This window comes from Tetragenococcus halophilus subsp. halophilus DSM 20339, from assembly GCF_003841405.1.
GTDB classification, from domain to species: domain Bacteria; phylum Bacillota; class Bacilli; order Lactobacillales; family Enterococcaceae; genus Tetragenococcus; species Tetragenococcus halophilus.
In genome coordinates this window covers 402,801-518,143 of record NZ_PXYA01000003.1, presented here as the reverse complement: position 1 = coordinate 518,143, position 115,343 = coordinate 402,801, and the positions used below count along the sequence as shown (strand labels likewise).

General features: G+C 37.0%; 121 protein-coding genes, 3 rRNA genes, 1 other RNA gene, 3 pseudogenes, 1 riboswitch and 2 other annotated features (2 of these 131 cut by a window edge). Of the genes and pseudogenes, 98 read left to right on the top strand and 30 right to left on the bottom strand.

Annotated elements, in window-relative coordinates; all coding sequences use genetic code 11:
- The 34 genes from C7K42_RS12265 to truA form a co-directional block, all read left to right on the top strand.
- Positions 1-272 carry the 3' portion of an ECF transporter S component gene (locus C7K42_RS12265; protein ID WP_103091665.1) on the top strand. It extends 256 nt beyond the left edge of the window, so 272 of the gene's 528 nt are visible here — the last part of the coding sequence; its start codon lies beyond the left edge, outside the window; its stop codon occupies positions 270-272.
- Positions 273-574: 302 nt separating this feature from the next.
- Positions 575-883, top strand: a complete 309-nt coding sequence (rpsJ, locus tag C7K42_RS12260) for a 30S ribosomal protein S10 (protein WP_014125643.1) — start codon at positions 575-577, stop codon at positions 881-883.
- Between the two features lie 21 nt (positions 884-904).
- Complete coding sequence (gene rplC / locus C7K42_RS12255) at positions 905-1,534, top strand: 50S ribosomal protein L3 (protein ID WP_014125642.1); 630 nt, start codon at positions 905-907, stop codon at positions 1,532-1,534.
- A 29-nt stretch (positions 1,535-1,563) separates the two neighbouring features.
- On the top strand, positions 1,564-2,187 hold the full coding sequence (gene rplD / locus C7K42_RS12250) for a 50S ribosomal protein L4 (protein WP_014125641.1): 624 nt from the start codon (positions 1,564-1,566) through the stop codon (positions 2,185-2,187).
- Positions 2,187-2,474: a 50S ribosomal protein L23 gene (rplW, locus tag C7K42_RS12245; protein WP_014125640.1), complete on the top strand. Its 288-nt coding sequence runs from the start codon at positions 2,187-2,189 to the stop codon at positions 2,472-2,474. Before rplD ends, rplW begins: the two co-directional genes overlap by 1 nt.
- A gap of 42 nt (positions 2,475-2,516) precedes the next feature.
- Positions 2,517-3,350 (top strand): 50S ribosomal protein L2, encoded by an 834-nt coding sequence (gene rplB / locus C7K42_RS12240; RefSeq protein ID WP_014125639.1) that lies wholly within the window; start codon positions 2,517-2,519, stop codon positions 3,348-3,350.
- A gap of 41 nt (positions 3,351-3,391) precedes the next feature.
- Positions 3,392-3,673 carry a 30S ribosomal protein S19 gene (rpsS, locus tag C7K42_RS12235; RefSeq protein ID WP_014125638.1) on the top strand — a complete coding sequence of 94 codons (282 nt, stop codon included), beginning with the start codon at positions 3,392-3,394 and terminating at the stop codon, positions 3,671-3,673.
- A 20-nt stretch (positions 3,674-3,693) separates the two neighbouring features.
- Positions 3,694-4,041, top strand: a complete 348-nt coding sequence (rplV, locus tag C7K42_RS12230; RefSeq protein WP_014125637.1) for a 50S ribosomal protein L22 — start codon at positions 3,694-3,696, stop codon at positions 4,039-4,041.
- A gap of 13 nt (positions 4,042-4,054) precedes the next feature.
- Positions 4,055-4,711, top strand: a complete 657-nt coding sequence (gene rpsC / locus C7K42_RS12225; RefSeq protein WP_014125636.1) for a 30S ribosomal protein S3 — start codon at positions 4,055-4,057, stop codon at positions 4,709-4,711.
- Positions 4,712-4,713: 2 nt separating this feature from the next.
- Entirely contained in the window at positions 4,714-5,148 is a 435-nt protein-coding gene (gene rplP, locus C7K42_RS12220) for a 50S ribosomal protein L16 (protein ID WP_014125635.1), read from the top strand.
- The gene (gene rpmC / locus C7K42_RS12215) at positions 5,138-5,326 is read left to right on the top strand and encodes a 50S ribosomal protein L29 (protein WP_014125634.1); all 189 of its coding nucleotides are present in this window, start codon (positions 5,138-5,140) and stop codon (positions 5,324-5,326) included. The genes rplP and rpmC overlap by 11 nt, the downstream gene beginning before the upstream one ends.
- 24 nt (positions 5,327-5,350) lie before the next feature.
- On the top strand, positions 5,351-5,617 hold the full coding sequence (rpsQ, locus tag C7K42_RS12210) for a 30S ribosomal protein S17 (RefSeq protein ID WP_014125633.1): 267 nt from the start codon (positions 5,351-5,353) through the stop codon (positions 5,615-5,617).
- Between the two features lie 58 nt (positions 5,618-5,675).
- A complete protein-coding gene (gene rplN, locus C7K42_RS12205) occupies positions 5,676-6,044 on the top strand; it encodes a 50S ribosomal protein L14 (protein ID WP_014125632.1) in 369 nt (122 codons plus the stop codon).
- A 35-nt stretch (positions 6,045-6,079) separates the two neighbouring features.
- Entirely contained in the window at positions 6,080-6,391 is a 312-nt protein-coding gene (gene rplX / locus C7K42_RS12200; RefSeq protein WP_014125631.1) for a 50S ribosomal protein L24, read from the top strand.
- A gap of 27 nt (positions 6,392-6,418) precedes the next feature.
- Positions 6,419-6,958 carry a 50S ribosomal protein L5 gene (rplE, locus tag C7K42_RS12195; RefSeq protein ID WP_014125630.1) on the top strand — a complete coding sequence of 180 codons (540 nt, stop codon included), beginning with the start codon at positions 6,419-6,421 and terminating at the stop codon, positions 6,956-6,958.
- Between the two features lie 15 nt (positions 6,959-6,973).
- Positions 6,974-7,159 carry a type Z 30S ribosomal protein S14 gene (locus tag C7K42_RS12190; RefSeq protein ID WP_014125629.1) on the top strand — a complete coding sequence of 62 codons (186 nt, stop codon included), beginning with the start codon at positions 6,974-6,976 and terminating at the stop codon, positions 7,157-7,159.
- A gap of 35 nt (positions 7,160-7,194) precedes the next feature.
- Positions 7,195-7,593, top strand: coding sequence for a 30S ribosomal protein S8 (rpsH, locus tag C7K42_RS12185; RefSeq protein WP_014125628.1), 399 nt, complete (start codon positions 7,195-7,197; stop codon positions 7,591-7,593).
- Positions 7,594-7,623: 30 nt separating this feature from the next.
- Entirely contained in the window at positions 7,624-8,160 is a 537-nt protein-coding gene (rplF, locus tag C7K42_RS12180; protein ID WP_014125627.1) for a 50S ribosomal protein L6, read from the top strand.
- A 64-nt stretch (positions 8,161-8,224) separates the two neighbouring features.
- Positions 8,225-8,581, top strand: coding sequence for a 50S ribosomal protein L18 (gene rplR, locus C7K42_RS12175; protein ID WP_014125626.1), 357 nt, complete (start codon positions 8,225-8,227; stop codon positions 8,579-8,581).
- Positions 8,582-8,601: 20 nt separating this feature from the next.
- A complete protein-coding gene (gene rpsE, locus C7K42_RS12170; RefSeq protein ID WP_014125625.1) occupies positions 8,602-9,102 on the top strand; it encodes a 30S ribosomal protein S5 in 501 nt (166 codons plus the stop codon).
- Between the two features lie 13 nt (positions 9,103-9,115).
- Positions 9,116-9,295: a 50S ribosomal protein L30 gene (rpmD, locus tag C7K42_RS12165; protein ID WP_014125624.1), complete on the top strand. Its 180-nt coding sequence runs from the start codon at positions 9,116-9,118 to the stop codon at positions 9,293-9,295.
- A gap of 44 nt (positions 9,296-9,339) precedes the next feature.
- Positions 9,340-9,780: a 50S ribosomal protein L15 gene (gene rplO / locus C7K42_RS12160; protein ID WP_014125623.1), complete on the top strand. Its 441-nt coding sequence runs from the start codon at positions 9,340-9,342 to the stop codon at positions 9,778-9,780.
- Positions 9,780-11,072: a preprotein translocase subunit SecY gene (gene secY, locus C7K42_RS12155; RefSeq protein ID WP_061840777.1), complete on the top strand. Its 1,293-nt coding sequence runs from the start codon at positions 9,780-9,782 to the stop codon at positions 11,070-11,072. Before rplO ends, secY begins: the two co-directional genes overlap by 1 nt.
- Positions 11,073-11,134: 62 nt before the next feature.
- On the top strand, positions 11,135-11,782 hold the full coding sequence (locus tag C7K42_RS12150; protein ID WP_014125621.1) for an adenylate kinase: 648 nt from the start codon (positions 11,135-11,137) through the stop codon (positions 11,780-11,782).
- 185 nt (positions 11,783-11,967) lie between these two features.
- The gene (infA, locus tag C7K42_RS12145) at positions 11,968-12,186 is read left to right on the top strand and encodes a translation initiation factor IF-1 (protein ID WP_014125620.1); all 219 of its coding nucleotides are present in this window, start codon (positions 11,968-11,970) and stop codon (positions 12,184-12,186) included.
- 34 nt (positions 12,187-12,220) lie between these two features.
- A complete protein-coding gene (rpmJ, locus tag C7K42_RS12140) occupies positions 12,221-12,337 on the top strand; it encodes a 50S ribosomal protein L36 (RefSeq protein WP_014125619.1) in 117 nt (38 codons plus the stop codon).
- 18 nt (positions 12,338-12,355) lie between these two features.
- Complete coding sequence (gene rpsM / locus C7K42_RS12135) at positions 12,356-12,721, top strand: 30S ribosomal protein S13 (protein ID WP_014125618.1); 366 nt, start codon at positions 12,356-12,358, stop codon at positions 12,719-12,721.
- Positions 12,722-12,746: 25 nt separating this feature from the next.
- On the top strand, positions 12,747-13,136 hold the full coding sequence (rpsK, locus tag C7K42_RS12130) for a 30S ribosomal protein S11 (RefSeq protein WP_014125617.1): 390 nt from the start codon (positions 12,747-12,749) through the stop codon (positions 13,134-13,136).
- A 79-nt stretch (positions 13,137-13,215) separates the two neighbouring features.
- On the top strand, positions 13,216-14,154 hold the full coding sequence (locus tag C7K42_RS12125; protein WP_103083579.1) for a DNA-directed RNA polymerase subunit alpha: 939 nt from the start codon (positions 13,216-13,218) through the stop codon (positions 14,152-14,154).
- Positions 14,155-14,177: 23 nt separating this feature from the next.
- Entirely contained in the window at positions 14,178-14,558 is a 381-nt protein-coding gene (gene rplQ / locus C7K42_RS12120; RefSeq protein WP_014125615.1) for a 50S ribosomal protein L17, read from the top strand.
- Between the two features lie 354 nt (positions 14,559-14,912).
- Complete coding sequence (locus C7K42_RS12115; RefSeq protein WP_103083580.1) at positions 14,913-15,752, top strand: energy-coupling factor ABC transporter ATP-binding protein; 840 nt, start codon at positions 14,913-14,915, stop codon at positions 15,750-15,752.
- A complete protein-coding gene (locus tag C7K42_RS12110) occupies positions 15,728-16,594 on the top strand; it encodes an energy-coupling factor ABC transporter ATP-binding protein (protein ID WP_014125613.1) in 867 nt (288 codons plus the stop codon). Before C7K42_RS12115 ends, C7K42_RS12110 begins: the two co-directional genes overlap by 25 nt.
- Positions 16,584-17,381: an energy-coupling factor transporter transmembrane component T family protein gene (locus C7K42_RS12105; protein WP_014125612.1), complete on the top strand. Its 798-nt coding sequence runs from the start codon at positions 16,584-16,586 to the stop codon at positions 17,379-17,381. Before C7K42_RS12110 ends, C7K42_RS12105 begins: the two co-directional genes overlap by 11 nt.
- Positions 17,382-17,524: 143 nt before the next feature.
- Positions 17,525-18,268, top strand: a complete 744-nt coding sequence (gene truA / locus C7K42_RS12100; protein WP_061840779.1) for a tRNA pseudouridine(38-40) synthase TruA — start codon at positions 17,525-17,527, stop codon at positions 18,266-18,268.
- 97 nt (positions 18,269-18,365) lie between these two features.
- Here the strand turns inward: truA and glnA are convergent, their stop codons facing one another.
- Positions 18,366-19,703 carry a type I glutamate--ammonia ligase gene (gene glnA / locus C7K42_RS12095; RefSeq protein ID WP_061840780.1) on the bottom strand — a complete coding sequence of 446 codons (1,338 nt, stop codon included), beginning with the start codon at positions 19,701-19,703 and terminating at the stop codon, positions 18,366-18,368.
- Positions 19,704-19,914: 211 nt separating this feature from the next.
- Positions 19,915-22,503, bottom strand: coding sequence for a YfhO family protein (locus C7K42_RS12090; RefSeq protein WP_014125609.1), 2,589 nt, complete (start codon positions 22,501-22,503; stop codon positions 19,915-19,917).
- Positions 22,504-22,652: 149 nt separating this feature from the next.
- On the opposite strand from C7K42_RS12090, the gene C7K42_RS12085 reads away from it, so the two are divergent.
- The 3 genes and pseudogenes from C7K42_RS12085 to C7K42_RS13515 all read left to right on the top strand — a co-directional run bounded on the left by C7K42_RS12085 (position 22,653) and on the right by C7K42_RS13515 (position 25,945).
- Complete coding sequence (locus C7K42_RS12085; protein WP_014125608.1) at positions 22,653-23,063, top strand: GNAT family N-acetyltransferase; 411 nt, start codon at positions 22,653-22,655, stop codon at positions 23,061-23,063.
- A 41-nt stretch (positions 23,064-23,104) separates the two neighbouring features.
- A complete protein-coding gene (locus C7K42_RS12080) occupies positions 23,105-23,503 on the top strand; it encodes a GIY-YIG nuclease family protein (RefSeq protein ID WP_014125607.1) in 399 nt (132 codons plus the stop codon).
- Positions 23,504-24,052: 549 nt separating this feature from the next.
- Positions 24,053-25,945: pseudogene (locus C7K42_RS13515) on the top strand (endonuclease MutS2).
- A gap of 114 nt (positions 25,946-26,059) precedes the next feature.
- Here the strand turns inward: C7K42_RS13515 and C7K42_RS12070 are convergent.
- On the bottom strand, positions 26,060-26,590 hold the full coding sequence (locus tag C7K42_RS12070) for a hypothetical protein (protein WP_061840984.1): 531 nt from the start codon (positions 26,588-26,590) through the stop codon (positions 26,060-26,062).
- Positions 26,591-26,868: 278 nt separating this feature from the next.
- Between C7K42_RS12070 and C7K42_RS12065 the strand changes: the two genes are divergently transcribed.
- Both C7K42_RS12065 and C7K42_RS12060 read left to right on the top strand, forming a co-directional pair.
- Entirely contained in the window at positions 26,869-27,306 is a 438-nt protein-coding gene (locus C7K42_RS12065) for a VOC family protein (RefSeq protein WP_014125602.1), read from the top strand.
- Between the two features lie 106 nt (positions 27,307-27,412).
- Complete coding sequence (locus C7K42_RS12060; protein ID WP_014125601.1) at positions 27,413-27,832, top strand: PH domain-containing protein; 420 nt, start codon at positions 27,413-27,415, stop codon at positions 27,830-27,832.
- 81 nt (positions 27,833-27,913) lie between these two features.
- Here the strand turns inward: C7K42_RS12060 and C7K42_RS12055 are convergent, their stop codons facing one another.
- Positions 27,914-29,449, bottom strand: a complete 1,536-nt coding sequence (locus C7K42_RS12055; RefSeq protein ID WP_014125600.1) for an AbgT family transporter — start codon at positions 29,447-29,449, stop codon at positions 27,914-27,916.
- A 251-nt stretch (positions 29,450-29,700) separates the two neighbouring features.
- Between C7K42_RS12055 and C7K42_RS12050 the strand changes: the two genes are divergently transcribed.
- From C7K42_RS12050 to C7K42_RS12040, 4 genes are all read left to right on the top strand, one after another.
- Positions 29,701-30,129, top strand: a complete 429-nt coding sequence (locus tag C7K42_RS12050) for a pyridoxamine 5'-phosphate oxidase family protein (protein WP_014125599.1) — start codon at positions 29,701-29,703, stop codon at positions 30,127-30,129.
- A gap of 406 nt (positions 30,130-30,535) precedes the next feature.
- A complete protein-coding gene (locus tag C7K42_RS12915) occupies positions 30,536-30,712 on the top strand; it encodes a hypothetical protein (RefSeq protein WP_014125598.1) in 177 nt (58 codons plus the stop codon).
- A 49-nt stretch (positions 30,713-30,761) separates the two neighbouring features.
- On the top strand, positions 30,762-31,355 hold the full coding sequence (locus tag C7K42_RS12045) for a type IV toxin-antitoxin system AbiEi family antitoxin domain-containing protein (protein ID WP_014125597.1): 594 nt from the start codon (positions 30,762-30,764) through the stop codon (positions 31,353-31,355).
- Positions 31,356-31,362: 7 nt separating this feature from the next.
- Entirely contained in the window at positions 31,363-32,232 is an 870-nt protein-coding gene (locus C7K42_RS12040; RefSeq protein ID WP_124175437.1) for a nucleotidyl transferase AbiEii/AbiGii toxin family protein, read from the top strand.
- A gap of 596 nt (positions 32,233-32,828) precedes the next feature.
- On the opposite strand, the gene rpmB is transcribed toward C7K42_RS12040, so the two are convergent.
- The gene (gene rpmB / locus C7K42_RS12035) at positions 32,829-33,017 is read right to left on the bottom strand and encodes a 50S ribosomal protein L28 (RefSeq protein WP_014125595.1); all 189 of its coding nucleotides are present in this window, start codon (positions 33,015-33,017) and stop codon (positions 32,829-32,831) included.
- A 400-nt stretch (positions 33,018-33,417) separates the two neighbouring features.
- On the opposite strand from rpmB, the gene C7K42_RS12030 reads away from it, so the two are divergent.
- The 9 genes from C7K42_RS12030 (at position 33,418) to ftsY (ending at position 45,668) form a co-directional block, all read left to right on the top strand.
- A complete protein-coding gene (locus C7K42_RS12030; RefSeq protein ID WP_014125594.1) occupies positions 33,418-33,780 on the top strand; it encodes an Asp23/Gls24 family envelope stress response protein in 363 nt (120 codons plus the stop codon).
- A 52-nt stretch (positions 33,781-33,832) separates the two neighbouring features.
- Complete coding sequence (locus C7K42_RS12025) at positions 33,833-35,509, top strand: DAK2 domain-containing protein (protein WP_014125593.1); 1,677 nt, start codon at positions 33,833-33,835, stop codon at positions 35,507-35,509.
- A 213-nt stretch (positions 35,510-35,722) separates the two neighbouring features.
- Complete coding sequence (gene recG / locus C7K42_RS12020; RefSeq protein WP_014125592.1) at positions 35,723-37,753, top strand: ATP-dependent DNA helicase RecG; 2,031 nt, start codon at positions 35,723-35,725, stop codon at positions 37,751-37,753.
- 56 nt (positions 37,754-37,809) lie between these two features.
- Positions 37,810-38,814: a phosphate acyltransferase PlsX gene (gene plsX / locus C7K42_RS12015; RefSeq protein ID WP_014125591.1), complete on the top strand. Its 1,005-nt coding sequence runs from the start codon at positions 37,810-37,812 to the stop codon at positions 38,812-38,814.
- 119 nt (positions 38,815-38,933) lie between these two features.
- Positions 38,934-39,176, top strand: a complete 243-nt coding sequence (acpP, locus tag C7K42_RS12010) for an acyl carrier protein (RefSeq protein WP_014125590.1) — start codon at positions 38,934-38,936, stop codon at positions 39,174-39,176.
- 180 nt (positions 39,177-39,356) lie between these two features.
- Positions 39,357-40,052, top strand: coding sequence for a ribonuclease III (gene rnc / locus C7K42_RS12005; protein WP_014125589.1), 696 nt, complete (start codon positions 39,357-39,359; stop codon positions 40,050-40,052).
- A 9-nt stretch (positions 40,053-40,061) separates the two neighbouring features.
- Positions 40,062-43,652 carry a chromosome segregation protein SMC gene (smc, locus tag C7K42_RS12000; RefSeq protein ID WP_014125588.1) on the top strand — a complete coding sequence of 1,197 codons (3,591 nt, stop codon included), beginning with the start codon at positions 40,062-40,064 and terminating at the stop codon, positions 43,650-43,652.
- Positions 43,649-44,461, top strand: a complete 813-nt coding sequence (locus C7K42_RS11995) for a Cof-type HAD-IIB family hydrolase (RefSeq protein ID WP_014125587.1) — start codon at positions 43,649-43,651, stop codon at positions 44,459-44,461. Before smc ends, C7K42_RS11995 begins: the two co-directional genes overlap by 4 nt.
- Positions 44,462-44,498: 37 nt before the next feature.
- A complete protein-coding gene (gene ftsY / locus C7K42_RS11990) occupies positions 44,499-45,668 on the top strand; it encodes a signal recognition particle-docking protein FtsY (RefSeq protein WP_014125586.1) in 1,170 nt (389 codons plus the stop codon).
- Positions 45,669-45,943: 275 nt separating this feature from the next.
- On the opposite strand, the gene feoB is transcribed toward ftsY, so the two are convergent.
- A complete protein-coding gene (gene feoB, locus C7K42_RS11980; RefSeq protein WP_103099762.1) occupies positions 45,944-48,094 on the bottom strand; it encodes a ferrous iron transport protein B in 2,151 nt (716 codons plus the stop codon).
- Between the two features lie 2 nt (positions 48,095-48,096).
- Positions 48,097-48,624 (bottom strand): FeoA family protein, encoded by a 528-nt coding sequence (locus tag C7K42_RS11975; RefSeq protein WP_014125584.1) that lies wholly within the window; start codon positions 48,622-48,624, stop codon positions 48,097-48,099.
- Between the two features lie 169 nt (positions 48,625-48,793).
- On the opposite strand from C7K42_RS11975, the gene gshAB reads away from it, so the two are divergent.
- Complete coding sequence (gene gshAB, locus C7K42_RS11970) at positions 48,794-51,070, top strand: bifunctional glutamate--cysteine ligase GshA/glutathione synthetase GshB (RefSeq protein ID WP_014125583.1); 2,277 nt, start codon at positions 48,794-48,796, stop codon at positions 51,068-51,070.
- Positions 51,071-51,121: 51 nt separating this feature from the next.
- Here the strand turns inward: gshAB and C7K42_RS11965 are convergent, their stop codons facing one another.
- Positions 51,122-51,538, bottom strand: coding sequence for a hypothetical protein (locus tag C7K42_RS11965; RefSeq protein ID WP_061840992.1), 417 nt, complete (start codon positions 51,536-51,538; stop codon positions 51,122-51,124).
- Between the two features lie 14 nt (positions 51,539-51,552).
- On the bottom strand, positions 51,553-52,002 hold the full coding sequence (locus tag C7K42_RS11960) for a YueI family protein (RefSeq protein ID WP_014125581.1): 450 nt from the start codon (positions 52,000-52,002) through the stop codon (positions 51,553-51,555).
- Between the two features lie 122 nt (positions 52,003-52,124).
- On the opposite strand from C7K42_RS11960, the gene C7K42_RS11955 reads away from it, so the two are divergent.
- From C7K42_RS11955 to C7K42_RS11945, 3 genes are read left to right on the top strand one after another with little or no spacing between them, the layout of a single operon-like run.
- Positions 52,125-52,694: a GNAT family N-acetyltransferase gene (locus tag C7K42_RS11955; protein WP_094243197.1), complete on the top strand. Its 570-nt coding sequence runs from the start codon at positions 52,125-52,127 to the stop codon at positions 52,692-52,694.
- 15 nt (positions 52,695-52,709) lie between these two features.
- Positions 52,710-53,600: a metallophosphoesterase gene (locus C7K42_RS11950; RefSeq protein ID WP_014125579.1), complete on the top strand. Its 891-nt coding sequence runs from the start codon at positions 52,710-52,712 to the stop codon at positions 53,598-53,600.
- 20 nt (positions 53,601-53,620) lie between these two features.
- Positions 53,621-54,223 carry a DUF1054 domain-containing protein gene (locus C7K42_RS11945; RefSeq protein WP_014125578.1) on the top strand — a complete coding sequence of 201 codons (603 nt, stop codon included), beginning with the start codon at positions 53,621-53,623 and terminating at the stop codon, positions 54,221-54,223.
- A 38-nt stretch (positions 54,224-54,261) separates the two neighbouring features.
- Here C7K42_RS11945 and C7K42_RS11940 read toward each other — a convergent pair whose 3' ends face one another.
- The 6 genes from C7K42_RS11940 to rpsD all read right to left on the bottom strand — a co-directional run bounded on the left by C7K42_RS11940 (position 54,262) and on the right by rpsD (position 58,423).
- A complete protein-coding gene (locus C7K42_RS11940) occupies positions 54,262-54,801 on the bottom strand; it encodes a biotin transporter BioY (RefSeq protein WP_014125577.1) in 540 nt (179 codons plus the stop codon).
- Between the two features lie 150 nt (positions 54,802-54,951).
- The gene (locus C7K42_RS11935) at positions 54,952-55,353 is read right to left on the bottom strand and encodes a DUF3021 domain-containing protein (protein ID WP_014125576.1); all 402 of its coding nucleotides are present in this window, start codon (positions 55,351-55,353) and stop codon (positions 54,952-54,954) included.
- Between the two features lie 11 nt (positions 55,354-55,364).
- Entirely contained in the window at positions 55,365-55,832 is a 468-nt protein-coding gene (locus C7K42_RS11930) for a LytTR family DNA-binding domain-containing protein (protein ID WP_082786922.1), read from the bottom strand.
- A 24-nt stretch (positions 55,833-55,856) separates the two neighbouring features.
- Positions 55,857-56,732, bottom strand: a complete 876-nt coding sequence (locus C7K42_RS11925) for an ABC transporter permease (protein WP_061840995.1) — start codon at positions 56,730-56,732, stop codon at positions 55,857-55,859.
- Positions 56,733-57,599 (bottom strand): ABC transporter ATP-binding protein, encoded by an 867-nt coding sequence (locus C7K42_RS11920; protein WP_103091660.1) that lies wholly within the window; start codon positions 57,597-57,599, stop codon positions 56,733-56,735. It lies immediately after the preceding gene.
- 212 nt (positions 57,600-57,811) lie between these two features.
- On the bottom strand, positions 57,812-58,423 hold the full coding sequence (gene rpsD, locus C7K42_RS11915) for a 30S ribosomal protein S4 (RefSeq protein ID WP_014125572.1): 612 nt from the start codon (positions 58,421-58,423) through the stop codon (positions 57,812-57,814).
- Between the two features lie 410 nt (positions 58,424-58,833).
- On the opposite strand from rpsD, the pseudogene C7K42_RS11910 reads away from it, so the two are divergent.
- A pseudogene (locus tag C7K42_RS11910) lies at positions 58,834-59,583 on the top strand (transposase); the annotation flags it as partial.
- 72 nt (positions 59,584-59,655) lie between these two features.
- Here C7K42_RS11910 and C7K42_RS11905 read toward each other — a convergent pair.
- Positions 59,656-61,017, bottom strand: coding sequence for an IS4 family transposase (locus C7K42_RS11905; RefSeq protein ID WP_123985509.1), 1,362 nt, complete (start codon positions 61,015-61,017; stop codon positions 59,656-59,658).
- Positions 61,018-61,151: 134 nt separating this feature from the next.
- Here C7K42_RS11905 and C7K42_RS11900 point away from each other — a divergent pair.
- The 3 genes and pseudogenes from C7K42_RS11900 to C7K42_RS11890 all read left to right on the top strand — a co-directional run.
- Positions 61,152-61,730 (top strand): annotated as a pseudogene (locus C7K42_RS11900) (transposase); the annotation flags it as partial.
- A gap of 494 nt (positions 61,731-62,224) precedes the next feature.
- Positions 62,225-63,022 carry a formate/nitrite transporter family protein gene (locus C7K42_RS11895; RefSeq protein WP_061840996.1) on the top strand — a complete coding sequence of 266 codons (798 nt, stop codon included), beginning with the start codon at positions 62,225-62,227 and terminating at the stop codon, positions 63,020-63,022.
- Between the two features lie 113 nt (positions 63,023-63,135).
- Positions 63,136-63,936 carry a Cof-type HAD-IIB family hydrolase gene (locus C7K42_RS11890; protein ID WP_069029256.1) on the top strand — a complete coding sequence of 267 codons (801 nt, stop codon included), beginning with the start codon at positions 63,136-63,138 and terminating at the stop codon, positions 63,934-63,936.
- A gap of 99 nt (positions 63,937-64,035) precedes the next feature.
- Here the strand turns inward: C7K42_RS11890 and C7K42_RS11885 are convergent, their stop codons facing one another.
- Complete coding sequence (locus C7K42_RS11885) at positions 64,036-64,728, bottom strand: DUF3169 family protein (protein ID WP_061840997.1); 693 nt, start codon at positions 64,726-64,728, stop codon at positions 64,036-64,038.
- Position 64,729: 1 nt separating this feature from the next.
- A complete protein-coding gene (locus C7K42_RS11880) occupies positions 64,730-64,933 on the bottom strand; it encodes a helix-turn-helix transcriptional regulator (protein ID WP_014125564.1) in 204 nt (67 codons plus the stop codon).
- 274 nt (positions 64,934-65,207) lie between these two features.
- Here C7K42_RS11880 and C7K42_RS11875 point away from each other — a divergent pair, with 274 nt between their 5' ends.
- The 15 genes from C7K42_RS11875 (at position 65,208) to C7K42_RS11810 (ending at position 81,847) form a co-directional block, all read left to right on the top strand.
- The gene (locus tag C7K42_RS11875; protein WP_061840998.1) at positions 65,208-66,005 is read left to right on the top strand and encodes a TIGR00282 family metallophosphoesterase; all 798 of its coding nucleotides are present in this window, start codon (positions 65,208-65,210) and stop codon (positions 66,003-66,005) included.
- A 24-nt stretch (positions 66,006-66,029) separates the two neighbouring features.
- Positions 66,030-66,416, top strand: a complete 387-nt coding sequence (locus tag C7K42_RS11870) for a YlbF/YmcA family competence regulator (RefSeq protein WP_061840999.1) — start codon at positions 66,030-66,032, stop codon at positions 66,414-66,416.
- Positions 66,400-68,988, top strand: coding sequence for a DNA mismatch repair protein MutS (gene mutS / locus C7K42_RS11865; RefSeq protein WP_094243202.1), 2,589 nt, complete (start codon positions 66,400-66,402; stop codon positions 68,986-68,988). The genes C7K42_RS11870 and mutS overlap by 17 nt, the downstream gene beginning before the upstream one ends.
- A 180-nt stretch (positions 68,989-69,168) precedes the next feature.
- On the top strand, positions 69,169-70,527 hold the full coding sequence (locus C7K42_RS11860) for an IS4 family transposase (RefSeq protein ID WP_124175371.1): 1,359 nt from the start codon (positions 69,169-69,171) through the stop codon (positions 70,525-70,527).
- Between the two features lie 3 nt (positions 70,528-70,530).
- A complete protein-coding gene (mutL, locus tag C7K42_RS11855; protein ID WP_069029254.1) occupies positions 70,531-72,558 on the top strand; it encodes a DNA mismatch repair endonuclease MutL in 2,028 nt (675 codons plus the stop codon).
- Positions 72,559-72,897: 339 nt separating this feature from the next.
- Positions 72,898-73,047 (top strand): hypothetical protein, encoded by a 150-nt coding sequence (locus C7K42_RS12910; RefSeq protein ID WP_155982965.1) that lies wholly within the window; start codon positions 72,898-72,900, stop codon positions 73,045-73,047.
- Positions 73,040-74,597 (top strand): 16S ribosomal RNA (locus tag C7K42_RS11850). Before C7K42_RS12910 ends, C7K42_RS11850 begins: the two co-directional genes overlap by 8 nt.
- 227 nt (positions 74,598-74,824) lie before the next feature.
- Positions 74,825-77,736 (top strand): 23S ribosomal RNA (locus C7K42_RS11845).
- Between the two features lie 83 nt (positions 77,737-77,819).
- Positions 77,820-77,935, top strand: a 5S ribosomal RNA gene (gene rrf, locus C7K42_RS11840).
- Together the 16S, 23S and 5S rRNA genes form the textbook arrangement of a ribosomal RNA operon.
- A 112-nt stretch (positions 77,936-78,047) precedes the next feature.
- Positions 78,048-78,485: a peptide-methionine (R)-S-oxide reductase MsrB gene (gene msrB / locus C7K42_RS11835; RefSeq protein WP_014125559.1), complete on the top strand. Its 438-nt coding sequence runs from the start codon at positions 78,048-78,050 to the stop codon at positions 78,483-78,485.
- Between the two features lie 197 nt (positions 78,486-78,682).
- A complete protein-coding gene (gene tnpA / locus C7K42_RS11830) occupies positions 78,683-79,138 on the top strand; it encodes an IS200/IS605 family transposase (protein WP_014124664.1) in 456 nt (151 codons plus the stop codon).
- A gap of 201 nt (positions 79,139-79,339) precedes the next feature.
- Positions 79,340-79,933 (top strand): Holliday junction branch migration protein RuvA, encoded by a 594-nt coding sequence (ruvA, locus tag C7K42_RS11825; protein ID WP_103099736.1) that lies wholly within the window; start codon positions 79,340-79,342, stop codon positions 79,931-79,933.
- A 33-nt stretch (positions 79,934-79,966) separates the two neighbouring features.
- Complete coding sequence (gene ruvB, locus C7K42_RS11820; RefSeq protein WP_014125557.1) at positions 79,967-80,974, top strand: Holliday junction branch migration DNA helicase RuvB; 1,008 nt, start codon at positions 79,967-79,969, stop codon at positions 80,972-80,974.
- A 23-nt stretch (positions 80,975-80,997) separates the two neighbouring features.
- Positions 80,998-81,456 carry a low molecular weight protein-tyrosine-phosphatase gene (locus tag C7K42_RS11815; RefSeq protein WP_014125556.1) on the top strand — a complete coding sequence of 153 codons (459 nt, stop codon included), beginning with the start codon at positions 80,998-81,000 and terminating at the stop codon, positions 81,454-81,456.
- A gap of 22 nt (positions 81,457-81,478) precedes the next feature.
- Positions 81,479-81,847, top strand: a complete 369-nt coding sequence (locus C7K42_RS11810; protein ID WP_014125555.1) for a hypothetical protein — start codon at positions 81,479-81,481, stop codon at positions 81,845-81,847.
- Between the two features lie 214 nt (positions 81,848-82,061).
- Here the strand turns inward: C7K42_RS11810 and brnQ are convergent, their stop codons facing one another.
- The 4 genes from brnQ to C7K42_RS11785 form a co-directional block, all read right to left on the bottom strand.
- Positions 82,062-83,411 carry a branched-chain amino acid transport system II carrier protein gene (gene brnQ, locus C7K42_RS11805; protein ID WP_103092072.1) on the bottom strand — a complete coding sequence of 450 codons (1,350 nt, stop codon included), beginning with the start codon at positions 83,409-83,411 and terminating at the stop codon, positions 82,062-82,064.
- A gap of 175 nt (positions 83,412-83,586) precedes the next feature.
- Positions 83,587-84,321, bottom strand: a complete 735-nt coding sequence (locus C7K42_RS11800; RefSeq protein ID WP_014125553.1) for an amino acid ABC transporter ATP-binding protein — start codon at positions 84,319-84,321, stop codon at positions 83,587-83,589.
- Between the two features lie 10 nt (positions 84,322-84,331).
- Positions 84,332-85,930 (bottom strand): ABC transporter permease subunit, encoded by a 1,599-nt coding sequence (locus C7K42_RS11795; protein ID WP_014125552.1) that lies wholly within the window; start codon positions 85,928-85,930, stop codon positions 84,332-84,334.
- Positions 85,931-86,048: 118 nt separating this feature from the next.
- Positions 86,049-86,219: riboswitch (Lysine riboswitch) on the bottom strand.
- A 99-nt stretch (positions 86,220-86,318) separates the two neighbouring features.
- Positions 86,319-86,618 carry a hypothetical protein gene (locus C7K42_RS11785; protein ID WP_014125551.1) on the bottom strand — a complete coding sequence of 100 codons (300 nt, stop codon included), beginning with the start codon at positions 86,616-86,618 and terminating at the stop codon, positions 86,319-86,321.
- 193 nt (positions 86,619-86,811) lie between these two features.
- Between C7K42_RS11785 and C7K42_RS11780 the strand changes: the two genes are divergently transcribed.
- The 4 genes from C7K42_RS11780 (at position 86,812) to C7K42_RS11765 (ending at position 90,889) form a co-directional block, all read left to right on the top strand.
- Entirely contained in the window at positions 86,812-87,651 is an 840-nt protein-coding gene (locus tag C7K42_RS11780) for a maltose acetyltransferase domain-containing protein (RefSeq protein WP_103083800.1), read from the top strand.
- 50 nt (positions 87,652-87,701) lie between these two features.
- Positions 87,702-87,936 (top strand) — a binding site (T-box leader).
- Positions 87,937-87,975: 39 nt separating this feature from the next.
- Positions 87,976-88,211: a binding site (T-box leader), on the top strand.
- Positions 88,212-88,294: 83 nt separating this feature from the next.
- Positions 88,295-89,341 (top strand): methionine ABC transporter ATP-binding protein, encoded by a 1,047-nt coding sequence (locus C7K42_RS11775; RefSeq protein ID WP_103083799.1) that lies wholly within the window; start codon positions 88,295-88,297, stop codon positions 89,339-89,341.
- 1 nt (position 89,342) lies between these two features.
- The gene (locus C7K42_RS11770; RefSeq protein WP_094243207.1) at positions 89,343-90,023 is read left to right on the top strand and encodes a methionine ABC transporter permease; all 681 of its coding nucleotides are present in this window, start codon (positions 89,343-89,345) and stop codon (positions 90,021-90,023) included.
- A gap of 17 nt (positions 90,024-90,040) precedes the next feature.
- Positions 90,041-90,889: a MetQ/NlpA family ABC transporter substrate-binding protein gene (locus tag C7K42_RS11765; protein WP_014125546.1), complete on the top strand. Its 849-nt coding sequence runs from the start codon at positions 90,041-90,043 to the stop codon at positions 90,887-90,889.
- Between the two features lie 428 nt (positions 90,890-91,317).
- Here C7K42_RS11765 and def read toward each other — a convergent pair whose 3' ends face one another.
- Positions 91,318-91,881, bottom strand: a complete 564-nt coding sequence (gene def, locus C7K42_RS11760; protein WP_103092071.1) for a peptide deformylase — start codon at positions 91,879-91,881, stop codon at positions 91,318-91,320.
- Between the two features lie 238 nt (positions 91,882-92,119).
- On the opposite strand from def, the gene C7K42_RS11755 reads away from it, so the two are divergent.
- From C7K42_RS11755 to C7K42_RS11740, 4 genes are read left to right on the top strand one after another with little or no spacing between them, the layout of a single operon-like run.
- On the top strand, positions 92,120-93,094 hold the full coding sequence (locus C7K42_RS11755) for a molybdopterin-binding protein (RefSeq protein WP_103091878.1): 975 nt from the start codon (positions 92,120-92,122) through the stop codon (positions 93,092-93,094).
- Positions 93,095-93,108: 14 nt separating this feature from the next.
- Positions 93,109-93,789 carry a molybdate ABC transporter permease subunit gene (modB, locus tag C7K42_RS11750; RefSeq protein ID WP_094243209.1) on the top strand — a complete coding sequence of 227 codons (681 nt, stop codon included), beginning with the start codon at positions 93,109-93,111 and terminating at the stop codon, positions 93,787-93,789.
- Between the two features lie 58 nt (positions 93,790-93,847).
- Positions 93,848-94,822: a sulfate/molybdate ABC transporter ATP-binding protein gene (locus C7K42_RS11745; RefSeq protein ID WP_103091879.1), complete on the top strand. Its 975-nt coding sequence runs from the start codon at positions 93,848-93,850 to the stop codon at positions 94,820-94,822.
- A 3-nt stretch (positions 94,823-94,825) separates the two neighbouring features.
- Complete coding sequence (locus tag C7K42_RS11740; protein WP_014125540.1) at positions 94,826-95,317, top strand: MogA/MoaB family molybdenum cofactor biosynthesis protein; 492 nt, start codon at positions 94,826-94,828, stop codon at positions 95,315-95,317.
- Positions 95,318-95,408: 91 nt separating this feature from the next.
- Here C7K42_RS11740 and modA read toward each other — a convergent pair whose 3' ends face one another.
- A complete protein-coding gene (gene modA, locus C7K42_RS11735; RefSeq protein ID WP_103091880.1) occupies positions 95,409-96,218 on the bottom strand; it encodes a molybdate ABC transporter substrate-binding protein in 810 nt (269 codons plus the stop codon).
- 238 nt (positions 96,219-96,456) lie between these two features.
- Between modA and C7K42_RS11730 the strand changes: the two genes are divergently transcribed.
- The 8 genes from C7K42_RS11730 (at position 96,457) to C7K42_RS11695 (ending at position 105,399) form a co-directional block, all read left to right on the top strand.
- The gene (locus C7K42_RS11730; RefSeq protein WP_103083798.1) at positions 96,457-97,143 is read left to right on the top strand and encodes a TetR/AcrR family transcriptional regulator; all 687 of its coding nucleotides are present in this window, start codon (positions 96,457-96,459) and stop codon (positions 97,141-97,143) included.
- Complete coding sequence (locus C7K42_RS11725; protein ID WP_103097135.1) at positions 97,143-98,870, top strand: ABC transporter ATP-binding protein; 1,728 nt, start codon at positions 97,143-97,145, stop codon at positions 98,868-98,870. The genes C7K42_RS11730 and C7K42_RS11725 overlap by 1 nt, the downstream gene beginning before the upstream one ends.
- Complete coding sequence (locus C7K42_RS11720; protein ID WP_103083796.1) at positions 98,867-100,729, top strand: ABC transporter ATP-binding protein; 1,863 nt, start codon at positions 98,867-98,869, stop codon at positions 100,727-100,729. Before C7K42_RS11725 ends, C7K42_RS11720 begins: the two co-directional genes overlap by 4 nt.
- A gap of 109 nt (positions 100,730-100,838) precedes the next feature.
- Positions 100,839-101,567 (top strand): ABC transporter ATP-binding protein, encoded by a 729-nt coding sequence (locus tag C7K42_RS11715; protein ID WP_061840732.1) that lies wholly within the window; start codon positions 100,839-100,841, stop codon positions 101,565-101,567.
- Between the two features lie 2 nt (positions 101,568-101,569).
- A complete protein-coding gene (locus C7K42_RS11710; protein WP_094243215.1) occupies positions 101,570-102,784 on the top strand; it encodes an ABC transporter permease in 1,215 nt (404 codons plus the stop codon).
- A gap of 98 nt (positions 102,785-102,882) precedes the next feature.
- Positions 102,883-103,662, top strand: a complete 780-nt coding sequence (locus tag C7K42_RS11705) for a phosphotransferase family protein (RefSeq protein ID WP_014125533.1) — start codon at positions 102,883-102,885, stop codon at positions 103,660-103,662.
- 54 nt (positions 103,663-103,716) lie between these two features.
- Positions 103,717-104,364 carry a tRNA (guanosine(46)-N7)-methyltransferase TrmB gene (trmB, locus tag C7K42_RS11700; protein ID WP_061840730.1) on the top strand — a complete coding sequence of 216 codons (648 nt, stop codon included), beginning with the start codon at positions 103,717-103,719 and terminating at the stop codon, positions 104,362-104,364.
- A gap of 192 nt (positions 104,365-104,556) precedes the next feature.
- Positions 104,557-105,399, top strand: coding sequence for an aldo/keto reductase (locus C7K42_RS11695; RefSeq protein WP_094243216.1), 843 nt, complete (start codon positions 104,557-104,559; stop codon positions 105,397-105,399).
- 39 nt (positions 105,400-105,438) lie between these two features.
- On the opposite strand, the gene C7K42_RS11690 is transcribed toward C7K42_RS11695, so the two are convergent.
- Complete coding sequence (locus C7K42_RS11690) at positions 105,439-106,209, bottom strand: hypothetical protein (protein ID WP_234976214.1); 771 nt, start codon at positions 106,207-106,209, stop codon at positions 105,439-105,441.
- A 182-nt stretch (positions 106,210-106,391) separates the two neighbouring features.
- Between C7K42_RS11690 and C7K42_RS11685 the strand changes: the two genes are divergently transcribed.
- Complete coding sequence (locus C7K42_RS11685; RefSeq protein WP_103099734.1) at positions 106,392-107,201, top strand: aldo/keto reductase family protein; 810 nt, start codon at positions 106,392-106,394, stop codon at positions 107,199-107,201.
- A gap of 119 nt (positions 107,202-107,320) precedes the next feature.
- Positions 107,321-108,157 carry a Cof-type HAD-IIB family hydrolase gene (locus tag C7K42_RS11680; RefSeq protein WP_014125528.1) on the top strand — a complete coding sequence of 279 codons (837 nt, stop codon included), beginning with the start codon at positions 107,321-107,323 and terminating at the stop codon, positions 108,155-108,157.
- A gap of 79 nt (positions 108,158-108,236) precedes the next feature.
- Here the strand turns inward: C7K42_RS11680 and C7K42_RS11675 are convergent, their stop codons facing one another.
- The 3 genes from C7K42_RS11675 to C7K42_RS11665 all read right to left on the bottom strand — a co-directional run bounded on the left by C7K42_RS11675 (position 108,237) and on the right by C7K42_RS11665 (position 109,512).
- Positions 108,237-108,626, bottom strand: a complete 390-nt coding sequence (locus C7K42_RS11675; protein WP_014125527.1) for a hypothetical protein — start codon at positions 108,624-108,626, stop codon at positions 108,237-108,239.
- 67 nt (positions 108,627-108,693) lie between these two features.
- Entirely contained in the window at positions 108,694-109,167 is a 474-nt protein-coding gene (locus C7K42_RS11670) for a universal stress protein (protein ID WP_014125526.1), read from the bottom strand.
- A 72-nt stretch (positions 109,168-109,239) separates the two neighbouring features.
- Positions 109,240-109,512, bottom strand: a complete 273-nt coding sequence (locus C7K42_RS11665; protein WP_014125525.1) for a hypothetical protein — start codon at positions 109,510-109,512, stop codon at positions 109,240-109,242.
- 229 nt (positions 109,513-109,741) lie between these two features.
- Here C7K42_RS11665 and C7K42_RS11660 point away from each other — a divergent pair, with 229 nt between their 5' ends.
- Positions 109,742-110,173, top strand: coding sequence for a phosphate-starvation-inducible protein PsiE (locus tag C7K42_RS11660; RefSeq protein WP_014125524.1), 432 nt, complete (start codon positions 109,742-109,744; stop codon positions 110,171-110,173).
- A gap of 78 nt (positions 110,174-110,251) precedes the next feature.
- Here C7K42_RS11660 and ssrS read toward each other — a convergent pair.
- Positions 110,252-110,447, bottom strand: a non-coding RNA gene (ssrS, locus tag C7K42_RS11655) — 6S RNA.
- A gap of 225 nt (positions 110,448-110,672) precedes the next feature.
- Positions 110,673-111,944 carry a replication-associated recombination protein A gene (locus C7K42_RS11650; protein ID WP_014125522.1) on the bottom strand — a complete coding sequence of 424 codons (1,272 nt, stop codon included), beginning with the start codon at positions 111,942-111,944 and terminating at the stop codon, positions 110,673-110,675.
- Positions 111,945-112,084: 140 nt separating this feature from the next.
- Here C7K42_RS11650 and C7K42_RS11645 point away from each other — a divergent pair, with 140 nt between their 5' ends.
- The 4 genes from C7K42_RS11645 to C7K42_RS11630 all read left to right on the top strand — a co-directional run.
- Positions 112,085-112,723, top strand: coding sequence for a DNA-3-methyladenine glycosylase (locus tag C7K42_RS11645; protein ID WP_014125521.1), 639 nt, complete (start codon positions 112,085-112,087; stop codon positions 112,721-112,723).
- Between the two features lie 20 nt (positions 112,724-112,743).
- A complete protein-coding gene (prmA, locus tag C7K42_RS11640; protein ID WP_014125520.1) occupies positions 112,744-113,688 on the top strand; it encodes a 50S ribosomal protein L11 methyltransferase in 945 nt (314 codons plus the stop codon).
- A gap of 5 nt (positions 113,689-113,693) precedes the next feature.
- Positions 113,694-114,449, top strand: a complete 756-nt coding sequence (locus C7K42_RS11635; protein WP_014125519.1) for a 16S rRNA (uracil(1498)-N(3))-methyltransferase — start codon at positions 113,694-113,696, stop codon at positions 114,447-114,449.
- A gap of 276 nt (positions 114,450-114,725) precedes the next feature.
- On the top strand, positions 114,726-115,343 hold the 5' end (the start) of the coding sequence (locus C7K42_RS11630) for a RelA/SpoT family protein (protein ID WP_014125518.1). It continues 1,596 nt past the right edge of the window; only the first 618 of its 2,214 coding nucleotides appear in the window; the start codon lies at positions 114,726-114,728; the stop codon falls past the right edge of the window.

The window sequence follows — 115,343 nt, the reverse complement described above, 5'->3', positions numbered from 1 at the left end:
CAACAGCTTATGGTTTGTTCTTGCTTTATCACAAAAAACCCACGCATATTTGGCAGATTATTATTATTGCGACTGGCACAGGAGTAGTAAAATTAATCATGACGCAAATAAAAAACATGGTTCGACAACTTTATTTGGGAATGGATTTTCCGACAGCTTTCACTACTGCAATCTTTTCCCTGCCTGCTACTGTAGTTAATGTTGTGTTAACAGCAATATTAGTTTCGTTTTTATATTTTCCCTTAAAAAGAGCGTTGGCTACAATCCTTTAATAAAAAATCCTGAAAAAATGTAGGGAGCTTGAATGCTTCCTGCATTTTTTTGAAAACTAAACTGAAAACTTTTCTTGAAAGTTAAAATTTATAGGAGAAAAAGCTTGCTATTCAAGCTTTGTCATAATATAATGTAAAAGGTGCTTTTTTCTTAGGGGAAAAAATATTCTCAATTGGAAAGAGGATCAGTCGGCTAGGAAACGAGAGGTTGCGACACGCCCGGGCGCTTTGCCACGGCCGAGTGTGACGGAGATTTTCGTGGAGCTATGTCTACTTTTAAAATAGGCGAAGGAGGGAAAATAATGGCAAAACAACAAATTCGTATTCGTTTAAAAGCGTATGAACATCGTATTTTAGACCAATCGGCGGATAAAATCGTAGAAACTGCACAAAGGACAGGGGCGGCTATTTCAGGTCCAATCCCATTGCCAACACAACGCAGCGTATACACCGTCATCCGTTCACCACATAAATTTAAGCAATCACGTGAACAGTTTGAAATGCGTACGCACAAACGTCTTATTGACATTGTAAATCCAACACCAAAAACTGTTGATGCTTTAATGAAGCTAGATTTACCATCAGGTGTAAATATTGAAATTAAATTATAATTAAAAATTGGAGGTGTAATCATGGCTAAAGGAATCTTAGGAAGAAAAGTAGGAATGACTCAGATCTTCACTGAATCTGGCGAATTAATCCCGGTAACAGCTATTGAAGCAGAACCTAATGTTGTTTTACAACTTAAAACAGTTGAAAACGATGGTTACGAAGCTGTTCAATTGGGTTTTCAAAATAAACGTGAAATTTTGAGTAACAAACCTGCTAAAGGTCATGTTGCAAAAGCAAACACGGCTCCTAAGCGCTTCATTCGCGAGTTCAAGAATGTAGGGCTTGAGGGCTTAGAAGTAGGAACAGAAATTAAAGTTGATACATTCGAAGCTGGAGACGTTGTTGACGTAACAGGAACCAGTAAAGGCAAAGGCTTCCAAGGCGTTATCAAGCGTTATGGACAAGCTCGCGGCCCAATGGGACATGGTTCTCACTTTCATCGTCATCCCGGTGGATTAGGTCCACTTGAACCCAAACACGTATTAAAAGGCAATAGTCTTCCAGGTCGTATGGGCGGCAACCGAGTAACAATTCAAAACTTAGAAGTTGTACGTGTAGATACTGACCGCAATGTCATTTTAATCAAAGGGAACATCCCCGGCGCGAAAAAATCATTGATTACTATTAAATCTGCTGTAAAAGCTAACTAATTAGATAGGAAGAAAGGAGGAACTAAGGAATGCCAAATGTAGCATTATTCAAACAAGACGGTAGCCAAAATGGCGAAGTCACATTAAATGAAGAAATTTTCGGGATTGAACCGAATGAATCAGTTGTTTTTGATGCCATTACGATGCAACGTGCTTCGTTAAGACAAGGAACACACGCTGTGAAAAATCGTAGTGCAGTATCAGGTGGCGGTAAAAAACCATGGCGTCAAAAAGGAACTGGACGAGCACGTCAAGGAACTATTCGTGCACCACAATGGCGTGGTGGGGGTATAGTATTTGGCCCAACTCCACGTTCTTATAGCTACAAACTTCCTAAAAAAGTTCGTCGCTTAGCAATTAAATCTGTATTGTCAGAAAAAGTTGCTTCAAATAATTTTGTTGTTGTAGATGCATTGAATTTTGATGCACCAAAAACAAAAGAATTCAAACAAGTATTAGAAAACTTATCGATCGATTCAAAAGTGTTGGTCGTTGTAGAACCAGAAAATAAGTTTGCATCATTATCTGGACGTAATCTATCAAACGTAACAGTCGTTACTTCTGATAATGTTACTGTATTAGATGTTGCAAAGAGTGATAAAGTATTAGCCACTCAAACTGCTCTTACTCAAATTGAGGAGGTGCTTGTATAATGAATTTACTAGATGTAATCAAACGTCCAGTGGTCACTGAAAAAACAATGCTTGATATGGACGAAAAAAAATATACGTTCGAAGTTAACACTGGCGCAAATAAAACATTAGTAAGACAAGCTGTTGAGTCAGCTTTTGATGTAAAAGTTGCAAATGTCAATATCCTCAATGTACATCCTAAACCAAAACGTATGGGTCAATATCAAGGATATACAAGAAAACGTCGCAAAGCAGTTGTTACTTTAACGCAAGACTCAAAAGAAATTGAAATTTTCTCAGCGGAATAAGCTGAACTGTTTGCATAAAAATCGAAATAGGAGGGAAATGACGTGGCACTTAAAAAGTATAAACCAATTACTAATGGCCGTCGTAATATGACAACATCTGACTTTGCTGAAGTTACTACTAACAAACCAGAAAAAACATTAATGGCGCCATTGAAAAATAATGCAGGTCGTAATAATAACGGTCGCATTACTGTACGTCATCAAGGTGGCGGACATAAACGGAAATACCGTATGATCGACTTTAAGCGTAATAAAGATGATGTTAAAGCGACAGTTAAATCGATCGAGTATGATCCAAACCGTTCCGCAAATATCGCGTTAGTTCATTATGAAGACGGAGTAAAATCATACATTTTAGCACCAAAAGGTCTAAAAGTCGGCGCAACAGTTGTTTCAGGAAGCCAAGCTGATATTAACCTTGGAAACAGCCTGCCTTTAAAGGATATTCCAGTAGGTACTGTCGTGCATAATGTTGAATTGAAACCAGGTAAGGGTGGACAATTAGTCCGTTCTGCAGGAACTAGAGCCCAAGTACTTGGTAATGAAGGAAAATACGTATTGGTTCGTTTGAATTCAGGCGAAGTTCGTATGACCTTGTCGACTTGTCGCGCTACAGTTGGTTCAGTTGGAAATGAACAACATGAATTGATCAATATCGGAAAAGCAGGTCGTTCACGCTGGATGCATAAACGTCCAACTGTTCGTGGTAGTGTTATGAACCCTAACGATCACCCACATGGTGGTGGGGAAGGAAGAGCGCCAGTAGGACGTGTAGCGCCACTTTCTCCTTGGGGACAAAAAGCTGTTGGTTTGAAAACTCGTAAGAAGAACAAAGCATCCAATAAGCATATTGTTCGTGGTCGTAAGAAGAAATAAATTATTAACTGTTTATAACATAATTTAAAAGGAGGTTCACCATGAGTCGTAGTGTTAAAAAAGGACCTTTTTGTGATGATCATTTGATGAAAAAAATTGAAGCACAACAAGGTGTTGAAAAGAAAAAAGTAATTAAGACTTGGTCTCGTCGTTCAACGATCTTCCCAAGTTTTATCGGATATACTATCGCCGTGTATGACGGACGTAAACATGTTCCTGTTTATATCCAAGAAGACATGGTAGGACACAAATTAGGTGAGTTTGCACCAACAAGAAACTTTCGCGGACACGCTAAAGATGATCGTAGAACATCAGCTCGCTAATCTGAGAGGAGGAAAAAGAAATGGCAGAACAAATTACCTCAGCAAAAGCTACTGCTAAAACAGTTCGCGTTTCTCCTCGCAAATCACGTTTAGTTATTGATTTGATTAGAGGGAAAAGCGTCAGTGAAGCTATTGCTACTTTGAAATTTACGCCAAATAAATCAGCTGGAGCTATTGAAAAAGTATTGATGTCAGCTGTAAGTAATGCAGAAAACAACTATGACTTAGAAGTTGAAAATTTAGTTGTGGCTGAAGCATTTGTAGATGAAGGACCAACCATGAAACGTTTCCGTCCTCGAGCAAAAGGTTCAGCATCTCCAATCAACAAACGTACAAGTCATATCACGGTTGTTGTATCAGAAAAATAAGGAGGGATAGTCAGTGGGTCAAAAAATAAATCCAATTGGAATGCGTATCGGTATTATCCGTGATTGGGAAGCAAAATGGTATGCTGAAAAAGAATACGCAGATTTATTACATGAAGATTTACGGATCCGTGAATTTATCGGTGAAAAACTTGCTGAAGCAGCAGTATCGACTGTAGAAATTGAACGTGCTGCAAAACGTGTGAATATTTCAATCCACACTGCAAGACCAGGTATGGTTATCGGTAAAGGCGGTTCTGAAGTCGAAAATTTAAGAAAACAATTAAATAAACTAACAGGCAAACGAGTTCATATTAACATCGTTGAAGTTAAGAAATCTGATTTAGATGCAAAATTAGTTGGAGAAGGCATTGCCCGTCAACTTGAAAATCGTGTTGCGTTCCGTCGCGCACAAAAACAATCTATTCAACGTACAATGCGTGCAGGAGCTGAAGGTATTAAAACCCAAGTTTCTGGTCGTTTAAATGGAGCAGATATTGCTCGTGTGGAAGGTTATTCAGAAGGAACTGTTCCTTTGCACACACTTCGTGCAGATATTGACTATGCATGGGAAGAAGCAGACACAACATACGGAAAACTAGGAGTTAAAGTGTGGATCTATCGTGGAGAAATTCTTCCAACTAAAAATAACACTGAGAAGGGAGGGGAATAAACATGTTAGTACCTAAACGTGTAAAACACCGTCGTGAGTTCCGCGGAAGAATGCGCGGAGAAGCTAAAGGCGGTAAAGAAGTTACTTTTGGCGAATATGGTTTGCAAGCTCTTGAATCTTCTTGGATTACAAACCGACAAATTGAAGCTTCCCGTATTGCGATGAACCGTTATATGAAACGCGGAGGGAAAGTATGGATCAAAATTTTCCCTCACAAATCTTATACAGCAAAAGCTATCGGCGTGCGTATGGGTTCAGGTAAAGGGGCACCAGAAGGCTGGGTAGCTCCAACAAAACGTGGTAAAATCCTTTTTGAAATCGCCGGAGTTTCCGATGAAGTCGCTAAAGAAGCTTTACGCCTTGCTTCTCACAAATTGCCAATTAGAACCAAGATCGTAAAACGTGAAGAAATGGGTGGTGAATCGAATGAAGGTTAAAGATATCAGAGAGTTAACCACTGCCGAAATGCTAGATCAAGAAAAACAATTTAAAGAAGAATTGTTTAATCTTCGTTTCCAATTAGCTACCGGACAATTAGAAAATACAGCGCGTATTAAAGAGGTACGCAAATCGATTGCACGCATCAAAACGGTGTTGCGTGAACAAGTAAAGTAATAATGGAAGGAGGCCATGAATCGTATGACTGAAGAAAGAAATCACCGTAAGGTTTATCAAGGGCGCGTGGTATCTGATAAAATGGATAAAACAATCTCTGTTGTCGTTGAAACAAAGAAAAATCATCCAATTTACGGCAAACGGATTAATTATTCGAAAAAATACAAAGTGCACGATGAAAACAATGAAGCCAAAACTGGTGATATCGTGAGAATTATGGAAACTCGTCCATTATCAGCTACAAAACGTTTTCGTTTAGTAGAAATCGTTGAAAAAGCAGTGATTATTTAATTACACGAGATTTTCCTATATAGATTAAATTGCTATATTTGAAAGGAGGATATACATCGTGATCCAACAAGAAAGTCGTTTAAAAATTGCTGATAATTCGGGAGCACGCGAAATTTTAACGGTCAAAGTCCTAGGTGGCTCAGGTCGAAAAACTGCGAATATCGGTGATGTGATCGTCGCTACGGTCAAACAAGCAACGCCAGGTGGGGTTGTCAAAAAGGGCGAAGTTGTAAAAGCAGTTATTGTTCGTACAAAATCAGGCGCTCATCGTGCTGACGGTTCTTACATTAAATTTGATGAAAATGCTGCGGTGATCATTCGTGATGATAAAAGCCCACGCGGAACTCGTATCTTCGGGCCAGTTGCTCGCGAACTACGAGAAAGTAATTACATGAAGATTGTTTCGCTAGCACCAGAAGTACTATAGCAGTTATTTAATATCAAAGGAGGTGCGAAACAAGAATGTTTGTTAAAAAAGGCGATAAAGTAAAAGTTATTACTGGTAAAGACAAAAATAAAGAGGGCGTCATTTTAGAAGCTCATCCAAAAAACGACAAGGTTGTCGTCGAAGGTGTTAATGTTGTGAAAAAACATCAAAAACCTTCTCAAACTGCACCGCAAGGCGGGATCTCTGAACAAGAAGCTCCGATCCATGTATCGAATGTTATGTTGATCGATCCTTCAAGCGGTGAAGCAACCCGAGTTGGCTATCAAACAGTGGACGGTACAAAAGTCCGTGTTTCTAAAAAAACTGGTGAAGTTATTGATAAATAAACAAATCAAGAAAGGAGGGGCAACTAAATGAACCGCCTTAAAGAAAAATATACACAAGATATCGTTCCATCATTAGTACAAAAATTTGACTATAGCTCTGTTATGCAAACACCAAAGGTTGAAAAAATCGTTATTAATATGGGTGTTGGTGATGCAGTATCTAATGCTAAGAATCTAGACAAAGCAGTTGAAGAATTACAATTGATTTCTGGACAAAAACCTTTAGTGACAAAAGCTAAAAAATCTGTTGCAGGCTTCCGTCTGCGTGAAGGAATGCCAATCGGCACTAAAGTTACTTTACGTGGAGACAGAATGTATGACTTCTTGGATAAATTAGTAAATGTTTCCTTACCACGTGTACGTGACTTCCATGGTGTAAGCAAAAAAGCTTTCGATGGTCGTGGAAACTACACTTTAGGTATCAAAGAACAATTGATCTTTCCTGAAGTTGACTATGATTCAGTTGACAAGGTACGAGGAATGGATATCGTTATTGTTACAACAGCAAACACTGATGAAGAATCTCTTGAATTGTTAACACAATTAGGAGTGCCATTCCAAAAATAAAAGGAGGCGAAGAAATTGGCTAAAAAGTCACAAGTTGCTAAAAATAAACAAACCGCAAAATATTCAGTACAAGAATATACTCGCTGTGAACGCTGTGGTCGTCCACGTTCTGTTTATCGTAAATTTCACCTTTGCCGTATTTGCTTCCGCGAACTGGCCTACAAAGGTCAAATTCCCGGCGTGAAGAAAGCTAGCTGGTAAAAAAGTAAACTCGCAAAAAGGAGGTAAATCATCTAATGGTCATGACAGATCCAATTGCAGATTTTCTAACACGTATCCGTAATGCCAATATGGCAAGGCATGATGTTTTAGAAGTTCCTGCTTCAAAAATCAAACACGACATTGCTGAAATCCTTAAAAATGAAGGTTTCGTTCGTAATGTTGAATATATCGAAGATGACAAACAAGGCGTAATCCGTTTATTCCTTAAATACGGGAAAGATGGTGAACGTGTGATCACTAACTTGAAACGTATCTCTAGACCAGGTCTGCGTGCTTATGTCAAAGCTGACGAAGTACCTAAAGTATTGAATGGTTTAGGCATTGCAGTTGTTTCAACTTCTGACGGTGTGATCACTGACAAAGAAGCTAGAGCAAAAAATGTTGGCGGCGAAATTGTCGCTTATGTATGGTAATTTAATAAATACACAAGGAGGTGTCTTTCCGTGAGTCGTATTGGGAATAAAGTTGTTGTATTGCCAGAAAGCGTTGAAGTTAAAATGGATGGCAACGATGTAACAGTTAAAGGACCCAACGGTGAATTAACTCGTGCATTTTCACCAGATATTAAATTTAATATCGATGGAAATGAAGTGACATTTACCCGTCCAAACGAAAGTCAGAAAATGAAAACAATTCATGGAACAACCCGTGCAAACTTCAATAATATGGTTGTAGGTGTATCTGAAGGCTTTCAAAAATCATTAGAACTTGTGGGGGTTGGATACCGTGCCCAATTACAAGGGACAAAACTTATTTTAAACGTTGGTTATTCACAACCAGTTGAGTTAGAAACTCCAGCAGGGACTACCATTGAAGTTCCAGCCAATAACCAAATTATAATCAAAGGTTCTAATAAAGAACTTGTTGGTAAAGTGGCTGCTAAGATTCGTAGTATTCGTTCACCAGAGCCTTATAAAGGCAAGGGTATTCGTTATGCTGGCGAACAAGTGCGCAGCAAAGAAGGTAAAACAGGTAAATAAACAAGTCCGCAAAAGAGTAAGACAAATCGCGGCTTAGACTAATACAGTTAAAGAGGTGACAATTGTGATTACAAAACCAGACAAAAATAAAACACGTCAAAAAAGACATCAACGTGTGAGAAATAAAATCTCTGGTACTGCTGAGTGCCCACGCTTGAACGTTTTCCGTTCTAATAAAAACATCTACGCGCAAGTAATTGATGACGTAGCGGGTGTGACGCTAGCAAGTGCCTCTACCTTGGATAAAAATATTTCAGGTGGAACAAAAACTGAGCAAGCAGAAACAGTCGGTAAATTAGTTGCTGACCGTGCATCAGAAAAAGGTATTAAAAAAGTAGTCTTTGACCGTGGTGGATACCTTTACCATGGCCGCATAGCAGCTTTAGCAACAGCTGCACGCGAAAATGGACTAGAATTTTAAAAAAAGGAGGAACACCATTCATGGCTTATATTGATCCAAATAACTTGGAAATAGAAGACCGTGTCGTTGCGATCAACCGAGTATCAAAGGTCGTAAAAGGCGGTCGTCGTATGCGTTTTGCAGCTTTAGTCGTTGTCGGTGATAAAAACGGGCACGTAGGATTTGGTACAGGTAAAGCACAGGAAGTACCAGAAGCAATCCGTAAAGCTGTTGACGACGGAAGGAAAAACTTAATCGAAGTACCAATGGTTGGCTCAACAATCCCGCATGAAGTCATTGGCTCATTCAGTGGTGGATATATTCTATTGAAACCAGCTGAAGCTGGTGCTGGAGTTGCTGCAGGTGGACCTGTTCGTGCGGTATTAGAACTTGGCGGTGTAGCCGATGTAACATCTAAATCTTTAGGCTCTAATACGCCGATCAATGTTGTGCGTGCAACAATTAAAGGATTGACAGAATTAAAACGCGCTGAAGAAGTTGCTGAACTTCGCGGCAAATCTGTAGAAGAAATTATTGGTTAGGAGGACAATTCTAATGGCTGAATTAAAAATCACATTAAAAAGCAGTATTATTGGACGTCCTCAAAATCAACGCGATACAGTAAAAGCGTTAGGATTAAAAAAAGTGAACAGCACTGTTGTTAAACCTGCGAATGAGGCAGTCAAAGGCATGGTTGCAACTATTGCACACTTAGTGGACGTAGAGGAAGTGTAACAACGATTCGATGAATCGATTTTAACTAAGGAGGTGCCAAACACATGAAACTTCATGAACTAGAATCTGCAAAAGGTTCACGTCAAGTACGCAACCGCGTGGGACGTGGTTCATCATCAGGTAATGGTAAGACTGCAGGACGTGGACAAAAAGGACAAAAGGCTCGTTCAGGCGGTGGAACTCGTCTTGGTTTTGAAGGTGGTCAAACAGAATTATTCCGCCGTTTACCAAAACGTGGCTTTACCAACGTTAATCGTAAAGAATATGCGATTATCAATGTTGACCTTTTGAATAATTTTGAAGAGGGAACTGAAGTTACTCCCACTGTTTTAGCTGAAGCTGGGTTTGTAAAAAAACAAAAAGCTGGCATTAAAGTGTTGGGTAATGGAGAAGTAACCAAAAAATTAACTGTGAAAGCAGCGAAGTTTTCTAAAGCAGCACAAGAATCTATTGAAGCTGCTGGTGGGTCAATTGAGGTGATCTGATGTTAAAACTTTTAAAGGACGCTTTTAAAGTCAAGGATATTAGATCAAGGATCTTGTTTACAATATTTATTCTGTTTATATTCCGTGTTGGAACGCATGTTACTGTCCCAGGTGTCGATGCAGCAGAGTTACAAACTATTTCTGAATTGCCCTTTATGAATATGTTGGATTTGGTTAGCGGTAGTGCGATGCAACGTTTTTCGATTTTTTCGATGGGCGTTTCGCCCTACATTACTGCTTCTATTATTGTTCAATTAGCTCAAATGGATATTGTTCCGAAATTCACTGAATGGTCAAAACAGGGTGAAGTGGGACGTAAAAAGCTGAATCAAGCGACTCGTTATATCACTTTGTTTATAGGTTTTTTACAATCTATTGCGTTAACGGCTGGTTTCCAAGTTTTTACTCAATTCGGCTTTGTTCCTAATCCTTCAATCTCAACTTATGTTGTTATTGGAGTTATTTTAACCACTGGTACCATGTTTGTTACTTGGTTGGGGGAAATGATCACTGAAAAAGGGATCGGAAACGGTGTGTCCATGCTTATTTTTGCAGGGATTATCTCTCGTTTACCTGTTTCAATCAAAGAAATAGCAGAAGATTATTTTATTAATATTAACCAAGATGACCTTTGGAAATCAATTTTATTTGTGGTTATTTTAGTTATTGCGATGTTGTTGGTCGTAACGATTGTTACCTTTGTTCAACAAGCAGAGAGAAAGATCCCGATTCAGTATACAAAACGTGTAGCAGGAGCACCAACAAGTAGTTATCTACCTTTAAAAGTGAATGCTGCTGGCGTTATTCCTGTTATCTTTGCTAGTTCCTTGATTACAACACCTAATGCGATCATTCAGGCTTTTGGATCTGCTAGAGGAGAAACGTGGTTTGATGTCATTCAAACACTTTTTGATTACAATACAGTACCTGGTGCTATTTTGTATGGTGCATTGATCGTTGGCTTTACTTTCTTTTACGCTTTTGTTCAAGTAAATCCCGAGAAGTTATCGGAAAACTTGCAAAAGCAAGGAAGTTATATTCCAAGTGTGCGTCCGGGAAAAGGAACAGAACAGTTCGTCTCAAGGTTATTGATGCGTTTAAGTACAGTGGGTTCGCTCTTTTTAGGAGCAGTCGCATTGCTTCCAATTATCGCATCCATGATATGGGATCTTCCACAATCAATAGGTTTGGGGGGGACAAGTTTATTAATTGTTATTAGTGTAGCGCTTGAAACTGCCAAACAAATAGAAGGTCTAATGCTAAAACGTCAATACACAGGTTTCATAAATTAGAGTTTTATGTAGTGTTGGGGCTTTTTCCTCAACACTGGAAAAACTTGCAGGAGGAATAAAAAATGAACCTCGTTTTAATGGGACTCCCTGGAGCTGGTAAAGGGACTCAAGCAGAAAAAATTATTGCTAAATATAATATTCCGCAAATTTCAACTGGAGATATGTTCAGACAAGCAATTGCTAAAAAAACAGATCTTGGCTTAGAAGCAAAGTCTTATATGGATAAAGGTGAACTTGTTCCTGATGAAGTAACGAACGGAATCGTTAAAGAACGCTTAGCTGAATCAGATACCGAAGATGGCTTTTTATTGGATGGTTTTCCTCGTACGTTAGATCAAGCAGAAGCCTTAGATAACATGATGCAAGATTTAAGTAAAAAGATTGACGCTGTTATTGAGATAAAGGTGCCAGAAGAGGTGCTGGTTGAGCGTTTATCTGGTCGTTACATTTGCCGCAATTGCGGTGCCACATATCACAAGATATTTAACCCTCCTAAAGTGGAAGGAACTTGTGATCGTTGTGGAGGACATGATTTTTACCAACGGGATGATGACAAACCAGAAACTGTCAGAAATCGTATTTCGGTCAATGTAAAAAATAACGAACCTATTTTGGAACATTATGATAAAAAAGGCTTGCTATATTCTATTGATGGAAATCGTGAGATTGATGAAGTTTTTGCGGAAATTCAACAAATTCTAACGAAGTAATTCTTGCTCTTTTTCGTGTTCTAGTAACTTTTTCTTGTAAATAGTTAGGCATTATGCTAAAATATATCAGTCTGACTTCTAGATTGATAGAAAATTGTTGAAAAGAAGTTAAGGTGGGAACACGACACAGGTTTCCGCCGTTTTATCGCGTAAAGTTGCGAAACAAGTACAAGGGGGTACTGTGCGTGGCAAAAGAAGACATGATAGAAATTGAAGGTACAGTCGTCGAAACTTTACCAAATGCAATGTTTAAAGTCGAACTTGAAAATGGCCATGAGATTCTTGCGACTGTTTCTGGCAAAATCCGAATGCACTATATTCGTATTTTACCGGGCGATAAGGTGACTGTTGAACTTTCGCCTTATGACTTGAGTCGTGGTCGTATTACGTATCGTTTTAAATAATTGTACTTACGTAAAACCATAGGAGGTAAGTATTATGAAAGTAAGACCATCAGTAAAAACAATGTGTGATAATTGCAAAGTCGTTCGTCGTAAAGGACGCGTTATGGTGATTTGTTCTGCAAATCCAAAACATAAACAACGTCAAGGATAATTGGAGGTGTAATAAGATATGGCTCGTATTGCAGGAGTAGATATTCCTCGGGAAAAACAAGTAGTTGTTTCTCTTACTTATATTTTTGGTGTCGGAGATACAACTGCTAAAAGCATTTTAGCAGAAGCAGGCGTTGCTGAAGATGTTCGTGTTCGTGATTTAACCAACGAACAAACTGACGCGATCCGCGCAGCTGTTGATAATCTAAAAGTTGAAGGTGACCTTCGTCGTGAAGTGAACTTAGACATCAAACGTTTGATGGAGATTGGTTCATATCGCGGTATGCGTCATCGTCGTGGTTTACCTGTCCGTGGACAACATACTAAAAATAATGCCCGTACACGTAAAGGCCCCGCAACAACTATCGCAGGCAAGAAAAAATAATTTCTAATGAAGGAGGTTAAACTTCATGGCACAAAAAAAAGTGAATCGTAAACGCCGTGTGAAAAAGAATATTGAATCTGGAATTGCACATATTCATTCAACATTCAATAATACAATTGTGATGATCACTGATCAACATGGTAACGCGTTATCATGGTCTTCAGCAGGTGCATTAGGATTCAGAGGAAGTAGAAAATCAACACCATTTGCCGCTCAATTAGCAGCAGAAACTGCGGCAAAATCAGGAATGGAACACGGATTGAAAAATGTAGAAGTAACTGTAAAAGGCCCAGGTTCAGGACGTGAAGCAGCAATTCGTTCATTACAAGCAGCAGGATTGGAAGTGGCTGCGATTCGTGACGTAACACCAGTTCCTCATAATGGATGCCGCCCTCCAAAACGCCGTCGTGTTTAATGAGTGCTGCTCATTTTGAGTTTCAAAATTATGTCATTGAACAAGACACTTTTCGTTTTGAAAGGGGTAAGAGATAAGAATGATTGAATTCGAAAAACCAAGAATCGCGAAGATTGATGAAGAGAAAGATTATGGCAAGTTTATCGTAGAACCTCTGGAAAGAGGCTATGGAACTACATTAGGAAATTCCCTGCGTCGTATTTTGTTATCTTCTTTACCAGGAGCAGCAATCACAAGTATTCAAATTGATGGCGTGTTACATGAGTTTTCAACGATCAAAGGCGTTCGTGAAGATGTCGCACAAATTGTTTTGAATATTAAAGGTCTTGCGTTAAAACTTTATAGCGAAGAAGAAAAAAAACTTGAAATCGATATTACTGGACCGGCTACAATAACTGCTGGCGATATCATCGTTGATAGTGATGTAGAGATTCTTAATAAAGATATGTATATCTGTACGGTAGCAGAAGGTACAAGATTTCATGCTCGCTTATCAGTGCAACCTGGACGTGGGTATGTTCAAGCTGACGAAAACAAAAAAGAAGATATGCCCATTGGTGTACTTCCAGTTGATTCAATTTATACACCCGTTCGTCGTGTGAATTATCAAGTAGAAAATACACGTGTTGGTCGCCGGGATGATTATGATAAGCTGACAATGGAACTTTGGACAGATGGTTCGATTGACCCACTTGACGCTTTAAGTTTATCAGCGAAAATCCTTACAGACCATTTAGAAATTTTTGTGAATATGACCGATGAAGCGAAAAATACAGACATCATGGTTGAAAAAGAAGAAACACAAAAAGAAAAAATGTTAGAAATGACAATTGAAGAGTTGGACTTATCTGTTCGTTCTTATAATTGTTTAAAACGTGCTGGTATTAATACTGTACAAGAATTAACAAATAAATCTGAACCAGAAATGATCAAAGTACGTAATTTGGGCCGTAAATCTCTTGAAGAAGTAAAATCAAAATTAAGTGATCTTGGCCTGGGATTACGTAAAGACGATTAATTTTTACGAAGGAGGGAAACCACGTGAGTTATCGTAAATTAGGACGCACATCTAACCAACGTAAAGCGATGTTGCGTGATTTAACAACTGATCTAATCATTAACGAACGAATTGAAACAACAGAAGCTCGTGCCAAAGAAGTTCGTTCTACAGCAGAAAAAATGATTACACTAGGAAAACGCGGTGATTTGCATGCACGTCGCCAAGCAGCTGCTTTTGTACGTAATGAAGTAGCTAATGTGCGTGAAGAGGATGAAGAGATTATTATTGATTCAGCTTTACAAAAGCTTTTTAATGATATCGCTCCTCGCTATGAAGAGCGCCAAGGTGGTTATACTCGCATCTTGAAGACTGAACCAAGACGCGGAGACGCTGCAGCAATGGCTATCCTAGAACTTGTCTAAAATCTACTGAAGCAATATTAGTCATTAAACTAATGGCTAGCATCACTTTGTCGATGATTTTAAGAGTGTTATGATGTTGGAAATATTTTTTTCCGAGTCTAGCTCAGCACTGCTCCCTGAATTACCAGGGAGCAGGCATTCATCATAAAGTTTTTTTTTTAGTTTCGATTTGTTATAAATCTTATAACTAATGGAAAGTAAAAGAAAACATTATGGACTATTTGTTAGAGTAATTGAAATAGTAACTTTTTTTTGGTAGTGTTAGTTAGAATCAGATAGCTTTTAATTTTTGTGAATGAATATAGTGAATTTGTCTTAAGTACTTTTTAGTCTATTTTACATAAAGGAGCAACCATGGAACCTATCATAAGTTTAAAAAATATCACATTTCGCTATCAAGCTGATCAAATACAACCTGCGCTGCAAGATTTATCGCTAACTGTAAATAAAGGAGAATGGGTAGCGATTATCGGGCATAATGGCTCAGGCAAATCGACTCTGGCTAAAACGATAAATGGACTATTATTGCCAGAAAAAGGGAATATCTCTGTGGGTCAATTGGAATTAAATGAAGAGAATATTTGGACGATACGTAAGATGGTAGGCATGGTTTTTCAAAACCCAGATAATCAATTTGTAGGTGCTACGGTTGAAGACGACGTCGCTTTTGGGATGGAAAATCAAGGTATTCCACGAGAAGAAATGGTCCCTAGAGTTAAGGAAGCTTTGGAGCAAGTCAAATTAACGGATTTTGCGGCTAAAGAACCTGCACGGTTGTCTGGTGGACAAAAACAACGAGTAGCAATTGCGGGAATTTTAGCTTTACGCCCCGATATTATTATTCTTGATGAAGCAACAAGTATGTTAGATCCTGAAGGTCGCCAAGAAGTGATATCAATTCTAAAAGAAGTTAAAGAAAAATATCAGTTAACCGTTTTATCCATCACTCATGATATTGATGAAGCAGCCAATGCGAATCGAATTCTTGTGATGCGTGAAGGACAATTGATGGATGAGGGGACACCTGCTCAGATTTTTTCTCAAGGACCAAATTTAATAGAAAAAGGATTAGATTTACCATTTCCTGAAAGGTTAAAACAATCATTAAAGGATCGTGGTGTTTCAGTGCCTGAAAAATATTTAACTGAAGAAGGGATGGTCGACTGGTTATGGACATCGTTTTTGAACAAGTAAATTTTACTTTTCAACCGGGCTCACCTTTTGAACAGCGTGTCTTATATGATATCAATATGACGATTAAAGAAGGAACTTATAATGCTCTGGTGGGTCATACAGGTAGTGGGAAGTCAACTATTTTACAGCATTTAAACGCCTTATTGAAGCCGACTTCAGGTAATGTAAAGATTGGCGAGCGAACGATCACGCCAGAAACAAATAATAAAAATTTAAAGCCTATTCGAAAAAAAGTGGGGATTGTCTTTCAATTTCCTGAATCGCAGTTGTTTGAAGAAACGGTGGGAAAGGATATTGCTTTTGGGCCGAAAAATTTTGGTGTGTCAGAAGAAGAGGCATTAAAATTAGCAAAAGAATATTTAGCATTAGTAGGACTAGATGAAAGTTATCTTGATCGTTCTCCGTTTGATTTATCAGGTGGACAAATGCGTAGAGTGGCCATTGCTGGTGTATTAGCCATGGAACCAGAAGTTTTAGTACTGGATGAACCCACGGCAGGACTTGACCCGCAGGGACGTCGAGAAATGATGGCGATATTCGAGCATTTACATAAGGCTCGTCATATGACTATTGTGCTAGTTACACATTCGATGGATGATGTTGCTGATTATGCTGATTATGTTTATGTCTTAGAAAAAGGACAGCTTGTAAAAGATGGAACACCAGAAAAAGTCTTTCAAAATGTAGAGTGGTTGCAAAATAAACAATTGAGCGTTCCTACTGCGGCTGCATTTGCTAAACGCTTGGAAAATGCCGGAATGGTTTTTGAAAAATTGCCTCTTACGGCGAGCGAGTTGGCAGATGAACTAGTGGCAAGAGGAGGACAAGCAAATGATGAATAAGCTGATTTTAGGTAGATATATCCCAGGAAATTCACTGATCCATCGTTTAGATCCTCGGGCAAAATTGTTGACCAGTTTTTATTTCATAGGAGTCATTTTTTTCGCCAATAATTGGCAAAGTTATTTACTTTTAGGTTTGTTTACACTTTTTTGTATCTATTTATCAAAAGTTGACTTTGGTTTTTTTCTACGTGGCGTCAGGCCATTATTGTGGTTGATATTATTTACTGTTGCTTTGCAAGTTTTATTTACCTCTGGTGGACAAGTGTACTGGCAGTGGGGCGTTTTTCAAATTACAGCCTTTGGGGTTCAAAATGGTATTTTTATCTTTTGCCGGTTTGTGTTAATTATATTCATGTCTACTCTACTAACATTAACAACTCCCCCATTGGAACTTTCAGATGCGATTGAATTCATTTTACGTCCTTTAAATGCAATCCATTTTCCAGTTCATGAAATTTCTTTGATGCTGTCTATTGCTTTACGTTTTGTACCAACGCTAATGGATGAGACTGAAAAGATTATGAACGCACAGCGTGCTCGAGGTGTTGATTTCAGTGAAGGAAATTTGATCCAAAAAATGAAAGCTGTCATTCCGCTGCTCATTCCCTTATTTGTGTCTAGTTTTAATCGTGCGGATGATTTAGCAACAGCGATGGAAGCTCGTGGTTATCAAGGAGGAGAGGGACGGACAAAATATCGTATATTGCACTGGCATAAGAAAGATACCATTTCTGTTTGTGTTTACGCTTTTTTAACGGCCGCTTTAATTTATTTAAGAGCTTAAAAAAGGAAATAGCCTCATAAGAAAGTTAAACTAGTGTGGTTAAGCACATAAGTTTGCTAAAGTTACGTGCTTAATTTAAGAAAAAGAGACAACAAAAGTTAATTGATTCTTTTATTGTCTCTTTTTTTATGAAGGAGGAAAAAATGGTTCGTTACAAAGCAATTATTGCCTATGATGGTACAAATTTTAGCGGTTTTCAAAGTCAAATCAACGGACGTACGGTTCAAGACGAATTAGAAAAAACATTATCTAAAATCGCAAATCAAAAAATTAAAATCAATGGATCTGGACGTACAGATGCTGGTGTACATGCTTTAGGACAGGTTATTGATTTTGCTTGGCCAGTCAAACGTCCATTAGAAAAATTACGTTTTGCTTTAGACACACAGACATCTGCAGATATTGCGGTAAAACAGATAGAGCTTGTAGAAGATAGTTTTCATTCTCGTTATCTAGCTAAAGAAAAGACTTATGAATTTCGGGTAGATATTGGGAAAGCTCGTAGCCCTTTTCGTCGGTTTTATAGTAGTTATTATCGTTATGAATTAGACTTGGGACGAATAAGAAGAGCTCTTCCTGATTTTTTAGGTTCTCATGATTTTACTTCTTTTTGTTCCATAAAAAGTGAAGTAAACAATAAAAAACGCACTATCTATGAGGCGAAGATGGAAGTTAATGACACCGGTGATGAACTGTTATTTACTTTTCGTGGAGATGGTTTTTTATATAATATGGTTCGAATTATGGTAGGGACGTTGTTAAAAATTGGCAATGGACGTATTTCTGAAGACGCAATACCGCAAATTATTGCTGCATGTGATCGTAGTTTAGCTGGTCCTACGGCTCATCCGGAAGGCTTATATTTAAAAGAGGTTAAGTACGAATAAGAAGGTTAGTAAAGATTTTATTTAATAGTCTATGAAAATAAGAGATGTACTATTTAGCGATAGTACATCTCTTATTTTTGTTACTTTGTTTAGTTTACTATAGTGTTAAGTATTGTTCTTTTTCCCATTCGGAAACAGAGGACAAAAAAGTTGTCCATTCACTCTTTTTAGCTTCTACAAAATTATTATAGATATGTTTGCCAAGTGTATTTTTAAGTAGTTCATCTTCAGATAAAGCCGTTAACGCATCATTTAGTGTTGAAGGTAAAGCATAAATGCCGCTTTCTACGCGCTCTTTTTCTTCCATGTGATAAATGTTGCGATCGATAGGTGTAGGTGGCATTAGTTGGTTTTTTATACCATCTAACCCGGCTTGTAAAAGTAAAGATAAAGCTAGATAAGGGTTAGCTGAAGGATCGACCGAACGTAGCTCTAAGCGTGTAGAAGCTCCTTTTGATTCTGGTACACGGATTAAAGGGGATCGATTTCTCCCAGACCAAGCGATGTACACAGGAGCTTCATAACCCGGAATAAGTCGTTTGTAGGAATTCACAGTAGGATTGCAGATCGCCGTAAATGATCGTGCATGTTTTAGTAGCCCAGCTAGAAAATGGTAGGCGTTACGACTTAATTGTAACTCGCCCTTTTCATCATAAAAGGCATTTTTACCGTCTTTAAATAATGACATATTACAATGCATCCCTGAACCATTAATGCCAAATAAAGGCTTAGGCATAAAGCTGGCGTGTAGTCCATGTTTTCGCGCGATCGTTTTAACGACAAGTTTAAAAGTTTGAATATTATCGCATGCTTCAACAGCATCAGCATATTTAAAATCAATTTCATGTTGCCCGAAAGCCACTTCATGGTGGGAAGCTTCAACTTCAAAATTTAATTTTTCTAATTCTAATACAATATCTCGACGACAATTTTCTCCTAAGTCTGTTGGGGATAAGTCAAAGTATCCACCTGTGTCATTTAAATCCATAGTGATATTTTCATTACTATCTAATTTAAATAAGAAAAATTCTGGCTCTGGTCCTAAATTAAAGGAAGTAAAACCTAACTTTTTCATCTCTGCCAATGAAGCTTTAAGATTTCCTCTTGGATCTCCAGCAAAAGGAGTTCCATCAGGATTATAAATATCACAGATTAAACGTGCTACTTTTCCATACTCATTTTCCCAAGGAAAAATCATCCAAGTTGATAAATCCGGATAAAGATACATATCGCTTTCTTCGATAAGCACAAATCCTTCGATAGAAGAGCCATCAAACATTAATTTATTATCTAGTACTTTATCTAATTGACTGATAGGCACTTCTACGTTTTTGATAATCCCAGAAACATCAGTAAACATTAAACGTAAAAAACGGACATTTTCTTCCTTGACTATCCTTTTTATATCATCTGCACTTATTTCTGATTTTTCCATGTGATCCCACCCTTTTTAAAGTTATCAATTATAAAAAAATATTTTTTATAATTGATAGAAGTAATATAGCAATTTTATTTTTATTTGTCAATGAAAATATGTAAGGAAATATAACACGAATCTCCAGAAATAATAAAATTTCAATAAAAAAATTAAAAAAAGATAGTTTTATGTAATGTTTAATGACATAAAACTATCTTAATTAACAAAATTATTTTGCATATCTTCTTTCGTAATACCAATCAAAGACAACAAATAAAAGTGTACAGCTGATCAACAATCCTAGGCCTAAAAGAAATCCTTGTGGCCAGTAAGTAAACTCTATAGTATGTTTTCCTTCTGGGACTTGTAGACTGACAAAAGCGTCTTGGAAGGAATCAATAGGGACTTTTTCTCCATCGATTTTTGCTTGCCAACCGCCATCATAAGGAATAGTGGTAATTAATTTTTGTGCTGTATTTGTGTCAACTTTAGCTTGAGCACTACGTTTTCCTGTTTGCATTTCAACGCTATTATTTTGAATTTTACCTACGCTTTTTTGAAAAGCATCAGTATCTAAGGTAACGACCTGTGGGTTTTGGAAAGAAATATCTTCGGTACCATAAAAACTTGCTGTAAATTCGACGGTTTGTGCTTGGTCGTAAAAACCTAAATCATAATATTGTCCATTAATGTCAATTTTACTTTCTCTTTGTTGCCCATTTACTGTGATTGTTGCTGTAGAACTTTCTAATTCTCCAAAATTTGTTGGGAATAGACTTAAGTAGGCTTGAGAGTGGGCCGGTACATTGACTTTCCAAGTGACTTCTTTAGCGACATTTCCTTCTTGTTCACTAAATTTTGTATGTGCTCCTTGATTTTCAATACTTATATTATTCAAATCAGTCACCGTGATTGGCTGAAATTGGAAGAAGTTTTCTTTTGTATCAGCTAATTGGTTCATTAAGTTTGTTTGGTTGGCCAAATTATCATTTTCAAACTGTGTCAGTTGGTCAATAGAAGGGTCGGTTAAAAAGCCTAAAGGTAATGCATTTTGATTTTCATATAATTGATAGTCATCGCTTGTATCTTTTTGTCTGAAACCATACTTGTTAATTGGTTGTTTACTTAAATTGTATTTGACTGACATTAAGCTATCCATCAGTAGCGTGTTATTAGGATAGCGAATATTTAGACTCGTTCCCCTCGAGCGGAACCCCAGCATATTCATATAACCAGAAGTGTTTCGGTTTCTAATAGATGAAAACATACTAATTCCACTATAACCATAGTTAAAGCTATCATTGGCAGAAACTGGATCAAGATTTTCTAAACGATAGAAACTATCATTTTCTTCTTTGGTTTGTTCAACGAGTTCATTGATTGCTGGATAAGGTTCTGTGTACAATTCCCGGGAAGCGTAGTTCCACTCATCTAAGATACCACGTAGCATGCTATTTGTATTAATCGTCATTTCAGCTGTTACAAATATCAGTAAAAATAGCACAGCTTGTTTAAAAGAGAATTTTTTTGTATAAAAGGAAAAAAAGATCACACAATAGACGGTTAGAAATGATAAAGTTAAAATCAATGAAATAGGTTCTAGATATTCTCGTGTTTTGCAGACTAAAAGATAAGTAAAGACAAAGGCGATAGCTAAAAAGATAAAAGAGTAAAATAACCTTCGCTCATTTGTTTCGTTTAATTTTTCCCAAGCAAATCCAGCTAACATGATTACCGTAAAGGATAATAAAAAAGCATAACGGAACAAAAACATATTTGGTGCATGCATCCCGTGCCAGAATAAATTTAAAGGAACAAAATAAAAGCTTCCTATTAGTAATGCAACCAATAGTCCGTAAAGAATTTTTTCTTTCCAAGGAATTTCCTTAATGACAAAATAAAAAATAAAAAAAGCAAGAGGTAGTAGACCGATATAAATAAAGGGAATGGCGCCATATTTAGTGGTATCATAGACTCCGATCATATTTTTGATAAAAAAGTCGAAAGCACTCGTTGCCTCTGTTTTAAGGTCAGTGATTTGTGTTAATTCTTCTCCATTGGCACGTAAATCTAATAGCGCCGGTAAGATGATGATCATTGACGCGCCGCCTGCTAATAGTGAGGTGGTAAAGTAAGGTAAAATACTTTTTTTATTGTCTTTCCAATTTTTAAATAACTGAACTAAAAAGTAAAGGAAAGAAAAAACGCCAATCATAAACCCTAAGTAAAAACTAGTGAAAAATAGCATAAAATAGCTAATAAATAAGAGTTTTGGTTTATGTTTTTGAATGAGTCGATCAATTCCCCAAATAATTAAAGGTAGGTATATATAGGCGTCTAACCACATAATAAGCTCAGATTGTGCAGTAACAAAAGACATTAGCGCATAGCAAACTGCTAGCGTTATGTGACTGCCTTTTGCAATTTTGAAACGATGGCTTGCATAGAACCAGAAACTTAATCCAGCGCTACCTATTTTAATTAAAGTTAAAAAATAAAGCGCATCAGGCATTAGTTGGTTAGGAAAAAATAACACAAGCGGGGTAAAGAGCCCTCCTAGGTAATAAGAAATTAGAGAAAGAAAGTTTAATCCTAATGATGCATTCCAAGTATAAAGAAAACTTTGTTCACCTAACAAAGCGTTGCGAAAACTGGCATGAAAATTAGAAAATTGCGAGAAGGCATCACTTGCCATAATACTTCGATCGCTGCCGGGATAGATGCCAATTGTTAGATACATTATGGCCATTACTAAAAAAGGAATAAAGAAACTTGCCATCATATACCATTTGTTTTTTTGTAAAAAATCTTTTATCATTACGAAAAGACTCCTTCAACCAGAAAATTTATCCATACTTCATGACAGTTTACCATAGAACAAAGCATTAGCTAAGCATGTATAGACAATATTTATAAAAAACGTAATTTGGCTATTCATGCAAAATAATAAGGGGAAGAAGGGAAGACATGGAGAAAAATTATCAAATCAGATATGAAATACCAAGTACTGAAAGTTTCAACCAATTAAGACGAAAAGCAGGACTTAGCGTTAAAGATAGTAAGGCAGTTGTCATTGGTCTTTCGCATACCCTGTTTGCTGTTACGATCTATGATAGAGGTTGCCTAATTGCTATGGGAAGAGTGATTGGCGATGGGGGCACTGTTTTTCATGTAGTAGATATTGCTGTAAACCCTTCTTATCAAAGAAAAGGTCTCGGTAAAAAAGTAATGACAGAAATTATGGGCTATTTAGACACTCATACATTTAAAGGCTCATATGTTAGCTTAATTGCTGATAGTCCGGCCGATAAATTGTATCAACAGTTTGGTTTTTGTTATACTGCGCCAGGTTCAGTGGGGATGTATCGCATTTATTGAGGTTAAAATAATTTTTAGTAGTAGTTAAAAGGTGGATGAAAATGAAGAAATCAATCAAAGAAAGTCATACACTTTATGCGGTGAAAGGGTACCTTCCTAAAAGACAAGAAAGTATACAGATAGGCAAGCTGGGTCATTTTGCATTTGAAAAAGGATATTACGTTTATGTAGGTAGTGCCAAACGTAATATTCGCTCAAGGGTCAATAGACATATCGCAGTAGAAAAAAAGCAGCGTTGGCATTTGGATTATCTGCGTCCTTTTTTAAAGATAGAAGAAGTCCAAACTTATTCAGGTAAAGATGGTGAATGTCAGCTTTTTGCAGGATTGCGAGAAAGAAATAATGGAAGCATTCCAGCAAAAGGCTTTGGCTCCTCTGATTGTAAATGTGTATCGCATTTATTTTATACTGAAAAAAATCCAATGCTAACTTTTCATTAAATCATTTTTTCTTAGAGATCATTAGCTTTCTTTGACAAGTAGTAGAAATTATCTTAGAATAAATGGAAATAAAACTCGTTTTCTAAAGAAAGAGGTTGCTTGATGAGTGTCGTAGGTATCTAAAATTAGCAATTGAATACAAATAAGCTAAAATTTTGGCAAGCTTATTTGTTATGCCTTTAGATACCTGAGAAAACAATGAATGTTAAAAAGGTGATGGGGCTTCCTGTCGCCTTTTTTGCTGTGAATCACTAAGATTCAACGACCAAGGGGAGTTGAAAGTAGATGATGAGCAGTACTAGGCGAGAGGAGCGAGCGTAGTTCCCCAAACCGAATCACTACGATTCAGCGACCAAGGGGAGTTGAAAGTAGATGATGAACAGTACTAGGGCGAGCGGAAGCGAGGCGTAGTGTCCTTTACTTCGAATAGCCTTTAATATTAGCCACCACAATGGAAAATTTCAAAAGTTAGAATAACTTATTTTTACGAAAACGAGTGAATTCGTTGTTTTTAGGGTATCTTATTTCCAATAAGAAAGGATATAAAAAATGAATTCAGCTTTATATGACGCAACAGAATTTACAAAAGTTAAGCAAAACGTTATTGATCGATGTATTAGTGATTATGCTAAAGAACGATTAGAAAACAAGCAACCTGCTATTAGTTATAATATGGTGCAAAAAAGGTTAACCGAGACGCAAGAAGCATTGGCAATCTTAAATTCGAATCAACATGTCCCATTTATGGGTTTGAGTCAAATTAAATATTTAACGAAGAAAATTGAAAATGGGGCTATCTTAGAAGCAAGTGAATTAACTGAATATAGCGATTTTTTACGTTCCTTTCATTTGATTGCTGCTTTCTTTGAAAAAAATCAATATCAGACGCCGACTTTATTTCGTTATGCAAATGATCTAACAGAATTTAAAAAGATTATTACGACTATTCAAGAAAAGGTCGATGGAAACCGTGTAAAAGATGAGGCTTCGCGAGAGTTAAAGAAAATCCGCGGGAAAACAGCTGATATCCAGGCAACTATTGAAAAAAGTTGTGATAAGTTGTTGAAAAAAGCGACGGCAAATGGTTGGGTACAAGAGCGACTGTTCATAAAAAAAGAGGACCGTTATACTTTACCTATTCAATCAACTTTTCAATCAAAAATCGCAGGGACGATTATTGAGCGATCCAATTGAGGAACTACCGTTTTTATTGAGCCCGAAAGTGTACGCAAGTTAAATGATCAATTAATTATTGCAAAAAGTGAAGAAACAGCAGCGGTTTATCAAATTTTAGCGACATTAACAGGAATAATCGCTGAACAAGCAACGGCGATTGGTTATTGTATAGATATTGTGGTGGAGTTGGATAGTATTTTTGCTCGGGGAAAATACAGTCAGAGCATCGATGGCAAAAAGATCGCGATAAATGATCAAGAAGAACTTATTTTCGACCAGGTAAAACATCCACTATTGCAAGATGCTGTTCCACTAGATTTGACCCTAGGGGTAGATAATCGCGGGTTAATTATTACTGGACCGAATGCCGGCGGGAAAACAGTGGTATTAAAAACGATTGCCTTGGTTTGCTTAATGACAGGATTTGGGCTGTGTGTTAACCATGGAGGAAATTCCTCCATAGGAATTTTCAAGAAAATTTTTATCGATATTGGAGACCAGCAAAGCTTGGAAAATTCATTGAGTACTTTTTCTGCCCATATGCAAAATATCAGTTATATCTTGCACCAAACAACGGACAATACTCTTATTTTATTAGACGAATTTGGTAGTGGCACAGAGCCTAATGAAGGGGCTGCTTTGGCGATTGCTACCATGGAATATATGTATAAAAAGAAAGCTATCATTATTGCTACCACGCATTATGGTGAGATTAAAGATTTTGCTTTGCAGCATGAAGATTTTCAAACGGCAGCTATGGCCTTTGATTCAGCAACTTTAACGCCAAAATATCAACTTTTACTCAATCAAGTAGGTCAAAGCAACGCTTTTTGGATTGCTCAAAAAATGGAAATTTATCCGGAAATTTTGCAGAATGCGCAACAGTATTTGGTAGATAAAAATTATACGACGGCAAAAATTGAGCGGAAAAAACCACAACGCTCTTTAAAAGAATCTTCTGCTCAGCCAGTTTTTCAAAAAGGGGATCGCATTTGGAGTCAGGAGTTAAAAGAGAGCGGCCTTTTCTATAGCTACCAAGATCATGATCATGCACAAATTTCTATAAACAAACAATTTTATACGGTGCTTTTGAAGCGTTTGACACTAGAAATATCTAGGGAACACTTATATCCGGAAAACTACGATTTAGAGCAACTCTTCATTGATTTTCATGAAAGAAAATTCAATAAAGATATTGACCGTGGCTCTAAAAAAGCACAAAAGCAACTACGCAAACAAGCCGAGGATAGGAACAAACATCGTTAATAGATTATACATTTCCTGAAAGATAAAACCGGAAACAAAGAATCATAGTTATTCTATGGTTCTTTATTTCCGGTTTTTTGTAAAAGGATAGCATAGGAATCGTAGCAACAAAATTTAAACAAGTACAAGTCGAAGGATGTTAAATACGGCAAACAATAGCAATGTACTTCCGGCTCCAATGCCTGTTATAGCGCTTGCTCTGTAGGAAATGTTTTTCATTCGTTGTATCGTAACAATTGTCGTAGCGACAAATAAAAGAGCTAATAGATGCATCGTAGGTTCTTGGAAGATAAAAGCCAAAGGGGAGAAATGGATTCCTACAATAAGACAAATCCATGGCGCAATGTAATTATCTGATTTCTTTTTATATAACAAATAAGCACCAATGCCTCCAACTAAAAATTCGATAATAACGATAATATAATACCATAAGGATAGTCCATATTCTGTTAATACACTGGCTTCTTCTTGATAAGTAAAAATTAGATAAACGCCTAATACGCCGAGTAAGAAAGAAGTAGCGCAAGCAATAATTAAATACTTCTCCCAACTCTTTTTAGGACCTTCCAATGCCCACCCAAACCAAACAAATGCAAAAAAACCATAAATAACAACTGACGTGGCAATATCTCTAAGATAATCCATTGGACATCCTCCTTAGGAAAAAGCTTGCTTAGATAAACTAGGTTTCTACATTTGATGGTGTTTTATAGCTTGCTAACATTTACAGTGTACTTATTTAACTTAAGTATAATTGACGCCTGCAAATAGTACAAGTTTTCTATGCCTATATTTGAAAGCCTTTTTATATGCGTTTGTTCATGGTAAACTATACAAAAGATGATCATTTCGAAAAATTAGACATTTTGTTTACTTAAGCCAATCGGTACGACTTCCAGTAGGTGGTACGAGGAGGTAAGAATATGAAAATCCAACGTATTGATCATGTTGGTATTATTGTCGATGACCTTGCTGATGTTAAAACTTTTTTCATTGAATTTGGGCTTAAGGAGTTGGGGGAAACCGAAGTAAAAGGCGAGTGGGTAGAAAAAATCATAGGACTTAGTAATGTAAAAGAGACCGTGGCGATGTTAGCTACACCAGAAGGAGAAACGATGATAGAGTTGGTAAAGTTTCATTCGCCTGCTGACAAAAATGGAATTCAATACCCTGGATCAAATACTTTAGGAATTCGCCACATTGCATTTGCCGTCGAAGATATTGAAGCTATTGTTGCCGATGTAAAAAAGAAGGGCGCAGTGCTTATTGGTGAAATACAAAACTATAAAAATATGTATAAACTGTGTTACATACGCGGACCAGAAGGTATCATTTTAGAATTGGCGGAAAAGATTGGTTAACTTTTTGTTGTAGACATTTTACAATTTTTATTTTAATAATAAGAAGAGTTTAATCTATAATCATAGCTAAGAAACTTTTCTGAATAGGTCAAAAGGAGGCTTTCTTATGAATCAATCGACAAAAATTGAAAATGTGATTAACTATGTTAAAGCACATGATATAGATTTTACTCATTCAAAATACGTTCTTTATGGAAGGACAGGTGCTACTAATGCTAGTCTATTTTTGTTTGGCGGGTTAGGTGCTCTGTCTATGAAACAATATATTATGGTTTTGGGTGAAAATTACCTAACGTTGATTTTGTTATCGATGAGTGGTGATTTTAAAGAAAGCTTCACAACTATTTCTTATGACGATATATTTGATATTTCTTTTAAAAAGGGCTTAATTACGAATTTATTTATTTTTCACACAGATAATGAAAAAATAAAAATCAGATGTAATAAAAAGGTTATAGGAATGCATTGGCAAAGTACAAATATGGATTCCTGTCTTAATCATCCTGCAATAGCTAAATATGTTTAATAAAAGCTTGATGTTTATAAGTTGGATATAAAAAACACCCACTGCTATAGCAAAAGTGGGTGTTTTTTGAACAATAACTTGTTATAAAGCTATACTTGCCCCAGGACCTATTGGCAATCCAAATAAGAACCAGATAACTAATAGAAGTGACCAAGTAACTAGGAATGCCATAGAATAAGCTAACATGGTAGATACTAAAGTACCAATACCTGCTTTATTATCATAACGTTGAGCAAAAATCAAAATCATCGGGAAATAATTCAACAATGGTGAAATAACATTAGTTGAAGAATCAGCGATCCGATAAGCGATCAATGTCATTTCAGGTGCAATGTCTAAATTGTAAAGCATAGGTGCAAAGATAGGAGCTAAGATCGCCCACTTTGCGGATGCTGAACCAATAAATAGGTTGATAAAACCAGCCACGACAATAAATCCTAAAACTAGCGGTAAACCAGTTAAGTGAATAGATTCTAGTAAGTCAGCTCCCGATACTGCTAAAATCGTCCCCAAATTAGTAAATTCGAAATAGTCGATCAATTGTGCAGCGAAGAAAGCTAAAACGATATAATTTCCCATAGAACTCATAGCCTCTGTCATGCCTTTTACAAAATCAGAAGAATTTTTAATTTTACCCACTGTTAGCCCATAAGCTAAACCAGGTAAAGCGAATAATAAGAAAATTGCCAAAAGCAGACCCGTAGATAAGAAATCGTTGATGGACTCTGCGCCAATTGCTTCGTCGAAACTTCTAAATACTGCTCCTTGTGGGAACATCAAAAAGGCCATAATAACAACATAGATGATTAAAACGATTAAAGAATTACGCAGCCCTTTTCTTTCAATATCGGTCAATGATTCAAAATCTGGACGATAGTCTCCTTTGTATTCGCCTAATCGAGGTTCAACAAATTTATCAGTGATCAAAGCGCCTACGATTGTGAGTACAACCGAAGAAACAATCATAAAGTACCAATTTGCTGTAATCGACATTTCATAATTAATACCTGCTGAATTAAGTGCTGCGTTTGTAATATCAACGAGTAAAGCATCAGTAGGACCAATCAGTAAGTTTGCAGAAAAACCACTAGATACCCCAGCAAAAGCAGCAGCAAGCCCTGCAAGTGGATGGCGTCCAGCACCAGCGAAGATAAGCGCGCCTAATGGAATAATAACAACATAACCTACATCAGAAGCGATGTTTGATATAATACCTGCAAATATAACAGCTGCTGAAAGTAAGAAAGCTGGAACATTTGATAATAAACGTTTTAACGTGGATACAATAAGTCCGGTCCATTCTGCGACGCCTACCCCTAACATAGCGACAAGTACAGTACCTAAAGGTGCGAAACCAGTAAAATTATCAACAGCTGAATTAAATATATGATTTAACCCTCCAGCTGAAAATAATGAAACTGCCTCTACTGTAAGGTTCTCTCCTTCTTCAGCGTCAAAGTATTCGACACTTAAGCCTGTTGCACCTGCGATGCCTGATATTACAATGACAATTGCAGCTAAAATAATGAATAACATAACAGGATCAGGCAATTTATTTCCGACTCTTTCTATCCAACCGAAAAAGCCTTTATTTTGCTGTTTTTCTATATCGTTCACGTGAACTCCCTTCTTGAAAAAAATACACAAAGATTATAAAAACTTTGTGAGTTACCAATGAGTTTACTAGTTGTTCACTGAGAAGACAAACAATTTTCATCAAAAATTAAGTAAGAGAAGGTGTTTAAGAAAATCATTATTTATAAACTTATTTTTCTCAATAAATGTTGTAAATCTGTTATAATATAATAAATATTGCGAAATATATCACAAATGTAGTTTTGCAAATAATAAAATAGAGGAGGAATAGTATGGAAATACAAGATATCATGAAAATTTTAGAAAAAGATATGAAAGTGGCTGTAATTTCAACTGTGGATGAAAACAATCAACCTCATGCACGTCATATTAATATCGGTGTGGCCAATGAAGAAGGCGTCTTTTTTATGACCAGTCCTAAAACCAATTTTTATAAGCAATTACAAAGTAACCCTAAAATAGCTATTACTGGTTTTTTAGAAGAAGATTATTTGATACAAGTGATTCGAATCGAAGGAAAAGTCCGGAAATTGGGAAAAGATAAGTTGCAAGAGGTGTTAAGTGGAAATCCTTATATAGAACAGGTCTATCCCGATGAAGATGAGCGTCAAAATGTGCAAGTCTTCCAACTTTATGAAGGAGAAGGCTTTTATCATAGCTTAACGCAAGGGCACAAGTATACATTTGAAATACATGCTTAAACTTTTAAAAGCTACTAATTAAAAAATAAAAGAGGCTGGGACAAAAGTCTCCTTAATAATAAAATATCCGAACTATAAGAGAGATCGTTTCTGCGGTTACTCGTCGCACGAATTGCGTTGCTCCTGCGATTACTCGTCGCACGAATTGCATTGCTCCTGCGGTCCAGCAGGTCCTCGTCGCAAATCCACGACAATTAGAAAATCTCATCAAATATAGTTCGGTTTTTTTCTTGTCTTTATTTATGTCCCAGCCTCTTTTAGCATTTTTTAAATAATTATACTCGCTCCACTTTTAGCTAATGGAACTGATGAAGAAATCATATATGAAATTGATGATATTAAAGTCTGTGGTGGATTTGTTGATGGTGACCGTGGTGCTGACCATAATGTTCTTATAAGCGAAGATGTGGACTGGGCAGATATCATTGAGTGGAGAACGATTGTTGTTCCTGAAATGGAATCCTATATCAGTGACGAATCGATTGAGAAGTATGAGAGCTTGGGGTATGAGAATTTCCCAACAGATAATAATCATATTATGGGCTTTAACGCATTTCAGTTAAGTGATGGTTTAGCATTCTAACTATTGTATGAAACGTGAATTATGTTATAATAGTATTGAGGTGACTTGCATGATTCAAGCTACATTACTTCAATTGTTTGAAGAACATAACGGCATTTTAACAACGGGGATGGCAAATGAATATGGTATCAATGATTCTACACTTAGGAAAGCTGTTGAACGAAACGATATTCAAAAGTATTGTCGAGGCGTTTATTTTTTAAATGACCTCTACTTTGATGATCTCTTTATGCTTCAATTGAAATATTCAAAAGGTGTCTTTTCTCATGAAACAGCAGTTATGCTGCACTGGTTAAGTACCAATTATCCATTTGTCTATCATGTATCTTTCCCCAGAGGGTATCATTTAATCTCAGCTAAGGAACAAAACATCAAGCCTTATTATGTGTCAGCAAATGATTTGACTAGTGAATATGTTGATGTGGTGGACAGTTGGGATTCCAATCCATTAAGAGTTACTAACTTGGAAAAAACAATCGTTGATATGTTGCGCCATGAAAAAGCAGCTCCTGGCATTATTGAGGAGATGTTAGATGATTATCTGAATAGAGAAGATAAAGATATTAAACGGTTAAAAGATTATGGGGAACGATTCAATATAGAAGACTTAATTAACGAAAGGGTTTTGTCCGTTGTTAAGTAAACAGAAAATGAAGAATCTTATTCGACAAAAAGCAAAAGAAACGGGATTGCCATTTCAACAATTATATGGGCTGTATGCTATGGATCAATTTGTAGCTCAATTGAGTGAAACAGAGTATTCAAAACACTTGACTGTGAAAGGTGGCTTTCTTCTTACAACGTCATATGGTTTGGAGAATCGAGCAACTGGTGATTTAGATTTTACAGTTAAAGGGCTTGACTTAAATGAAGAGAACATAAAAGAAATGGTTAATTCTTTACAAACGCCCGACGGTGAATATAAATTTGATTTTAAAGGGTTGAGGGAAACCAGAGAAGCCTTTGACTACAATGGTTATGAATTAAAGTTAATGTTTAATAATGGTAATGTTAAAATTCCACTTAATGTTGATTTAACTACTGGTGAGGACCTTATTGAAATGGATACCGATGAAAAAGTTCGTTCTGTTTTTACAGATGAAGAATATTCCATTACAGGCTATCCTGTTGAACAAATACTGACAGATAAATTTTATACGTTAATGGCTTATGGTGAAATTGACGATAGTAATTCAAGGATGAAGGATTATTATGATTTATATTTGTTGACAAAAGCAAAACTTGATATTGATTTGGATAAGGTTAATGTTGGTTTGGATAAAACGATGAATCAAAGAGATAATGCTATCGAGGCTGAAGATTATGATAGGATTTTAGAATATTTAAAACAATCGAATAAGCAAAAAGAAATGTGGTCGAATTTTGAAGTTAGTAAACCATATGCTGAAGGGATTAGCTTTGATGAAGTTATGGATCAAATTCAAGAATTTTTAGATGACTTAGTTGAAGTACGTAAACAAAATTATATTGATATTGATTTTGAAATCGATGAGATTTAGAACGGTAAAAAAGAAAGGTTGAGGGAGTCAAACGAGTAGAACCAGACAAAGAAGAAAAGTGGAGCAAAGCTCTTGTCCACAGATTTCAATCTGTGGACAAAAATAGCTAAACGTTGTGTTATGATGAAGTCGACAAAAACAAAACATAAATAACGAAAGACTGGCTGTTTTAGGTGGTCAGTATAATAAGACGAATCAGTTTATTGTGAAAAAATATTGTGTCATTGACAAGCCTGTACTAGTTTAAAACTCATTAAAAAGCCCCAGAATTGAATAGTTCTGGGGCTTTCGTTCGTTCTGTCGGTTTATTTATACAACGTAACTACTAAAGAAATGATTGGATTAAACGAATGTCTTTATAACTTATACACTCCCAAAGACTGATAGTGTCGCATTTTACATTAAAACGTACTATTATTTAATTTTTAATCAGAATGTTATGTAAAACACGTATATTTCAAAATAAGGTTATTTTTGAGGGGCAAAAAAGGGGCAGAGAGGGAGCAATTTTATCGTTTCTAAGTATATCTAAGCAAAAATTAAAGAGGGGAAAATGCTGTCATAACAACATTTTCCCCTCTTAGAACTTTTAAGAATTATACTCGCTCCACTTTTCCAGATTTCAAAGCACGAGCTGATACCCAAACTTTTTTTTGCTTGCCGTTTTCCAAAATGCGGACTTTTTGTAAGTTAGGTTTAACACTACGTTTAGTAGCGTTCATCGCATGCGAACGATTATTGCCACTTTTTGTTTTACGACCTGTATAATAACATACTTTTGACATGTGTAGTTTCCTCCTTTGCCTTGAACTAGGAGCGCTTGTTTTTTCGCTCATACTAGTTGAATTTAGCACAATTTTGCGCTGTTTGCAAGTAATATTTTCTTCTTACATTGACTTTTTCCCTGTAACATTGTAAATTAGACAAGGTTATGAAATTTTTTATGAAAATAATTGAAGGATTTAGTTATCTATTAAATTAATTCTATAGGAGTAACTTTCTACATTATATCAACTAATTTCAGTTTTGATATTATATGAATAAAAAACAGCTTTGGATTTTTATAAACTTACCGCCATTTTACTAATAGCTTGTTAAGATAGGCCATCTTCTTTTATTTAGAGGTGGGCTGTGTTAAAATATTGTAGTATAAAATGGACGGCTTGTCGGCTAAGGAGGCTTATCATGGCTGTAAAAATAAATACATCGATAGGAACCATTGAAATAACAAATGAAGTCATTGCAACAGTTGTCGGTGGTGCGGCAACTGATGTTTTTGGTATCGTGGGTATGGCTAGTAAAAACCAGCTCAAAGATAACATTAATGAAATCTTACGTAAAGAAAACTACGCACGTGGTGTTGTGGTACGACAAGAAGAAAATGGTATCGCCGTTGACGTATACACAATCGTAAGTTATGGCACCAAAATCTCAGAAGTTTCACGTAATGTGCAAGAAAAAGTAAAATATAACCTTGAAACAATGCTTGGCGTTGTTGCTAATTCAGTGAATGTTTTTGTTCAGGGTGTTCGGGTCTTGCCTGATTAAAGGCAGAAAACTAGCTGAATATTCAGCGATTGTAACTTAAGGAGGATTACCAGTGAAAGTAACGGATATTAGCGCAAGCCAATTTCAAGAAATGGTTCAAGCAGGCGCGAATCGTCTTCAAACAAATGCAGAATTTGTTAATTCGTTAAATGTATTTCCAGTACCAGACGGCGATACTGGTACGAATATGAATTTATCAATGACCAGCGGCGCTAAGGCGGTGTCTGATTCAATGTCAGACAACATAGGAGAGCTAGCTGATTGCCTTTCAAAAGGACTTTTAATGGGTGCAAGAGGTAATTCAGGTGTTATTTTATCTCAATTATTCCGTGGTTTTAGTAAGCAAATTGGGGAATTGGATGTTTTATCGGCTAATGATTTAGCACAGGCCTTTAAACATGGTGTCAATACAGCTTATAAAGCGGTAATGAAACCAGTTGAAGGTACGATTTTGACAGTTGCAAGGATTGCAGCTGAATATGGCGAAAAAAAAGCAGCCTCTTCTGATGATTGTGTGGAGGTTATGACCGCTATTGTAAAAGGTGGAAAAAAAGCTTTAGATAAAACACCAGATTTATTGCCGGTTTTAAAAGAAGTTGGTGTTGTTGATAGTGGTGGACAAGGTCTGTTGTTTATTTATGAAGGTTTTTTAAATGCACTAAATGGAGAATATGAGGGAGAAGATCCTTTTGTATCACCAGCTGCTATGGACGAATTAGTGAATGCAGAACATCATCGTAGCGTACAAGGGCAGATGTCAACAGATGAAATTAAATACGGCTATTGTACTGAAATCATGATTGAGATCGGAGAAGGCCCTACGGTAGAAAGCGAATTTGATTATGATAGCTTTCGGAATTATTTAAATGAACTGGGAGATTCTTTGTTAGTTGTCAATGATGATGAAGTAATCAAGGTCCATGTACATACAGAATATCCAGGCGAAGTAATGAACTATGGCCAAAAATTTGGATCATTGATCAAGATAAAAGTTGACAATATGCGTTTGCAGCATGAAACCATTTTAAATAAAGATGAAGAAGACGAAGCTAACGCGCAACAGCAACCACGTTGTGCCTATGCTATTATTACTGTTGCTGCGGGTAATGGCGTTAAAGAACTTTTTGAAAGTTTGGGTGCTAAATATGTGATTTCTGGTGGACAGACCATGAATCCAAGTACTGAAGATGTCATAAACGCTATTAAAGAGGTCAATGCTGATCAGGTGATCATCTTACCAAATAATAAAAATATTTTTATGGCAGCTAAGCAAGCAGCAGAAGTAGTTGAAATCCCTGTGGAAGTGGTACCTTCTAAGACCATTTCTCAAGGGATGACAGCTATGTTAGCTTTTAATGAGCGTCAGTCTTTAAAAGAAAATAAAGATGCAATGGTACAAATGCTTGATACCGTTGTTTCTGGCTCTATTACTCACGCGATTCGTGATTCGAGTATTGAAGGAATTAATATCAAAAAAGACGACTTCTTAGGTATGGTCGATGGAAAAATTGTCGTATCAGAAGCGGATATGTTAACTTCTGCTAAAGAGACTTTGAAACAAATGGTCACAGAAGATGCAGAAATCATTACCATCATCATTGGAGAAGATGGTTCACAAAAAGATGCCAAAAAACTAGAAGAAGCTGTCTTAGCAGTTGATAGTGAATTAGAAGTAGAAATTCATGAAGGAAATCAACCTGTTTATCCTTATCTTTTTTCAGCTGAATAATAAGACAACTCTAAAAAAACGTTAAAAGTTAGATAGAGGCTGGAACATTAGTCATTTCCAGCAATGAATCATAAAAGATGAGTTGTTCCAACAGTTCGCCGATTTTTTAGCGATGAGGGCGACTAAGACTGTCAGAGTAATTCTCTAGTCGTTCGGATTTGATCGTTGCTGAAATCTTTTGTTTCAGCCTCTTTTTCGAAAGTTGGTGATAAAATGTTGCAAGAACCAATTACAAAACTTAGTGGGGTAGGAGAAAAACGTGCGCAAGCCTTGGCTGACTTGGGCATTGAGACAATTGAGAATCTGTTGAACTACTATCCGTTTCGTTATGATGATATCAAAGAAAGAAATTTGGCAGAAATCAATGACCAAGAAAAAGTGACGATCAAAGGAGTCGTAGTCTCTCCTCCAGTTGTTAATCGTTTTGGTTATAAAAAATCAAGATTGCAATTTCGTATGATGCAAGATCATGATGTTTTTAGCGTTTCTTTTTTTAACCAGCCTTACTTAAAGGATAAAATCGTCCTTTCTGAAGATATTGCTGTTTTTGGTAAGTGGGATGGTAAACGTAAATCATTAACAGGGATGAAAATACTTGGCGCTAAACAAGAAGGCGATTTTGCGCCTATTTATCATGTTAGTAAAGCGGTACGACAACAAACATTAGTTGATTTGATAAAAAAAGCCTTTGTTCACTTTGGCGATCAAATTGAAGAAAATCTTCCACTATCTTTAATTGAAAAATATCGTCTAATGGAAAAAAAAGAAGCGATGTATGCGATGCATTTTCCCAATACGCCAGAAGAACATCATCAAGCGAAGCGACGTGTAGTGTTTGAGGAATTCTTCTTATTTCAAATGAAAATTCAAGGTCTAAAAAAAGAAGAAAAATCAGAAAAACATGGTATCGTCATTGATTATGATGTAGAACGGGTAAAAGCATTTACGCAAAAATTACCTTTCTCATTAACCAATGCGCAAAAACGCGTAACTAATGAGATTTGTCGGGACTTTTTACAAGCTAAACATATGCAACGCTTATTACAAGGTGATGTAGGAAGCGGAAAGACAGTTGTTGCGGCGATTGCTTTATATGCGGCTGTTACAGCGGGCTTTCAAGGTGCTTTAATGGTGCCCACTGAAATTTTGGCGCAGCAGCATTTAGCGAGTTTGAACCAATTGTTTGATCCTCTGGAAATACATACTGCGCTTTTGACAAGTTCGACAAAAGCAAAAGAAAGACAAGAAATTATTGAAAAACTACAACAAGGAGAAATCGATGTTGTGGTTGGGACACACTCTTTGATTCAAGAAGGGGTAGACTTTTCTAATCTGGGTTTGGTAATTACTGACGAGCAACATCGTTTTGGGGTCAATCAACGCCGCGGCTTAAGAGAAAAAGGCTTTCAGCCGGACGTCTTATTTATGACCGCAACACCTATCCCGCGTACTTTAGCAATTACTGCTTATGGTGAAATGGATGTTTCGGTTATCGATGAAATGCCTGCGGGAAGGCTTCCTGTTAAAACACATTGGATCAAACGTGGGCAATTGGAAGATGCTTTAAAAAATGCGCGCTTAGAATTGGAAAAAGGGCAGCAAATGTATGTAATTTGTCCCTTGATCGAAGAATCTGAAAGCTTGGACGTGCAAAATGCTGTAGAGTTATACGAAGAATTGAAAGATTTCTTTTCTCCTAACTTTGTCGTAGGCTTACTTCACGGGAAAATAAAAGCTGAGGAAAAAGAAGAGATCATGGGAGCATTTAAAGATAATGAAATTCAAGTGCTCGTTTCAACGACAGTGATTGAAGTAGGTGTTGATGTTCCAAATGCGACAACAATGCTTATTATAGACGCGGATCGTTTTGGCTTAGCGCAGTTGCACCAGTTGCGAGGAAGGGTAGGAAGAGGACAGCAAGCTTCTTCTTGTATCTTAGTGGCTAATCCTAAAAATGAATTAGGCAAAGAACGTATGAAAATTATGACTGAAACCAACAATGGTTTTCTTTTAAGTCAAAAAGATTTGGAATTACGTGGTCCTGGAGAAGTATTTGGCTTTAAACAATCCGGCCTGCCTGAGTTTGTCGCAGCTGATATTGTAGCTGACGCTAATATCTTAGAAGTAGCCAAAGATGAAGCACAAAGTTTATGGCATAAAAAAAATTGGCAATTATTACCTGAATATGCAGGCTTGCTTGCTTATTTAAAAGAAAAGGATCCAGAGAACCAGTTTTTTGATTAAAGCTTTATGCTATACTAAAAAAAGATGAATCAGAAAAGGAAAGGTGTGCAAATAAAGTGAAGATCGCAGTAGATGCTATGGGTGGCGATAATGCACCAGAAGCAATTGTTTCTGGTGTAATGTTAGCCAAAAAGGATTTTCCTGAGCTTGAATTTCAGTTATACGGAAAAGAAGCAGAAATTAAAAAATATGTAACAGATGAAAGCAATATTACGGTTATCCACACAGATGAAAAGGTAGATAGTGAGGATGAACCTGTTCGCGCGATTCGTCGCAAAAAACAAGCTTCAATGGTTTTAGCGGCGCAAGCTGTAAAAAAAGGTGAAGCAGATGCTTGTTTTTCTGCAGGTAATACAGGTGCACTTTTGGCTGCTGGTTTATTTATTGTAGGACGTATTAAAGGCATAGAACGTCCTGGTTTAATGTCAACATTACCTGTTATTGGTGAAAATAGAGGATTTGATATGCTGGATTTAGGTGCTAATGCTGAAAATAAAGCGGAACATTTGCTTAAATACGGTATTCTGGGATCTTTTTATGCAGCCAATGTTCGAAAGGTAGAAAATCCTCGAGTAGGACTTTTAAATAATGGAACAGAAGAATCTAAGGGCAGCGAAGTAACTAAAAAAGCTTTTGAGCTTTTGACTAATGAAGCTAGCATTAATTTTGTGGGAAATATTGAGTCTCGCGACATTTTAAATGGCGTTGCTGATGTTGTTGTGACAGATGGGTTTACTGGTAATGCTGTCTTAAAATCAATCGAAGGAACGGCTTTAAATATTACTAAACTGTTGAAACAATCCATTCTTGATGAAGGCGTCAAAGGAAAATTGGGCGCTTTATTATTAAAAAATGCACTTGGTGGTTTAAAAAATGAAATGGATTATTCCAAATACGGGGGCGCCGTTTTATTCGGGGTGAAGTCTCCTGTTATAAAAACACACGGAGCAACAGAACCTGAAGCAGTGGCGGCAACAATTAGACAGATCCATACGATGTTGGAGACAAAGGTCGTTGAAAAGCTAACTGAACAATTTGAAAGAGATGATGCAGCTAATTAATGTAATGAAAATGCAACTTTTGTTACAAAAATGAAAAAAGTATAGACAAACGATATAAAAAATCGTAAAATATTGGGTAGCTATTTCTTGCTATGATAACGGCGTGGAGGTGAGTACAATTGACGCGTGATGAAATATTTAATAAAGTAGCTGAAGTGATCGCCAATCACTTTGAAGTGGCAGCTGATCAAGTAAATGAATCCATGAGTATTAAAGATGACTTAAATGCTGATTCAATCAGTGTGATGGAATTTGTGTTAGAATTAGAAGAAGCATTCGGTACAGAAATTTCCGATGAAGACGCAGAACAAATTCAAACGGTTGGCGCAGCAGTTGATTATATTAATTCAAATTTAAACTAATAAACGATCGATCCTCTAATGAGGGTCGTTTTTTTATTAGGGCTTAATTTCTGATTTTTTATTGAAATAAAAAGCCATAAATTTCCCCAAAGTTTTTTGCTTTCTTATCGCACAATCATTTCATTATTTAGTAAAAATCAGTATAATGTAAGAAGGTCAAAAAAGAAAAGGAATGGAAAAATGGACAAACAGTTTTTAAAAGAATTAAAAGAGAACTTTAGTATTGTGTTCCATGATGTCAATTTGTTAAATCAGGCATTTACCCATTCATCTTATGTGAATGAGCACCGTCAACTACAATTATCAGATAACGAACGTTTAGAATTTTTAGGAGATGCTGTCTTAGAATTATTAGTTTCTAGATTTTTATACTTTCAGTATCAAGACGTACCAGAAGGAACATTAACAAAATTAAGAGCGGCGATTGTAAGAGAAGACAGCTTAGCGTCATTTGCTAAGGAATGTCATTTTGATCGTTATATCGCTCTTGGTAAAGGTGAAGAGCATTCCGGTGGGCGTCAGCGTCTAGCTTTATTATGTGATTTATTTGAAGCTTTTTTAGGCGCTTTGTATATAGATCAAGGCTTAGAAAAAGTTGAGAAATTCTTAGAGATGGTTATTTACCCTAAAGTTGTATCAGGTACTTTTTCACATGAGATGGATTATAAAACACGTCTGCAAGAAGTTTTGCAGCGTTCTGGAGACCGTATTATCGACTATCGTTTAGTTAAAGAAGAAGGCCCTGCTCATGAGCGTCTTTTTTGGATTGAAGTATATTGTGATGACGAATTAGTCGGTAAAGGTCACGGCAAATCGAAAAAAATAGCAGAACAAGATGCGGCAGCTAATGCATTAGCCGATCTTGAACGTAAGTGAGGAACCTAGGTGTATTTAAAAAAAATCGAACTAGCCGGTTTTAAATCATTTGCTGACCGTACAGTGATCGACTTTGAAAATAGGCTAACCGGCGTTGTTGGTCCAAACGGCAGTGGAAAAAGCAATATAACTGAAGCTGTACGCTGGGTATTAGGCGAGCAATCTGCCCGCAATTTACGTGGTGGAAAAATGCCTGATGTGATTTTTGCTGGTTCGGATTCACGTAAACCGTTGAATATTAGTGAAGTCACAGTAATATTAGACAATACAGACCATTATTTACCAGTGGATTATAGTGAAGTAAATGTTACTCGCCGCTTACACCGAACGGGTGAAAGTGAGTTCTTTTTGAATAAACAAGCTTGTCGGCTAAAAGATATTCAAGAGTTGTTTATGGATTCCGGGCTTGGAAAAGAGTCTTTTTCCATCATTTCTCAAGGAAAAGTCGAAGCTATTTTTGCGAGCAAGCCGCAAGATCGACGAGGGATTTTTGAAGAAGCTGCGGGTGTTTTAAAATATAAACAGCGAAAAAAACAAGCGGAACAAAAGCTTTTTGAAACTGAAGATAACTTAAGCCGTGTGCAAGACATCGTCTATGAACTAGAAGATCAGATGGCGCCTTTAAAAGAACAGAGTAAGATTGCCAAGCAGTATTTATCATTAAAAGAAGAATTCACTCAAATTGATGTCGCTTATACTGTTGCTGAAATGAAGGAAGCAAAGTCTGGTTTTGAACAAGCAGCACAGCAACTAGAAAGTTTAAACGAACAGTTGGCGGCTCTTGCACGGCAAATTCAGGAAAAAGAAAGTAAGTTACAAGAACAGCGTAAAAAACGTAGTCATCTTGATCAATGGTTAGAAGAAAACAATCAGAGTCAAGTTTCTTTGGCTGAAGCGTTAAAACAAGCTGAAGGACAAAAAGAGGTATTACAAGAACGTTCAAAGCATACGCAAAAGAGCGCACAAGAATACCAAGAAAACTTAACGGAAACAAACGAAAAAATTAGCACTTTAGAAAAAGAAAAAGCGAATTTGGTAGAAAAGTTATCGCAAAAAAATGGCTTTGCCCAAACAGTTGAAAAAGAAATAGAACAAGCAAATGCGGAATTACAAAAATACCAAAAATCGACGAAAGAATTAATCGAAGAACTGCGGGCTAAATATGTAGATCAGATGCAAGAACAGGCCAATATTGGTAACGAGCTAAAATATCTTGAACGGCAATATACACAAGAAGTGGCTAAAAACCAAAGTTCTTTGGAAAAACAAGAAAATGCAAACAAAGATTACCAGCAAAAACAAGAAAGTGTTACAGAAGTAAGTAACCAGCTAGAGCAATTGCAAGCTACAATATCTGAAGAAAACAAACAATTTGCTCGTTTACAAGAAAAACAACAATCCTATCAAAAACAATATGAAGATGCACAAAAGAAAATGTATCAATTGATGGATGAAACGCGTCAAATTAAAGCTAGAATTAAATCTTTACAAGATATTCAAGAAAATCATTCTGGCTTTTATCAAGGAGTACGTGTTGTCTTGCAACAACAAAATGAACTTTCGGGTATTGCAGGAGCGGTAGCTGAATTAATTGAGGTACCATCCGATTATACTCAGGCTATTGAAACAGCTTTGGGTGCGCAAGCACAGCATATTGTGGTAGAAAATGAAGTAGCTGCTAGAGAAGGGATCACCTTCTTGAAAAGGCGCCAAGCTGGACGAGCAACATTTTTGCCGATGACTACAATCAAGCCACGACAAATATCCACTACAGCATTGAACCAAGCACAAAGTGTTAATGGTTTTATCGGCGTTGCTAGCCAATTGGTCCAGTTTTCTGCAGAATTTTCTGCGATTATGCAGAACTTATTAGGGACAACTTTGATCGCTAACGATTTAGAAAGTGCCAATGCTATTGCTCGCGCTGTACAATTTCGTTACCGAGTGGTTTCTTTGAGTGGAGATGTGATGAATGCTGGAGGTTCTATGACAGGTGGCGCGACTAAGCGTGGCAATAAGGGAAACTTATTTAGTCAGGCAAATGAACTCCAGAGTCTAAAAGAACAGGCGCAGCGCAGCGACCAAAGATTACAAACAATTGAAAAACAAGTAGCACAATTTCAAAAACAAGCGACAGATTGTCAAAAAGAACTGGAGAATTTGCGAACAAAAAGTGAATCTTCTCGTTTAGAAGAACAAGAATTACAAAGTCGTAAGAACCATATTTTGGAAGAAATTGAGCGTTTGGATAAAGAGCAGAAAATTTATGAATTTGAAAATCGTGAAGTACAAGACTTTATCAATAGTTATACAGAACAAAAAGAAAGCTTAACAAAACAGCAAGAAAATGTAGGAAAAGAGCTAGAAAAACTACAAAACGAAATGCAAGACTTAAATGAACAAGATGATTTAATAGAAAAAAGACGAGAAAGTCTTAGTCAAGAATTGTCTGAAAAAAAAGCAACACTTGCTGTAAATAAAGAACAAATAAATACACTTAAACAACAGATTCAAACAAATGAGCAATCTTTTTCAGAACAAACACAGCGAAAAGAAACATTGGAAAAGCAATTATCATCTTTAACATCGAACGTTTCAGATCATGAAGTATCCGAAGAATCTTTACAAAAGCAAATTGCATCTTTAACAGAAAAAAAAGATGAACTGCAAGTAAAATTACGTGATAAAAGAGAAAAACGTGACCGTTTGTATCAAGAAATCAATGAACAAGATGAAAGCTTGAGTCAGTTAAACCAAGAACAAAAAGAAAAATTAGCTGAAAAAACAACGGTTGAAGTAGCTAAAAATCGTCAAGAGAATTTACTAGATCATCGTCTTGCTTATTTACAAGAAGAATATCATATCACTTTTGAAAAAGCCGAAGCTGACTATCAAGCGGTAGAAAAAAATGATGAAACAAAAGAACAGATTCAACATTTACGTTATAAGATTGAACAGTTAGGTCCAGTAAATTTAAATGCGATTGAACAATATGAAGAAGTTTCTCAGCGTTATGACTTTTTGCATAAGCAAAGAGAAGATTTACTAGCAGCTAAAAATCAATTGTTTACTACCATGGGTGAAATGGATGAAGAAGTGAAAACTCGTTTTAAGGATATTTTCGAAAAAATTCGACAACAATTTAAAGTAGTTTTCCCTAATATGTTTGGTGGCGGACGTGCTGAATTATTTTTGACAGATCCTAATGATTTATTAAATACAGGAATTGAAATTGAGGCACAACCACCAGGCAAAAAATTACAGAATTTAAGTTTACTTTCTGGAGGAGAACGAGCCTTGACTGCTATTGCGTTACTTTTTTCCATTATTCAAGTACGCCCCGTTCCTTTTTGTATATTGGATGAAGTAGAAGCAGCACTTGATGAAGCGAATATACTACGCTTTGCTAATTACTTACAGACTTTTAATAATAACACGCAATTTATTATTGTAACCCATCGAAAAGGAACAATGGAAGCTTGTAATGTATTATATGGGGTTACAATGGAAGAATCTGGTGTTTCTAAAATTGTCTCGGTTCGGTTAAAAGATGTAGGAGAAAATGGACAAATTGCAGTTGAAGGGAAAGATAGTGTATGATTAAATTGATAGCCATTGATTTAGATGGCACATTGTTAGATGGACAAAAAAAGATTTCTTTAAAAAACAAAGAAGTTTTGCAAGAGGCTAGAGCACAAGGAACTAAAATCGTCATTTGTACTGGTCGCCCACTGGCGGGTATTCGTCCTTATTTAGAGGAATTGGATATGCAAGCTGTTGGGGATTACAGTATTACTTTTAATGGTGGTTTAGTGCAAAAAAATGATACGGGAGAAATTGTTGAAAAAGCAGCGATGAAATTAGAAGATATTATGGATTTGACGCACTTAGCTAGAGAACTAGATCTTCCCTTAGATATATTGTCAGATGATGTGGTGTTGTCTTTGCCAACTTCAGCTCAGCATTTATCAATTTATCCGCAGTTAAATCCGCTGTTAACTTTTCAAGCAGCGTCTGTTGAAGAACTAACAAGCAAACGTTTATATAATAAAGCTGTTGTAGGATATCATCAAGAGTATTTAGATGAGCAAATCGCTAAAATCCCAGCGATTTACAAAGATCGTTATGAAGTGATTAAATCTCGTGGCAATTTGTTGGAATTTATGCCTAAGGGAATTACTAAAGCCTTTGGCATTGCTTCTTTAGCCAAAGATCTTGCTTTTTCTCCTGAAGAAGTAATGGGGATTGGCGATGAAGAAAATGACTTGCCGATGATTGAATACGCAGGATTTGGTGTTGCGATGGCAAATGCTGTAGAACAGGTAAAAGAAAAAGCAAATATCATCACCACTTCTAATGAAGAAGATGGGGTTGCACAAGTTGTTGAAAAATATGTACTCAATAATTGAGCGCCATTAAAATTTAGGCAAAGGAGTTGAAACATAAATGGGACTTTTTGATAAGATTAAACATGCCTTTGTGAAAGATAAAGAAGAAGAAAAGCAGACAGAAGATACAACACAAGAAACCTTAGAAGACGAAAAAACTGATGAGTCAACTGAAACTGATGCTGCAAAAGGCTCTGAAACAGAAGAAGAGTTTGAAGAAACCACTGAAAGTACGGCGTTTCCTGTTGATGAGCAAGAAGAAACTGAAAAAATAGAAGAAGCGCCAGCTGACACGCAGAAAAAGTATGAAAAAGGACTAAGCAAAACACGTAAAACGTTTAAAGATCGTATGAATGAGTTGTTTGCTAACTTTCGTTCGGTAGACGAAGACTTTTTTGAAGAGGTAGAAAATACTTTAATAGGTGCAGATGTGGGCTTTGATACTTCTATGCGGATTGCCGATGAACTAAGGGAAGAAGTAAAAATCAAGAATGCAAAGAAACCTGCAGCTGTCCAAAATACTATTATTGAAAAATTGGTGGACCTTTACGAAGAAGAAGGAGAGATGGAAGTCAATGAACTTAATGAGCAGCAAAACGACTTGTCCGTTTTCTTATTCGTGGGTGTAAATGGTACAGGAAAAACGACTAGTATTGGAAAACTTGCGCATCAATATAGACAAGAAGGTAAGAAAGTATTACTAGCAGCGGCGGATACATTTCGTGCTGGAGCTATTGACCAATTGGTACAATGGGGAGAACGAACTGATGTGGAAGTAGTACGCGGAAATACCGGTAGTGATCCAGCTTCTGTCGTTTTTGATGCCATGACTAGAGCTAAAGAAGAACAAGCTGATGTTTTACTGATTGATACGGCTGGACGTTTGCAAAATAAAGTCAATTTGATGAATGAATTAGATAAAATTAAACGAATCATAAAACGAGAAAACCCTACTGCACCGCATGAAGTACTGTTGGTAGTAGATGCTACAACAGGACAAAATGCTATGAACCAAGCGCAGCAATTTAAAGAAACGACGGATGTAACAGGCTTGGTACTGACAAAATTGGACGGTACAGCTAAAGGCGGTATTGTACTGGCTATTCGCAATGAACTGCATTTACCAGTAAAATTAGTCGGACTTGGTGAAGGTATTGATGATTTAGAAGTTTTTGATCCTAATGACTTTGTCGTCGGACTTTTCAAAGGACTTTTACAAGAAGAGTAAAAACCTTTATTTTCTTTATAAAAATATAACCAATCAGCTAAGCAAGATTAATGTTTAGCCGGTTGGTTATTTTTGTAAAAAAAGAAACACTCTAGAGAAAAACCTCCTATACAATAATTATCCAGAAGGTTAAAGTCTTTTATTTCTTTACCTGTTCATGCTTAACTGGGCAGCTATTGTCGCAATCTTCACAGTGGCCTCTACCCTTGATTTGTCGATAAATGGCCCAAGCGCTAAAACCGAAGATAATAACTGATAAAATAAATGTTGACATATTATTTCCCTTCTTTCAATGGTGGAAACATTGCTGTGGGAACGAGTTGTTTTTGTTGCGGTTTTCTTACGATAAAATAGATCATTGTAAGTAAGATAATAGTTGCAGCGGCTGTGCCCATAGATATTGCGGCTGTTCCAAAAATAACGGAGCCATATTGATAAGTAATTAAAGCTACAGCATAAGCTAAACCGCACTGATAGATAACCGCCAGTAGCGTCCATTTTGAATTAGCCATTTCTCGATGGATCGCGCCTATTGCCGCAAAACAAGGAGCACATAGGAGATTAAAAACCAAAAATGAATAGGCAGCAATAGCAGTAAAGTCGCCTTGTACAAGTCCCCGAACTTCTCTTCCGCTTTCTGAAACTGAAGCTAAGTTGCCATATAAGATACCAAAAGTACCGATAACATTTTCTTTTGCGATCAAGCCAGTAAGAGTAGCTACGGCACCTCGCCAATGTCCCCAGCCTAAAGGAGCAAATAGTGGTGCGATCAATCGACCGAACGCGGCTAAGATACTTTGATCTTCTGGTACTTGTTGCAAAGTAAAATTGAAACTAGAGGTAAACCAAATAAGAATACTAGAAACTAAAATAATTGTGCCCGCTTTTTTAACAAAAGCAGTTGCGCGATTCCAGGTTTGTTGTAGTACATTTTTTACTTGTGGTAGGTGGTAAGTAGGCAGCTCCATAACAAAAGGCGCAGGATCGCCACCTAGTGCGTGTGTCTTTTTTAAAGCAATGCCGGAAAGTACAATTGCTGCAATTCCGACAAAGTAAGCCGAAGGGGCTACCCAGCTGCTAGTTGGAAAAAAAGCGCCTGCAATCAATGCGATAATTGGTAATTTAGCAGAACAAGGCATAAAAGTTGTTACCATTACTGTCACTCGTCGATCATTTTCATTTTCGATTGTACGGCTAGCCATAACTCCTGGGACTCCGCAACCTGTTGCAATCAACATAGGGATGAATGATTTTCCCGAAAGACCGAACTTACGGAAAAGACGGTCCATGACAAAAGCAATCCGTGACATATATCCGCAGTCTTCTAATATTGCTAAACATAAGAATAAGATAATAATCTGAGGTAAAAAACCTAAGACTGCTCCGACACCAGCAATGATTCCCTCTAAAATTAACCCTTGCATCCAATCAGCAACATTCCAGCTAATAAGGTAAGTTTCAACAAAGTCAGGGACGATTTCACCAAAAAAGTCGTCGGTGACCCAATCTGTACTTATCGTTCCCACGGTTTGAATGGAAAGATAATAAATTCCCCACATGATAATAGCAAAAATAGGTAAAGCTAAAAAACGATTGGTAACGAAACGATCAATTTTATCACTAAGGTTTAGTTTAAAGCCATCTTCCTTGATCATAGCTAAAGAAATCAAGCGTGTGATAAATTCATAACGTTCATTGACTAAAATCGCATCACTTTGATCGTCAAATATCTTTTCGGTAATTTGGATAATATCGTCAATTTCTTTTTTCTGTATAGAACTTAAGTTTAAACTTTCTGTCGCTAATGGATCTTTTTCAAATAATTTGATAGCATACCAACGTACTTGTTTTTCGGAAACAGTATTACCTAAAATATCACTAATTTCATCTAAAGCCGACTCTAATTTAGGATCGTAGGCAGGATAGGCGACTGTATTTTTCTCGGCTTCTTCTTGAGTTGTTTCAATTAACTTCTCTAAGCCTGTTTTTTTTAGGGCGCTCATTCCTATCACTGGTACCCCTAAACCATAGGCGAGTTTAGACAAATTGATTGTTTGCCCGTTTTTCTTTACTATATCCATCATGTTCATTCCTAGAACAACTGGAAGACCGGTTTCCAAAAGTTGCGTCGTTAAATAAAGATTTCGTTCTAAATTACTACTGTCAATGATATTAATGATCGCATCGGGTTTTTGATTAAGTAAATACTCTTGGGTAATGACTTCTTCTGGTGTATAAGGTGATAAAGAATAGATTCCAGGCAGATCTTGAAGCGCTATCATTTTACTTCTTTTTAATAACCCTGACTTGCGTTCAATTGTCACTCCAGGCCAATTTCCTACATATTGATTGGCTCCTGTTAGATGGTTAAAAGCACTCGTTTTTCCACTATTAGGGTTGCCTGCTAAGGCAAATTGTTTTTCCATTTTTAAATCTCCTTTTCTACCAAAATAAGCGAGGCTTCTTTTTTACGCAAAGTCAGCTCATATCCACGCAATGTTATTTCTACCGGATCACCTAAGGGTGCGAGTTTTCTTACATAAATTTGGACATTTTTGGTTACCCCCATATCCATCAAACGCCTTCTGACAGCACCTTCACCGTGAATACTAACGACAGTTGCCTGCTCACTAGCATTTAACTGGTCAAGTGGAACCCAAGCACTTTTTTCTTGTACTTCTTCTACAAAAATGTTTTCTAAAATAGAACGATCTAAAGCGATACGACTTTTTTGCAGAAGAATGATACCATTTTGTTGTTCAAGTTGTAACAAAGAAATTTTTTTACCAGGAACAATGCCGATTGTTTGTAGATGCTTCTTTGTATCGGGAAGCGTTGTGATATAGTGAACTTGGTAAACACTATGATATTGAACGTCAGTTAATTGTTTCATACGAGCCCTTTCTTTATTAGCAATATAGCATTTTTGAATATTGAAAATGATATTCATTATCATTAGCGTACCCCCATTCTTATTTAATGTCAATGTTTATTGATATTAAATTCACAAAACTTCTAATTTTTTATTTTATATAATTATTTTTTTTGTTCGATACAAAATTAAAGCTTCCTATTTTATTGTTTGCTATAATAGCTATAGGATATAAAAAAGAAAGGATTATTTTATGAACGTTAAACCAATTTTAACCAATAAACAATTAAAACCTTACTTATTAAAAGCGCGATACGGTGTCGAAAAAGAAAGTCAGCGCGTAACTAAAGCAGGTGATTTGGTAGCCACAGATTATCCCAAAACGTTAGGTAATCGAAGCTTTCACCCTTATATTCAAACGGATTTTGCTGAGACACAAATGGAATTAGTGACGCCTATTACCGATAGTATAACTGAACTTTTTGATTGGTTAGCGGCTATTCATGATACAGCTTATCGTTCAATGGATTCAGAAGAAATGTTATGGCCAATGAGTATGCCGCCAGCCTTACCAGAAGTTGAAGAAAATATTGTCATTGCTAAACTTGATAACTTTGAAGATGTGCTGTATCGACGTTTTCTTGCCATGTCTTATGGAAGACGTAAACAAATGGTTAGCGGTATCCACTTTAATTTTGAATTCGATGATGAAATGGTACGTAAAATGTTTGAATTACAAGATGAGTATAAAAATTACCATCAGTTCAAATCAGAGGTCTACTTAAAAGTGACACGGAACTATTTACATTACCGTTGGTTTGCCACTTATTTTTTTGCTGCTTCACCATTAAGCGGCCCTCATTACTTTAATGGACATGAACGACCAGAAGAACCGGTACGAAGTATTCGTAATAGTAAATACGGCTATCAAAACCATGATGACGTAAAAGTTACTTATCGTTCGGTTGAAGAATATGTAGCTGATATACAACAAATGGTAGAAGAAGGCAAACTTTCTGAAGAAAAAGAATTTTACGCTCCGGTTCGTTTAAGAGGAGGAAAGAGTGTAGCCGACTTAGCGAATAAACCTGTCCGTTACATCGAATTGCGCAATATTGATTTGGACCCTTACCAACCATATGGGATTAGTAAGGAAGAAGTAGAATTTTTCCATATTTTTATGTTGTTTTTATTATGGACTGATGAAAAAGCAGAGGCTGATGAATGGGTGTTTCAAGGCGATCAATTAAATGAATTAGTTTCATTAGAGTCTCCTTTGTCACAAACAGCTTGTTATGATGAAGCACAAAAACTATTAGCTGAAATTAGAAGTTTTGTTGCACAAACAGGTCTTAATGTTTCTACTGAAATTTTAGATCATTTGGAGGAAATGCTCGAAGATCCAGCTAAAACACTGGCTGGAAGAATTTACTTAGCAAGCAAAGAAACTTCTCAAAAAGAATTAGCTGTACAACAAGGTTTATCTTATTACAGAAAAGCTTGGCAAGCTCCTTATCAACTAGCCGGTTTTACAGATATGGAACTTTCTACGCAAATATTTCTATTTGATGCTATACAAAAGGGTCTGCAAGTTGAAGTTTTAGATAGACAAGATCAGTTCTTAAAATTAACTGCACAAGATCATACTGAATACGTCAAAAACGGGAACATGACTAGTAAAGATACCTACATTACGCCTTTGATGATGGAAAACAAAACTGTCACTAAAAAACTTTTACAACGAGCAGGCTTTAAGGTACCTCAAGGAAAAGAGTTTACGGATAAAAAAGCAGCTTATTCAAGTTATGAAGAATTTCGTGATAAAGGAATTGTTGTAAAACCGAAATCCACCAATTATGGACTGGGAATTACCGTGTTTAAAGACGGTACAAATGAAAAAGACTATATAAAAGCTATAGACACTGCTTTTGCAGAAGATAGTTCGGTGTTAGTAGAAGAGTTTTTAGCTGGCACAGAGTACCGGTTTTTTGTTGTTGGCGATCAGGTGAAAGCTGTATTGTTGCGGGTGCCGGCTAATGTCAGTGGTGATGGGAAACATTCGATCAAAGAACTTGTTGATCGAAAAAATGATGATCCTTTACGCGGTGAAAATCATCGTACTCCTCTCGAAAAAATTCATTTAGGACAAAGTGAACAGTTTGTTTTGCAAGAACAAGGTTATCAAATAGATTCAATTCCTAATAAAGGGGAAACAATCTATCTACGTGATAATTCAAATGTCTCAACCGGCGGGGATTCAATTGATATGACAGATGCCTTTACAGATGATTATAAACAAATCGCAGTTGAGGTAGCTCAAACGCTGGGAGCGGCTATCTGTGGGATCGATATGATTATTACAGATATTAACTTACCTGCTAGTAGCTCAGACGTGTATGGTATTATTGAAGCTAATTTTAACCCGATGATGCATATGCACTGCTATCCCTTTGAGGGAAAAGGTCGTCGATTGACGATGGATATATTGAAGCTTTTATATCCTGACTTTATTCAAAGAAAAGATCGTTAAATAAACAAGAACTTGCTGGTACTTTGTTAATACATACCAGCAAGTTCTTGTTTATTTATCAAATTTTTGGATGTGAATGGTTTGTTTACTACTATCTGCTACTTGTAAACCGGTTAAATTTTCCCACCATTGTTTCATATCCTTTTCGTAAGTAGTAGGGAAGGTATCGGCGATTTCAATCAGTGTACGATTTTGAATTTTAGCCTGTGGATAATACAAAGCTAAATTGTGTTTTAATTCACTTAATAAACTGTAATACTGAAACATCAAAAAATTCATTTCCTCTGAGTCTTCTTCATATAAAACTTTAGGTGCACGATCAAGCATAAAACCGAAACTACGCATCATAAACATGACACCCTCTAAGTGTTTACCTTCAATTGTACTAACATCCTTTAAGATATCGATGTGGGTGTCTAACGCCAAGGTCATCTCTTTTTTCAGCTGCGCATAGGTAGGGACTATCATAAGCGCTTCCTCCTTTAATTATTATGAAAAAGTTTATGCCAAAAACTTTTTTTCTCTGTTTTTTCTTGAGGAGCTTGTGCGTGCTCAGCGGTAAATTTTTCTTGAATATCAATTGTGTCTTCATTGACTGCTTTATCAGAAATGACAAGCAGACCACTGTCCGTATCTTCTTTTAAATCAGTATCAACAACGGTAAATTTTAAGCTAGCTTTCATAACCATTTGGATGTAGCTGCTTTGTAGTGATTCATTGATGTTTCCATTGATCAAAACATTAGCATTAGGGTAATCTGTCAGATGTTTTTCTAAGATTTTTTTATTCTCTGTTTCTTTCATTTGTTGAATAGACATACGAACGTAAACACGTTCACGAAAAGTTCCTAAAAACCTTTTTTGTTCATCAGGATTTACAGAAGGGGTACCGTACATCCCTTTATCTAGATGTTTTTGCACTTCGTCTGTCATCGTAATCCTCCTTGATAAATCGTTAAATCTATTATAACACAGGCAGATTCTTTTTTTAAAATACTTCACAATTTCTTGAAATTGCGTATAATAAGGGATACTTTATAAAGTAGGTGACATTAATGAAGTTAAATCGTAACAAAAACTACATTTTAGCAAACAATACGAAATTGGAAACAATGCGTCTGCTTCTTCGACCAATGACGCTTTTAGACACAGAAGATATGTATGAATATAGCAGTGATCGACAGACCACCCAGTTTGTTTTTGAAACTCACCAAACATTGGCGGATACAAAAGAGGCAATTGCTGAATATTTTATGGTACATCCCTTGGGAAAATATGGGATCGAGTTAAAAGAAACTCAAAAATTGATTGGGACCATAGATCTTAGAGTCAATATGGAATCAGCGGTTGCGGAGTTAGGGTATGTGATCAATAAAAACTATTGGGGACGTGGCTATACTGCAGAAGCCTGTGATCGATTGCTTGTATTAGGGTTTGAGGAACTAGATCTAATCCGAATAAAAGCAAAATATGATCAAAGAAATATCAACTCTGGCCGTGTAATGGAGAAAACTGGCATGACCGTTGATAGCATCATCCCTGAGGCTAGAAGAAGTTCTGGACAATCAATCACTGAAGTGACAAAAAGCATTTCAAAGACACAATGGGAAAAGTTTCATTCGTAAAAGAAGGGTTCTATTTTGGGAAAATTAGCTGTAATTTCAGATTTACATGCAGATATTAATCATCTAGATGAAGAATTGTACTTTATAAGAGATTACCTGGAAAAGTTAAATGTTACTCATGTTCATTTTGCAGGAGATGTGGCCAATAAGGTAGAAAAGACTTTAGAGGTTGTCTATTTTTTTGATCAAAAAATAGACACGACTTTTCATTGGGGTAATCATGAAATGGCAGATATTGATAAGCAGACAAATTTTGAAGATTTTAATGACCCGCATTTTTTAAATTTTCAAAGTAAGAAACTATCAGATTCAACTGTTCTTTTGGGAGTTAACGGCTGGTATGATTATAGTTTTGTTCCGCGTGCCGAGGAAAAAGAATATCGGCGTAAAAAAAATCTTTATTGGTACGATCGTTTTATTGATCGAATAGGTTCAGATCCACAAATCACTGAATATATCTGTCGTCGGTTAAAAGAAACATTGCAGACTATCCCTGATACTAAAAAGGTCATTTTAAGTACTCACTTTGTGCCAAAAGAAGACTTCATTATACAACATAGCGAAAAATATGAACGTTGGAATCAGTTAAATGCATTTTTAGGTTCCAAGAAATTTGGGGCAGTATTGGATGAATTTACTAATGTTGAACAAGTTGTTTTTGGACATACACATCATCGCTTTACTAAACAAATGTTGCAACAAACGGTGTATCACTGTCGTCCATTTGGCTACTATTATGAGTGGTATTTAACGCGTTCGTTCATTTTAAAAAATCATTTAGCGGATACTTTTAACCCGCTTAAAGCTCGGACATTACTAAAACATTATACTAACGCTTTTGCTGAGTATAAAAAGCGTTATATTCTTAATGAGCTGCAAGAAGGAATGGTTTTACTTGATTATTAAAGAAAAAGCAGGAGGTATTTATGTTTACGCAAGAAAGTTTTAAAGTTTTTGATATTACGGGTTTAGACGAACGGATGGAAGCTATTCGCGAAAAAATTCAACCGATTTTTAAAGAACTAGATGAAAGGATAAAAAAAGAGCTAGAAAAAGAATTGAATGAGACATTATTTATCCATCTTGCGCAACATCGTAGAAGGAGTGTTTATCCCCCAGCGAATACATGGTCAGCCCTTAGCAATAATAAGCGGGGCTACAAAATGACCCCGCATTTCCAACTAGGCATTTGGCCAGAATATGTCTTTATGTATTTATCAATTATTGACCAACCGCCCAAAAAAGAACAAATGGCTGATCTGCTTTTACAAAATAGTTTATTGCTGACACAATTGCCAGTTGATACTGTCATGAATACTGATCATACGAAGGATAATTATGAATATATTGCACAAGCTAATGTTAAACAAGCTTTAGAACGTTTAAAAAACGTTAAAAAAGGTGAGTTTCAAGTAGGTAGAATCATTACTCGAGATAGTGAATTGTGGCAAGAACCGGAACAAGCATTAGAATATATGTTAGCGACTTACCGTTGTCTTGTCCCATGCTATCAACTGTTACAGTTTTAATAAAATACCAGCCCATGTGATTATGGACTGGTATTTTATTAAGTACTGAAAAATTTTTGGGGTAAGCGATGAATCAATAAAACGCTAAACCATCCCGAGCAGATAGACTTGATGATTTCAGGAAATAAAAAGCCTAAAAAGCCAGTAGCAAAAGCAGCCGACCAGGCCATATCGGCAATAAACTTCAGCCAAACTGTACCAAAACAAAGGGCCACAAGAAAGCCTATAAGGTTGGCGATAATTGTCCAAAAAAAGTTATACTTTCTATACTTCATTATGGTACCAATAATGAGCGAAGTAAAAATAAAGCCAATTAAATAGCCTCCTGTTGGTCCAAATAAGGCCGCTACACCACTGGCGCCACCGGCAAAAACAGGTAGACCAATCAATCCTAATAAAAAGTAGATTAAAACTGACCAAGTACCGACTCTTCTTCCTAATAAGGTAACGGATAAACCAATAATAAACGTTTGTAAACTCCAGGGGACGACGCCAACAGGGATAATAATCTGAGAAAAAATAGCAATAATACCGGCAAATGTAGCAGCCATTAGCTGCTGATGCAAAGTTAATTTCATTCGTTCACCTTTTTCGTAAACCTATTTTTTTATTGTTAGTTAACATAAAATATAGCATATTGTTAACCTTTTGTAAATAAAGTGTTTACGAAATTACAGTTGAAAGAAGAGACATCTTATTATGTTGCATATTGTAACCAATATATGCTGTTATGACCCCTTTTTTGCTCTTTTTTTCGATAAAGCTCGATTGATTTTTCCCACTCTCAGCGAGTTTGAGATACAAGAAATAGCCCAGACACTAACATAAATAATAATAAATATTAACCAAAATTCAATATCATGCATGATATCATCAGCCCATTCGTTGTAAAACATGATTCCGATAGCAAGAGATAGCGTACATATAAAGTGTATTATAAGTGCCGATAAAAAATTTAATTTTTCAATATCAAATAAGATAGCACTGATCCCGATAAGGGCACTCATGAATAAAGTAGCTAAAATACTCTCTCTAGTAGGTGTTATGCCTTGTCTATAGAGTAATATCATTAAGTAAAAAAATGAACCATAACCAATGCCAATACAGGCATATTGAAGTATTTTTTTCAAAGGAAAACCTCCTATTTAATCCCTAGATGTTGCATTAATGATTTGACATATTTTCGACTAACATCTGTCTTCATGTTTTGAGACAATGTAGCAGTCATATTACCCGAAAAGCTATCAGACAAAGAAAGCAGATGGTCCAGATTGATGTAGGCGTGTTTTGAGATTTGGATAAAGTTAATGTTATCTACTCGTTTAGCAAAATGAACCAAGGTTTCTGAAGTGGCAAAGATTCCATCAACAGTGTAAATCAAAAGGGTTGATTGCTGAATATCAGCTAAAATAATAGCTTCAGCTTTAAGCATAATAAGCTGATCGTTTGTTTTTACAGGCAGAATTTTAGCTGAAGATAGCTGGTTTTGATACTGTTCGATATAGGCTATGAGATCTTGTATATCAATGTTTTTACTATCAGCACGAACGATAACTTCAGGTTCTGCCACAGAAAATTGTGGGTCCATTTCAAAACGACATCTAACCAAATCTAAGCCTTCTTTCTTTAAAAATTATTCTCGAAATAATGTATGGTATTTTTTGTATTTTTTAAGCCATTGAGGCAATAAAGCGACTAACAGAGCTATACACATCATAAGTATAACTAAAATGTAAGTTTGTTGAAAGGTTAATAATTCAGTAATTTTTAAACGTACGCCCATAGCCTCTTCAAAAGTTTCACCTACAGTAGGGTTATTTTTGAAAACTTCCGATAATGTAGGAGCTAATAGTATTTGTCGATATAAAGAAGCAATGTAACTTCCTGGAGTTAATTTCATCAAAGCTTGCGCAAAATGAGGTAATGCACCAATAGGAACATACGTCCCTACTAAAAAACCTGCAGCCGTTCCTACGATGGAACTAAATTTTGCGAGGGTATCTACTGTTTTTATTTGTTGTATAATCGCAAGATTCAAGGTAGCTGATAATAGCGCACTAAAAAGCATTAAAAGGAAAACATTTATCAATTGTAACAAATGAATCACTGTATGATTTACATAGTAGAAATAAGTGAACATTACAATGAATAAGATAGCCTGCATAATCATACCAATTAAAGTAGCACTAAGTAAGTAGCTCAATTGTAGACGCCTAGCCCCTATATCAGTTAATGAAAGATCATAAAAAACCTTTGTTTCTCGATCTTTAACAACTTGAGTTAAACTTGTGAGTGTTGTGGTGATTGCTGTTACTGTTAGCGTACCACTAATCAACCAAGTATCCAATAACTGATTGCTTTGCGATAGTTGGGGCCAATCCGGTGTCATTGTTTCTTTTAAAAAGATCAGGTAAAGGATAAAAGAAATAAGCGCACCTAATACAGAAAAAAACACACCCGATTTATTACGGAAATATAAAAGCAAATTACGTTTTATCAAAGCCTTCATTTAACGCACCTCGTTTCCGGTTAAATTCATAAAAGCGTCATCTATAGTTCCTAATCGAAATTCAAAACTTTGAATATATGTCTGATATTTTGTCAGTAAATGGATTGCTTGTTGTGAACTTTCGGGTGAAAATGTAATTTTATTGGTTTCTTTACAAAAAGTAGAAACTTCTAATTCATCAAATGCTTGTAGGTCCTTTTGTGATTTTAGTTGAACAGATAATAAATTATTTGCGAACCGTTGTTTTATATTTTGGGCAGAACCTTGGGTAATTAATGTTCCGTGGTCGATGATAAAAATTTTGTCTGCCTCATCAACTTCATTTAAATAATGTGTGGTTAAGACGATCGTTAAATTTTGTTTAGTTTGTAAGTCTTTTAGTAAAGCCCAAATATTTGCGCGTGTTTGGATATCTAGTCCAGTTGTGGGCTCGTCTAAAAATAGGATCTCCGGTTCGTTTAATAATGCCCGGGCGATATCTACTCTACGTTTTTGTCCGCCAGATAAATTACCGTAAGTTTGCTTAGAAAAGCTAACTAAACCTAATTGGTCGATCAATTCTTTTACTCTTGTTTTGGCAATATTGTGATATTGTTCAGCACGAATTTGTAGATTTTCTTTTACAGTTAACATATCGTCTAAAACACTGGTTTGAAAAACTGCACCAATTTTAAGCTGATTTTGATAAGAAATTTTTCCGCTTGTAGGTTGTATCAAGCCAATTAATAGCTGCATTGTTGTTGATTTACCAGCGCCATTTGGTCCCAGAAGAGCTGTCAGACTTCCTTTCTCGATGCTTAGATTTAAATGGTTGATGGCTGTTTGAGCCTTGTATTTTTTAGTGAGTTTATCAGTGGTTAGAATCATATTTATCCCGCCTTTCAAATAAAACTTAGCAGAATAAATATTATTTGTCCGTTGTTTATAGATAAGTGGTTGTTTTTACTTGCCAAGCAGTAAAATACTGAGGACAAAATTAGGGAAAATATTGATGTTGGAAAAAAATAAATGCAAGTGACTAAAGAAGCATAAAAAAAGACCAAAACTCTAATAAGAGTTTCGGCCTTAAAGTTAAAATCTTATAGCAATTGGTTGTAGTATTCAACAACTAGTGCTTCGTCAACATCAGGGGTCAATTCTTCGCGTTCTGGTAAGCGAGTCAATGAACCTTCTAATTTTTCATCATCGAAGCTAACAAAAGCAGGTGTACCTACAACAGATTCAACAGCTTCTGTGATTGCAGACATTTCTTTTGATTTTTCGCGTACGCCGATGACTTGTCCCACTGCTACATGGTAAGAAGGGATGTCCACGCGTTTACCATCAACTGTAATATGTCCATGGTTAACTAACTGACGTGATTGACGACGTGTAGTCGCTAAACCTAAACGATAAACGACATTATCCAAACGTTGTTCAAGTAAGATCATGAAGTTAACACCATGTTTACCTTCTTTAATTTTACTTGCTTTAGTAAATAATGTACGGAATTGACGTTCAGTGAGTCCATACATACGACGTAGTTTTTGTTTTTCTCTTAATTGCAAGCCGTATTCAGAGCGGGCACCACGACTAGTAGGGCCGTGTTGACCTGGTGCGTATGGGCGACGAGCCAATTCTTTTCCAGTGCCTGATAGGGAAATACCTAAGCGACGGGAAACTTTCCAAGATGGTCCTGTATAACGAGACATTAAAAAATTCCTCCAATAATTGTTTTTGGAGTAAAATAATCCGATGAAATATTCATAATTCGTGTAGTGCGCTCTTCAATCTTCACCTTTGCAGCCGCGGCTACGCAATTGAACCTAAATTAGGCGACGAACTGGTGACGAATTATTATATCTCTGCTGCATTATTTTACACGAAAGGTATTATACCTTGTCATTGCGCATGCTGTCAAGAAACTTTGGCCAAACGATCTTAAGGGGTAAATAAAATAATATTAAACCTGAATGATTTATAAATTTTTCCCAGGATCATTCAATCCTTGGCATGTGCTTTTTTCTAAAGGTTGAGTTGCTTCACCTTCTGGGTGTACAAAAAGAACGCACTTCGTGTTATTGTAAAGTCAACGAAACATAACAATAAGGAGTGCGTTCTTATGTCTTTCACTTTACAACAAAATTCTCTTACATTCAATAAGCAAAAAGCCATCTTGATCGCCAATGACGGTGGCACCTTAACCAATGACGCGGGGCTCGTCTTACTTTCGGAGTTTCTAAATCAAATTCGTTTTGATTCCCTGTTAGCGCAATACGTTCATATTCCAGAGTATCGTGCCTTCGCCCAACATGAATGGCTGGATGTCGTAAAACAATGGCTATATCAATTGATCGCTGGTTATTCTCGAGACCGAGACGCCAATACCTTACAATATGATCGCCTTTTTAAGGAAGCATTGAAACAAGAACGCCTTAGTTCGCAATTTATGATGTCTACTTTGCTTCATACCTTGACAGAAGAAAATGTTAATCAACTATTACAAGTGGCGAAAAAACTTGGCGATTTAGGCATGGACCAGCAAAACAGCCAACAACTCGTGCTTGATCTGGATTCCACCTGTTGTCCCACTTACGGAAAGCAAGAAGCAGGGGAATATATTTACCACTATGGCCTCAATGGGTATCATTCATTTGTGGCATTTGAAGGTTTAACCGGATTGGCATTAGATGTTCGCCATCGTCATGGCAAATCTTATACCTCCACCCACGCCGAAGATTATCTCGTAGAAATGTTGGCGCATTACCAACAACGTTCGAGTGATCCCACAATGCTTGTACGCGGGGATAGTGGCTTTGCCAAACCGGAAATTTATAAACAATGTGAGTGTCGAGGCGCCCATTATGTGATTAACTAAAACTTGAAACCTACTTTTCGATACGTATCCCTTGGTATACTAAGCATCTTATGCACAAAATTAACTTCAACCTGCTTGCTTGAGCTGTTTTTGTATAGAGGAAGGTAGTTTTTCAAGGAACTGTTCGATAATGTTATTTAATACGGCTTCATCCAAAACATATTCATCCGCAAAAGCTTCTTGGAATAAAACGAGTAATTGCAGAATGGCTTCCGATACAGAAAGCTCGGAAAGCTCATCAATGAGAAGATAAAATAACTCGCCAAGCGTTCGGTCGTCTTTACTTTCACGTTCTTGCACCGCTAGGATCATATAACCGATAGCTACCAGTGTCGTATGCGCAAAGATCCCGTCATAAGAAATCCCTTGGTACTTGGCTAATTTTAAGTATTGTTTGCACATCTTGAAGTAGACTTCCACCGACCAGCGTCTAGCATAGAGCTGAATGATCTCGTCTTCGGTCAGATCGATATCGGTCGAAGCTAAGACCAAATAGTCGTTTCGTTTATTGCGATTGCGAATATATACCAACTTAATGGGAAGGATTTTCCCTTCTACGACAGCTTCTACTTGGACACTCAAAAGATAGCGAGAACGACCGCGGCGTTTCTTGTTTCGTTTGAAGATTTCTTTGACATCCATCTTTTGGCCTTGATAACGGTAGTAGATCTTTTGACTACGTTTAACCATCGCTACGCAGTGGCATTTCAGGTCACGGATCTGTTGGAACATTTTGGGACTGGAAAACCAAGTATCGAATAAGACATAATCCGCATGGATCCCTTGGTTCAAAGCCGATCGAAGCAGTTCCAGTGTCACTTCCGTACCTTTACGAAGCGCTTGAGCTTTACGTTTCCCCCTATTCGTGCGTTGATCCCCGATATCAAGATCAGATTGGAGCTTTCTTTTCCCGGAGAGCAACGAAAAAGCAACAGGGACAAAGCTATTGCCATCACTCCAGCCTAATTGTAAATAACGAAATCCTTTGAAATATTTTTTCTTGGCATGGTCGTATTGTAAAGCGGCACATTCCACTTTTTTCGCATTCAAGCGAGAATACATGGAGTCATCCACGATAAACGTGGTCTTTCGGGCATCATCCGTCAATGGACGTAGGAAAGTAATGACGGATTTAGCCACTAAGATCAGTAATTTTTGCCAATGAATGTGCGGATCATTCAAAACGTTGCGAAATGTTTTATCTGAAAATGATAGCTGTTCCTTTTGCTTTTGGTAAAACCGATAGGTAGAACCGTTGGTAAAGATCGAAGCTAATAGGAACGAAAAAATAACAGAAACGGAGAAACCCTTCCTGTGCACGGCATTCGATTTTTTAAGAGCAGAAGCTACATGGAACTGATGAAAAAAATCAGACACAGAGGTAGAAATTTTTTCTGAGTTTGGCGTTGTTTGTGTTATAATTGACATGGCATGAACACTCCTTGGTTAGTGGTTTTTCGTTGATTCTATTATACCAGGATTTGAGTGGTTCATGCTATTTTTGTATAAAAAAACGTTTATTTATCAAGGGATGAACTGTATTTTTGAACTTTCAAGTTTTAGTGATTAAATTGAAAAATAACGTACGGTTGATTCATTATGCGCAACATCTTGTCCAATATACCAACGGTACGGACTACACAAAGTCCGAACATCAATATTTTAAGATGGCTTATCAAGCAGATTCTTGGGACCGATCTCGAACAGTAGCCATCAAGGCTACTCGAAAAGCCGAAACTTTACTTTTTTCCGAATTTCAATTTGTGGTGACCGATTTCGCTCATCTTTCGCCCCAAACCATTTTTCAGCTCTATCAAAAACGAGGGAATATGGAAAACTTCATTAAAGAAATGAAGACCGGATTTTTCGCTGATAAAACGGACAGTCCTTCCTTTTTAGCGAATAAGGTTCGCTTAGCCCTAAGTTTTATCGCCTATAATATCATCCACTTGATGAAACAGCTGACTTTTCCGCAAGAGAAAAAGACGACGGTGATTGACACGATCCGTTTTCAACTATTTCATATTGCTGGAAAAGTCACAGAACACGCGCGTCAAGTGCAAATTCACTTATCAAGTACGAATGTTTACAACACGCTTTTTTGGGAAGTCCTTACACGAATTCAGCGATTGAATCTCTAGTTTACTTTTCCCCTTTTCCTCTTGATAAAAAAGGCTTGGCTTTCATTCTCTAGGAAGAATTTTATCTTTTTTTAGCGTCGTTCGATCATCCCTTTCTATTCTTTATTCAAAAGCGGCGATAAAAAGGGAAAATAACATAAAAGTCACCTCGTTGAACAGTCGAATGCGTTATCCACAAATTTTTATAAATCATTCAGGTTAAATGCTATTTTTTACAAGACTTTTATCTTATTTCAATACTAGATTAGTTCAGGAGCTTATGATTTGCTAGGAAAGGGCAGTCAATTTTCCGCTCAATCATAGGTGTTTTTTTATTTCTTAGCTGGAAATTTGTAAGCGATAAAAATAGAAATATAACGATATTAGAGTAAAACTGGGTAGAAACTTCTATAAGTAGGACGTTATTTTTCACGAAATCGCTTTACAAACCCATTTTGGCTCATTAGAATAAAAAGGATGGTTAACATTAATTAAATATTAAAGGTGGGAAAGTAATGAATCCGGTATCGGCATTATTTGAAAAAATAGATTCATCAATCATAAAAAAAGTGGATTTAATTGAAAGTAGTTATATCCGTTATGCTCTTCGCGCTATATTAGCATGTCTATTTCTAACCCTGGGAACAGCTGTTGCATTTGGCACAGCAATGCAGGCTGAAGAAGTTGCAGCAGGTTCGGGTAAGTTTATCTATGCGTTTATGTTTAGTTGGTCTTTAGTGATGATTTTATATATGAATGCAGAATTAGGGACTTCTAATATGCTTTATATGACAGTGGGGGTATATCGTAAAAAAATCAATTTAAAGATAGCCACTAAAATTTTATTTACTTGTATCTTATTTAATTTGATTGGCGGTATTTTATTTGGCTATTTAATTTCATTGACAGGAACTTTTCAAGACTTATCTGCGGATAATTATATGTTTACTTCACTTATAGCTAAGTTAGAAAAATCGACGGTACAAATCTTAGTAGAAGGAATTTTTGCTAATATTGTGGTAAATACAGCAGTTTTAGTTAGTTTAAGAATGAAAGATGATGCTGGCAAAGTTTTAGCTATTATTTTTATTATTTTTATCTTTGCCTTTTTAGGATATGAGCACGTTATTGCTAACTTTCCAGCATTTTCATTGGGATATTTTGCTTCAAACGGCGCTATGGGCGCAATGACTGTAACAAACCTTGTTCATAATATCGTCTTTGCTTTGCTGGGTAATTATATTGGCGGAGGTATAGTTATCGGCTTAGTTTACGCATGGTTAAACAATACAAAATCTGATTATGTGGATTAAATTGGGCAATAAAAATTAAGAACGTAAATATCAGGGTCATTGAAATTCATTGGAATTTGTGATTAAGTATTAAATGAATATAAATTTTAGCGAAAGAGAGCTTGACCTACAAGATGAGACGGAAATTATTTGCTTTTGATATTGATGGTACCTTATTGAATTCTGATAAACTTCCTTTGGCTAGTACTATTGAAGCTTTGCAGAAACTTAGAAAAGCAGGACACTTTGTGACATTAGCGACGGGTCGTACACGTTTTCTAGCACAAGAGTTAATTTATCAATTAGAATTTGATAATTATATTCTTTGTAACGGTTCAGCCGCTTTTTTAAAACACCATCAAGTTTATAAACGTTTACTACCCAAGATGGAAATGCAACGCTTTGTAAACGAAGCCAATGACTTAGGGGTTGATACGGTTTTTGTAGGAATTGACGCTTATAAGCGGAATACTACTTTTAATTTGGCGAACATAGAAGATGCGATGCATTCAGTAGGATCTAGCGCACCTGATTTAGATCCTAATTTTCCACAAAAAGAAGATATTTATCAAGGACTAGCGTTTTACGATACATCATTGGAACATTATTTTGATGAAAAATATCCTAATTTGTCTTTTGTACGTTGGCATGAAAATGGCGTAGATGTAATACCAAAAGGCGGTTCTAAAGCGGCAACGATTCTTGAAATCGCCCAACGATTAGGTATTGAACAAAAAGACATTGTTTCTTTTGGCGATGGTATGAATGATCGCGAGATGTTGCAAGCTTCGGGTTGTGGTGTTGCGATGGGAAATGCTTCTGATGAAGTGGCTTTATACGCTGATCGTATCACAGATGACAATGACCATGATGGTATTTGGCAAGCTTTAGACAAACTGGGCTTTTTAAATAATACAGTTAGAAAAAGAGCATAAATTAATTTTAGCCTTGTAAAACGGGAGTAAATTCCCATTTTACAAGGCTTTTTTATACTTAACGAATGCAAGAAGGTATTTAGAAAAAGGGTCTTGTAACTACTTTTCTTTAATTTCACTATAGTATCTCGTGTTTGAGATGATCATGATGATGCCTAGAATAACAATACTGAAAATTTGTGATTCACCAGTCAGCATCGAATAGGCTATTAATAGTAGGATACCAACAAATATCCCGACTTGAGTGAGAGAAAATGTTTTATAAAGCGCTGTTGTCATAATATGACGTTCTCCTTCATCAGACGCCAGTAATAATTTGTCGGTATAATTTTTATCTGATGGTTGAGGCAGATTTCGTTCTGGATAAAGTTTATTTATCAGTTTTGTTGTTCGCGTAAGAAATATGATTGATACAATATAGACAATAAAAGAAAATAAGAGTACTGATAAATTAAAATAGGTGATTAGGGGTATCGCAAGGCTGACTAGCGACAATACAAACCCTATCACACCGTATATTTGAATTTCGTTGTGCTTGTTGTAGCGGTATTTATCATAGGAATCTTCATCCATATATTTTACATAATCTTTGGCCACTGTTAATAAGCGACGATACTGAAAGATTCCTAAAACAATCAAAAAAGCAGCAACTATTGTTGTTGTAATACTGACGCCTAAGTAGAAACGGTCAGTAGAAACATCTCCTCCGATGCTTCGCGCCGTGCTTGAAATGAGTAAACCAACGGCTGCTCCAATAATTAAATATAGAAACATTTTTAAAGTTTTTCTCATCTTATAATTCCTCCTCTTCAAAGATAAAGATATTTTCAATGGGTTCATTAAAAATTTTCGCCATGCGTTTAGCGATTAATAGCGAGGGAATATACTCTTCCCGTTCAATTAAGCTGATGGTTTGTCTGCTAACCTTAGCTCTTTTAGCGAGCTCTGTTTGATTGAGTCTTTGGCGTGCACGCAGCTCTCTGAGTCTAGTCTTCATACTGAGCACCTCCAACTTCAATGTAACACATATAAGTCATAATGACAAATAAATTTGTCAAAAAGAAATTTTTTTTAGTCAAAATAATACATAGAAAATGCTATGATTTTATTTGTTTATCAGATGAAATCTGAGATTTTTTTGTAAAATGCTGACAATGGTGTGTTTAACCAAGCTTTTTCAAAATTTATTTTACAAATAAGACAAAACCTTTTTTTTAAAACATAAAACGATTATAATAGGAAAAAGAAGAAAAAAGAGAAGAGGAAATTCTGTGCGAATTTTGTTTATAGGTGATGTGGTGGGTTCTTTAGGAAGAAAAACAATCACCGAATATTTGCCGAAGTTAAAAAAAGAATACGCTCCGCAGGTAACGATCGCTAATGGAGAAAATGCAGCTGGCGGTAAAGGAATTACTGAAAAGATTTATAAAAAATTTCTACAAGAAGGTATTGATGTTATCACCTTGGGGAATCATGCTTGGGATAATCGAGATATTTTTGAATTTATTTCTGAAGCAAAACGTATGATTAGACCTGCAAATTTTCCGGAACAAGCGCCAGGTAAGGGAATTGTTTTTGTTAAAGTTAATGATATCGAATTAGCAGTAATCAATCTACAAGGTCGTTCATTTATGACAGATATTGACGACCCATTTAAAAAAGCAGATGAACTTGTGAAGATAGCTGCTAAACGAACAAAATATATATTTGTTGACTTTCACGCGGAAACAACGAGTGAAAAACAAGCAATGGCTTGGTTTCTAGATGGTCGTGTTTCTGCTGTAGTTGGTACACATACACATGTCCAAACCAACGATGCACGTGTTTTGCCAAGAGGGACCGCTTATTTGACCGATGTGGGGATGACCGGACCTTATGATGCAATTTTAGGGATGAAAAAAGACCCTATTATCGAAAAGTTTATTACAGCTTTGCCTAAGCGATTTGAAGTGGTAGAACAAGGACGAAATATTTTATCCGCGTGTCTTGTTGAAATTGACCCAAGAAGTTGTACTGCTAAAAGTATTGAGCCTATCGTAATAAATGAAGACCGGCCATTTTTAGCGTAAACAGGAATAATAGAGGTGTAAGTTTTGAACCCTTTAAATAAAGAACCAGAAATCCAAGTAGCCCTTGAACAATTAGTTGATTTACTAGCTGAACATGACAGCATCCAAGAATTTCAAAAGGTTCAACAACGGGCTTTGCAAAATGAAAAACTACAAACTTTGGAGGAGCAAATAAAACAAGTACAAAAAGCGGCAGTGCAATTTGCTCATTATGATAAACCGGAAGCAAAAAAACAAGCGAATGCAGAAATTGACCGGTTGAAAAAAGAATACGAAGATCAGCCGCTAGTTATCAGTTATCGGCAGAAGCTTTTAGATGCAAATGAAATTTTGCATTATATTACCGACAACTTTGAAAAACGAGTAAATGATGCAATCGAGGAGGAAGACTTAAATGCCTCAAAAGACTAAAAACACACCAATGATGGAACAATATTTAAGCATCAAGGAGCAATACCGTGATGCCTTTTTATTTTATCGTTTGGGCGATTTCTATGAACTATTCTTTGATGATGCTTTAAAAGTAGCACAGTTACTGGAACTGACCTTGACCAGTCGAAATAAAAATGCTGAAGATCCTATTCCAATGTGCGGCGTGCCTTATCATGCAGCGACAAATTATATTGATATTCTCGTAGAACAGGGATATAAAGTGGCGATTTGTGAGCAAGTTGAAGATCCTAAAACGACCAAAGGTATGGTGAAAAGAGAAGTTATTCAATTAGTAACCCCTGGAACTTTGATGGAAGGAAAGGGCGTGAGTGCAAAAGAAAATAACTTTTTAACGGCCCTTGCTTTTGACAATCATCAATATGGCTTAAGTTATGTTGATTTAACGACTGGGGAATTATGCAGTACTACACTAGAAGATGAAGATAGTGTTTTGAATGAAGCTTCAGCCTTGCAGACAAAAGAGATTGTCTTAACTGATGATAAAATCCCGGATTCTTTGAAAGAAACTTTAAAAAACCGTTTGGGCGTGGTGTTTTCTACCCAAGAAGACGATCAGACAAATGCCGAACTTGAGTTTTTAACAGATGGGCTTTCTGTTGAGTTAGAAAAAAAAGTGACAAGTAAGTTATTACGTTATCTTTTGTTAACACAAAAACGCAGCTTAGATCATATACAAAAGGCACAAAGTTATGAAGTAGATCATTATTTAAAGATGGATCATTATTCTAAAGCGAATTTAGAGCTCAGTCAGTCTATCCGTACAGGAAAAAAACATGGCACGCTTTTGTGGCTTTTAGATGAAACTAAAACTGCAATGGGTGGCCGTTTGCTAAAACAATGGTTAGATCGTCCGTTGATTCAAAAAAGTGCGATTTTAAAACGACAGGATCAAGTAGCAAGTTTATTACAAGCTTTTTTTGAGCGAGAAGATTTAAAACAAGCACTGACGAAAGTTTATGATCTTGAACGTTTGGCTGGACGAGTGGCTTTTGGCAATGTGAATGGTCGAGATTTATTGCAATTAAAAACTTCATTAGAACAAGTGCCGGCGATTCGTAGCATTTTAGAAGGAATCGACCAAGGAGAATGGGTAGAAACGCTAAAAGGCATGGAACCTATGGAGGATTTAGTACAGCTGATAGAACAGGCGATCAATGAAGAAGCTCCGATTGCAGTTACTGAAGGCAATGTAATCAAAGACGGCTTTAATGAACAATTAGATAAGTATCGAGAAGCTATGCGTAATGGTAAACAATGGATCGCCGAACTTGAAGCAAAAGAACGTAACAAAACAGGAATAAAGAACTTAAAAGTTGGCTATAATCGAGTTTTTGGTTATTATATTGAAATTACTAGAGCCAATCTAGCTAATCTTGAAGAAGGAAGGTATGAACGTAAGCAAACATTAGCCAATGCGGAACGTTTTATTACCCCGGAACTAAAGGAATTAGAAAAACAGATTTTAGAAGCTGAAGAAAAATCTGTTGATTTAGAATACGAATTGTTTTTGGATGTAAGGAAAAAGGTTAAACAAGCAATTGACCGCCTGCAGTATTTAGCAAAAATGATCAGCACGACAGATGTATTGCAAAGTTTTGCTGTAATCAGCGAGCGTTATCAATATGTTCGACCAGAATTAAGCGATGATAAAACATTAGATATTGTAGAAGGACGTCATCCAGTAGTAGAAAAAGTATTGGGTGCCCAAGAATATATTCCCAACTCTATTCAAATGGATCAAGAAACATTGATATTGTTGATTACCGGACCTAATATGTCAGGGAAAAGTACTTACATGAGACAATTAGCTTTGACAGTGATTTTAGCTCAGATGGGTTGCTTTGTACCGGCACAGTCTGCTGTTATGCCGATTTTTGATCGTATTTTTACACGAATTGGGGCAAGCGATGATTTAATTGCAGGTCAAAGTACCTTTATGGTTGAAATGATGGAAGCTAACCAAGCTTTATCGCATGCGACAGCTAATAGTCTAGTCCTATTTGATGAATTAGGACGGGGGACAGCTACTTATGACGGTATGGCGTTAGCTCAAGCAATTATTGAATACATTCACCAACATGTGGGGGCTAAAACTTTATTTTCTACCCATTACCATGAACTAACTGTCTTGCAAGATGAATTAACTCAGTTGAAAAATATACATGTGGGTGCAGTTGAAAAAGACGGAGATTTAGTATTTTTGCATAAAATGATGGATGGACCGGCAGATAAAAGTTACGGAATCCATGTGGCAAAAATTGCTGGATTACCTGAAGAACTGTTAGATAGAGCAGATATTATTTTACAAGCTTTAGAAAAAGGGAAAACCTTGCAAAATCAGAATATTCCTAAAGAAGCTGAAGTTGTAGAAGAAAATATTGAGCAAAGTCAGCAGTTATCTTTATTTAATGAAGATAGCAAAACAGAGTCTAATGTTATCAAAGAATTACAATCCTTAGATGTTATGGATATGACACCGCTAGATGCATTAAATAAATTATATGAACTAAAGCAATCGGCCCAAGAATAGAAAGAAGGGAAAGTAATGACTCAAGTTTCGCATACCCAAAATGATGATGTCCCTTTGATAGAACAACGCTGATAGTAAAATAATGGTTCGCTTGACTTTTGTTCAAAGGATACAAAAAGAACTCCTTTTGTTTTATAATGGATTTAACGACAAATCTAAAAACAAGGAGTTCTTGCTCTTATGATACACTTAAAAAACATCAAAAATCAATTACCAAATGAAATGAACGCAATTTTTTCTGAACTGAACGTCCTGAAATGTTTACGACAAACCTCTATTTGTAAGCAAAAAGGCTATTCTCCCGCCATTATTTTTACTTTTCTTTTCAGTTTAGTGTTTAAGGGCAAGACCTTGAACCAAGTCCTCAGCGGACGTGAAGCAGATCAATATATGAAGAAAGATACCGTTTACCGTTTGATGAACGATCCGCACAATAATTGGCGTAGCTTTCTGCTTCGTTTTAGTGCTTCTGTGATCGAAAAGATCCATCGATTAACAGATCCAAGTACCCATCTACGTACGCTTGTTTTGGATGACTCAACGTTCTATCGAAATCGAAGTCAGAAAGTGCCTGGTTTGGCGCGCCTTTGGGATCATGCTTTACAAAAAGGTTATAAAGGCTATCGCATGCTAACTTTAGGCTTTTCTGATGGGTACTCTTTTATTCCTATTGATTTTGGATTGCTTTCAGGCAAAAACCAAGTCAATCAAAAACAAGCGGAAAGTGATCAAAGAACGAGTGGGGCAAAACGCTTCAAAGAAGCCCAACGATCTATGCCTGATGTGGCCATTGAGATGGTGCAAAGAGCCCTTGATCAAGGCGTTTACGCCAGTCATGTGTTAATGGATAAATGGTTTACCTCTCCTAAAATGATCGATCGTTTGCATGATTTAGGCATCCATACCCTAGGTATGGCAAAAAATGGCAAGACCCAATATTTTTATCAAAGACGTTTATATAAATTAAGCGAACTCTACCAAAAGTCAATAAAGGAATACTGTCAAGAAGCCATCATTTCCTCTATTATTGTTCAGCCAAGCAGCGGGAAGACCCCCGTCAAAATCGTTTTTGTCAAAAATCGGAATAACCAAAGTGCTTGGTTAGCCCTTATGACAGATGACCTGACTTTGTCATCCCAAGAAATCGTGAAGACGTACTCGGTTCGCTGGGACATAGAAACGTTCTTTAAAGTTTCCAAATCTCTCCTTCATTTGTCACAAGAAACCCAAACGCGCAATTATCAAGCCTTGATTTGTCATACCACCATTGTGTTCACGCGCTACATCTTATTAAGTTGGCAACAACGCTGTGCCAATGACGAGCGGACCTTAGGCGGCTTATTTTATGAACTTGCTGACCAAATAAAAGAACTTGACTGGTCGGTGGCTTTATTAGAACTAATGGACATTTTGCAAGCAGTCAGTGAAAAAGCGAGTCATAAACTACAAGACTTCATTGAAAGTCAACTGCAGCTCTGGATCGATACGCTGCCCAATTATATCAAGGCTTATCTACCGAATTTGGTGTGCGAAACTTGAGTAATGAGTGATAAAATCCTGGAATTATCCGAAAGACTCACCAATCAAATTGCTGCCGGAGAAGTTGTTGAGCGTCCAGCCTCAGTCGTCAAAGAGTTAATTGAAAATGCTATCGACGCAAATAGCACACAAATCAATATTTTATTAGAAGAGGCAGGGTTAAAAAAAATCCAAGTCATAGATAATGGAACAGGTATCAGCCCGGAAGATGCCGAGAGTGCTTTTAAACGTCATGCAACAAGTAAAATACATAGCCGTGACGACTTGTTTCGTATTCGTACGTTGGGTTTTCGTGGAGAAGCTTTACCTAGTATTGCTTCTGTATCAGAAATTACTTTTGAAACAGCGACTGAAAATGCCAGTCAAGGGACCTATCTTTATTTAAAAGGTGGAAAAATTGAAGAAAATCAACCTTCCGTATTAAGACAAGGTACTAAGATTATTGTAGAGAATCTTTTTTATAATACGCCTGCTCGGTTGAAATACGTTAAAACACTGCAGACAGAGTTAGCTCATATAGGAGATATCGTTAATCGTTTAGCTTTAAGTCATCCCAATGTCGCCTTTCATTTAGTACATGAGGGAAATCAAATGCTTTCGACTTCTGGAAACGGCGACTTAAAACAGACTATGGCAGGGATTTATGGTGTTCAGACTGCTAAGAAAATGAGAGAAATTCAAGCGGAAGATTTAGACTTTAAAATTCATGGTTACGTCACTTTGCCTGAAGTAACGCGAGCAACCCGTAATTATTTGTCCACAATTGTCAACGGACGTTATATTAAAAATTTTGCTTTAAATAAAGCGATTGTTAACGGCTATGGTTCTAAGTTAATGGTGGGTAGATTTCCGATTGCGGTCATTGAAATTGAGATGGATCCACTACTTGTCGATGTTAACGTTCATCCAACTAAGCAAGAAGTACGCTTGTCAAAAGAACAGGAATTAACAACTTTGTTGTCTAAAACAATTAACGAACGTTTAAGAGAAGAAAATCTTATCCCTAATGCAGCGGAAAATTTAGATTTTAATAAAAAGGTTAGCGAACAAGAAAAAGCACAACAATTATCCATGGATTTTGAAGAATCTACAAAGAATGAAAAAAAAGGATTAGCTTATGATAAGCAGACAGGCGATTTCTACGTAAATGAAACGGTTAATAAGCCTGTGGAAAACTTTGTGGATAAAGTTGGGGATGAAAGTGGAAAAGTTGAGGGCTTTTATGGAAATACATCGGAGGAAGCTGACATATCAACATTTTCCAGTCAAGAAAATGAACTTGATAGTGAAAATAGCTCTCTAGAAACTGTGGAAAAAGAACAAGCGTATCTGAAAAAAAACGCTCAGGAATCGATAGCGGATCATCCAGAATTTGATGTACATCAGAAAGAGAATCGTCGATTGATGGAAAAAATAATGACAGAGAAACCAACTGAAGAACGTTTTCCGCAATTGGACTATTTTGGACAGATGCATGGGACTTATTTATTTGCACAAAATACAGAAGGCTTATATATTATTGATCAACATGCGGCGCAAGAACGTATCAAGTATGAATACTTTCGCCGTCAGATTGGAGAAGTTTCCACAGACCTCCAAGAATTGTTGGTCCCCATTGTTCTTGATTACCCTAATGATGATGCTCTTCGTTTAAAAGAACAAGCTGATTTGTTAGAAGGCGTAGGGATTTATTTGGAGGAATTTGGTGCGAATAGTTTTATTGTTCGTTCTCATCCTACTTGGTATCCACAAGGGCAAGAGGAAGAAACAATCCGTGAAATGATCGATATGCTTTTGACGACAGGAGAAGTCAGTGTAAAGAAATTTCGAGAAAAATCTGCGATTATGATGAGTTGTAAACGATCGATTAAAGCAAATCATTATTTGAACGATTCGCAAGCACGGGCTTTATTAACTGATTTAGCGGCATGCGAAAATCCGTTCAATTGTCCCCATGGAAGACCTGTATTGATTCATTTTGATAATTACGATATGGAAAGAATGTTCAAACGTATTCAAGATCCACATTAATCTATAACTGTAAAAAATAGCTTATTTTATTAGGTAAGCTATTTTTTATCTTTTTAATAATAAAAAATAGAAATTTATAATTGACTTTCGTAAAAAAACGTAGTAAAGTATTCAACGTTGTCGAAAACAACACATTTGTTTTAGCTGAACTTTCGCTCAGGATATTTTTTATAAATGACTAAAATGTTGTTGACATGTAAAATATCGCTTGTTATAATAACGGAGTTGCAAATAAAACATAGTTGAAATTTTGTTATTGAAAGAATAAAGAAAATGTTTGACGATGTGTTGCTTAGATGATATAATAAATGAGCTAATGAAGCAACAAGCAGTAGACCTTTGAAAACTGAACAAAGCAAGCAAACGAACCAATGTGTCGGGCGCTTCTTTAAAAGAAGAAGCAACCAAGCAATAACGCGAACAACACGCGAGCAAAAAGTTGAAGAGCTAAGTACGATCAACGGTGTTGATCGATCAAATTCAAGATGAGAGTTTGATCCTGGCTCAGGACGAACGCTGGCGGCGTGCCTAATACATGCAAGTCGAACGCTGCTTAAGAAGAAGCTTCGGTTTTTTCTTAAGCGGAGTGGCGGACGGGTGAGTAACACGTGGGGAACCTATCCATCAGCGGGGGATAACACTTGGAAACAGGTGCTAATACCGCATATGGCTTTTTTTCACCTGAAAGAAAGCTCAAAGGCGCTTTACAGCGTCACTGATGGCTGGTCCCGCGGTGCATTAGCCAGTTGGTGAGGTAACGGCTCACCAAAGCAACGATGCATAGCCGACCTGAGAGGGTGATCGGCCACACTGGGACTGAGACACGGCCCAGACTCCTACGGGAGGCAGCAGTAGGGAATCTTCGGCAATGGACGCAAGTCTGACCGAGCAACGCCGCGTGAGTGAAGAAGGTTTTCGGATCGTAAAGCTCTGTTGTCAGCAAAGAACAGGAGAAAGAGGAAATGCTTTTTCCATGACGGTAGCTGACCAGAAAGCCACGGCTAACTACGTGCCAGCAGCCGCGGTAATACGTAGGTGGCAAGCGTTGTCCGGATTTATTGGGCGTAAAGCGAGCGCAGGCGGTGATTTAAGTCTGATGTGAAAGCCCCCAGCTCAACTGGGGAGGGTCATTGGAAACTGGATCACTTGAGTGCAGAAGAGGAGAGTGGAATTCCATGTGTAGCGGTGAAATGCGTAGATATATGGAGGAACACCAGTGGCGAAGGCGGCTCTCTGGTCTGTAACTGACGCTGAGGCTCGAAAGCGTGGGTAGCAAACAGGATTAGATACCCTGGTAGTCCACGCCGTAAACGATGAGTGCTAAGTGTTGGAGGGTTTCCGCCCTTCAGTGCTGCAGTTAACGCATTAAGCACTCCGCCTGGGGAGTACGACCGCAAGGTTGAAACTCAAAGGAATTGACGGGGGCCCGCACAAGCGGTGGAGCATGTGGTTTAATTCGAAGCAACGCGAAGAACCTTACCAGGTCTTGACATCCTTTGACCGCCCTAGAGATAGGGTTTCCCCTTCGGGGCAAAGTGACAGGTGGTGCATGGTTGTCGTCAGCTCGTGTCGTGAGATGTTGGGTTAAGTCCCGTAACGAGCGCAACCCTTATTGTTAGTTGCCAGCATTGAGTTGGGCACTCTAGCAAGACTGCCGGTGACAAACCGGAGGAAGGCGGGGATGACGTCAAATCATCATGCCCCTTATGACCTGGGCTACACACGTGCTACAATGGGAAGTACAACGAGCAAGCCAAGCCGCAAGGCCTAGCGAATCTCTGAAAGCTTCTCTCAGTTCGGATTGCAGGCTGCAACTCGCCTGCATGAAGCCGGAATCGCTAGTAATCGCGGATCAGCATGCCGCGGTGAATCCGTTCCCGGGCCTTGTACACACCGCCCGTCACACCACGAGAGTTTGTAACACCCAAAGTCGGTGCGGCAACCCTTAGGGGAGCCAGCCGCCTAAGGTGGGACGAATGATTGGGGTGAAGTCGTAACAAGGTAGCCGTATCGGAAGGTGCGGCTGGATCACCTCCTTTCTAAGGAAAAATACGGAAGGTCGACACATCGTTTGCGCTTTGTTCAGTTTTGAGAGGTTTACTCTCAAAATTTGGTTCTTTGAAAACTGGATAGAAAAACAACAATCAACACCAACCGAGAATCCGCGTTGAACACGTTTTTTAACGAAGTTTACGCACATGTTCGAAGGGCTTTGATCGCTCAAAGCAAGAACCTTCGAGAAACCCTTGACCGCAAGGTCAAGTCAGGTTAAGTAAGAAAGGGCGCACGGCGGATGCCTTGGCACTAGGAGCCGATGAAGGACGGGACCAACACCGATATGCTCTGGGGAGCTGTAAGTAAGCTTGGATCCAGAGATTTCCGAATGGGGAAACCTCGCATTTTTAATAGAATGCGGCTTGATCTGTGAATACATAGCAGGCAAGCGGAAGACGCAGTGAACTGAAACATCTTAGTAGCTGCAGGAAGAAAAAGAAAAATCGATTCCCTGAGTAGCGGCGAGCGAAACGGGAACAGCCCAAACCAGAATGCTTGCATTCTGGGGTTGTAGGACGTTTATACACGGACAGGACGGTTAGCCGAAGGCTTTGGGATAAGCCGCCGAAGCGGGTAAGAGCCCCGTAGGCGAAAACTGTCAGGTTCGTAAACGGATCCTGAGTACGACGGGACACGCGAAATGCCGTCGGAAACCGGGAGGACCATCTCCCAAGGCTAAATACTCCCTAGTGACCGATAGTGAACCAGTACCGTGAGGGAAAGGTGAAAAGCACCCCGGAAGGGGAGTGAAAGAGATCCTGAAACCGTGTGCTTACAAGGAGTTAGAGCCCGTTAATGGGTGATAGCGTGCCTTTTGCAGAATGAACCGGCGAGTTGCGCTGGCTGGCGAGGTTAAGTCTGAAAAGACGGAGCCGCAGCGAAAGCGAGTCTGAAATGGGCGTTGAGTCAGACGGCGCAGACCCGAAACCAGGTGATCTACCCATGTCCAGGTTGAAGGTGCGGTAAAACGCACTGGAGGACCGAACCCACGTACGTTGAAAAGTGCGGGGATGAGATGTGGGTAGCGGAGAAATTCCAAACGAACTTGGAGATAGCTGGTTCTCTCCGAAATAGCTTTAGGGCTAGCGTCAAGGAAGCAATGATGGAGGTAGAGCACTGTTTGGACGAGGGGCCCGTCTTGGGTTACCGAATCCAGATAAACTCCGAATGCCATTGATTGAGCCTTGGCAGTCAGACGGTGAGTGATAAGATCCATCGTCGAAAGGGAAACAGCCCAGACCACCAGCTAAGGCCCCTAAATGTATGTTAAGTGGAAAAGGAGGTGGGGTTGCTTAGACAACTAGGATGTTGGCTTAGAAGCAGCCATCATTGAAAGAGTGCGTAATAGCTCACTAGTCGAGTGACCCTGCGCCGAAAATGTACCGGGGCTAAACATACTGCCGAAGCTGTGGAAAACACCTTAGGTGTTTTGGTAGGAGAGCGTTCTAAGGGCGGTGAAGGTCGACTGAGAAGACGGCTGGAGCGCTTAGAAGTGAGAATGCCGGTATGAGTAGCGAAAGACAGGTGAGAATCCTGTCCACCGTAAGACGAAGGTTTCCTGGGAAGGCTCGTCCGCCCAGGGTTAGTCGGGACCTAAGCTGAGGCCGAAAGGCGTAAGCGATGGCCAACAGGTTGATATTCCTGTACCTGTTATCTTCATTTGAGTGATGGAGGGACGCAGGAGGCAAAAGAAAGCAGACGAATGGAAAGGTCTGTCCAAGCAGTAAATCGGAGAAAGAGTCAAAGGCTTTTTCTTGTCAACGACAAGCTGTGACGGGGAGGGAAATTTAAGTACCGAAGTTCTGGCGTCACACTGCCAAGAAAAACTTCTAGCAAGAAGGTAATGGCCCGTACCGCAAACCGACACAGGTCGTCGAGGAGAGTATCCTCAGGTGAGCGAGCGAACTCTCGTTAAGGAACTCGGCAAAATGACCCCGTAACTTCGGGAGAAGGGGTGCTGCTCTAACGAGCAGCCGCAGTGAATAGGCCCAAGCGACTGTTTATCAAAAACACAGGTCTCTGCAAAATCGTAAGATGACGTATAGGGGCTGACGCCTGCCCGGTGCTGGAAGGTTAAGAGGAGTGCTTAGCGTAAGCGAAGGTACGAATTGAAGCCCCAGTAAACGGCGGCCGTAACTATAACGGTCCTAAGGTAGCGAAATTCCTTGTCGGGTAAGTTCCGACCCGCACGAAAGGCGCAACGATTTGGGCACTGTCTCAACGAGAGACTCGGTGAAATTTTAGTACCTGTGAAAATGCAGGTTACCCGCGACAGGACGGAAAGACCCCATGGAGCTTTACTGTAATTTGATATTGGGTGTCTGTGATGCATGTACAGCATAGGTAGGAGCCGTAGAATTCGGGACGCGAGTCTCGAAGGAGGCATCCGTGGGATACTACCCTTGCATTATGGCCACTCTAACCCGCGCCACTGATCGTGGCGGGAGACAGTGTCAGATGGGCAGTTTGACTGGGGCGGTCGCCTCCTAAAAAGTAACGGAGGCGCCCCAAGGTTCCCTCAGAATGGTTGGAAATCATTCAAAGAGTGTAAAGGCAGAAGGGAGCTTGACTGTGAGAGCAACAACTCGAGCAGGGACGAAAGTCGGGCTTAGTGATCCGGTGGTTCCGCATGGAAGGGCCATCGCTCAACGGATAAAAGCTACCCTGGGGATAACAGGCTTATCTCCCCCAAGAGTCCACATCGACGGGGAGGTTTGGCACCTCGATGTCGGCTCGTCGCATCCTGGGGCTGTAGTCGGTCCCAAGGGTTGGGCTGTTCGCCCATTAAAGCGGCACGCGAGCTGGGTTCAGAACGTCGTGAGACAGTTCGGTCCCTATCCGTCGCGGGCGTAGGAAATTTGCGAGGCGCTGTCCTTAGTACGAGAGGACCGGGATGGACCTACCGCTGGTGGACCAGTTGTCGTGCCAACGGCATCGCTGGGTAGCTAAGTAGGGCAGGAATAAACGCTGAAAGCATCTAAGCGTGAAGTCCCCCTCAAGATGAGATTTCCCCTTTCTAAAAGAAAGTAAGATCCCTGAGAGAAGATCAGGTAGATAGGTTCGAAGTGGAAGACCCGTGAGGGTTGGAGCGGACGAATACTAATCGATCGAGGACTTAACCACAAAGGTTTGGATTTTCGGTGAAGCGAGAAGTTGTTTTTCATCCAGTTTTGAGGGAACCAAAAGGTTCACTCAACGTCAAGTTGTGTGGTGATGATGGCAAGAAGGAGACACCTGTTCCCATGCCGAACACAGTCGTTAAGCTTCTTAGCGCCAATTGTAGTGAGGGGCTTCCCCTTGTGAGAGTAGGACATCGCCACGCGAGATAAAGGTAAAGGATTCCAATCGCTGGAATCCTTTTTTTGTATTAAAAAAGCGTAATATTAGACAAATTGATTTAAACAAGAGAAAATGTATTTAAAGAGGGTGAGTAAATGTTTAAACAAACAAAAAATAATTTAAAAGGACAACTTTCTTCTACTGCCTATGCAGTGACACAAGAGAATGCGACAGAACGTCCTTTTTCAGGAGAATATGATGATTTTTATGAAAAAGGAATTTATGTTGACGTAGTAAGTGGAGAACCACTTTTTGCTTCAGCAAAAAAATATGATGCAGGGTGTGGCTGGCCATCCTTTTCTCAACCAATACCTGGCTCAAGCATACAGGAAAAGGCAGACTTTACTTTAGCCCAACCACGCACCGAAGTAAGAAGTGAACAAGCTGATTCACATTTGGGTCATGTTTTTAATGATGGTCCCAAAGAAGATGGTGGCTTGCGTTATTGTATTAATTCAGCTGCTTTATCATTTATTCCTCTAGCTGAAATGAAAGATAAGGGTTACAAAGATTACGTCCAATATGTTGAATAAAAATATTATTTATGATCGCTCCAATTTGGAGCGATTTTTTTATTAAGTCTTTAGACCGGGTTGAGCTCGCGTAGCGTGCGAAACAAAAAACCACCCGCTATGCGGGTGGAAAGGAAAAAGTTATACTAAAAAAATCTCTTCACTAGCGTTACAATGTAGTTGTTCAGGCTACATGGTAATGAAAGGAAGAGATTCAGTTGGCTAACAAAGCAAATAGTTTAGCCCATACAAAATGGTTATGCAAATACCATATTGTATTCACCCCCAAGTATAGAAGAAAAATTGTTTATAATCAATACAGAGCAAGTCTACAAGAGATTATCAAAAGATTGTGCAGTTATAAAGGTGTAGAAATCCTAGAAGGACATATGATGCCCGATCATGTTCACTTGCTCGTAAGTATACCACCGAAGATAAGTATTTCTAGCTTTATGGGGTATTTAAAAGGAAAAAGCGCCATGATGATGTTTGATAAACATGCCAATTTGAAGTACAAATTTGGGAATCGTCATTTTTGGGCAGAAGGTTATTATGTGAGCACAGTGGGTCTTAATGAGGCAACCATCAAGAAATATATTCAAGAGCAAGAAAAACATGATATGGCCTTAGATAAACTAAGTGTTCGAGAATATGCAGACCCTTTTAAGGGTTAGAGAGTGATAAAAACACCTCTTGAGAGGTAGCAAAAGCGACAAAACCAGTGTGGCTTGAACAAAGTGAAAGCCAGCGCCTTGAGACGCTGGCTAGTATTGGGGGCTTATAGCCCCAGAGCAAACCACCCTTTTGAAGGGTGGTTATGATTTTATATGGTTTTGTGTTATAATAAGGGAACATACGTGCAGAAAGGAAAAACTATGTACGAATATATTATCGGTAAATTAACAGAGATCCACCCAGCGTATATTGTTCTGGAAAATAATGGCGTTGGTTATCAAATTGCTGCAGGAAATCCTTATCAATATAGTAGTCAAGTTAATCAACAAGTGAAAATTTTTGTACATCAAGTCATTCGTGAAGATGCGCATACATTGTATGGTTTTAATACCCTTGAAGAAAAAAATCTATTTTTACGATTAATCAGTGTTTCTGGAATTGGGCCTAAAAGTGGTCTAGCAATTATGGCAAATGAAGATCATGAAGGTTTGATTGCAGCAATAGAATCTTCTGATATTAATTTTTTAACGAAGTTTCCGGGTGTGGGTAAAAAAACCGCCCAACAATTAATTTTGGATTTGCAAGGAAAGCTTGGCGAAGCACCAGCAACAAACCAAAATACAGACCAATCTTCCTTAGAAAATTCCGCTTTAGAAGAAGCTATGGAAGCTTTACAAGCGTTAGGTTATACTGAAAAGGAAGTTAAAAAGAGTTATAAGTCGTTAAAAGAAGAAGAGGCAATGACGACAGATGAATATTTGAGAAAAGCCTTGAAGATAATGATGAAGAAGTAATTAGCGTTTATTTGAATGAAAGGAGGGTCTTGTATGGCAGAACGGATGGGATCACCAAACGCAAGTCAGGAAGAAGAACTTTATGAAAAATCATTACGTCCCCAGTTATTATCACAATATATTGGGCAAGATAAGGTAAAAGAAGAGTTGAAGATCTATATTCAAGCGGCTAAAAATAGAGAAGAAGCGCTTGATCATGTCCTGTTATATGGCCCACCTGGTTTAGGAAAAACTACGATGGCAATGGTGATCGCCAATGAAATGCAAGTACATATACGTACAACAAGTGGCCCCTCTATTGAAAAACCGGGAGATTTAATTGCTACATTGAATGAATTAGAACCTGGTGATGTATTATTTATAGATGAAATCCACCGGCTACCAAGAGTTGCTGAGGAGATGTTATACTCTGCCATGGAAGATTTCTATGTTGATATCATGGTGGGGCAAGGTACAACAAGTCATCCGGTGCATTTTCCTTTACCACCTTTTACTTTAATTGGTGCTACAACTAGAGCGGGTATGCTCTCAGCTCCTTTAAGAGATCGCTTTGGAATTATTTCTCATATGGAGTATTATGAGGAAAAAGACTTAAAAGAAATTGTTTTACGTTCGTCCTCTGTTTTTCAAACAGAAATTGTTCATGAAGGGGCTATAGAAATTGCCCGTCGCTCTCGTGGTACTCCTCGCGTTGCTAATCGTTTACTAAAAAGAATTCGCGATTTTGCGCAAGTGCAAGCTGATGGCGTGATTGATCAAAAAATAGCGGATAAAGCTTTATCTTTGTTACAGGTGGACAATGAAGGACTAGATTATATTGATCAAAAGTTAATCAAGACGATGATTGAATTATATGAAGGTGGGCCGGTTGGTTTAAATACATTATCGGTAAACATTGGAGAAGAACGGGAAACTGTAGAAGATATGTATGAACCATTTTTAATTCAAAAAGGATTTTTAAAACGTACGCCGCGAGGAAGAGTTGCTACAGCTCGTTCTTATGAACATTTCCAATATCCTTATCAAGATAAATTTGTATAAGAGATAAAATAAAGGAGAAATTTATGCAAAAAGTTTTATTTGTCTGTTTAGGAAATATTTGTCGCTCGCCTATGGCAGAGGGATTAATGAAACAATATAGCAAAGCAAGAGGACACATATTACCCATTGATTCAGCAGGGACTAGTAGTTGGGAACAGGGGAATTTACCGCATCCCGGAACGCAAGCGATTTTAAAACGTGAAGGCGTCGATTTTTCTTCAATGCGTTCACGTCCGATAACGGATGAAGATTATTATGTATTTGATTGGATTATTGGAATGGATCATCAGAATGTAGCTGATTTAATTGCTCGGGCACCACAAGGAACAGCGAATAAGGTTCATTTATATATGGAAGTTGTTAACGGAAAACAAAAGCAAGAAATTCCAGATCCATGGTACTCGGGTCAATTTGAAAAGACGTATCAAATGTTAATGGAAGGTATGAAGCCATGGTTAAATCGGTTTAAAGAAGGGTCTTAAGGACAAGAAAGGAAGATAGGGTATGGAAAAAAAGCCTAAAGTTTTAAATAAACTGGGAAAATTTATCCAACTATATTCTGCCACATTATTAGATACTTTTTTAAGTGATGACCATGATAAACGTGTGGAAAAAGAAAAACTAGCTTATATCCAGTTAAAATTACAGGAAGCCAAGGTACAAAATAGTTTATTAGTACTCCAATTAAAAACGGAAAAAGTTGATAAATTTGAAGTACTAGTCGGATGGGTCGTTGGAAAAACGATAAATAAAGACCAAATTGCAATAAAGTTAAGAAATAATTCGCAATTAACTCGTATGATCTCATTGGACAGGATTGATAAAATCAGTATTTTAACGCCAACCGGAGAGAACGTGAAATTTGCAAGATAAATGGATGATTATCTAATTTATATTTTTTAATAACATTTTATCATAAAATCTTCACAACTATTCTTTACACTATAATCATAGTTGCAGATAAACTTAAACAACTTTTTCACTTTTCATTTAACTCCGATCCCGTTGGTTAAACGCCAACGGGGATTTTTTTATAAAAAAATCCCCCACCAAAAAGTTGATGGGGGAAAATAGATCATTTGTTAAGTCAAGCATGCTTGTTTTTATTGATTGCATACCAGATTAGACTGATAATAAAACCGATGAATGCTGGTAAAACCCAACCCATGCCGATTGCAAATAGTGGGAAATATTGTTCGCCTAATTGGATAAGTGTTTGAGCAAATCCTGTTTGACTTACAACGGCTGGTGCAGCATTTAAACCGTCAATAATGGAAGCCACTAAGGTAAATAAAGTAGTAATTTGATATACACGAGGATCGTTATTAAATAGTCGGCCGATAATGGCTAGGATAATCAATGTCATTGCTAAAGGATATAAAAACATCAAGACAGGTGTAGCTAGTTCTATGATTTTTGTTAAACCAACGTTAGCAAATAAACAAGCCATTGCACTAACTAGTATAGTAAAAAACATGTAATTTCCTTTAGGGAATAGCGCTGAAAAGGTTTCGGAAAATGAGGTGATCAAACCGATTCCTGTTTTTAAACAAGCAACAATAACGATCAACGCTAAGATAATGCTACCATAAGTCCCTAAGTAATGTTGCGAAAGTTGTGCTAAAGCAACACCACCGTTTTCACTAACAGAAAATCCTCCTAGACTCATCGTTCCCATGTAAGACAAAAGACTGTAAATAATTCCCATCAATATGATACTAATAGTACCGGATTTTATCGTATCTACTGCAACTGTCGAGGGTTCTTTGATACCCCGGTTTTTTATTGCTTCTATAATTAGAATCCCGAAAGCTAATGAAGCTAATGCGTCTAAGGTATTATAACCTTCGATAAAACCACCTGAAAAGGCACCGCTCTGGTAACTAGCTTGTACTGGAGCGTTAGCAACGTCTCCTAAGGGATTAGCAAATGCTAATAGTAGTAAAATTGCAAGTAAGACTAAAAAGACTGGGTTTAAAAACTTACCAACATAATCTAAAATTTTTGAAGGCTTTCTGGAAAACCACCAAGCCGTTATGAAAAACAAAATACTAAAAACTGCTAATACTAGACCTTGCTGGTCATTTGGGATATGAGGGGCAATCCCAATTTCATAAGAAGTCGTAGCTAAACGCGGTAGCGCAAAGAAAGGACCGATGACCAAATAAAGCAAAATAGTAAAGATATAAGCATAAGGCTTATTGACTCTTGAGGATAATTCAAACACACCGCTACTTTGTGAAACCCCCATTGCAATAACTCCTAAAAAAGGTAAACCAACACCTGTAACTAACAAACCTAAGTTAGCAGCAGTGACATTTGCGCCTGCTTCCTGGCCCAAATGAACGGGGAAAATCAAATTTCCTGCACCAAAAAACAAGCCGAAAAGCATGGAACCAATGGTTAAATAATCTCTAAATGATAGCTTTTTTTCCATATAAACCAACTTCTTTCACGTTTTATAACTAACAACTTAACAAAATCAACAAGAAATAGCAATTAGAAAAGAAGAAATTTTTTTTATTTTCTAAATTATTTGTTTACAAAAAAGAATTGAAACATTAGTATTTTCCGCACTACTGCAGATTTTTGTCTCAATTCTTTTTTGTTATTTATGAACGAATTCGTTTTAAGAATTCTTGTGTTCGTGCTTCTTTTGGATGATCAAATAACTCTGTCGGCGCTCCTTCTTCGGCGATAAGGCCTTGATCCATGAAAATCACTCGATCGGAAACATCTCTAGCAAAACTCATTTCGTGCGTAACAATGACCATAGTCAGTCCAGTCTCTGCTAGATCCTGGATCGTTTTTAATACTTCACCGATCATTTCTGGGTCAAGAGCCGATGTTGGTTCATCGAAAAGCAAGACATCTGGGTTCATACAAAGAGCACGAGCGATGGCTACTCTTTGCATTTGTCCGCCAGATAATTGAGCTGGTTTAGCAGAAACAAATTGGTCCATTCCAACATTTTTTAAATGTTTTAACGCAATCTCTTTTGCTTCTTCAGGCTTTCTTTTTAAAACCGTCGTTTGTCCGGTTGTACAATTTTCTAATACATCCATGTTGGCAAATAGATTAAAGGATTGAAAGACCATGCCTAAATGCGTACGATATTTTGGTAGATTATATCCTTTTTCTAACACATTTTCGTCTTTGTAAAGGATTTGTCCATCTGTTGGTTTTTCCAATAAATTGATGCAACGTAATAAGGTGGATTTTCCAGAACCGGAAGAACCAATAATGGTTAAAACTTGTCCTTTATTTACCGTCGTTGAAATGTCTTTTAATACTTCATTTTCGCCAAAATTCTTTTTTAAGTGTTTAAGTTCGATAATCGCTGACATGTGTGACCTCCTATTCGTGACCTGTGGTGCTTTCTTCTACTTTTGTATAGGAATTGGGACTGTCCATTTTCTTTTCCATAAGACGTAATAACCCGGTAGCTGCTAGGGTCATAACCAAATAAATTGCGCCTACGATGGTAAAGGTTTGGAAAAACAGTAAATTTGTTCCAGCGGCAGCTGAACCTTGGAAGAAAAGATCCCCTACACTAATAACACTTAGTACTGCTGTATCTTTGATATTAATGACGGATTCATTGCCGATTGCTGGTAAAATATTTCGAATTGCTTGTGGCAAAATAACTTTGCGCATGGTTTGTCCATGGGTCATGCCAATTGCTTGAGCGGCCTCGAATTGTCCATCATCGACTGCAAAAATCCCACCACGTACAATTTCAGACATATAAGCCCCCGTATTAACAGATACGATCAATAAAGCCGCTACTGTTCGGTTCATATCAATTGAAAATAGTAGGGCGACCCCATAAAAGATAACCATTGCTTGTACCATCATAGGCGTACCACGAAAGATCTCTATATAGATACGTAAAATACCATTGGCAATTTTTTGCAATACAGCTAAAAGAGGACTTTCCGAATCAGGTAAAGACCGAAAAACACCTATTAATAAGCCGATTATTGTTCCGGCAATTGTCGAGAAAACCGCGATGAGCAGTGTCATACCAGCACCCTTTAAGAAAAGCGTACCGTATTGTGAAATAATATCGCCAAATGTCGCAAACAATCCACCACTAGATTCCTCCTCATCATCACTATCACTTGAAGATGAAGGTTGGTTTTCTACTGCCTGATCCATAATTTGGGTTCGCTCATCCTGAGAAATTCCACTTAAAATGTCGTTTACAGTGGACACATCAGGATCACCTTTACGCAAACCAACAGCTACCTGAACATCTTCAGGCGCGGTTTCAAAGCCTTCTCCTTCATCAAAATCGATCATGGTCAAATCGTCATTTACATTGGTTGCAGTAATCCCTTCAGGGCGTTCACTCACATAGCCGTCAATAATTCCTGAAGATAAAGCGACACGCATGGCAGAAAAATCATCTTGTGCTTGTTGTTTGTCTACACCGGGAATTTGATCAATAACAGAGTAATGAAAGGTATTTAGTTGAGCAGTGATTTTTGCACCATTTAAATCATCGAGTGATTTTGCGTCGGCATATTCACTATCTTTACGAGTTACAGTAACCAAATCTGATTCATAATATGGATCAGTAAAGTCAATTTCTTCCCGTCGCTCTTTTGTAGGTGACATACCAGCGACAATGCCATCAATTTTTCCAGATTTTAAAGCGGGAACTAAACCATCCCATTCGATCGGGACAACAACTAATTCCTTATCCATTCCTTCAGCGATTTTTTTAGCCATTTGGACATCATAACCACCTGCGTAGGAACTCGAATCACCGCTTTTAGGCACGGCTTCATTTTCATCGCTGGTTTGCGTCCAATTAAAAGGCGCATAGGATGTTTCCATTCCTACTCTAAATTGATCGTCAGGCGTTTTTTCATCTGCATCTGCAGTAATTGTACCTGCAAACAACACCATAAATAAAGAAACTAATAATAGCCAATAATTTTTCCTCATACTTTCATTCCCCCTCTTTTTTTGTGCAATATATTTGAAAATACAAGCAACGCAAAGAAAAAGCAGCCGTACTCCATGATTGGAAAACGACTGCGGACAATTTGTCAACAAACTTCTCACAAAACATAGCGCACCTTAGCTTGTGCTAAGACAGTACGCAAGCTGTTTACTTACGCCCCAACGATGATTCAAAGCAATGAAAAACCGTTTCGGCTAATTTCCCTAGACCTATTTCTACATGTTGCTTCACTCCATAGGGTTAATGAAATTTGCGACCTCTACCTGTTCAAAGGTAACTTTTATTCAAATTTTGACTCGCTCTGATTTTAGAAGAAAAAAGGGTAGTTGTCAACTGAAAATCAGCTTAAATATTAAACACTTTTATAACTTATGCCGTTTTTGGATTTTTTGGCTCACGTCCCAAAATAGCTTGTATGACTGTTAATCCAATTAAAAGACCTAAAATCAAATAAATGAGACTTGAATATTGCGTGATACCCCAGCCCCAAGTATGATAAATTAACATTGTGACCCAGAGCACAACTGCTGAAAGAACATTCAAAAGTCCAAAAACCCATAAGTTTCCATTTTCTTTACGAACAAGATAGAATATAGAAAAGTATAAACTAAGGGCTAGCCAAGCAATATTAATCAAAATAAGACCCCAATATATAAAAGCTGCTAACATAATTTTGTTCACCTCGCTTATTATTTCAATCAAAGTAATTTTATCATGTTTTATATAAGTTGTCACAAAAATTGTGAATTTTTTCATCAAATTTGCTTGGTTAAAGTCCAAGACAAACGGATGTAGTTATTGTATGATAGATAGAGAAATTGTCATTGAAAAACTTTTAATAAGTGATTGACGGGAGGAAAAGATGCCTGAACGTAGTGAAAAAGAGAAAATGATCGCTGGAGATTTATACTTTTCGGCTGACCCAGAATTAGCTGCAGATAGGAAAGCAGCCAGAAAGAAGCAGATTTTAATTAACCATGAAGATGACAGCAAACGCCGCAATCAACGGGTAAAAGAAACATTCGGTAGTGTTGGTGACTCCCTCCATGTTGAGCAAACAATTCGTTTTGATTATGGTTATAATATATCTGTGGGCGAAAATTTTTATGCGAATTACGACTGCGTGTTACTTGATATTTGTCCTATTACCATTGGTGATAATTGCATGTTAGCACCTAATGTTAAACTATATACAGCCTCCCATCCACTGCATCCTATCAAAAGAAAAAGTGGTCTAGAAGACGGAAAGCCCATTACGATAGGAAATGATGTGTGGATCGGTGGAGGCTCTGTCATAATACCGGGGGTTACTCTAGGTGATAATGTTGTTGTGGGCGCAGGCAGCGTGGTAACCAAATCTTACCCTGATAACGTAGTGATCGCTGGAAATCCAGCCAAAGTTATCAAAACAATTGAACTAGATCCAGAAGAAGCGACGCCATTAGAGCAGCAACAAGACATTATTGACGACTTAGATTGGCAAGTTGTTGAATTGTTAGAAAAAAGAATAGCAGCTGTAAGTAATATTTTACAGACAAAAACGAATGATGACACAGATTTTTTTACATCAGAACGTTATGAAAAGATATTGTCACACGTCCAAAAAGCTGTGACCAACCCTGCATATGAAGAGATCATTCAAAAGACTTTCAAAGATCTTTTGAGGCATACGCAAGAAATGGAAGAAAAATTTAGAGATTAATATTGACATTCCTTTGGAGATACGATACATTGTTCACATTAATAAGAAAATAATATCTGTAGAGCAGGGAAGTAAATTTGGATTCTTTAAAGAGAGACTCTGGTTGGTGAGAAGAGTTAAGTATGAAAAATTGAAAATGGCCTGGGAGGATAGTATGTCGATAAGTAGGCATACTCGGAGGTTCAACCGTTAAAAAGAACACCGATCTTTCAAACATGAAATGTCGGACTAAGGGAAGGTTTAACTTCTGAACAAAAGGTGGTAACACGAATATTCGTCCTTTTACTGGCTCAGGCTGGTAAAAGGATTTTTTTATTTTAATAGGAAATAACAATGACATGGTAAGTAAATAGGCGATTTTTTTACAGAAAACTCCGATAGCTGAGAAGGAGGAAAATAGCTTATTGAAAATGGCCATCGAGTGATTCATCTTTAAGTTAATATAACAAAAAGATGACGGGGCAACCGATATTTTGCTAATGTGTACAGATATGTACAGATGAGAAGAAGCTGTTTATACAGCTTAATTGAGGTGGTACCGCGCTTTAAGCGTCCTCAAGAAAACAAGGAAGAAGCTGTTTTCTTGAGGACTTTTTTTATAAAATACAAATGAATTTCATCAATGAATGAGGAGAGGATAAAAATGATCGAATTAAAAGATATATCAGTAACTTTTCGTCAAGGGAATCGAGAAATCCCTGCTGTAAGAAATGTTGATCTTTCAGTGGATCAAGGAGATGTATATGGCATTGTTGGTTATTCGGGCGCTGGTAAAAGTACCTTGGTCCGGGTGATCAACTTATTGCAACAGCCCACAGAAGGCACAGTGGAAGTGAATGGGACGGATTATACAACGTTAAAACCAAAAGAACTACGAGCTAGACGTAAAAAAATAGGGATGATTTTTCAACATTTTAATTTAATGAACCATCGTTCTATTTTTGATAATGTCGCTTTTTCTTTAAAATATGCTGGTGTTTCAAAAGAAGATCGTCGTCAAAAAGTAAATGAATTGTTGGATTTAGTGGGACTGTCAGCAGAAATCAATTCCTACCCCAGCCAGTTATCTGGAGGACAAAAACAACGGGTGGCAATTGCCAGATCTTTAGCAAATGATCCAGAAATTTTATTATGTGACGAAGCTACTAGTGCATTGGATCCCAAAACTACCTTACAGATTTTAGATTTACTAAAAAAATTAAATAAGCAATTAGGACTAACTATCGTTATAATCACCCACGAAATGCAAGTTGTTAAAGAAATCTGCAATAAAGTAGCGGTTATGGAAGATGGAAAAATTATTGAACATGGCGAAAGTATTCAAATTTTTAGTAAGCCAGAACAACCGTTGACTAAAGATTTTATTCGAACAGCAACGCATATTGACCAAGCCTTGGATACCATACTTGGGAGTACTAGTTTTTCGAAGTTGGGAGAAAATGAATGGCTAGTTGAACTTTCTTATGTAGGCGATCAAACAAGTGAACCGTTGATTGCGGAGTTATATAGCCAATTTCAAGTCATTACTAATATTTTGTATGGTAATGTTGAAATTATTCAAGATACCCCTTTAGGAAGTTTAATTGTGACCCTATCAGGGACTTTGGAACAAAGACAAAAAGCTTATGAGTATTTAGTCAATGAAGGCGTATATGTCAACGTGCTAAAACAAACCGAAGGAGGCCTTTAATATGCAAGCTATACTTGAAGAATATTTACCTAATGTCATGGAAATCCCTGATGAGTTTATTGAAGCAACGCAAGAGACCATATATATGACTGTTTATACTTCCTTAATTGCAGGTGTCTTGGGTCTGTTCTTTGGTATTTTGTTAGTTGTTACTAGACCTGGAGGGATATTAGAACAACGTGTATTTTTTAATATTTTAGATCAAATTGTCAATATTGTCCGTTCTATACCTTTTATTATTTTGTTAGCATTGTTGGTTACAGTCACACGTTTTATTGTAGGAACTTCCATTGGTGCGACTGCCGCTTTAGTACCATTGATTGTCGGTGTAGTCCCTTTTTACGCGCGACAAGTGGAAGTAGCTTTACTAGAAGTTGATCCGGGTGTAGTTGAAGCTGCAGAAGCGATGGGAACGAGTCCAATCGGCATTATTTTCCGAGTGTATTTATTAGAGGGATTACCTGGAATCATTCGAGTTTCAGCCTTGTCAATTATTAATGTGATTAGCTTGACAGCTATGGCAGGTGCTGTTGGTGCTGGGGGGCTAGGGAACTTAGCCGTTACTAGAGGTTATAATCGTTTCCAAACAGATGTGACTTGGGTCGCTTTGATTATCATTTTGATCGTAGTGTTTATCAGCCAGGCAATTAGTAATTGGTTAATCAAAAAAGTGAGTCATTAAATTGGGAGGAATGTTAAATGAAAAAAAGAAAAAGTTTGTTAGCTTTTGCTTTTGCAGCTCTTTTTATTATTACTGGGTGCAGTAGTGGACAAGGTGATTCAGAAGCAGCAGAAAGTACTTCAGAAGATACGACAGTTAATCTAGGTGTAATCGGAGCAGATACGGATGTTTGGGATGATGTAAAAGACCGTTTGGCAGATGAGGGGATAGATATAGAATATGTAGAGTTCACCGAGTATAGTCAGCCCAATACAGCCTTAGAAAACGGTGATATCGACCTTAATTCTTTCCAACATCAAGACTTCTTGGATAATTATAATGATGAACGAGGATCTGATCTGGTATCTATTGGAAATACTGTGAATGCTCCTTTAGGAATCTACTCCGAAAAAATTGAAGATGTGGAAGAACTAGAAAACGGCGCAGAAGTTTCCATACCTGATGATGTAACAAATGGTGGGCGCGCTTTGAAACTTTTACAGACGGCTGATTTGATCCAACTTGACGAAGATGCACAAAATCCGACAGTTTCTGATATAACCGCCAATCCGAAAGATTTAGAAATTACGGAATTAGAGGCATCGCAAACTGCGCGTGCGATGGAAGATGTTGATGCGTCTGTAATTAATAGTGGTATGGCAGTGGATGCCGGCCTTTCACCAAATGATGACGCGATTTTTCTAGAGCCGGTAGATGATACCTCACGTCCTTACGTGAACATCATCGCAGCAAGAAAAGAAGATGAAGACAACGAAGTCTATCGAAAAGTTGTCGATGCTTACCAATCAGAAGAGACAAAAGAAGTGATCGAAGAAACGTCAAATGGTGCAGATATTCCGGCATGGGAAGAATTTGGCAGAAAATAGGAAAGAAAATTTAGCTATCGTTTATTTTGTGACTTAGCAAGACACTATTTAGCTAGAAACAGGAAGGCAGAATAAACGATAAATGGCTTATGTTAGCTATTTGTGATTTTAGTTTTTTGCGAACCACAATTAGAAGCTACGATTCTTTCTTTAAATGGTTTAAGGCAAATTTTAGCCAGTGAGGCAAAAAAATGGCCCCAAGATACTTAAAAGAAGGGCCACCAGTGAGACAATTGGTCCATGCTAACCTAGAGTAAGGGCCAATAGTAAGCATCTTGTCCCTTAGTTTCATTACTTTTGGTCCACTAACTTGATTTGTGGGCCTTTATCAGGGGAAGTTAGGGCCAATTCTTCCTAGAAAGAACAAAATATCTGATATTATAAAAAATTCATCAACCGCTAATTTTTATTACGGTTGATGAATTTTTTTATTCAATCACTAATACACCTTCATTTAGTGCAAATGGATTTTCTTCGTTGATATGGTCATAAAAAAGAACACCGTTTAAGTGATCAAGTTCATGTTGTACAACAACTGCTGGATAGTTTTTCAGACGAATTTTTTTCTTTTCACCTTCGGCATTATAATAACGTAAAGTAATTCTTGCTTGACGCACCACATAGCCAGGGACATCTCGATCTACTGACAAACAGCCTTCACCTTCGCCTAAGCAAGCGCCTTGTACAGAGTGACTTAAAATTTTTGGATTATATAAAACATCCTTAAATTCAGGTTCTTCGACGTTAGGGTCCAAACTTGGAACTAAAACAGCGGTAATACGTTTTGAAACATTCACTTGTGGAGCAGCCAAACCAATACCACCTCGTAGTTCTAACTCTTCAGCTTTTTGGGGGTCTTGACTATTTTCTAGAAACTCCATCAGTTCATTTCCTAATTTTTTGTCTTCATCACTTAAAGGTAATGTGACTTCTTCGGCCACTTTTCGTAAAGTAGGACGACCTTCACGAATAATATCATCCATTGTGATCATTGATGACCAAACTCCTCTCAACTATATCTTCATATGTAGGTTTTCTTTGCCCAAGTGTTAGTTTAACACAAAAAAATAGTAGTGGCGTGAAAAATGTTTGCGCTAAAAAGTAAAAATTTAAGCAAAACGCTCCTCTTATGTTTAATTATTTTTTAGTTAGCGCTGTCTTTATTGGTCATATCGTGATAATCTAATTGTATAATAGTAAACAAGCATATCATATAAGGAGGTGGCAGCAGTGAAAATTATTGCTGTAGAGGATGCAGTAGGGATGACCTTGTGGCAAGATATGACTCAGATTATCCCTAAGGAAAAAAAGGGGCCACGTTTTCGCAAAGGCCATGTTATAACCAAAGAAGATGTAGCCATATTACTAAATATGGGAAAAGCTCATATTTATGTCGGTGAAAAGCAAGTTGGGATGATCCATGAAGAAGAAGCGGCACAATATCTTTTTCAAATGTGTAATAGTGAGCATTTGGTGCCTTCTGAAATAAAAGAGGGGAAAATTGAAGCTATCGCTGAAAAACAAGGAGTTTTAACAGTTGATCAAAAACGATTAGAGATAGTGAATGCAACTGGAAAAACGATGATTGCGACAAAACCAAATTTTTATTCGCTGGAAAAAGGAGAAGTTGCTGCAGGTATGCGGATTATTCCACTTGTTATGGAGGAAAACAAATTAAAGGATCTAAAACAACATATCGGAAAAAGGCCTTTACTACAATTACATCCATTTACTTTTAAAAAAATTGGCATTATAACAACCGGTAGCGAAGTCTATTATAAACGTATCAAAGATGGTTTTGAGCCGGTACTAAGAAAGAAAATTACGCCTTTTCCAGCTGAGATTATCGCAACTAAAATTGTTGATGATCAACTAGAAATGATCGAACAAGCTATCAAGGAAATGAAAAATAAGGGATGCGATATCATCTTGTGCACAGGAGGAATGAGTGTTGATGCTGATGATTGTACACCGACAGCAATACAAAATACAAGTGAGCAGTTCATTTGTTATGGCACACCTGTTTTACCAGGATCTATGTTTGCTTTGTCTTATTTAGATAATGGAGCAACTGTGATGGGACTTCCAGGAGCCGTTATGTTTTCAGCCAGAACAGTCTTTGACTTAATTTTGCCGCGTGTGATGGCTGATATTAAGCTATCTTTTACAGATATTGCTTCACTTGGTTGCGGCGGTCTGTTGTAGAAAGGAAGTCTTATATGTCACCGTTTATTATATCTATGAGAACCGCAGCTGTGTCTGGTGTTATTACTTTTTTTCTGGGCATAGTAGCTGCTAAATTAGTCATTTCAATGAAAAATGACTATTGGAAAATGACGATTGATGGTATTTTGACGCTCCCTATGGTTTTGCCGCCTACGGTTGCTGGATTTTTTCTATTATATATTTTTGGTGTTCAAGGACCTGTTGGTAGTTTTTTCTTGGAATACTTCTCTTGGAAAATCGCTTTTTCTTGGAGTGCAACGGTATTAGCTGCCATCGTAATTTCATTTCCTTTAATGTATCGCTCTGCTCGGGGAGCATTAGAACAAGTGGACAAAAATTATCGTTACGCAGCACAAACACTTGGTTTATCAGAGAGTTATATATTTTTTAAGATACAGTTACCACTTGCCACACCAGGTATTCTTTCTGGAGGGATTTTATCTTTTGCTAGAGGATTGGGAGAATTTGGCGCGACGGCGATGATTGCTGGCAATATTGCAGGAAAAACTCGGACATTGCCATTGTCAATCTATTCATCGGTAGCTGCTGGAAGAATGGAAGATGCTTATCAAGAAGTAGGAATTATTGTACTCTTTTCTTTTGTAGTCGTTGTAGCAATGAATTTAATTACTTTAAAAAGTAATAAAAAAGGAATGAAGAGGAAAAAGCTATGAGTTTGGAGATTAATATTGAAAAAAATTAAATTCCTTTACTTTAAATAGCTCTTTTTCAATGAATTCTAATCATACTGCTTTGCTAGGAGCTTCAGGCTCAGGAAAAAGTATGATTTTAAAATGTATTGCCGGCATTGAAACTCCTGATAAAGGGGTAATTAAAGTAAACGGACGTACTTTATTTGATGATAAAAAAGGGATTTACATAAAACCACAAAAACGTAAAGTAGGCTATCTTTTTCAGGATTATGCTTTGTTCCCGAATTTTACTGTTCGAAAGAACATTTCCTGTGTGAAAAATAAAGGGAATAAAAAAACAAAAGTAAGATCTCTTCTACAACGTTTTGATATAGAAGAAATTGCTGATTCTTATCCCGCAGAATTGTCTGGAGGACAAAAACAGCGAGTGGCTTTAGCTCGTTTACTGGCTAGTGAACCGGAAATATTAATGTTAGATGAACCTTTTTCAGCTTTAGATACTTTTTTAAAGGAAAAAGTAGAGATTGAAATGAAAAATTTTTTAGCTGAATTCTCAGGCGATGTTATTATGGTAACCCATAATAGAAGCGAAGCGTATCGATTATGTGAAAAGTTAGTTATTTTAGATGAAGGACAGACAATTGAAAAAGGGGATTTAAAAGAGATTTTTGAACAGCCGCAACATTTGGCAACTTCAAAACTAACAGGATGTAAAAATTTTTCCCGCATAAAGAAAATCACTGAGCATCAATTGTTTGCCTGTGATTGGGGAGTCCAGTTGAAAACTGAAAAAACAATTACAGACGATATTGGATGGGTTGGTGTGCGTGCACATGACTTTTATGATCCTTTCGACCAACAAGTAGATAATTCTTTTTCTCCTACAATGATTGATACTGCTCAGACACTTTTTGAACGACAGCACTTATGTCAAAATCAAGAGGCTAAAGAAACAATTTGGTGGAAAGTTGATAAATCACAAGCACAAGCGGCATTTTCAGGGAAATTGGCAGTACTGCCAGAAAATATTCAGTTGTTAAAAGCGAGGGAGTAATAAATGTATAGAGTAGCAGTTATCGTTTCAAGCGATAGTGCTTATGCGGGCAAACGTGAAGATACCAGCGGGAAAAAAATTGTTGAACTTTGTCAGCAAAAGGACTTAAAAATTAGTGAACAATTGGTGTTGCCAGATGATAAAGAACAACTGATCAAAGCCATGAAAAGAATTTGCGATCAAAAAAATGCCGATTTAATTTTGACAACAGGGGGCACAGGACTAGCGCCAAGAGATTGTATGCCAGAAGCTACGCAAGCAGTTGGACAAAGGAATGTACCGGGAATTTCTGAAGCAATGCGTAATTTTAGTATGCAGATTACCAAACGTTCAATGCTGAGTCGAGGAGTATCGGTCATACGTCATCAGACATTGATTATCAACCTACCGGGAAGTCCTAAAGCAGTAGAAGAATCATTAACTTATATTATTGATCAGCTGCCTCATGCAATCGGCTTGATACAGGATAGACAAAATGAAGCTTATAAACATTAGTCAACCAATGATAAAAAAAGAGACTGGAAAATTTTTCCAATCTCTTTTTTAGGTGTGTTAAAACGAACTTATATTTTTTGTAAATATAAAATTATTGTGCTGCAGTAAAACCATAATCTTCAAAAACTTTAACAGTTTCATCAGTTTGCAAGAATGTTAAAAAGTCCTTGGCTGTTTTTGCATTCTGGCTGTCTTCTAACTGAGCAACTGGGTAAAGGATAGGGTCTTTGATACTTTCTTCTGGTGCTTCATCAATCACGGTCACGTCAGCGGTCGTCTTGGCGTCTGTCTCATAGACTAAACCTGCATCTGCACTATTTTCAGCTACCCAATTTAATACTTGGGTCACATTAGTTCCCATACTGAAACGATCTTTGAGTGAATCCCATAAATCTAAATTAGTTAGTGATTCTTGAGCGTATTGTCCTGCCGGGACACTTTCTGGGTCCCCAATTGCGATTGTATCTGCATTTTTTAAATCAGCGAAGTCTTCCACTTCTTTAGGATTATTCTCTGGTGTGATTAAGACTAATTTATTTTCTAATAAGCCTATTTCTGAGTCTTTATCAATGAATTCTTCCGCAATTAATTCATCCATTTGCTGAGTAGCCGCTGAAAAGAAGATATCTGTGTCCATTCCTTGTTCAATTTGTGTTTGCAAATTACCAGAACTATCATAAGTACCTTCGATTTTTACTTTGTCATATTCTTTTTCATACATGGGGATTAATTTTTCTTCAAATGCATATTCCAGGCTTGCTGCCGCAGCTAAATGAATCGTAGTATCAGCTTTTTCCTCTGTTGTGGCTGCAGTGGCATTTTTTGAGCCATTGGAATTAGCGCATCCTCCTAAAAATATTAACCCAACAGCAGCGGTTAATCCAATTTGCCATTTCTTCATTTTTGTAAATCTCCCTTATTTTGTATTCATGCTCAGTTTATCACGATGTGTATGTAAAAAATAGCGCTTTTTCGATAAAAAGTAATTATAGCTGAATTTTTTTTATAAAAAATGTATAAAAATTTTCATGAAATTTGAAAACATTTTTCTTGCAAACTCATATCAACAGCGTACAATGACATATTGTCATATGACAGCGTGTCATAAATTCTTAGAGAAATAAAGGAGGGAACTTGTTATGCCCAATGAGACCTTTTTTAACCTCCCCAAAGAAAAACAAAAGCGGATTTTAAAAGCAGCAAAAAAAGAGTTCTCACAAAGTGCATTAAAGGATGCTTCTATTGCTAATGTCGTAAAAGAAGCAGATATTTCCAGGGGTAGTTTTTATCAATACTTTGAAGATATGGAAGATTTATATTTATATTATTTTCATTCATTAGGAAAAGATAACCATAAACAATTTCTTATTCATTTGAGACAACATCAAGGAGATTTGTTTGCTACTTTTGAAGAATTTTTTTCAAGTTGGATTCTAGAAATATTTAAAGGTGAAAATGTACTTTTTTATAAAAACTTGTTTACAAGTTTAGATCCTCGTGCTATCCATCGATTTATTACTTTTAATGAAGCAAATCAGCAGAAAGAACTACGGAAAACGAGTGATGCGGCGCATGAAAAAATGCAAGAAATCACAAAAGCGATGTTAAAAGAGATTGATCAGACGAAATTAGCGGTTGTTGATGATCAACAGTTGGAATTGCTCTTTCGTTTATTGATACATATTACTTTTTCAACCATTGCTGATGGTTACCGTCACCACTGTAAAAATGGAGAGTATGATATTCAAAAAATTAATGAAGAATTCCATTTGAAATTAAATTGGTTACAAAAAGGAATGGAAACAAACGAAAGGGGGAATCATTGATGATAAAAGTAGTAAAAAAAGCGTCTGTTGTTTCTGCTTTGTTAGCAGTTGTTTTTATGGCATTTCAAGTACTTGCTGATTTATATTTACCAAATATGACATCAAATATCATTGATAATGGTGTTGCTAAAGGAGATATAGATTATATTTGGCGAATCGGCGGTATTATGATGATAATCTCCGTCATAAGTATTATAGCAGCTTTTGGGAATGCTTTTTTCGCAACAAGAGAATCACAAAGATTAGGAAAAAAATTACGTACTGAAATTTATAAAAAAGCTGAGAATTTTTCAATTAATAAGTTTGGTAATTATGGTGCAGCTTCCTTAATTACTCGGACGACCAATGACGTAGAGCAAGTTCAAAGAGTGATGCAAATGTTTCTACGTTTAATGATTCAAGCGCCTATTATGTTGCTGGGCGCAAGCTTTCTAGCCTATCAAAAAGATGCACAGTTAACAAAGGTATTTTTAGTTGTCATTCCTTTAGTAATTGTTGCTGTCGGAGGGATTATGTATTTTGCTGTTCCTTTGTTTCGGAGTATGCAAAAAAAGACGGACCGTATTAATTTAATATTTCGCGAAGAATTAACAGGTGTCCGTGTGATACGGGCTTTTAACAAGGAAAACCATGAAACAGATCGTTTTGATCAAGCCAACCGTGACTTCACTCATACAGCGATTAAAGTCAACACTATTGTTGCTTTTATGATGCCTTTGATGACACTGATTATGAGTGGTACAAATATTGGAATTACTTGGTTTGGTGGTCAGTATATTGCTGACATGCAATTACAAGTGGGGAATATGATTGCTTTTATTACTTATGCTATGCAAATATTGATTAGCTTTATGATGCTTTCTATGATATTTGTTATGGTTCCAAGAGCACAAGCTTCAGCTGATCGGATTAATGAAGTGTTAGAAGAAACCCCTGATATAACTGACAAAAAGCAGCCGGAAGAGATTTCTTTGAGTAAAGAAGAGGCTACTTTGACATTTGATAAAGTAAATTTTCGCTATGCAGATGCGGATAGTTTGGCTTTAGAAGATGTTAATTTTAAAGCAAAAGCTGGTCAAACCGTAGCAATTATTGGGGGTACAGGTTCTGGTAAAACAACTTTTGCCAATTTATTACCCAGCTTACATGAAGTTTCTTCAGGGACAATACGTTTAAATGGTCATGATATTCGAAACATCCGTCAACATGACTTACGGGAGCTTATCGGTTTTGTCCCCCAAACAGCGGTGTTATTTCGCGGAACGATTCGAGAAAATATGCGTTATGGTAATGTAGAAGCTTCAGAAGAACAAATCTGGCAAGCATTAAAAATAGCGCAGGCACAAGATTTTGTCTTAGAAATGCCAGATGGCTTAGATAGCCATGTTGAACAAGGCGGCGGCAATTTTTCCGGAGGTCAAAGACAACGATTGGCTATCGCGCGTGCATTGATTAAAGCAGCTGATTTGTATGTATTTGATGATTCTTTTTCAGCTTTGGACTTTAAGACGGATGCAAACTTAAGACAAGCACTGCAACAAGAAATACAAAATGCAATCAAAGTGATTGTTGCCCAACGTGTAAGTACGATTATGGATGCAGATATTATTTTAGTTTTAGAAGCAGGTAAAGTTGTGGGTAAAGGTACACATAAAGAATTACTGGACAATAATAAAACCTATCAAGAAATTGCTTATTCGCAACTAAGAGAGGAGGATTTAAAATGAGTAAAGAACAAAAAAATGCAACAGAGCAAGAACCTACTCCTCTAAGGAGGCGAAAACCTAGAAATTTTTGGAAAACCGTTCGTCGTCTCATACGTTATTTGTCCAGCCGATCGATTGCCATTATATCTGTTTTTATCTTGGCTATTGGCGCCGTTATTTTTCAAATTCAAACGCCGAAAGTCTTAGGTCAAGCTACGACTGAGATATTTGAAGGGGTAATGGCCGGTGTTAAACAAATGCAGGCCGGTGAACAAGTGAATACACTTCCTATTGATTTTGACGCTATAGGACGTATTTTACTAGTGGTTATTGCAATGTATTTGACTTCAGCAGTTTTTAATTTTTTACAACAATTCATCATGACAAGAGTATCACAACGTTCTGTCTATCAAATGCGCAGAGATTTGGATCAAAAAATGGACCGCCTTCCAATGTCTTACTTTGATACGCATAGTAATGGGGATATTATGTCACGTGCGGTAAATGACATGGATAATGTCGCTGGCATGTTACAACAAAACTTAACACAATTTGTTACTAGTGTTGTAACATTTATTGGTGTTTTAATTATGATGTTAACTATCAGTTGGCAGTTAACTTTGGTAGCTTTAGTGACCGTACCTTTAAGTTTAATTGTGGTTACGATTATTGCGCCTAAGTCACAACGTTTTTTTGCTGAGCAACAAAAGCGCATGGGCCTTTTAAACGACCAAGTTGAAGAAACTTATGGGGGACATACGGTGGTTAAGTCATTTAATCATGAAGCCGCAGACCAAGAAGTTTTTGAAAAAGAAAATCAACAATTATATGAAGCAGGTTGGAAAGCGCAATTTGTTTCGGCGATTATCATGCCTTTAATGAATTTTATTAAAAATCTAGATTATGTGTTTGTTGCTATAATCGGTGGTATCAAAGTTGCTAACGGGAATATGCCTCTGGGAAATGTGCAAGCTTTCTTACAATATACGAATCAGTTCTCACAACCGATTAGGCAGTTATCTAATTTAGTAAATACGATACAGGTTACCATTGCTTCAGCAGAGCGTATTTTTGAAATCTTAGATGAACAAGAGATGGTAGACCAACCGTCTAATTTACCAGTAGAAGAAAATACTGCTTATAAAGTCCGTTTTGAAGACGTGCAATTTGGTTATAGTCGTGACCAATTATTGTTTACAGGCTTTAGTTTGGATGTGAAACCAGCAGAAACTGTTGCGATTGTGGGACCGACTGGCGCTGGAAAAACCACATTAATTAACTTGCTAGAACGTTTTTATGATGTTTCTGGTGGTAGCATTCGATATGATGGCGTAGATATTCGAGATATGTCTAAAAAAGGATTGCGTAGTAAATTATCGATGGTTTTACAAGATACCTGGTTATTTAGTGGAAGTATCTATGAAAATATCCGTTATGGTAATGATCAAGCAAGTTCTGCTGAGGTCAAAGAAGCTGCTAAGGCAGCACATGTGGATGACTTTGTCCATCAATTACCAGACGGCTATGATACAATCTTAAATGAAGATGCTAGTAATATTTCGCAAGGGCAAAAACAATTAATCACCATTGCGCGGGCCTTTTTAGCAGATCCAGAAGTTTTAATTTTGGATGAAGCGACTTCTAGCGTGGATACGCGGACAGAAACTTTGATTCAAAAAGCGATGAATCGTCTCTTAGAAAATCGTACTAGCTTTGTCGTGGCTCACCGACTTTCTACGATTCAAGGAGCAGATAATATTGTTGTTATGAACCAAGGTTCTATTGTTGAAACCGGAAATCATGACCAATTGATGGAAAAAAATGGCTTCTATGCTGATTTGTATAATAGTCAATTTTCTTCAGGAGAGTTAGCCTCATAGTTCATTTAAAAAATTCGAATGGGATTTTCTCGGCTGTAGCCGACCCTTCGAATTTTTTCTATGCGTTATCCATGCTATAATAAAGGTAGAAAAATTTGGAGGAAAAAATATGACCTTACGCGTAGAAAACTTAACAGGCGGCTATAATCAAATTCCTGTGCTAAAAGATTTAAATTTTACGATCAATGATGGAGAATTGGTTGCTTTGATCGGATTAAATGGTGCAGGCAAAAGTACGACGATTAAAGAAATTATCGGCTTACTACAGCCTCAACAAGGACGCATTGAATTAGACGGACTTACGATCAATAAAGATCCGGAAAGCTATCGGTCAAAGATTGGTTATATACCCGAATCTCCACTTTTATATGAAGAACTAACCTTAAAAGAACATTTAGAAGTTACAGCGATGGCTTATAATATTGAGGAAAAAGAAGCGTGGAAACGAGCTGAACCACTACTGAAAACCTTTCGCTTAGACCAACGTTTAGAGTGGTTTCCTGCTAATTTTTCTAAAGGAATGAAACAAAAGGTAATGATTCTATGTGCTTTTTTGGTAGAACCAAGTCTTTATATTATCGATGAGCCATTTTTAGGCTTAGATCCTTTAGCTATTCACTCATTACTGGAATTAATGCAGTCTTTTAAAGCGCAAGGTTCGTCCATTTTGATGTCTACGCATGTTTTGGCAACGGCGGAAAAATACTGCGATCGATTTATTATGCTTCATGATGGACAAATAAAAGTTCAAGGAACTCTAGGAGAATTACGTCAGAAATTTAATATGCCCCAAGCGTCATTAGATGATATCTATTTGGCGTTGACAAAGGAGGCTTAACAATGAAAGCTTTCTTTCAGGCACGCTTGAAAAAACATCAAAAGCGTATATTGCGCTATATGAAATATGTACTTAACGATCATTTTGTATTGATGATGACTTTTTTATTAGGTGGCATCGGATTTTATTATTCCAACTGGTTAAAAACACTATCTCCAGGTTATTCACTCGGTGGTTTACTTGTTTTAGTTATTTGGATTGTTTCCCTACATATGGGTCGTTTTGTGAGTTTAGCCCAACCAGCAGATCAAATTTTCTTATTACCTAAGGAAAAGCAGATGCGATCTTATTTGTCGGCGGCCTTTTCCTACAGTTGTATTTTTCCATTTGTGGTTATTCTACTAATTTTGGCTTTTACGATGCCTTTAGTCGTGGTATCTACTGGGAATTCGTTTGCGACTTTTTTCTTTTATTTACTTAGTTTATGGGGCCTTAAAATTAGTCATCTAGAAATTCAACGAATGAGTATTTTTCAGGATATGAAAAAAGCCAAAAAGAACGCTTATTTCTTATGGATTATTTTTACACTGATTATTTTGACAATTAGCATATGGTTCCAACCGATTTTGGCGACAATGATCTCTGCGATACAAATCATTTTGTTTCACAAGTTATGTTGGCAGTCGATGAATGTGGCCCTAGACTGGGAAGAAATGATTAATGAAGAACAAGATCGTCTGCATCGTATTTATCAATTCATTAACCTATTTACGGATGTACCTGAAATTGCGACTAAAATGAAACGTCGAAAATATCTTGATCCTTTATTAGCACGGATCTCTTTTTCACAAGATAATACTTATTTGTATTTATACGCTCGTCGTGTATTACGGGGTAATGAATACAGCGGCTTATATTTACGGCTAGTGATTTTAGGAGGAGTTTTACTTTATTTTGTCGCTGAGCAGTGGTTTGCTTTAGGGATCGGTGTCCTTTTTATTTATCTGATTGGTTTCCAGCTTCTTCCATTGTATCAGCAGTTTCAATATGTACCTTTAACGAAATTATACCCAGTTAAAAAAGAACAGAAACTGCTAGCTATGCAAAAATTGCTATTTTTACTTCTAATTTTTTGCGCTGTAGTATTTGCGGTTATTAGTTGGTTTTCTTTATCTGATTGGAGTGAAGGCTTAATTGCTACGTTTGCTTATCTATTAATGGTGCTTTTCTTTGTAAAATTTTATCTTCCTTATCGGCTCAAAAAAATGGATAATTAAACAATATTTTTGTAATGAAAATCGAACATACATGTGCTTGACGATATGAAATTAGCAAGCTAAAATAAGAATTACTGCGAAAAAGGAGGTAAGCTTTGATGAATATGCGTATGGATAATGATTGGCAACTACGCCCCATCAAAGGGGATACGGGAAAAGCATATATTGGATTAAAAGAACAAGACAAAATATTTATCAAACGTAATACAACACCAATGCTTGCTGCTTTATCAAAAGAAGGGATTACCCCTAAGTTGATTTGGACAAAGCGAACGGGGGACGGAGACACGCTTTCGGCTCAAGAATGGTTGGAAGGGCAACTATTAGATCCTGAAGAGATCGGTCAAAGAAACGATGTCATTGATGTTCTTTATCATTTACATCATTCAAAGTCTTTAAAAGACATGTTAAAAAAAATGGGTGGTATTATAAAACCTCCTAAAAAAATGTTGGGAGAGTATGAAGAAACTTTACCCGATACATTAGCCAAAAACCAATTTCTAGGGATGGTTGCACATTATCTTAGAAAAAATATCCCGACTTTTAAATCATCAGAAAAAAGTGTTGTTCATGGCGATGTAAACTATCGCAACTGGATTGTCTGTCAAAATTATTTATATTTGGTAGATTGGGATTCTGTGATGTTTGCTGATCCAGCTGTAGATATTGGCATGATTTTAGGAAATTATTTACCTATCTCTAGTTGGAGTCAGTGGTTAATGAGCTATGGACTGCAAAGCACTGAAGAAAACATTGAAAAGGTTTATTGGTATGCGCTACTTAGTATGCTCCAAGAAATAAAGAAGTGTTATCTTCAAGGTGATTTAAAACAAATGAATGAAGAAATTCTACAATTAAAACGAATTTATACAGGATAAAAGGGTGGATGTGTCTATGAGGACGACAACCACCCTTTTTAGAAGGAGTTAAGTATGAGAATTAGAAAACGACCGGGTGCTGCCGAGATAGTTGCTGACAATCCACAATTTGTAGTTTCTGACCCAAAAGCATGGCGTGGACACTGGAAGGAACGCTTTGGCAATGAACAAGCGTTACATATCGAAATTGGTATGGGAAAAGGGCAGTTTATTACTGAAATGGCTAAAGCTCATCCTGAGATCAATTATATCGGGGTCGATTTAGAAACAACAGTAGTATCTTTTGCCTTAGATAAGGTAAAAGAAGCTGAGCTTTCCAATGTTCAGTTGCTTCATGTGGATGGATCAGCTTTGACTGAATACTTTGCTGACAATGAAATTGATTTAATTTATTTAAACTTTTCCGATCCTTGGCCTAAAAAAAGACATGCTAAAAGGCGCCTTACTTCGCCTAAATTTTTAGCTGTGGATGAGAAAATTTTGCAACCAGGTGGAGAAATCCATTTTAAAACGGATAACCAAGGGATGTTTGAATATTCATTGGCCAGCTTTTCGCAATACGGTATGATCATTAAAGAGGTTTGGCTCGACTTACACGCAAGTAATTTTACTGGCAATGTTATGACTGAGTATGAAGAAAAGTTTTCGCAAAAAGGGCAACCGATTTATCGTGTAGAAGTGAAATTTCCAGATAGAAATTAGGGAATGAAAGAATTAAAAATAATAAATCCGAGCTATTTAATTGGATTAGAACATTTTAACTGTAGTAATTCAAGATAAGCCCATTAGTTTTTTCCAATAATTTTTAAATGTAGGAACTGTTTCTAAAAGTTGACATTATAAGGTTCCCATTTTATGATTTTTATAAGGACATAGAAATGAAGGAGAGATTAAATGAGTTTAACAGATACGTATACTTTATCAAATGGTGTAAAGATTCCTGTAGTTGGTTTCGGTACTTGGCAAACACCAGATGGAGAAGTTGCTGAATCTTCTGTTTTAGCAGCTTTAAAAGCGGGTTATCGTCATATTGATACAGCAGCAATTTATGGGAATGAAGAATCTGTGGGCCGGGGTATTGCTAAAAGCGGTGTTCCTCGTGAAGAACTATTTGTCACTACTAAATTATGGAATGCAAATCATTCCTATGAATTGGCACAAAAAGCAATTGATGCCTCGTTAGAAAGACTGGGCTTAGATTATGTTGATTTGTATCTTATCCATTGGCCTAACCCAAGCGAATTTAGAGACCACTGGCAACAAGCCAATGCAGATACTTGGCGTGCCATGGAAGAAGCTGTAGATGCTGGCAAGATTCGCTCACTAGGAGTGTCGAACTTTTTAAGTCATCATATTGACGCTTTATTAGAAACAGCAAGAATAAAACCTGTGGCTAATCAAATTTTCTTAAATCCAAGTGACCAACAAGAAGATCTTGTTGCTTATAATAAAACGCATGACATTTTAAGTGAAGCATATAGTCCATTAGGAACAGGTAAGATTTTTGATGTGCCTGAATTAAATGTTTTAGCTCGTGTTTATAATAAGACGATTGCCCAAGTTGTTTTACGCTGGAGCTTACAAAAAGGGTTCTTGCCGCTGCCTAAATCTGTACATGAAAAACGTATTATCGAAAACACACAAATTTTTGATTTTGAACTAAGTGGTAAAGATATGCAAGCAATTGATGGATTAAAAGGCACTGCTGGCGTAGGGCCAGATCCTGATAATAAATAAAAGAAAAATAACTCTGCTGTTAAAAAATTAATAGTAGAGTTATTTTTTTACTTTAGACCATTCATCGATTGTTTGGCCATTATTATCTTTTAATACTAACCAGCTGTTTGTTCCACCAAAGTAAAGGAACAAGCCAACTTCATTGACACTTTTTAAAATAATATCTTCAGTCGTAATGAAATTCTGTATTTTATCTTTTTGTTCATCACGTAATTGCGTCCCCATTCGTGCACCTAAGCCTACAGAACCGTCTTTGTTTAGGGAATAAGATGGGCGTAAATGTGCTCCTTTTTTAATAAGAAATTCATTGCGTTTTTGCCAAATAACAGTAGCTTGGCTGTGAAAATCGTCAACAAAAAATTCAATTTCACTTAATGTTTTTTTCCAACGGTGCTGCGCTTTAGCAGGCGTTCTTTTTTTCTGGGTAAAAGTAAAGCCAAATTTTTCTAAAAGTAAAAGTAATTTACCTAAATAATCATACATCTCCACTTGGCTTGGCTCGTTTACTTCTGTTAGTTCCGGTAAGCTTTTTCCTTTAGCTATATTAGTAAGGCACTGTTTTAAATCATCATTATCTAATGTTTGGGGAGGAATAATTTGAACCATAGTATCTGCAGTGGGGATATTTTTGTGATCTGGAGTGGATTGGATCGACTTGAATTTCTTATCTTTAAAAAATAAGAAAAGACCATGTTTAATATCAGTAAGTTCATTTTTATCATAAAAAATAATCACTTTGCTATCAAAATCTGTCAGTGTTAATTCAGCTTTTTCATTATCTAAAGCAAGTTCAGCATTTAAAGTCATCATCGTTGTCTCCCAAAATTGTGTTTTTCATTATTTTGTTTGTAGTATACAACATTTTTCTTATAAAAAGTAGCATAATGATTATGGAAAAAAGCTTTTTACAGCTGTGAAAGATTCTTTTTTATTTGCCGCTTTTGTTAAAGACTAGTAGACTGAAAGTATAGTCATGATGAGGAGGTTTTTGCATGGAAACTGTTACATTAAATACGGGAATCAAGTTACCTATTATCGGTAGCGGTACTAACACCTTTGGGAAAGTCGATCACGCTTATCAAGGTGAAATTAACGGTGATACCACAGAAATTCTGATGGCAATCGATGCTGGTTATCGTCATTTTGATACAGCAATTTCTTATCGTAATGAATCCGTTGTAGGAAAAGCACTAGGAGAAAGCAAAAAGGCGCGTAATGAGTTTTTCATTACCTCTAAAATTCCTGGAAGACAAGAATATTATGCGGATGAAGAAGCTGTAAAAAAGGGCGTTGAACAAAGCTTACAGGCACTTAATACGGAGTATATTGACTTGTATTTGATTCATCATCCTTGGGACAGCTTAGCGCAAATGTTGTCTATGTGGCAAGTATTAGAAGGCTATGTAGATCAAGGGAAATTAAAAGCTATCGGCGTATCTAACTTTAATGAAAAAGAGTTGGGTTATTTAGTAGAAAATGGACGAATTAAACCAGCTGTAAACCAAGTAGAATCTCACCCTGGAAATTGGAATGACGCAATTATTAATTATTCACTAGCGCAAGAAGTTGTTCCAGAAGCCTGGGGTCCTTTAACTAGAGTGAGTGATCAAGCCAAAGAAAAATTGAGTGAAATAGGCGAAAAATATAACAAAACTTGGGCACAAGTTATTCTACGTTATCAAATCGAACGTGGTGTAGTTGTTATTCCTAAATCACATAATCAAAAGCGACAAGAACAGAATCTAGAAATTTTTGACTTCAAACTTTCAGATGAAGACAAACAATTGATTAGCGCACAATAGAAAATATAAAAAAATAAAGTTATATCGATCGCTGATATAGCTTTATTTTTTTATAGAAGATTGCAAGGATTGTATTTTTCCGCTACTATGTAAGAAGTTATAAAATTTGGAGGTAAACGATGACAATTAAAGCAATTGCAATGGACATGGACGGCACATTACTTAATGAAGGAAAAACCATAAGTAGCAAAACGAAAGCGGCCTTGCTTGAAGCACAAAGACAAGGCATTAAAGTAATCTTAGCATCAGGTAGACCCACTCCTGGCTTATTCAAGTACGCAGAAGAACTGGCAATGGAGGAATATGATGGTATTGGACTTTCATTTAATGGTGCTCATGTACTGGATTATCAAACAAATGAGGTGTTGTTCGAACAGCCTTTACCATTAGAAACTTCTAAAGCCATCTTAGAGCATCTAAAGGGCTTTGATGTTAAACCGATGGTATGTCATCAAAATTATATGTACGTTAACGATGTTTTTGACAATAAAATTCATTTTGCAAATGAAGAGATCAATATTATTGAATATGAAGCAAGAGCTGGTGGCTACAAGCTTTGTGAGGTTAACGATTTAGCAGGATTTTGTGATTTTCCTTTGCATAAAGTCCTGGTAGCAGCAGACCCTGATTATTTAAAGAAACATTATCAAGAGATGATGAGACCATTTAAAGGCCAAGTCAGTGCACTTTTTTCAGCCCCTTTTTATTTTGAATTTACTGACCTGGGCGTTACTAAAGCCAAAGCAATTGCTGCGGTTTTACCTAAGTTAAATGTAAAAAAAGAAGAATTAATGGCATTTGGAGATGGTCAAAATGATCAAGCAATGATTGAATATGCTGGCATTGGGATTGCAATGGATAATGCTACAACAGAACTAAAGCAAGTAGCTGATGAAATAACTTTGTCTAATAATGAAGATGGCATTGCTCATGCCTTAGAAAAGTACCTTTCTTAGTATTACTTGACTGAAATTTTTTAAAGCTAGTAAACGAGTAAATGTGTTGCTAGCTTTTTATTTAATTGACCCAAGGTTACTATGCTAAAGTAATATATAAACATAATAGAAAAGTGACTGCTGATACTGGTGTCATAGTGTATTTTTCTTTTTTACTTTGAGATATAAAGTTTGCCAGAGTCATTAAACCCAAAGCGATTGTGATTATCCACATTAATACATAACTAGGTAAAAAGTCTAAACCATTAAATATCTTAGCATGTTTTAGAACAACTACCGCCATGAATAAGAGGATCAAAGAACTAATCGCACTTATCGCACGTAATTTTTTAGGTAAGATTTTATAATATCCGCCTAATGTAAACTCAGCAAGAGGAAATCCGAGTGTCAGTAATTCCTGAAAAATTGCCAGAGATACAAAGATGATTGCGACAATGATTGAAGATATGGTAACCAAATTGTTTTCCATGACATCACCTCTTTTACAATACGTGGATTTTAAAAAACCAAGCGAACTAAATAGCTCGCTTGGTTTTTTACTCATCTTCACTATATATTCTTTTATTTTCTACATCCGTGCGTACGATCAAAACATCGCATGAAGCGTTACGTGTGACGTATTCTGAAACAGAGCCGATAAATAGACGTTCAACTGCATTTAGCCCTGTTGCGCCTAAAATAATTAAATCAACGTCTTTATCTTGGGGGATTTGTTTAGCAACAATTAACTTAGGCGAACCATATTCGATTACAGTTTCGACTTGTTCAACACCACTGTTTTTGGCATTTTCTTTATAATCACTCAAAGATTGTTTTGCTAATTCAGTCGCTTGATCTGCTAACATTGAATCAAAGGAGTTTACATCTTGGAACGCTCTTGTATCAATCACATGTACTAACAATAAGCTTGCTTCATTTCGCTTTGCAATATTAACTGCTTTTTGAAATGCTAGTTCTGCTTCGTTGGACCCATCAACGGCGACCATAATTTTTTGATATTGTTGTAACATCACACCACGACCTTCCATTTATTTCTAATTTTATTATACCTTTTTTGCCCCAAAAATAAAAACTTAATGCATTTATGACATCTTTTTAGCGAGTAAGAAACTAAAAATTCCTGAAATAACTAACATAAAACATAAAAAAGCGATAGCCCACTCTAATTGGTTAAAAAAACCGACAAGTAAACATATCATACCTAGAAAAATAAATATTACACCAAAAGTTGATAGAAATGTTTTGTTCTGCGAATTTTTAGTGATTAAGGAAAAAAAGATTGTTTGTTTTATACATAATATGACTCCCATGGCAACTAAAATTATCGCCATGATAGACAGTAAAGTAATGATCATCTAATACTCCTTGCATGTGAGTTTGATTAAATTATAAGGCAAGAAACAGAAAAGGGCAACTCACGTATAGAAGTATTTAAATTGTTTTTTTGTAAAAAATAATTCTTTTTATAATATAATAACTGTATACCTTTTCATCAATATGTAATTTAAATTTTTCTTGTTTTTGTTAGTGAAGCGTATTTTATTTTAGGAATTTGTAAAACTGTGATGATAAAGGAGGTTTTAGATGAAGCGATTTGATAGTTTTGCAAGAGTAGTAAGTTTAATTGTTGATCTTATGCTAGCAGTATTAGTAATTGTTGTTTTAATTGCTATGGCAACAGCTATTTATGACATTTTTACTCATGTATTAACAATGAGTTCAATGAGCGAACTTTATTATGTTATTGAAGAAATCGCCACTTGGTTTATTCTTTTAGAAGTATTCTTAATGTTATTGCGTTATGTAAAAGAAGGTCATCATGTGCCGGTACGTTATCTTATTTTAATTGATCTTACAGCTGTTTCACGGAAGCTTTTGTTAGAGCACGGTGGAGGATTAGATGCTTTAATGTTAGCATTGGCGATCTTAATTTTAGTCCTTGATCTGTTTTTACTAGAAAAAGTGAATGCTTTTCATACACATAAATCTTCAGAAGAGGAAAAAGATCTTTTTTAATTAAAAAAGATAACAATATGAGCGTAAACTAAAAAATCCCTTATCAAAAATGATAAGGGGTTTTATTTTAAAAAAAGGGTAATATCCGTGGATGCCGTTTATTGTCCTGGAGTATTGATCCCGCAAAGTCTAAGCAGGTGGGTTCCATGGCCAAGGTCTTGAGCTACCAAATGATAAGGCGTGCTGCTGACATTGGCACCTAACGGATCCCAATATATCAATAAAAATGTTCGGTCAATACTAAAAATGGATAACTCGTACATCACAGAATTCCCAAACCTATAGTAGCATAATCTTTCAAATGTGGCAATAGACAGACTCATCAACTAGATGTGTTTATTAGCATAGTTTTTAATTTTCAACGAAATAAACACATTATCTTAGGATTTTGATGAGATAAACAGCAATTAAACATGTAATTTTGTTATTTTAATGAAACTATTTGCAATTAGTTTCATAGATTTATCATTTTTATGAGTTTAATGCAGAACAAATGACATTATTTTTTCCAATCACTTAGTTGTTTATAACGCATTGCCAATGCTTTTTCGTATTTTCCAGTAGTTTTAGGGGCGTAGTAAGTCGTGTTTTTTAGCTTATCTGGTAGATACTGTTGATCAACCCAGGCTTCTGGATAATCGTGAGGATAATGATAATCTACACCACGATTTAAATTTTTAGCTCCTTTATAATGACTATCGCGTAGATGAGTTGGCACGTCTCCAGACTTTCCACTTTGTACATCTGCAATTGCTTGATCTAAAGCTGTATGAGCAGAATTTGATTTAGGTGATAAACATAAATCAACAACAGTTTCAGCTAGCGGAATACGTGCTTCAGGCAAACCAATTTTTTCAGCAGCAAGGACTGCTTCGACGCAACGAGCGGCAGCTTGGGGATTAGCTAGGCCAATATCTTCATAACCAATAACCATTAAACGACGACAGATAATCGCTAAATCGCCTGCTTCTACCAATCTTGCTAAGTAATGCAAAGCGGCATCTACATCACTGCCACGAATGGATTTTTGAAAGGCTGAGATGACATCATAATGCGCATCGCCGCCTTTGTCATGGGTTAAGGCCTTTTTTTGAATACATTCTTCAATGATCGTTAGGGTAATGTGAATTTGACCATTATCATCAGCAGGCGTAGATTTTACAGCTAATTCGAGGCCATTTAACACACTACGTAAGTCACCGTTGGTTGCACGGCATAAATGTATTTTAGCATTTTCATCTAAAATCACAGGATAGTTTCCTAAACCACGTTCTTTGTCTGCTAAGGCAAACTCAAGCGCTTGGGCTAAATCTGTTTCTGTCAAAGGTAAAACTTCAAAAATCTGTGTTCGGCTTCTGATGGCTGGATTAATTGTAATATAGGGATTTTCTGTTGTAGCACCAATCATAATGATTCGTCCGCTTTCCAAATGAGGCAGTAAAAAATCCTGTTTGGTTTTATCTAAACGATGGACTTCATCCAATAGTAAAATGACCGTCCCACTCATTTTTGCTTCTTCAGCAACAATTTGTAAGTCTTTTTTAGTGTCAGTTGCGGCATTAAGCATGCGAAAAGCATATTGTGTTGTACCAGCAATAGCACTAGCAATACTTGTTTTTCCAGTACCTGGAGGCCCGTATAAAATCATAGATGAAAGCATTTGGGCGTCAATCATTCGACGGATGATTTTACCTTTACCAACTAAATGTTGTTGACCGACAACTTCATTTAAATTTTGCGGCCGCATCCGATAACTTAGTGGCTGCTGCATGTTTATCCTTCTTTCTTTTCTCATTACTGCTATTATAACATATGAACATCTATTACTTAATTTAAATGAGTTCATCTCAATAAAATAAAAAGGATGGCGTGAACACTATGTTTTGTGTATCATGGCATTAGGTGATAGCAATGAAAGAGACAATAAAAATTTTTGAAACAGCCTCAACAGTCGATATTGCTCGTTTTTTAGTGGGGATGTATCTTGAACATGATACTCCAAAAGGAAAACTAGGGGGATATATTGTTGACTGTGAGGCATATTTAGGTCCTGATGACATGGCAGCTCATAGTTACGGGATGAGAAAAACGCCTAGACTAAAAGCGATGTATCAAAAACCTGGCACGATTTATTTATATACTATGCATACACATTTGATTTTAAATATGGTGACACAAGCTGAAGGCATGCCACAAGGGGTGATGATCCGAGCAATTGAACCTGTAGAAGGAAAAGAACAGATGGAAAAAAGACGAGCTAAAATAGGGCGCGAGGTCTCCAATGGGCCAGGAAAATTAGTGGAAGCTTTAGGGATACCTAAAAATCTTTATGGCCAATCTATTTTCTCTAGTGATTTACATTTAGTGCCCGAAAAGCGAAAAACGCCTAAAAAAATAGCAGAGCTTCCGCGTGTAGGGATTCCAAATAAGGGAGAATGGACGGATATGCCTTTGCGGTTTGTCGCCAGTGGCAATCCATATATAACAAAAATTCGGCGCCAACAAATTGATTCTGACAGTGGTTGGCAAGAAGAAAACGATAATGACTAGTGATTGGAGGTTTGTCACAGATGAAATGGAATGAAGTAAGCGTTGAAACTGCTAGTGAAGCTGTTGAAGCTGTTGCAAATATTTTAATGGAAGCAGGGGCCAGTGGCGTAGCTATTGAAGATAGTAAGGACCTAGAAAATTTTCAGGAAGACAGCTTTGGCGAAGTGATTGACGTTGAAATGATTAGCTCTTTAAATGAAGGAGCTTATGTTAAAGCTTATTTTCCAGAAACGATCTTTGTCCCAGAAATTTTACCTGCTATTAAGGAAAGAATTGCAGAGTTACCAGATTTTGGGCTTTCGGTTGGCAAAAATGAAGTAGAGGTAACAGAAGTTGAAGAAAAAAATTGGGCTACAGCTTGGAAAAAGTATTATCATCCCGTTCGGATTTCGCGTTTTTTGACCATTAAACCTAGTTGGGAAGACTATCAAACGATAGATCCAAACGAGCAAGTGATCGATTTAGATCCAGGAATGGCTTTTGGCACAGGGACTCATCCTACGACCCGTTTAACCTTACAAGCTTTAGAGACGGTTTTGCGTGGTAATGAAACGGTTCTTGATGTAGGTGCAGGTTCTGGTGTATTAAGTATTGCAGCCAGTTTTTTTGGCGCAAAAGAAGTTGTAGCTTATGATCTAGACGATGTGGCCGTTAAAGCAGCCAAAGAAAATATTGCGCTTAATCCATCGGCAAAAAACATTCAAGTAAAGGCTAATAATTTGTTAGTCGATGTAGAGAAAAAAGCTGATGTTATTGTCGCTAACATCCTGGCCGATATTATTATTGAAATGTTACCTGATGCTTGGCGCTTATTAAAAAAAGATGGCACACTGATTGTGTCAGGGATTATCGAGGCAAAAAAACAAAGTGTGCTGGAGGCAATGCAGGTACAAGGCTTTGTTTTAGACCAAACTTTTCAGCAAAAAGATTGGTATGCTTTAACATTTAAAAAAGTGGAGGAGTAACGACCATGCAACGCTACTTTACAAATGAAAAGTACGAAAAAAAAGACACTTATTCATTAAGCGGAGAACCTTATCATCATATAACCCACGTAATGCGAATGCGAGAAGGAGATCAAATCGACTTAGTTTTTTCTGATCAAGTAACCATACATGCCAAAATCACATCGATAAATGATCAAAAAGTGTTTGTTGAAGAAGTGGCTAAAGAAAGTCAGGAAAAGGAATTACCACTTGCGATCACGATTGCTTGTGGTTATCCTAAAGGAGATAAGTTCGACTGGCTGGTACAAAAGGCTACTGAATTAGGCGCTGCAGCATTTATAGGTTTTCCTGCTAAAACCTCCGTTGTAAAATGGGACCCAAAAAAATTAAGCAAAAAACAGCAGCGATTAGAAAAAATTACGCAAGAAGCAGCTGAGCAATCTCAACGTAGTTATTTGCCGGATGTCAGTCTTTTGGCTAATGAAGGAGATTTGTTTCCTCTTTTTTCGGATTACGATTATGTTTTGGTTGCTTATGAAGAGTCCGCTAAGCAAGGTGAGACGGCTACATTGGCCAAGTTATTGCAGAATGTGTCTGTGAATGCTCAAATATTAGCGGTTTTCGGACCAGAAGGTGGTTTCACGTCAGAAGAAATTGCTATGTTTGAACAAAATCAGGCACTCTTTTGCGGTTTAGGACCTAGGATATTACGTGCAGAAACAGCACCTTTATACTTATTAAGTGCTATTAGCTATCATTGGGAACTTTTGTATAGATAAAAAACTAAAGATGCCGCCAATAATTTATAGATTGGAGGGACATCAAGAAAAGTGCCACCAATATTTTCACTGACTAGACTACATTGTTTGATATCTCGCCGATGGTATTAGAGTGAATATTTGAAAAAAGGCAAGTATTTATTGTATAATATACTTGTTAGATAGCAGCAATAAGCGCTTTTGTAAAAGAGCGTTTATTTACTTTTCTTCTTTTGTATATAAATAAGCAAAGTGTCTGGGTTAAAGACCCAGACCTTTTTAACAAGGAGGGTCAATATGGCAAAAGATAGTGTGATATCAGGAGCTAGTGTGATCAAATTAGTTTCCTATTATATGAGTGACGAACATACTGCTTTTGTAAAAAAAGCCTATGAATATGCAGTAGATGCACATAAAGATCAATATCGTAAATCAGGAGAACCTTACATCATTCACCCTATTCAAGTAGCAGGTATCTTAGCTGAGTTACATATGGACCCACATACAATTGCAGTTGGTTTTTTACATGATGTTGTCGAAGATACTGATGTGACTTTAGATGATTTGAAAAACGAATTTGGTCATGACGTAGCGATGATTGTTGATGGTGTGACTAAACTGGGAAAAATTAAATACAAATCGCATGAAGAACAGTTGGCAGAAAACTATCGAAAAATGCTTTTAGCTATGGCGCAAGATCTGCGTGTTATTATGGTGAAATTAGCTGACCGACTTCATAATATGCGTACGTTAAAACATCTTAGAGATGATAAACAAAGAAGAATTGCTAGAGAAACCCTTGAAATTTATGCTCCTTTAGCTGACCGTTTAGGGATTAGTCGCATAAAATGGGAATTAGAAGACTTATCCCTGCGCTATTTAAATCCTAAACAATATTATCGCATTGTTCATTTG

Coding starts and splice junctions, on each gene's coding strand:
- rpsJ (WP_014125643.1), top strand. CDS start 575: ATGGCAAAACAACAAATTCGTATTCGTTTAAAAGCGTATGAACATCGT.
- rplC (WP_014125642.1), top strand. CDS start 905: ATGGCTAAAGGAATCTTAGGAAGAAAAGTAGGAATGACTCAGATCTTC.
- rplD (WP_014125641.1), top strand. CDS start 1,564: ATGCCAAATGTAGCATTATTCAAACAAGACGGTAGCCAAAATGGCGAA.
- rplW (WP_014125640.1), top strand. CDS start 2,187: ATGAATTTACTAGATGTAATCAAACGTCCAGTGGTCACTGAAAAAACA.
- rpsS (WP_014125638.1), top strand. CDS start 3,392: ATGAGTCGTAGTGTTAAAAAAGGACCTTTTTGTGATGATCATTTGATG.
- rplV (WP_014125637.1), top strand. CDS start 3,694: ATGGCAGAACAAATTACCTCAGCAAAAGCTACTGCTAAAACAGTTCGC.
- rplP (WP_014125635.1), top strand. CDS start 4,714: ATGTTAGTACCTAAACGTGTAAAACACCGTCGTGAGTTCCGCGGAAGA.
- rpmC (WP_014125634.1), top strand. CDS start 5,138: ATGAAGGTTAAAGATATCAGAGAGTTAACCACTGCCGAAATGCTAGAT.
- rpsQ (WP_014125633.1), top strand. CDS start 5,351: ATGACTGAAGAAAGAAATCACCGTAAGGTTTATCAAGGGCGCGTGGTA.
- rplX (WP_014125631.1), top strand. CDS start 6,080: ATGTTTGTTAAAAAAGGCGATAAAGTAAAAGTTATTACTGGTAAAGAC.
- rplE (WP_014125630.1), top strand. CDS start 6,419: ATGAACCGCCTTAAAGAAAAATATACACAAGATATCGTTCCATCATTA.
- rpsH (WP_014125628.1), top strand. CDS start 7,195: ATGGTCATGACAGATCCAATTGCAGATTTTCTAACACGTATCCGTAAT.
- rpsE (WP_014125625.1), top strand. CDS start 8,602: ATGGCTTATATTGATCCAAATAACTTGGAAATAGAAGACCGTGTCGTT.
- rpmD (WP_014125624.1), top strand. CDS start 9,116: ATGGCTGAATTAAAAATCACATTAAAAAGCAGTATTATTGGACGTCCT.
- rplO (WP_014125623.1), top strand. CDS start 9,340: ATGAAACTTCATGAACTAGAATCTGCAAAAGGTTCACGTCAAGTACGC.
- secY (WP_061840777.1), top strand. CDS start 9,780: ATGTTAAAACTTTTAAAGGACGCTTTTAAAGTCAAGGATATTAGATCA.
- C7K42_RS12150 (WP_014125621.1), top strand. CDS start 11,135: ATGAACCTCGTTTTAATGGGACTCCCTGGAGCTGGTAAAGGGACTCAA.
- rpmJ (WP_014125619.1), top strand. CDS start 12,221: ATGAAAGTAAGACCATCAGTAAAAACAATGTGTGATAATTGCAAAGTC.
- rpsM (WP_014125618.1), top strand. CDS start 12,356: ATGGCTCGTATTGCAGGAGTAGATATTCCTCGGGAAAAACAAGTAGTT.
- rpsK (WP_014125617.1), top strand. CDS start 12,747: ATGGCACAAAAAAAAGTGAATCGTAAACGCCGTGTGAAAAAGAATATT.
- C7K42_RS12125 (WP_103083579.1), top strand. CDS start 13,216: ATGATTGAATTCGAAAAACCAAGAATCGCGAAGATTGATGAAGAGAAA.
- C7K42_RS12115 (WP_103083580.1), top strand. CDS start 14,913: ATGGAACCTATCATAAGTTTAAAAAATATCACATTTCGCTATCAAGCT.
- C7K42_RS12110 (WP_014125613.1), top strand. CDS start 15,728: ATGGACATCGTTTTTGAACAAGTAAATTTTACTTTTCAACCGGGCTCA.
- C7K42_RS12105 (WP_014125612.1), top strand. CDS start 16,584: ATGATGAATAAGCTGATTTTAGGTAGATATATCCCAGGAAATTCACTG.
- truA (WP_061840779.1), top strand. CDS start 17,525: ATGGTTCGTTACAAAGCAATTATTGCCTATGATGGTACAAATTTTAGC.
- glnA (WP_061840780.1), bottom strand. CDS start 19,703: ATGGAAAAATCAGAAATAAGTGCAGATGATATAAAAAGGATAGTCAAG.
- C7K42_RS12090 (WP_014125609.1), bottom strand. CDS start 22,503: ATGATAAAAGATTTTTTACAAAAAAACAAATGGTATATGATGGCAAGT.
- C7K42_RS12085 (WP_014125608.1), top strand. CDS start 22,653: ATGGAGAAAAATTATCAAATCAGATATGAAATACCAAGTACTGAAAGT.
- C7K42_RS12080 (WP_014125607.1), top strand. CDS start 23,105: ATGAAGAAATCAATCAAAGAAAGTCATACACTTTATGCGGTGAAAGGG.
- C7K42_RS12070 (WP_061840984.1), bottom strand. CDS start 26,590: ATGGATTATCTTAGAGATATTGCCACGTCAGTTGTTATTTATGGTTTT.
- C7K42_RS12065 (WP_014125602.1), top strand. CDS start 26,869: ATGAAAATCCAACGTATTGATCATGTTGGTATTATTGTCGATGACCTT.
- C7K42_RS12060 (WP_014125601.1), top strand. CDS start 27,413: ATGAATCAATCGACAAAAATTGAAAATGTGATTAACTATGTTAAAGCA.
- C7K42_RS12050 (WP_014125599.1), top strand. CDS start 29,701: ATGGAAATACAAGATATCATGAAAATTTTAGAAAAAGATATGAAAGTG.
- C7K42_RS12045 (WP_014125597.1), top strand. CDS start 30,762: ATGATTCAAGCTACATTACTTCAATTGTTTGAAGAACATAACGGCATT.
- C7K42_RS12040 (WP_124175437.1), top strand. CDS start 31,363: ATGAAGAATCTTATTCGACAAAAAGCAAAAGAAACGGGATTGCCATTT.
- rpmB (WP_014125595.1), bottom strand. CDS start 33,017: ATGTCAAAAGTATGTTATTATACAGGTCGTAAAACAAAAAGTGGCAAT.
- C7K42_RS12030 (WP_014125594.1), top strand. CDS start 33,418: ATGGCTGTAAAAATAAATACATCGATAGGAACCATTGAAATAACAAAT.
- recG (WP_014125592.1), top strand. CDS start 35,723: ATGTTGCAAGAACCAATTACAAAACTTAGTGGGGTAGGAGAAAAACGT.
- rnc (WP_014125589.1), top strand. CDS start 39,357: ATGGACAAACAGTTTTTAAAAGAATTAAAAGAGAACTTTAGTATTGTG.
- C7K42_RS11995 (WP_014125587.1), top strand. CDS start 43,649: ATGATTAAATTGATAGCCATTGATTTAGATGGCACATTGTTAGATGGA.
- ftsY (WP_014125586.1), top strand. CDS start 44,499: ATGGGACTTTTTGATAAGATTAAACATGCCTTTGTGAAAGATAAAGAA.
- feoB (WP_103099762.1), bottom strand. CDS start 48,094: ATGGAAAAACAATTTGCCTTAGCAGGCAACCCTAATAGTGGAAAAACG.
- C7K42_RS11975 (WP_014125584.1), bottom strand. CDS start 48,624: ATGATAATGAATATCATTTTCAATATTCAAAAATGCTATATTGCTAAT.
- gshAB (WP_014125583.1), top strand. CDS start 48,794: ATGAACGTTAAACCAATTTTAACCAATAAACAATTAAAACCTTACTTA.
- C7K42_RS11965 (WP_061840992.1), bottom strand. CDS start 51,538: ATGATAGTCCCTACCTATGCGCAGCTGAAAAAAGAGATGACCTTGGCG.
- C7K42_RS11960 (WP_014125581.1), bottom strand. CDS start 52,002: ATGACAGACGAAGTGCAAAAACATCTAGATAAAGGGATGTACGGTACC.
- C7K42_RS11955 (WP_094243197.1), top strand. CDS start 52,125: ATGAAGTTAAATCGTAACAAAAACTACATTTTAGCAAACAATACGAAA.
- C7K42_RS11945 (WP_014125578.1), top strand. CDS start 53,621: ATGTTTACGCAAGAAAGTTTTAAAGTTTTTGATATTACGGGTTTAGAC.
- C7K42_RS11940 (WP_014125577.1), bottom strand. CDS start 54,801: ATGAAATTAACTTTGCATCAGCAGCTAATGGCTGCTACATTTGCCGGT.
- C7K42_RS11925 (WP_061840995.1), bottom strand. CDS start 56,732: ATGAAGGCTTTGATAAAACGTAATTTGCTTTTATATTTCCGTAATAAA.
- C7K42_RS11920 (WP_103091660.1), bottom strand. CDS start 57,599: ATGATTCTAACCACTGATAAACTCACTAAAAAATACAAGGCTCAAACA.
- rpsD (WP_014125572.1), bottom strand. CDS start 58,423: ATGTCTCGTTATACAGGACCATCTTGGAAAGTTTCCCGTCGCTTAGGT.
- C7K42_RS11905 (WP_123985509.1), bottom strand. CDS start 61,017: ATGTCAATTATAACACAAACAACGCCAAACTCAGAAAAAATTTCTACC.
- C7K42_RS11895 (WP_061840996.1), top strand. CDS start 62,225: ATGAATCCGGTATCGGCATTATTTGAAAAAATAGATTCATCAATCATA.
- C7K42_RS11890 (WP_069029256.1), top strand. CDS start 63,136: ATGAGACGGAAATTATTTGCTTTTGATATTGATGGTACCTTATTGAAT.
- C7K42_RS11885 (WP_061840997.1), bottom strand. CDS start 64,728: ATGAGAAAAACTTTAAAAATGTTTCTATATTTAATTATTGGAGCAGCC.
- C7K42_RS11880 (WP_014125564.1), bottom strand. CDS start 64,933: ATGAAGACTAGACTCAGAGAGCTGCGTGCACGCCAAAGACTCAATCAA.
- mutS (WP_094243202.1), top strand. CDS start 66,400: ATGCCTCAAAAGACTAAAAACACACCAATGATGGAACAATATTTAAGC.
- C7K42_RS11860 (WP_124175371.1), top strand. CDS start 69,169: ATGATACACTTAAAAAACATCAAAAATCAATTACCAAATGAAATGAAC.
- mutL (WP_069029254.1), top strand. CDS start 70,531: ATGAGTGATAAAATCCTGGAATTATCCGAAAGACTCACCAATCAAATT.
- msrB (WP_014125559.1), top strand. CDS start 78,048: ATGTTTAAACAAACAAAAAATAATTTAAAAGGACAACTTTCTTCTACT.
- ruvA (WP_103099736.1), top strand. CDS start 79,340: ATGTACGAATATATTATCGGTAAATTAACAGAGATCCACCCAGCGTAT.
- ruvB (WP_014125557.1), top strand. CDS start 79,967: ATGGCAGAACGGATGGGATCACCAAACGCAAGTCAGGAAGAAGAACTT.
- C7K42_RS11815 (WP_014125556.1), top strand. CDS start 80,998: ATGCAAAAAGTTTTATTTGTCTGTTTAGGAAATATTTGTCGCTCGCCT.
- C7K42_RS11810 (WP_014125555.1), top strand. CDS start 81,479: ATGGAAAAAAAGCCTAAAGTTTTAAATAAACTGGGAAAATTTATCCAA.
- brnQ (WP_103092072.1), bottom strand. CDS start 83,411: ATGGAAAAAAAGCTATCATTTAGAGATTATTTAACCATTGGTTCCATG.
- C7K42_RS11800 (WP_014125553.1), bottom strand. CDS start 84,321: ATGTCAGCGATTATCGAACTTAAACACTTAAAAAAGAATTTTGGCGAA.
- C7K42_RS11795 (WP_014125552.1), bottom strand. CDS start 85,930: ATGAGGAAAAATTATTGGCTATTATTAGTTTCTTTATTTATGGTGTTG.
- C7K42_RS11785 (WP_014125551.1), bottom strand. CDS start 86,618: ATGTTAGCAGCTTTTATATATTGGGGTCTTATTTTGATTAATATTGCT.
- C7K42_RS11780 (WP_103083800.1), top strand. CDS start 86,812: ATGCCTGAACGTAGTGAAAAAGAGAAAATGATCGCTGGAGATTTATAC.
- C7K42_RS11775 (WP_103083799.1), top strand. CDS start 88,295: ATGATCGAATTAAAAGATATATCAGTAACTTTTCGTCAAGGGAATCGA.
- C7K42_RS11770 (WP_094243207.1), top strand. CDS start 89,343: ATGCAAGCTATACTTGAAGAATATTTACCTAATGTCATGGAAATCCCT.
- C7K42_RS11765 (WP_014125546.1), top strand. CDS start 90,041: ATGAAAAAAAGAAAAAGTTTGTTAGCTTTTGCTTTTGCAGCTCTTTTT.
- def (WP_103092071.1), bottom strand. CDS start 91,881: ATGATCACAATGGATGATATTATTCGTGAAGGTCGTCCTACTTTACGA.
- modB (WP_094243209.1), top strand. CDS start 93,109: ATGTCACCGTTTATTATATCTATGAGAACCGCAGCTGTGTCTGGTGTT.
- C7K42_RS11745 (WP_103091879.1), top strand. CDS start 93,848: ATGAATTCTAATCATACTGCTTTGCTAGGAGCTTCAGGCTCAGGAAAA.
- C7K42_RS11740 (WP_014125540.1), top strand. CDS start 94,826: ATGTATAGAGTAGCAGTTATCGTTTCAAGCGATAGTGCTTATGCGGGC.
- modA (WP_103091880.1), bottom strand. CDS start 96,218: ATGAAGAAATGGCAAATTGGATTAACCGCTGCTGTTGGGTTAATATTT.
- C7K42_RS11730 (WP_103083798.1), top strand. CDS start 96,457: ATGCCCAATGAGACCTTTTTTAACCTCCCCAAAGAAAAACAAAAGCGG.
- C7K42_RS11725 (WP_103097135.1), top strand. CDS start 97,143: ATGATAAAAGTAGTAAAAAAAGCGTCTGTTGTTTCTGCTTTGTTAGCA.
- C7K42_RS11720 (WP_103083796.1), top strand. CDS start 98,867: ATGAGTAAAGAACAAAAAAATGCAACAGAGCAAGAACCTACTCCTCTA.
- C7K42_RS11715 (WP_061840732.1), top strand. CDS start 100,839: ATGACCTTACGCGTAGAAAACTTAACAGGCGGCTATAATCAAATTCCT.
- C7K42_RS11710 (WP_094243215.1), top strand. CDS start 101,570: ATGAAAGCTTTCTTTCAGGCACGCTTGAAAAAACATCAAAAGCGTATA.
- C7K42_RS11705 (WP_014125533.1), top strand. CDS start 102,883: ATGAATATGCGTATGGATAATGATTGGCAACTACGCCCCATCAAAGGG.
- trmB (WP_061840730.1), top strand. CDS start 103,717: ATGAGAATTAGAAAACGACCGGGTGCTGCCGAGATAGTTGCTGACAAT.
- C7K42_RS11695 (WP_094243216.1), top strand. CDS start 104,557: ATGAGTTTAACAGATACGTATACTTTATCAAATGGTGTAAAGATTCCT.
- C7K42_RS11690 (WP_234976214.1), bottom strand. CDS start 106,209: ATGATGACTTTAAATGCTGAACTTGCTTTAGATAATGAAAAAGCTGAA.
- C7K42_RS11685 (WP_103099734.1), top strand. CDS start 106,392: ATGGAAACTGTTACATTAAATACGGGAATCAAGTTACCTATTATCGGT.
- C7K42_RS11680 (WP_014125528.1), top strand. CDS start 107,321: ATGACAATTAAAGCAATTGCAATGGACATGGACGGCACATTACTTAAT.
- C7K42_RS11675 (WP_014125527.1), bottom strand. CDS start 108,626: ATGGAAAACAATTTGGTTACCATATCTTCAATCATTGTCGCAATCATC.
- C7K42_RS11670 (WP_014125526.1), bottom strand. CDS start 109,167: ATGTTACAACAATATCAAAAAATTATGGTCGCCGTTGATGGGTCCAAC.
- C7K42_RS11665 (WP_014125525.1), bottom strand. CDS start 109,512: ATGATCATTACTTTACTGTCTATCATGGCGATAATTTTAGTTGCCATG.
- C7K42_RS11660 (WP_014125524.1), top strand. CDS start 109,742: ATGAAGCGATTTGATAGTTTTGCAAGAGTAGTAAGTTTAATTGTTGAT.
- C7K42_RS11650 (WP_014125522.1), bottom strand. CDS start 111,944: ATGCAGCAGCCACTAAGTTATCGGATGCGGCCGCAAAATTTAAATGAA.
- C7K42_RS11645 (WP_014125521.1), top strand. CDS start 112,085: ATGAAAGAGACAATAAAAATTTTTGAAACAGCCTCAACAGTCGATATT.
- prmA (WP_014125520.1), top strand. CDS start 112,744: ATGAAATGGAATGAAGTAAGCGTTGAAACTGCTAGTGAAGCTGTTGAA.
- C7K42_RS11635 (WP_014125519.1), top strand. CDS start 113,694: ATGCAACGCTACTTTACAAATGAAAAGTACGAAAAAAAAGACACTTAT.